This window comes from Acidovorax sp. Root568 (assembly GCF_001427445.1).
Lineage (GTDB): Bacteria > Pseudomonadota > Gammaproteobacteria > Burkholderiales > Burkholderiaceae_C > Acidovorax > Acidovorax delafieldii.
This window is the reverse complement of sequence record NZ_LMGP01000003.1, coordinates 56,345-168,897: the sequence shown is the minus strand read 5'-3', so window position 1 is coordinate 168,897 and position 112,553 is coordinate 56,345. Positions and strand designations below refer to the sequence as shown.

Below are 112,553 nucleotides of genomic sequence, written 5' to 3'. Positions count from 1 at the left end.
CGGGTTCCCGTGTGAAAGTAGGTCATCGTCAGGCTCTTACAGCCCAGAAAACCCCAGTCAGATATGACTGGGGTTTTTTGCTTTCCAGGCGCACAAAAATCATCCCTTCTCGCTGACCCTCCAGGGTATTGACCATGCAACTACAAGACATCCTGTATTCCCAAGGTTTTGGTACGCGTCGTGTTTGCGCGGGTCTGATTCAGCAGGGATGGGTCTCGGTGCGTGAGGCATCTTCGCCCAATGCCGAGTACGTGCTCTGCACGGAGGCTACCGCAGGCTATGAGCCCGAAGGACTGCTGTTACGTGTACAGGGTGTGGATTGGCCGTTCCACGCCAAAGCCTACGTGCTGCTTCACAAACCCGCCGGCACGGAGTGTTCTCAGAAGCCTTCTACATACCCCAGCATCTACACGCTTTTGCCTCCGCCGTTGCGCCAGCGGCCCACGAAGAGTACGGTACAAGGAGTGCAGGCGGTGGGGCGCCTTGATCAGGACACAACGGGTATGTTGCTATTGAGCGATGACGGGCAATTCATTCATCGCGTGAGTTCGCCCAAGAAGCATGTTCCGAAGGTTTATCAAGTGACGACCAAACACCCGGTGGACGAGACACAGGTGTCGAAATTGTTGGCGGGGGTTGTGCTGGACGATGATCCCAAGCCGGTGCGTGCTGCAAACTGCTCCATCGTGGATTCCCATCGCTTGGATCTGACGCTGACTGAGGGCAAGTACCACCAGGTCAAGCGGATGATTGCAGCAGTTGGCAATAGGGTGGAGGGGCTACATCGCTCTCGCATTGGAAGCATGGATTTGCCTGCGGATTTGGCCCCCGGCCAATGGCGATGGCTCAATGCTTCCGATCTGTCACTGTTGAACAGCAATGCTTGAGCATGTTGTCCGGAGGAGTGGCCTCTTTTGACTGGCTCAGAGAGTGCGGCCGGGGCACTGTGACTCATGTCGTTGATCCCTTGACTGCCGAGGCCGGGAGAGCTCTGCTGGCAAGTTGTGGTCTCGCCCTGCGAGATGCCCTGGCACCCCAGGCAGCGCCAATACCGGGATGACCTGAGTCAAAGAGGGCACGATCGTCCTGATGTTACTTGTTGTCGCTCGGGTCCGCGCTGGGCGCGGCGCTACACTTCAAGGCTGTGTTGAAAGTGGTTTTGTGAAGATTCTCTCGATTGCACGCATCTGCGTTGTGGCCCTTGGTGGGTGGTGTTACTCCTTGGCCGGTGTGGCGGCGGGCGCTCCGCCGCTTTTTGTACTCAATTCGCTGGAGGCCAACGTCAGCGTCATCGACCCGGTGACCTGGACTGAGACGGCCCGCATACCCACAGGTAAAGAGCCGCACCATCTGTATCTGACCCCCGATGAAAAGTCGATCATCGTGGCCAACGCGCTCGGTGACACGCTGACGTTTGTGGACCCCCGTACCGCCGAGGTGCAGCGTACCGTACGTGGGATTGTGGACCCCTACCATCTGCGATTCAGTCCCGACATGAAATGGTTCATCACGGCCGCCAACCGTCTGAATCACGTGGACTTTTACCGCTGGGACGGCAAGGACCTGACCCTGGTGCAGCGCGTGGCCACATCGCGCACCCCCAGCCATCTGTGGATCGATAGCCGCAGCACCACCGTCTATTCGACCATGCAGGACAGTGACGAACTGGTGGCGATTGATATTGCCACCCAGACCATCAAATGGCGCGTCAAAACAGGCCCCATGCCTGCGGATGTCTACGGCAGTCCCGATGGCAAGCACCTGTTTGTGGGACTGACGGGCGGTGACAGCGTGGAGGTGTTCGATATCTCCGGGCGTGAAGCGGTCAGCGTCAAGCGGATCAAGACAGGCAACGGTGCACACGCCTTTCGCGCTGCTGGCGACGGGCACCACCTGTATGTGAGCAATCGCGTGGCCAACTCGATCAGCAAGATCGACATGAACACCCAGCAAGTCGTCGAGTCGTACCCCGTGCCTGGCGGGCCCGATTGCATGGATGTTTCGGCGGATGGCCGCTATATCTACGTCAGTTCGCGTTGGGCCCGGAAGCTGTCTGTGGTGGACACCCAGGCAAAGAAGGTGGTGCGCCAGGTCAATGTGGGTAAATCGCCCCACGGCGTATGGACACTGCAACACGCGCCACGTTGAGCGCGGTGCAGCCGGTGAGAGGTATGTTTCTCAGCGCTTTTTGTGGATCACGCAGCAGGCGTCGCGATGCTATTGTATTGATAGCTGTTTGGGCATGTTTCACTAGCGCTACCGCCCAAAATGACTGCAAAAAGCCCCTGTACCTGACCTTTGACACTGGCCACATGGAAGTGGCGCCTTTGGTGGCTGAGGTGCTCAGGCGCCAGCAGGTGCACGTGACCTTCTTTGCTGCAAACGAGCGCACGAAGGAAGGCGATGGAAGTCTGGGGGACCATTGGGCCCCATGGTGGCGTGCACGCGCCGCAGAGGGCCATGAGTTTGCCTCCCACACCTGGAATCACACCTACTGGCGTGCCGATGCCGGCAGCGCGCCGCACCCGGCGTTTCGGGTCCGTCCCTCTGCGGGACAGCGTGAGGGTCAAGGCTTTGTGATGTCCGCAGCTGAATACTGCGAAGAAATTGCCCGTGCTGCGGATCGTTTGAAGGCCATTACCGGCAAGACGCCTTTGCCCCTGTTCCGCGCGCCTGGCGGCAAGACCTCTGCACAATTGATTGCCAGCGCGAAGGCCTGCGGTTATGTGCATGTGGGGTGGTCGCCTGCCGGCTTCTTGGGGGATGAGCTGCCCAGTGAGACGGCCAGCAACACCGCGCTGCTGAACAAGGCGCTGCGCGATGTGCGCAGTGGCGACATCCTGCTGGCGCACCTGGGGATCTGGTCGCGCAAGGACGCCTGGGCGCCCGCTGTGCTGGAGCCTTTGATTGAAGGGCTCAAGCAGCGAGGATTTTGCTTTCGCACCTTGCGGGATCATCCTGACTATGCGGCCGCAGCGGCTCAGGTTCGCTAGATGGGCTGTGGGATCAAGTTGGATCGCGTGCGCCGTGGCTGAGGGCGCACGCGCCGCATGTTTGCATGATTAACCAGGTGCCAGGGAGCGCGACACGATGGGATGGCTAGGCGGTGTATTTGACAGCGTGCAGCAATGGCTTTTTGAGAGCGTGCTGCAGCCGCTGATGTTCACCACAGGGCTGGCCAGCCTGCTGGAGAACGGCTATGAGGCATCCGGCTGGCTGCTGGTGGGATTGCTGCAGCTGGTGGTCATCGTGGCTGTGATTGGCCCCATGCAGCGCTGGTGGCCGGTGGAGCAGATCAATGACCGCGCCACCATCCGCACTGACATCCTCTACACCCTGATTCACCGGCTGGGACTGTTCCGGCTGGCGCTGTTTTTCACGGTGGATCCGCTGGCGGATTCACTGTTTGGTGCCTTGCGTGTGGCGGGTGTCAGCACGTTCCAGCTCGATGGCCTCTGGCCGGGTGTGACGGACATCTCCTGGGTCAGCTTGCTGCTGTATCTGGTGGTGTTCGATTTTGTGGACTACTGGATCCACCGGGGGCAGCATCACTTTGAGTGGTGGTGGCGCCTGCATTCGCTGCACCATGCACAGCAGCAGATGACGATGTGGAGCGACAACCGCAACCACCTGCTCGATGACCTGCTGCGCGACGTGATTCTGGTGACGGTGGCGCAGCTGATTGGCGTTGCGCCGGGGCAGTTCATTGCCATCGTGGCCATCACTCAGCTCAGCGAGAGCTTTCAGCACGCCAACGTGCGGCTGTGGTTTGGTCAGGTGGGTGAGCGGCTCTGGATCAGCCCCCGGTTTCACCGCCGGCACCACAGCATTGGCATTGGCCACGAGACGGTCAAGCCTTCGGCCGAGGCAACATCGGGCCAAGCAGCAACGCCGCCGCGTGTGGTGCTCGGCGGGCACAACTTCGGGGTGCTTCTGCCTTGGTGGGACATGCTGATGGGCACCGCCAACTTTGAAAAGCGCTTTGACCCTACGGGCGTGCGCGACCAGGTCGAGCCGGGCCCCGATGGCCGTGTGCGCGACTACGGCGCGGGGTTCTGGTCCCAGCAATGGCGGGGCGTACTGAGGTTGCTGGGCAAGGCCTGAGCGGCTTGGCGGGCGCTGCCTGTATGCTTGCCGCCATGGGATTACTGCTTGATTCTTTCTGGCGTGCCGCTGCCTATTGCCTGCGTCCGCGGGTGATTGCGCTGTCGCTCTTGCCTCTGTTCTTGATGGCCGTTTTGGCACTCGGAATGGGTTACTTCTACTGGGACGCGGCGGTGCAGGGGATGCGCGCGTTGCTCGATGCGTCCTCGTTGCTGGCCAGCGTCTGGGGTTGGCTTCAGGGCTGGGGCCTGGGGGATGTGACTGCTGTCATGGCGCCGTTGATGGTGGTGTTGGCCGTGGCGCCTGTACTGGTGGTGGTGTCGCTGCTGGCCGTGGCGGTACTCATGACCCCCGCCCTGGTGGCATTGGTGGCTGCGCGGCGGTTTCCGGATCTGGAGCGCAAGAAGGGCGGGTCCTTCATTGCGAGTGTGGCCTGGTCGGTAGGGTCCACGGTGTTGGCGCTGGTGGCGCTGGTGGTGTCCGTTCCGCTATGGCTGGTGCCGCCACTGGTACTCATCCTGCCGCCGCTGATCTGGGGTTGGCTGACCTACCGGGTGATGGTGTTCGACGCCCTGGCAGACCACGCCAGCAAGGAAGAGCGCCTGGAGATATTCCGCCGCCATCGCAGCAGCCTGCTGGGCATGGGCATCGTCACGGGCTACCTCGGGGCCGCGCCCAGCATTGTGTGGGCATCGGGCGTGGTGTTTGCCGCCGCGTTTTTTGTGCTGGTGCCGCTGGCGATCTGGATCTACACCCTGGTGTTCGCGTTTTCCTCGCTGTGGTTCACGCACTACGGTCTGGCCGCCCTGCAGCGCTTGCGTGCCGAGCGGGCCACGATGGCGCCGATGACCGGGCCCGCCCCGTTGGCCGAAGCGGCCGTGCACCCCAAAGAAGCGCCTGCATTGAACATGGCGGCACCTCCAGCCCCCGCGCTGCCGCCCCCTGCAAATCCGAACCCTGGAGACAATCCACCATGACCCCCACCTTTGGTCTCATCATCGTCGGTGACGAGATACTGTCAGGCAAAAGGGCCGACAAGCACATGCCCAAGGTGATCGAGCTGTTATCGGCGCGGGGACTGTCGCTGGCTTACGCCGACTATGTGGGCGACAGCCCGGACCGCATCACGGCCACTTTGCAGCGGGCGTTCGCGTCGTCCGATGTGGTGTTCTCGTGTGGCGGCATTGGCGCAACCCCTGACGACCACACGCGGCAATGTGCTGGACGTGCCCTGGGCCGGGATCTGGCCCTGCACCCAGAAGCCGAGGCGCTGATCCGCGAACGCATGCAGGATGTAGCGCGCGAGCAGGGCGTGCCCTACGAGCCGGATCGGTCCGACAACGTGCACCGCCTCAACATGGGCATGTTCCCGGTGGGCGCGCGCATCATTCCCAATCCCTACAACAAGATTCCCGGCTTCAGTTGCGACGGGCCAGGAGGTGGTGCAGTGCACTTCGTTCCGGGCTTCCCTGTCATGGCCTGGCCCATGATCGAGTGGGTGCTGGAGCAGCACTACGCAGCCCATTTCAACCGGGCACCGCAGACCGAGCAGTCGGTGGTGGTTTATGGTGCGATGGAGGCAGCCTTGACGCCCCTCATGGAGCAGATTGAAAAATCGCACCCGGATGTGCGGGTGTTCAGTTTGCCCAGCGTAGATCATCCACAATACGGGCGGCATATCGAACTGGGTGTCAAAGGGCCCGCGTCCTCGGTGCCTGCTGCATGGCAGGCTTTGAAAACAGGATTGCACGAATTTGGTGCAAATTGCGGCCCTGAATTGGTGCGCAACCTGTGAGACTCAGATTTGGTAGATGGATTGCACCGTATTGGTGCTTTTTGGCGCGTGCCACGCCGACCTGTCGCGGGTAGCGCTCCTTCATAGTGCGGTGCTGCACTCGGCTGGCACGCAAACTGCTTTTATTTCGGCAAACTCTTTTTTCAACAAGCGCTTTATCCAGGAGAACCTGATGGCCAAGACCGTTGCAGACGTGATGAAGATGGTGAAGGAGAACGAAGTCAAGTTCGTTGACTTCCGTTTCACCGATACCCGTGGCAAACAACAGCACACCACGGTGCCCGTCTCTCACTTCGACGAAGACAAGTTCACTTCGGGCCATGCCTTTGACGGCTCGTCGATCGCCGGTTGGAAGGGCATTGAAGCCTCCGACATGCAGCTGATCCCCGACCCGAGCACGGCCAACATCGATCCGTTCTTTGAAGAAACGACGCTGATCCTGACCTGCGACGTGATCGAACCCACCGACGGCAAGGCCTACGACCGCGATCCCCGCTCCATTGCCAAGCGCGCTGAAGCCTACCTGAAGGCCTCCGGCCTGGGCGACACGGCCTACTTCGGTCCCGAGCCAGAATTCTTCATCTTCGACGGCGTGCGCTGGAGCACCGAGCCCAACAACACGTTCTACGAAATCGAAGAATACGAAGCCCCCTGGAACACAGGCGCCAAGCTGGAAGGCGGCAACCGTGGCCACCGTCCCACCGTCAAGGGCGGCTATTTCCCCGTGCCTCCCGTCGACAGCACGCAAGACATGCGCGCCGAGATGTCCCTGATCCTCGAATCTCTGGGCATCCCGGTCGAAGTGTTCCACCACGAAGTGGCGGGCGCTGGCCAGAACGAAATCGGTACCCGTTTCAGCACCCTGGTTGAGCGCGCCGACTGGACCATCCTGCAAAAGTACGTGATCCACAATGTGGCCAACGCCTACGGCAAGACCGCCACGTTCATGCCCAAGCCTTACCACGGCGACAACGGCTCCGGCATGCACGTGCACCAGTCCGTCTGGAAGGACGGCAAGAACCTGTTCGCTGGCGATGGCTATGCTGGTCTGTCGGACTTCGCGCTGTACTACATCGGCGGCATCATCAAGCACGCACGTGCCCTGAACGCCATCACCAATCCCGGTACCAACAGCTACAAGCGCCTTGTGCCTCACTTCGAAGCCCCGGTGAAGCTGGCCTACTCGGCCAAGAACCGTTCCGCTTCGATCCGTATCCCTTACGTGGCCAACCCCAAGGGCCGTCGCGTGGAAGCCCGCTTCCCCGATCCACTGATGAACCCTTACCTGGGCTTCGCAGCCCTGCTGATGGCCGGTCTGGACGGCGTGGAAAACAAGATCCATCCTGGCGAAGCCGCTACGAAGGACCTGTACCACCTGCCTCCAGAAGAAGACAAGCTGGTGCCCACCGTGTGCCACAGCCTGGACCAAGCCCTGGAACATCTGGACAAGGACCGTGCGTTCCTGACCAAGGGTGGCGTGTTCACCGACAGCATGATCGACGCCTACATCGATCTGAAGATGAACGAAGTGACCCGCTTCCGTATGGCAGTGCACCCTGTCGAGTACGACATGTACTACTCCCTGTAATCGTCTGCCTGCAGACCATTGCTCAAGAAAAGGCGGCGCAAGCCGCCTTTTTTCATGGGCGGGCGGCGGCGCTATCTGCGCCGAACGCATGCGGCGGAACCAAGACGTCAGGTGTTGCATCCGTATACACAGCCCTTCAAGGGTCTGCCCTTGTTGGATTGGAGATGTAGGGTGATTGGGGGATACTCCCCTGTCCCCTGCATGTCAGTGCGAGGAAACCGAATGAATAAAACGCTCATCACCCTGCTCCTCATCGCCGCCACCGTCCCCGCAGTCCAGGCGCAAGACCGCATCTATCGTTGCGGCAACGAATACACCAACAACGCCCAGCAAGCCAAGGAGCGCGGCTGCAAGCTGGTGGAGGGCGGCAACGTTACCGTGGTGCAGGGCACCCGCCCAGCGTCTGCCGCAGCTCCTGCAGCGGGTGGTGCGGCAGCCCCGTCGTCTGCGACCTCGCCCGCCAACGCTCCACGCGTCAGCAACAACGAACAAAAATCCCGCGACTCGGATGCCCGCGCGATTCTGGAGTCCGAGCTGCGCAAGGCGGAAACGCGCCATGCCGAGCTGCTCAAGGAATACAACAACGGCGCCCCCGAGCGCAACGCACTCGATCTGCGCAACCCCCAGCGCTACACCGAACGCACGGCCGAACTCAAGGCCAGCGTGGCCCGCAGCGAGAGTGACATTGCGGGTATCAAGCGCGAGATTGCCCGCCTGCCTGCCCCTGCTGCACCCACCAACTGACCGCGGTGATTGCGTGTGAGTGCCCCTTCTTCCTCCGACCTTCCCGGCACTGACACCGGGCGTTTTCATTCCCTGGACCTGATGTCCACCCTGGTGGCGGTGCTGCGCGCTGACGATGGCGCGGTGCAGTTTGCCAATGCCGCGCTGGAAAACACACTGGGCCTCTCGCGCCGCACCCTGGAAGGGGCGGACTTCTCTACCTTCTTCACCGACCCGGCACTGCTGCAGACCGCACTGGCGGGCGCCCGGGGCAAGGACTTTGCCGCGCTGCGCTACGAGGCCAGCCTGAAGCGCCTGCACCAGGACCCGGTGCCTGTGCATGTCAACGTAGCCGATGCCGAGCAGGTGGGCGAAATCCTGGTGGAGTTGTGGCCGCTGGAGCAGCAGGCCCGCCAGGACCGCGAAGAGCGCCTGCGTGACCAGGCCCAGGCCAACAAGGAGCTGATCCGCAACCTGGCCCACGAGATCAAGAACCCGCTGGGCGGCATTCGGGGTGCGGCACAGCTGCTGGAGATGGAGCTCGACAACCGGGAGCTCACCGAATACACCCAGGTCATCATCCACGAGGCCGACCGCCTGCAAAGCCTGGTGGACCGGCTGCTCGCGCCCCATCGCCACCCCCACCTGGTGGGCGATGTGAACATCCACGAGGTGTGCGAGCGCGTGCGTTCGCTCGTGCTGGTCGAATACCCGCAGGGCCTCAGGGTGCAGCGCGACTACGACACCTCGATTCCCGAGTTTCGCGGGGACCGCGCGCAGCTCATTCAGGCGGTGCTGAACATCGTGCAGAACGCGGCCCAGGCGCTGTCAGAGCGCATCGCCAAGGGGGATGCCGTGATCACGCTGCGCACGCGTGTGGCCCGCCAGGTCACGTTCGGCCGACAACGCTACCGGCTGGCACTGGAATTGCATGTCATCGACAACGGACCGGGCGTACCCGATGCCATCAAGGAGCGGATTTTTTATCCACTGGTATCGGGTCGGGACGGCGGATCAGGGCTGGGGCTGACGTTGGCGCAAACCTTCGTGCAGCGTCACCACGGGTTGATCGAATGCGACAGCGTACCGGGTCGCACCGACTTCCGAATCCTGATCCCCTTGCCCTGAGAGCGCATGACGGTCCCTGACACGCAACCACAGGGAAGGTAAGAAAAACATATGAAGCCGATCTGGATAGTAGATGACGACCCCTCGATCCGCTTCGTCCTGGAAAAGGCGCTGGCCCGCGAGAACCTGCCCACGCGCAGTTTCACGCACCCGCGCGAAGTGCTGGACGCACTGGCCGATGTCACCGCAGGCGACCCCGCGCGCCAGGGCCCCCAGGTTCTGGTGAGCGACATCCGCATGCCCGGAGGTTCGGGCCTGCAACTGCTGGAGAAGGTGCGCGAGCTGCAGCCCGGCCTGCCCGTCATCATCATGACGGCGTACTCCGACCTCGACAGCGCGGTGTCGGCCTTTCAGCGCGGCGCGTTCGAATACCTGCCCAAGCCGTTTGACCTGCCCAAGGCGGTGGAGCTGATCCGCCGAGCGGTGGAAGAAAGCCAGCGCGAAGAAGTCACCGAAGAGCGCCAGACCGCGACCCCCGAAATGCTGGGCCAGGCGCCCGCCATGCAGGACGTGTTCCGCGCCATCGGGCGGCTGTCGCAAAGCCAGGTCACGGTGCTCATCACCGGCGAATCGGGCTCGGGCAAGGAACTGGTGGCGCGCGCGCTGCACAAGCATTCGCCCGTGGCAGACGGCCCCTTTGTGGCCATCAACACCGCCGCCATCCCCAAAGACCTGCTGGAGAGCGAACTCTTCGGCCATGAGCGCGGCGCCTTCACCGGCGCCCAGACCCAGCGGCGCGGCCGCTTCGAGCAGGCCGAGGGCGGCACGCTGTTCCTCGACGAAATCGGCGACATGCCGTTTGATTTGCAGACGCGCCTGCTGCGCGTATTGTCGGACGGCCAGTTCTACCGCGTGGGCGGCCATGCGGCCGTCAAGGCCCATGTGCGTGTGATTGCCGCCACCCACCAGAACCTGGAGCAGCGCGTCAAGGAAGGCGGCTTCCGCGAGGACTTGTTCCACCGCCTCAATGTGATCCGCCTGCGCCTGCCCGCGCTGCGTGAGCGGCATGAAGACGTGCCCATGCTCACGCGCCACTTTCTGCAGCAAAGCGCGCGGCAACTGGGCGTGGAGCCCAAGCGCATTGCCGATTCGGCACTGGCGCGGCTGGAGCAGTTTGCCTTCCCGGGCAACGTGCGCCAGCTGGAGAACATCTGCCACTGGCTCACGGTGATGGCGCCTGCCCAGGTGATCTCGCTGCAGGACCTGCCGCCCGAGGTGCTGGAAGCCCCGGTGTACCAGCCGCCAGTGCGCGCCACGGCGGGCGCCGAGCCTGCGGCGGCCACGGTCACATCAATGCCGGTGGCCCCGCTGGCGCCTGTTGCGCCAGTGGCGCAGCCTGCACCCGAATTGGTAGGTGGCCTGCACCCCGCAGCGCAGGTGTCCGCTCCAGTGTCGGCGTCTGCACCTGCGGCCGTTGCGTCCTGGTCGGCCGACGCCGCCGTAGCCCCTGTGGCTGCCGCCCACAGCTGGGAGCAGGCACTGGAAACCGAAGCGCAAAAACTGCTCGCAGGCGGCCAGCCCGAGGTGTGGGATGCGCTCACGCGGCGCTTTGAGTCGCGCCTGATCCGCACGGCCCTGGTGGCCACCCACGGCCGTCGCATGGAGGCCGCGCAGCGCCTGGGCATTGGGCGCAACACCATCACCCGCAAGATCCAGGAGTTGGGGCTGGATGCGCCGGATGAAGCATGAAAATGGCCGCAGGTGCGTGTTTATCATGCCTCTGCAGCTATTGAAATAGTAGCAATGCAAGGTGCCACTACATCGCTGGTGGCATCGCTGTAACCCGGCCCGGATGCGCGCTGCGCATCGCACTGCATGGCGGGCCATGTCCTACATGCAGGCCCTCCCTGGGCCGACCCGGCACTCCGGAGGTGGCTTCAACAATGAAGTCACTGTCAACCAACCGGAGATGTTCCTATGTCGGATTTCAACGATGCCAACCGTGACCCCTTGACCAATGAGCCAGGTGCTCACCCCGTCGGAACGGGCGTGGGCGCCGCCCTCGGGGGCGCCGCTGCCGGGGCTGCTGCAGGTGCTTTTGGCGGCCCGGTCGGCGCTGCCATTGGTGGCGTGGCGGGTGCTGTGGCGGGCGGCCTGGCGGGCAAGGCGGCTGCCGAGGCCGTCAACCCCACCGAAGAAGACGCCTACTGGCGCGAGACCTACCACCGCGAGCCCTACTACGTGGGCGGCCGTACGTACGACCAATACCGGCCGGCCTATGAACTGGGCTGGTCGTCGGTAGGCCGCTACGAGGGCAACTTTGACGCCATCGAGCCGCGCCTGGCCGACGACTGGCGTGCACGCCACGGCAGCGACGGCCTGGCCTGGACCGACGTGCGCCCCGCCACCCGCGCCGCGTGGGAGCGCGCCGCCAACCGCGCTGCGCTGGCCAGCGACCGCCCGATGGACGTGATCGACGCCGAAGACGTGGTCGATGTGCTCAACGACCTGCTGGAGTCTGCACGTGACGGCGAATACGGCTTCCATGCCTGTGCCGAGCACGCAGAGTCGGGCCAGCTCAAGGGCATCTTCCAGCGCCACTCGCGCGAGTGTGCGGCTGCCGCCGTGGAGCTGGAACACGAGATCCGCCGCCTCAATGGCGACCCTGCGCAGGGGGGGACCGTGGCGGGCGCGTTGCACCGGGGCTGGGTGTCGGTGAAGACCGCGCTGTCCACCCAGGACGATAAGGCCGTGCTCGAAGAATGCGAACGTGGCGAGGACGCTGCGGTGGCCCGCTACCGCAAGGCGCTGAAGGCTGCGCTGCCTGCCGATGTGCGCGCTCTGGTGGAGCGCCAGGCCCAAGGCGCCCAGCGCAACCACGACGAGGTGCGTGCGCTGCGGGACGGGTTCTCGCCCCGGCCCTGATCCCAGGTGCCGAGGGCGACCCTTGGGTAAACCGCACCTGACCGGGCGTCGGTTGCTGCGCTGAGGGCTGACCTCAAGAAAAAGGCTGCCAGAGCATTCCTCTGGCAGCCTTTTTTGCGTCGCGTGCGGACCGGCTCAGGGGCGCATCAGGCGCTCATCGTGACAACCACCGGCGCATGGTCGCTGGGCTGTGGGTTCTTGCGCGGGGCGCGGTCCACCAAGCAGGCCGTCACCGTGGGCTTGAGGGCCTCGCTCACCAGAATGTGGTCGATGCGCAGGCCCCGGTTTTTCTGGAAACCCAGCATGCGGTAGTCCCACCACGAATAGCTCTTTTCGGGCTGCTCGAACATGCGGAAGGCATCGGTCAGCCCCAGGGACAGCAGGGCCTGGAAGTGGTTGCGCTCTTCGGTGGTGTGGTGGATGGTCTCGCGCAGGCCCTCGGGGTCGTACGAGTCGCGGTCTTCGGGCGCCACGTTGAAGTCGCCCACCAGCACCAGGCGCGGGTGGGCGGCCATCTCGGCGCGCACCATGTCCTGCAGCGCCTGCAGCCAGCGCATCTTGTAGGCGAACTTTTCCGAGCCCGGCTCCTGGCCGTTGACGAAGTAGCCGTTGAGCAGGCGCAGCGGGCCTGCCGGCGTGTCCAGCGTGGCGGCGATGACGCGGGCCTGCTCGTCGCCAAAGGCGGGGATGTTGCGCACCACATCGCGCAGCGGGTGGCGGCTCAGGATGGCTACGCCGTTGTAGGTCTTTTGGCCGAAGGCGACGGCTTCGTAGCCGGCCTCTTTCAACGCGTCGTGGGGAAACTTGTCGTCGGTGAGCTTGAGCTCCTGCAGGCACAGGGCATCGACCGGGTTGGCGGCCAGCCAGGCCAGCACCTGGGGCAGGCGCACCGACAGGGAGTTCACGTTCCAGGTGGCAATTTGCATGGTTTTTGGCCGGTAGCGCTAGTGGATCATGCGCTAGCAGCTATCAAAATGTGAGTGGATGAGGGATGGGGCAGAAGCGTCAGGCGCGGCGCACACGGGTCACAAAGCTGAACGGCAGCCCGTTGGTGCTCACGTGGTGCTCGCGGGCGGTTTCCACCCATTCTGCGCCCAGCACGGGGGCATAGGCATCGCCGTCAAAGTCCTGGGCGATCTCCGTCACCTCCACGCAGTCCGCCAGGGGCAAGGATTCGGCATAGATCTGCGCGCCCCCAATGATCCACACGGTTTTGCCCGCGTCGCACAGCGCCAGGGCTTCGGCCAGGCTGCCTGCGCGGTGGGCACCGTCGGCCTGCCAGTCGGCCTGCCGCGTCACCACGATGTTGGTGCGGCCGGGCAGGGGGCGAAAGCGCGGGGGCAGCGAGTCCCAGGTCTTGCGGCCCATGACCACCGGGCAGCCCTGGGTGAGCTGCTTGAAGTGCGCCATGTCCTCGGGGATGTGCCAGGGCAGGCGGTTGTCCTTGCCGATGACGCCGTTGGCCGCGCGGGCGTAGATGAGGTGCAGGGGCATGGGGCTCGCTCGGTGCGTGAGTGGGGAGGGGATCAGATGTGCAGGAACGCCAGCGCGCCCACACCCAGGCCCACGGCGGCCACGCCGTACATGCCGTATTCCAGCCACTTCTTCTTGGTCAGCAGCGCAATCGCGGCCAGGGCAATCGCCACCTGCAGCGCGGTGGTGGCCTGGGCCCAGCGGTGGTGCTGGTGCATCTGGGCCTCGCTTTGCTGATCGAAGGCGTGGGCATCGGCCTCCAGCTTTTCGGCCGCGGTCTTGATCTCGTTCTTCTCTTTTTCGTAGCGGTCGATCTTGGCCTGGTATTTGACCTTCTCGGCTTCGGCCGGGGTCAGGTCACGGGCCAGCTCGGCCAGGCTTTGTTTGGTGCTTTTGGACTGGAAGTAATTCCACTGGTTGGAGGCCTCGGTCTTCTTGATGGCCGCGTCGTTCTTCATCAGGCCCGCATTGGCCTGGGTGGCGCCGCCCATGTAGGCAAAGATGGCACCCACCGTGGCCACGATGGCCGTGAACATGGCGATCTTGTTGGTGGACGAGCCGCCGCCATGGTCCGCGCCGTGGTGCGCAGCATCGTGGCCGTGGGTGGCATGTTCGACCGCGTGATCGTGGGGGCCGTGTACGTGGAATCCGCCGGAAGACATAGATAGAAGCTCGTTGTATTGGTTATGGGTGAAAGCGGGGCCTGTGCCGCAGGCTGGCCTGGCGCAGTGGTCAGGTCAGACTGCCACGGGCGCCTTGATGGTAGGGTGGCACTGGTAGTCCACCACTTCAAAGTCTTCGTACTCGTAGTCGAAGATGCTGTCCGGCTTGCGTTTGATGTTCAGCACGGGGTAGGGGTAGGGCGTGCGCGCCAGCTGGGTCTGCACTTGCTCGTGGTGGTTGCTGTAGATATGGCAGTCGCCACCCGTCCAGACGAAGTCGCCCACCTCCAGATCGCACTGCTGGGCCACCATGTGGGTCAGCAGCGCATAGCTGGCGATGTTGAACGGCACACCCAGAAAGATGTCTGCACTGCGCTGGTACAGCTGGCAAGACAGCGTGCCGCGCCCGCCGGGCTCTTGCGCCGGGGCTACGTAAAACTGAAAGAAAGCGTGGCACGGCATGAGCGCCATCTTGTGCAGCTCGGCCACGTTCCAGGCGCTCACGATGATGCGGCGCGAGTCAGGGTTGGTCTTGAGCGTTTGGATGACGTCGCTGATCTGGTCGATGTGCCCGCCGTCCGGCGTCGGCCAGCTGCGCCACTGCACGCCGTACACCGGGCCCAGGTCGCCGTCCTCGCGCGCCCATTCATCCCAGATGGTCACGCCGCGCTCTTTCAGCCAGTTGTTGTTGCTCGATCCGGTCAGGAACCACAGCAACTCCTGGATGATGGACTTGAGGTGCACCTTCTTGGTCGTGACCAGCGGAAAACCTTCCTTCAGGTCAAACCGCATCTGGTGGCCGAACACGCTCTTGGTACCGGTGCCGGTGCGGTCCGACTTGTCCACGCCGTGGGTGAACACATGGCGCATGAAATCTTCGTACTGGGAGCGCACGGGGCGGGTGGGCAAGGCAGGAACTGCCGGGGCAGCAGAAGGCTGGGTCATGGGATGGATCACTCAGGGTAGGGCGCCGCCATCAAGGGGTGGCCGTTGCCGACGGCGGATTTTATGCGGAGCGGGAGAATGCCAGATTCGCCATCCATCCACTGCACTTCCCATGACGACTTCCGATACCCCCGTCACCATCCGCCCCCTCCAGGCTGCCGACTGGCCCGCCGTGTGGCCCATCCTGCGCACCACCTTCCAGGCGGGAGACACATATGCGTTTGCCCCCGACAGCACCGAGGCCGAGATCCACAAAGCCTGGGTAGAGCTGCCTGCTGCGACCTTTGTCGCCCTGGGCGTGGGCGGGGAGATTCTGGGCGCTAAGAACGTGTTTACGATCTTTTCAGGGCCGCGCGAGTCCCTTGCCGGGATGGGACGCAAGGCGCGGGGCGCAGTGGATAGCCCGGCTATCCACAAGCGCCGCAACGCCGCGGACCGCCCGGCAAGGCACTTGCCCGAAGGGTTGGGGCGAAATCGGGCGATTTGGACGCCCCGACTGCTTGCATGGGCACGAGCCCATGCGGCGCATCCGAAGCATCCACTCATCCCGATTGCGCCCCAACGCGGCCCCGAAAAGATCGTAAACACGTTCTTACTTCATCAAGCCGAATCAGCCTGGGCAGGGCGCCCATGTGTGCAACTGTGGCTATGTGGTGGCGCCGGCAGCGCAGGGGCAGGGCGTGGCCTCGTTGATGTGTGAGCACTCCCAGCAGCAGGCTGTGGTCATGGGCTTTCGGGCCATGCAGTTCAACCTGGTGGTGGCGAGCAACGCGCGCGCCGTGCGGCTGTGGCAGCACCTGGGCTTTGCGATCGTGGGCACGCTGCCTGGGGCCTTCCGGCACCACACGCTGGGCTATGTCGATGCCCATGTGATGTTCAAGACACTGTTGGCCTGAGCTTGTTGCCAATGAAAAAAGGGCTCCCACATGGGAGCCCTTTCTGAGATTCCGGGGGCACATGTCCACAACAGTGAGAGGCCGCCACCCGGGAAGGTCCGCGTTCTTACATCGCGCTGATTTCGCCCGATGGGATCTTGCCGGTGCGCACGGCTTCGGCCGCTGCGGCGCGCACTGCAGCACGGTCGGCAGTCGACTTGTAGGTTACGACACGCGAACCAGCGGGTTCGATGCTGCGTGTTTGGGCCACGGTAGAGGCTTCAGCAGCCACTTCGGCACGGGTGCGGTTGGTGTCGAACTTGAGGGCGAATTGCGAGCTGTCGGCTTCATCAGCGTGGGCGCCGAAAGCGGAGAAAGCAGCCACAGCAGCGATGGACAGGAAACGTGTTGTCTTGTTCATGATGATCTCGATTCTTGATGGGGTGGGGGGCGAGGTCCGTTGATTCCGGGACGGCTTACAGAGCGCCGAGTTCGCCGGAAGGGATCTGGCCAGTGCGCACCGCTTCAGCAGCCTGGGCACGCACGGCAGCACGGTCAGCCGTGGACTTGTAAGTCACCACACGCGAACCAGCGGGTTCGATCGAGCGGGTCTGGGCCACAGTAGCGGCTTCGGCAGCCACTTCAGCGCGGGTGCGGTTGGTTTCGAACTTGGTAGCGAACTGCGAAGCATCGGCTTCATCAGCGTGGGCACCAAAAGAAGCGAAAGCGGCGACAGCTCAAAAAAGCCGGGTCAAAAACCATTCCTGAACCGGGTTCGGTGAGTCGCCTTGCGGGTTCGGCTCATCGATGGGATGAACTGTACGCCGATGGTGTTTAGAGAAAAACCACTGAGTCGCAAACTGACTGTTCCAGTTTTGGAAACAGTAGGCCCACTCAGGACGCGCCCTTGGGTCAAATGTGTGTAGCGCCCCGCAGCGCCAGGGCGGGCACCCCAGGCCCACAATGCACATACCCAATTGATGCGACTAGGTATAAATCCTGAGATTCTGGCGAAATTTAGTATGTGTAGTGCTTTTCAAAGTATCAACTGAGCATCAGAGCATCGGTATCGTTCAGCCCATCAATGCCGAGATTCGACTGGCGTTGAATGGCAGATCCATACCAACTACGCAGGAGACGTTCCGATGCCCCGTTCCACCCGTCCACACACTCGCTTGGCTCTGGCCGCTGCCGCCCTGGCGGCATCGCTGTGCGGAGCCGCTGCGCACGCGCAGACCGAACTCGTGATTGCCACCGTGAACAACGGCCACATGATCGAGATGCAAAAGCTCAGCAAGAATTTCGAGCAGGCGAACCCCGACATCAAGCTCAAGTGGGTGACGCTGGAAGAGGGCGTGCTGCGCCAGCGCGTCACCACCGACATCGCCACCAAGGGCGGCCAGTTCGACGTGATGACGATTGGCATGTACGAAGCGCCCATCTGGGGCAAGAAGGGGTGGCTACAGGAGCTGAAGACCGATGCTGCCTACGACGTGGATGACCTGCTGCCCGCCGTGCGCAATGGCCTGACGGTGGACGGCAAGCTGTTTGCCGCGCCGTTCTATGGCGAAAGCTCCATGCTGATGTACCGCAAGGACCTAGCCGACAAGGCGGGCGTGCAGGTGCCGGAGCGTCCCACCTGGCCGCAGATCAAGGACCTGGCCGCCAAGATGCACGACCCCAAGAACGGCGTGTACGGCATCTGCCTGCGCGGCAAGCCAGGCTGGGGCGACAACATGGCGTTTTTGACCACGCTGGTCAACACCTTCGGCGGCCAGTGGTTTGACATGCAGTGGAAGCCGCAGCTCGAATCCAAGCCCTGGAAGGACGCGATCACCTTCTACGTCGACCTGCTCAAGAACTATGGCCCGCCCGGCTCGTCGGCCAACAGCTTCAATGAGATCCTGGCGCTGACCAACTCCGGCAAGTGCGGCATGTGGGTGGACGCGACCATCGCCGCATCGTTCGTGGCCGACCCCAAGCAGTCCAAGGTGGCCGACCAGATGGCCTTTGCCCAGGCGCCCACCATGAACACGCCCAAGGGCGCGAACTGGCTGTGGTCGTGGAATCTGGCCATCCCGGCTGGTTCCAAAAAGGTCGACGCCGCGCAGAAGTTCATCACCTGGTCCACCAGCAAGGACTACATCCAGCTGGTGGCCAAGACCAACGGCTGGGCCAACGTGCCCACCGGCACGCGCAAGAGCACCTACGCCTCGCCGGAATTCCAGAAGGCCGCGCGTTTTGCCGCCGCAGAGAAGACCGCCATCGACTCGGCCAACCCCACGGATTCGACCTTGCCCAAGAGCCCGTATGTGGGCGTGCAGTTCGCGGCCATTCCGGAGTTCCAGGCCATCGGTATCGCCGTGGGCCAGCAGATGAGTTCTGCGCTGGCAGGCAAGACGACGGTGGACGCGGCACTCAAGGCCGGCCAGGTGGCGGCTGACCGCGAAATGAAAAAGGCCGGCTACTACAAATAGGCATTCATTCGGCTACTGCGCGGGCCGATCCGGGGCCGGTGTTCCTCGCCGTACGGGAGTACGGCTGCGGTACAGCGACCCCGCCTCGGCCCGCTCGCGACGCCGACTGAACGCCTATTTCCGCTGGACTTTTTTCTGAGGCTCCCATGAACCGCCGCCTGCTACCCCGTCTGCTGCTCACGCCAGCCATGGCCACGCTCTTCCTGTGGATGATCGTGCCGCTGGTGATGACGATCTACTTCTCGCTCATCCGCTACAACCTCATGCAGCCGGACCAGACGGGCTTTGCCGGGCTGGAGAACTTTGAGTATTTCGTCACCGACCCGTCGTTTGGCACGGCGGTGGTCAATACGCTTCTGCTGCTGGGCAGCGTCATTCTCATCACGGTGGTGTTCGGCATTGCGATTGCGCTGCTCATCAACGAGCCGTTTGCGGGCCGGGGCATCGTGCGGGTGCTGTTGATTTCGCCGTTTTTCGTCATGCCCACGGTGAACGCGCTGATGTGGAAGAACATGATGATGAACCCCATCTACGGCGTGCTCGCCCAGGTGTGGATGTTCTTTGGCGCACAGCCGGTGGATTGGCTCACGGACCACCCGTTGTTCTCGGTGATCGTCATGGTGTCGTGGCAATGGCTGCCGTTTGCCACGCTGATCTTCATGACCGCATTGCAGAGCATGAACCACGAGCAGCTCGAAGCCTCGCGCATGGACGGCGCCAACTACCTGCAGCAGCTGCGCTACCTGTATGTGCCGCACCTGGCGCGCTCGGTGGCGGTGGTGGTGATGATCGAACTCATCTTTTTGCTCAGCATCTTTGCCGAGATCTACACCACCACGGGTGGCGGGCCGGGCGATGCGAGCACCAACGTCACCTTCTTGATCTTCAAGCAGGCACTGCTCAACTTCGACGCGGGCGTGGCCTCGGCAGGTGCGCTGTTCGCAGTGTTGCTGGCCAATATCGCGGCGGTGTTTCTGATCCGCATGGTCGGCAAGAACCTTGACAAGTAAGACGGGGCAACGCTCATGACAACGACAAAACGACGCCGCTCCAACTTCCCGCTGGGCCTGCTGGCCCTGCGCACCGCCGCTGCCTGGGGCGTGGCCCTGCTGCTGTTTTTCCCGCTGGGTTGGCTGTTCCTCACGGCGTTCAAGACCGAGTTGCAGGCCATCGCAGTGCCGCCGCAGCTGTTCTTTGTCCCTACGCTCGAAAACTTTCACGAGGTGCAGGAGCGCAGCGACTACTTGCTGTACGCCAAGAATTCGGTCATCACCAGCGTGGTCTCTACCCTGGTGGGGTTGATGCTGGCTGCGCCTGCGGCCTACGCCATGGCCTTCTTCAAGGGCAAGTACACCAAGGACATCCTCATGTGGATGCTCTCGACCAAGATGATGCCCGCCGTGGGCGCGCTGGTACCCATTTATGTGCTGGCGCAAAAGAGCCACCTGCTCGATACGCAGCTTGCGCTCATCATCGTGTTCGCGCTGTCCAACCTGCCCATCATGGTCTGGATGCTGTATTCGCACTTCAAGGACATCCCGCGCGAGATTCTGGAAGCCGCGCGCATGGACGGCGCCACGCTGTGGCAGGAGGTGCGCCTGGTGCTGCTGCCGCTGGGCATGGGCGGCCTCGCGTCCACCGGCCTCTTGTGCCTGGTGCTGTCATGGAACGAGGCCTTCTGGAGCCTGAACCTCAGCGCCGCCAAGGCCGGCACGCTGGCCACACTGATCGCGTCGTACTCCAGCCCTGAGGGCCTGTTCTGGGCTAAGTTGTCCGCCGCCTCGCTGATGGCCATTGCGCCCATCGTGGTCTTTGGCTGGTTCAGCCAGAAGCAGCTGGTGCAGGGCCTGACGTTTGGCGCCGTGAAGTAACGCGCAGCTTTCCTATCCAACGCAATCAAGTTTTCAGGAACCCGATTCCATGGCCTACCTTCAACTGCGCGGCATCGAGAAATTCTTTGGTGAACACCGCGCCATCAAGGGCATCGACCTCACCATCCAGCAGGGCGAGTTCATCGTCTTCGTCGGCCCCTCGGGCTGTGGCAAGTCCACGCTGCTGCGGCTGATCGCGGGGCTCGAAAACATCGACGGCGGCACCCTGATGCTGGACGGCCGCGACATCACCGACCAGCCCTCGAGCAAGCGCGACCTGGCCATGGTGTTCCAGAGCTATGCGCTGTACCCGCACATGAGTGTGTACGAGAACATGAGCTTTGCGCTCAAGCTCGCCAAGGTGGACAAGCAGGTGATCGACGAGAAGGTGCAGAACGCCGCGCGCATTCTCAACCTCACGCAGTACCTGCAGCGCACGCCCAAGGAGCTGTCGGGCGGGCAGCGCCAGCGCGTGGCCATCGGCCGCGCCATCGTGCGCGCGCCCAAGGTGTTTTTGTTCGACGAGCCGCTGTCCAACCTCGATGCGGCGCTGCGCGGCCAGACCCGGGTGGAGATCGCCAAGCTGCACCGCGACCTGGGCGCCACCACCATCTACGTGACGCACGACCAGGTCGAGGCCATGACGCTGGCCGATCGCGTGGTGGTGCTGCGCGACGGCGTGATCGAGCAGGTGGGCACGCCGCTGGAGCTGTACGACAAGCCTGCCAACCAGTTCGTGGCCCAGTTCATCGGCACGCCGCAGATGAATGTGGTGCCCTTGCCGCAGCTGCCATCGCCCGTGCAGCAGCAGGCACCCGCCGGGGCGGAGGGCGGCGCCATCGGCCTGCGCCCCGAGAACATCACGGTGCGCAACACCGGCGCGACGCCGGTGCCGGGCCAGGTGGACCTGGTGGAAGCATTGGGCGCCGAGACGCTGATCTACGTGAGCACGCCCAGCGGCGCGCAGTTTGTGGCGCGCCAGAACGAGCGCACAAGCCTGCGTGCGGGCGATGCGGTTTGCCTGGACATCGACGCGTCGCACGCCCATTGGTTCGACCCTGCGGGCCGTGTTGTCGCGGGTGCAGCTGCATGACCGCCGTGACCGCAGGCCGGGAATTGCACGGCAAGGTGGCCGCCGTCACCGGCGCTGCATCGGGCATCGGGTTTGCCAGTGCAAAGGCCATGGCCGACGCTGGAGCGCACGTGGTACTTATCGACCGCGATGAAAAAGCGCTGGACAAGGCTTGCGCTGCCATCGGCGCCCAAGCGTCGCCGCTGGTGCTGGATTTGCTGGACACAAAGCAGTGTGCGAGCCTGCTTGCGCGCACGCTGGCCATTGCGGGACAACTCGACATCTTTCACGCCAACGCCGGGCTGTATGTGGGCGGCGACCTGGTGGATGCCGACCCCGACGCCATCGACCGCATGCTGAACCTGAACGTCAACGTGGTGATGAAGAACGTGCACAACGTGCTGCCCCATATGATCGAGCGCGGCACGGGCGACATCATCGTCACCAGCTCGCTGGCCGCGCATTTCCCCACACCGTGGGAGCCCGTCTACGCGTCGTCCAAGTGGGCCGTCAACTGCTTCGTGCAGACCGTGCGCCGCCAGGTGTTCAAGCACGGCATTCGTGTGGGCTCCATCTCGCCCGGGCCCGTCATTACCTCGCTGCTGGCCGACTGGCCCGCGGAAAAGCTGGCCGAGGCCAAGGCCAGCGGCAGCCTCATCGAGGCCTCCGAAGTGGCCGACGTGGTGCTTTTCATGCTCACCCGCCCGCGCGGCATGACCATCCGCGACGTCGTGATGATGCCCACGAACTTTGATCTCTAGAAACCCGCAGTCACGCACCATGAATTTCATCCTGCACCTGGGCCTGGGCTCGTTCCACCGCGCCCACCAGGCCGTTTACGTTCACGCATTGCGCCAGCAGGGCGACACTGGCTGGGCCATCGCAGGCGGCAACCTGCGCCCCGACATGGCGGACACCATCGCGGCGCTGCAAGCGCAGGATGGGCGCTACACGCTCGAAACCGTCACCCCCCAAGGCGAGCGCAGCTACACCGTCATCGAGTCGATCCAGCGGGTGATCCCCTACCAGGATGACCTGGCCCCGCTGATTGCCATGGGCGCCGACCCCGCCACGCGCATCATCAGCTTCACGGTGACCGAGGCGGGCTACTACCTGGATGCCCAGAACCAGCTGGACTGGCCCACGTTTGCCGACCTGCGGGCCGACCTGGCGGCCGTGAAGGCGGGGCAGGCAGGCCACACCATCTACGGCGGTCTGGTCAGCATCCTGCGCGCGCGCAGGGCAGCCGGTGCGGGCGCTGTGACGCTGATGAACTGCGACAACCTGCGCCACAACGGCGACCGCTCGCGCGGCGGGCTGCTGCAGTTCATCGAGGCGCTGGGCGATGCGCCACTGAAAGAGTGGGTAGAGCAGAACACCACCAGCCCCAACGCCATGGTGGACCGCATCACGCCGCGCCCCACGCCCGATGTGGCCGAGCGCGTGAAGGCTGCAACGGGTTGGGGCGACAAGGCCGCACTCATGGGTGAAAGCTTTATCCAGTGGGTCATCGAAGACGACTTCATCGCAGGCCGCCCCTCGTGGGAAACGGTCGGTGTCGAGATGGTGCAGTCGGTGCAGGCGCACGAAGAGGCCAAGATCCGCCTGCTCAACGCCACCCACAGCTGCATTGCCTGGGCGGGCACGCTGGCGGGTTACCAGTACATCCACGAAGGCACACACGACGCGGCCATTCGCCAGATGGCCTACGACTACGTCACCGACGACGCGATCCCGGTGCTCCACACGCCCGAGCAACCATGCCCCATCAACCTGGAGCAGTATCGTGACGTCGTGCTGGACCGCTTCGGCAACCCTGCCATTGCGGACACCAACCAGCGCGTGGCCATGGATGCGTTCTCCAAGATCCCCGGCATGATTGCGCCCACCATCCGCGACAAGCTCGCGCGCAACGCTTCGTTCGACAGCGTGGCCATGTTGCCCGCGCTGTTCCTGGCCTACCTGCAGCGCTGGCACGCGGGGCAGATCCCCTACACCTACCAGGACCAGGCCATGGACCCCGCCGTGGCCCATGCCATCTGCGATGCCGCTGACCCTGTGGCGGCCTTTGCGGCCGACACGACCCTGTGGGGCGAGATGGCCAGCCACCCCCAACTGGTGGACGCGTTGCGCAAAGCCTATGCCCGCGTGCTGGCTTTTGTGGCGGAGCGGACAGGCGCCTGATGCTGGTGTAATTTGAGCCCACTATCGCCATGACCGTGAAGATGCCCATCGCCCCGCGCCAGACCAAGCCCGAGCTGGAGCACGACTATGTGCGCTCGCCCGCTCTGGGCTACGAGTCGCCCGAGACGGCGGGCTTCATCCGTTGTTTGTCGCACGGGTTTCCCACGCCGCTGGCGCGCTGGCATTACCACGACGAGTACGAGCTGCACCTGATCACCGCGACCTCGGGCAAGGTGTTCGTGGGCGACTGGATCGGGCAGTTCCAGCCCGGCCACCTGGTGCTGACGGGTCCGCGCCTGCCGCACAACTGGATCAGCATGGACCTGCCCGAAGGGGGCGTGCCGCTGCGCGACCTGGTGATCCAGTTCTCGCACGCGCCCCTGGTGGCCAGCAGCGAAACCATCCCCGAGTTGCGCGAGGTGCTGCCTCTGCTGGAGCGCGCGCGCCACGGTGTGGAGTTCTTTGGCATGGAAGCGCAGGCGCAAGAGCATTGGCACCGCATCAAGGCGCGCCAGGGGCTGGCCCGGTTCGGCGCGTTCTGCGAATTCATGAGCGACTTGGCGCGCTGCACCGACTTTCGTCTGCTGTCGAGCACGCAGCTGCAAAGCGAGGACAACGACACCCAGCTCGACCAGATCAACGCCATCGTGAGCCGCATCACCGACCACCTGGCCGACCCGCTGTCGGCGGCCGACCTGGCGCAAGAGCTGGGCATGACGGAGAGCCGCTTTTCGCGCTTCTTCCGCCGCGCCACGGGCAATACCTTCACCGACTTCGTGAACCTGGTGCGCGTGAACCGCGCGTGCCAGTTGCTGATGGAGACAGAGCGCTACATCACCCACATTGCGTATGACGTGGGCTTCAACAACATGGCCAACTTCAACCGCCGCTTTCTGGACATCAAGGGCATGACGCCCAGCGAGTACCGCAAGCAGGGCGCGGGAAGGTTTGGAAAGACTTCCTGATCCCTGGCCGGATCTGCACCCTGAGAGGGGGGGAGGCCCTTGTTGCGTGACCCCTTCACGCAGCCCGCCAAAGGCAAAGGCCGGGCCATGGCTTTCACTGTGAATCACTGACATCTGTCCATCACCCATGTACCTCGGAATCGATTTAGGCACCTCGGGTGTCAAGCTCCTGCTGCTGGACGATGCGCACACTGTGGTCGCTACGGCAGATGCCGCCGTGCCCCAGCTGCGCCCCCAGCCCACCTGGAGCGAGCAGCACCCCGCCGACTGGTGGGCCGCCGTGGAGACTGCCGTGACGCAGTTGCACGCGCAGGCTCCCGCAGCGTGGGCGCAGGTGCGGGGCATCGGCCTCTCGGGCCACATGCACGGCGCGGTGGTACTGGGCGCGCAGGGCCAGGTGCTGCGCCCGGCCATCTTGTGGAACGACGGCCGTGCCAGCGCCGAATGTGCGCAGCTGGAATCGGCTGTGCCCACTTCGCGCCAGATCACCGGCAATCTCGCCATGCCCGGCTTCACCGCGCCCAAGCTGCTGTGGCTGCGCATGCACGAGCCCGCCGTGTTTGACCAGATCCGCACCGTGCTGCTGCCCAAGGACTGGCTGCGCCTGCAACTCACTGGCGATATGGCGAGCGACATGTCCGACGCATCGGGCACGCTGTGGCTGGACGTGCAGGCGCGCGCCTGGAGCCCGGCCATGTTGCAAGCCTGTGGGCTCGATGTTTCGCACATGCCGACGCTGGCCGAGGGCAGTGCGCCCACCGGCACACTGCGCAGCGATGTGGCACGCCGCTGGGGGCTCGGTGACAGCATCGTCGTGGCTGCTGGCGCGGGCGACAACGCCGCCAGTGCCGTGGGCGTGGGCGCCCGCACTGCGGGGCAGGGCTTTGTGTCGCTGGGCACCTCGGGTGTGGTCTTTCGCGTGACGGACGCTTTTGCGCCTGCCACCGAGCGCGCCGTGCATGCCTTTGCCCATGCGCTGCCGCAGCGCTGGCACCACATGTCAGTCATGCTCAGTGCAGCGAGTGCGTTTGGCTGGGTCACCCGGCTCACGGGGCGTGGCGACGAGGCGCAACTGTCTGACGCCGTCAGCGTCCTCAGCACCACCCGCCGGGCGCAGGCGCCGCTGTTTTTGCCGTACCTGAGTGGCGAGCGCACGCCCCACAACAACGCGGCTGCCACCGGCGTGTTCATGGGCCTGCGGGCCGAGCATGAAGCGGCGGACCTGGCCTATGCCGTGATGGAAGGCGTGGGCTTTGGCCTGCTCGATGGCCTCAACGCCATGCGTGCCGCCGGGGCCGGGCAGGGTGGTGCTGCCCGCCGGGATGATGAAGCCCTGGCCTTGGTCGGTGGCGGTGCCCGCAGCAACCCCTGGGCGCAGCTCTTGGCCAGCGCGTTGGGCGCCCCGCTGCAGCGCCCGCAGGGCGCACACGCCGCAGCCGCCCTGGGGGCTGCGCGCCTGGCGGCCATGGCCTGCGGTGGTGACGAAGCCCACTGGTGCCAGCCCCTGGCTGCTGACGCCACCTTCATGCCACAGCCCGCACAACAAGCCCAGCTGGCCGAACGCTATGCCCGCTTTGTCGCGCTGTACCCCGCGCTGCAATCGCAGTTCTGACGCACTGTCTGCTTCCTCCCAAACGTCCATGACTTCCGCATCCACGATTTCCAACGGCACAGCGCCCATCCACGCCGCCATTGCCGGCGAGGCCCTCATCGACCTGATCCGCCGCCCCGATGGCAGCTACCTGCCGTGCCTGGGCGGCGCGCTCTACAACCTGTGCCGTGCGCTGGCCCGCCAAGGCGTGGGCACCCAGTACCTCAACCCCCTGTCGCGCGACCGTTTTGGGCGTGAACTGGCTGCGCAACTGGTGGCTGACGGCGTGGTGCTGGCCCAGCCCGAGCCCGTGCAGCAGGTCACGTCACTGGCCGTGGTCAACCTCGACGCACATGGCCACCCCGACTACGCCTTCTACCGTGAAGGCGTGGCCGACCGCGCCGTGTCCGCCGCAGGTCTGGGCGATAGCTGCGCCGCCTTGCCCGCGCTGCAGTTGGTGTGCACCGGCGCGCTGGCGCTCGACGCGCGTGACACTGCCATCTACCTGCCGTGGCTGGCCGCCCAGCGCGCCGCAGGCCGCTGTGTGGTGGTCGATGCCAATCTGCGCCCCTCCGTCATGCCCGACCTGCCGGCCTACCGCACCACGGTGCACGCCGCGCTGGCCCACGCCCACATCATCAAGGCCAGCGACGAAGACCTGGAGCATCTGGCTGTGCCTGGTGTGGATACCCTGGCCCGCGCACAGCACCTGCTGGCCGCCAACCCACAGGCCCATCTGCTGGCGCTCACTCTGGGCGCGGAAGGCGCCTGGCTGCTGCACCGCAACGGCGTGCAGCGTTTTGCCCAAGAGGCCCAGCCGCTGCCAGTGGTGGACACCGTGGGCGCGGGCGACAGCTTTCTGGCCGGGCTGCTGGCTCACCTGCTGGGGCAATCGCAGGCTGCCGGTGGTGCGAGCTTTGTGCGGTTTGTCGAAGCGCTGGCGGCCGATGCGTGCCAGCATGCGCTGCGCCATGCGCTGCGCCATGCGCTGGCCAGCGCCAGTTTGTGCGTGATGGAGCAAGGCTGCGTACCGCCAGGCTGGGAGGCTGCCCGCGCATGGAGCCAGCAGCATCCCGCAGCCCAAGACCCACGCTGACATGGGGGTTCGGTCACCGTCTCTGGAGTGGCAGGCCGTCTATCATTTGCCGTCGCTGATTTGCGGAGGATGCCGATGACGGAGTTTCTGGTTGCGATGCTGTGGTCAGTGGTTGAAGTGCTGATCGTCTTCACGGGTGCTCAGGTGGTGCGGGTGGTCGGCCTGGGCCGCTGGCGCTCTGAGCGCTGGGGCAGCAACGAAGCGCGGACCTGGAGTGCAGCGGGCGCACTGTCGTTCCGGCATGAAGGACAACGTGTGGTGACGACCAACGGCCTGATATTCGTGGGTTTGTTGTTCTATGGGGTGCTCGCTGTGCTGGCTGTCGCGCTTGCAGGGCTGGTTTCGGCGTGATTGCGGTTAGCGCAGTGCCCCAGGACACACGGATCATCCCGGTGGGCCCCGAGGCGGCAGAAGCCGCCTGCACGGTCATCCGTCAATCCATCACCCACTGCTGTGCGCTGGACCACGGCCATGACCCCACCATTCTGATGGCCTGGCTGGCCAACAAGACGCCCGAGAACCTGACTGCGTGGATCTCCGCGCCGGGCGCTGCAGCATGGGGGGCATACCGAGGCGACACGATGGTGGGCTTTGCGCTGCTGGCGCGGCCCACGCTGGCGCTTTGCTATGTGGTGCCAGAGGCCTTGCACCAAGGGGTGGGGCGGGGCCTGCTGCAGCGCGTCGAGGCCCATGCACGCGAGGTGGGGCTCGCAGCTTTGGGGTTGGAGAGCACACGCACTGCGGAGGCCTTTTATCGCCGCCATGGCTATGTGCCGCATGGAGCAGTGCAAACCTGGGCGGGGCTACAGGCACAGCCAATGCGCAAGGTGTTGTGACTTCACCTTTTCTGCCGTGGCGTCGCCCTTCGTGTCACGGATGAGAGAGCGAATTTTTAGAAAAAATGGCCTCTGGCGCCCAATTTATATGCGCTGAAAGCTCTTATTTTTATAGCAATTGGTGCTCCCAGCCTTGCCGCAGCTCACACGTCGGTACGCACCCGGTGGCCCTGGTTGTCATTCATTTCCAGAATCCACCACTGCGCCCCTGTGTTCTTGTCGATGAAGCGCATGTGCGAAGCGATGTTGGCCAGCGTGGGGCTGTCGAGGTGGAGCAGGCGCTGCACATAGTCCACCAGGTCGTCGGCCGCGTGGGTGAACTCAAAACCATCGTGGTCGAACTCGAACACCTGGCCGGCGCACTCGCCATCGGTCGCCATCAGGATGTAGTTGCCCGAATGGGGTGTCTCGCCAATCACTTGGCAGTGCTCGATCCAGTCGGGCAGGATCTCTTCGCGTTCTTCGTCGCTCAGGTGTTCCGTCCAGCCCTCAAACGCCTCTTGCAGCGTGGGCCATTCAGCGGGCGGGGCCATGTAGCGGGCGGCGTCGCCCGAGTCGGCATCGTGGTACAGCAGCACGCCGCCGAACGTGGCGTAGAAAGCGACGAGCTGGCCCACACCGGGCAGGGGGGCATCCAGCGCAGCGGGGGGCTGGATGTGGTGCTGAAAATTCACCGTTTTGGTCTCTTGCGGCTTGTTGATGCGCTCACAGGAGAACGTGCCTTTGTGTTCGGCGATGGCGCGGTGCAGATCAGGCAGTGTCATGGGCAGACCTTGGGTGGCTGTCAAAGTTCTTGTGCGTACACGATGAAACCATGGTGCTTGGCCAGCTTGTCGTACAGCTGGCGCCCGGCGGCATTGGTCTCGTGGGTTTGCCAGTACACGCGGGACGATTGGGCGGCGCGCGCTGCGCCGTACACCGCTTCGATCAGCGCCCGTCCCACGCCCCGGCCGCGCGCGGCTTCGCGGGTGAACAGGTCGCTGAGGTAGCACACGGGCTCGATGCGCGTCATGCTGCGGTGAAACACATAGTGCGTGAGGCCCAGCAGCTCGCCGCTGGTATCGTCCTGCGCCACCAGGCAGAACATGGGCTCTGCCGCGTCATGAAACCGCTGCCAGGTGGCTTGCGTGATGTGCTCCGGCAGCGCGGTGGCGCCAAAGCGGCCGTAGAACGCGTTGTAGCCGTCCCAGAGCGGTCGCCAGGCGGCGTAGTCTTCGGGTTGAACCGGGCGCACAGTCACGGCAGCGGTCATGGGTCAGCTTTCAGTGGGTTTACTGCAGCACGCGCTTGGGGTTCATGATGCCCTGCGGGTCCAGCGCCTGCTTGATGGCGCGCATCATGCCAAGCGCCACGGGCGACTGGTACTTGGCGAGCTTGTCGGCCTTGAGTTCGCCGATGCCATGCTCGGCCGAGAACGAGCCGCCAAACTCGGCCACGGCCTCGTACACCAGGTGGTTCACATGCGCCTCGTGCTCGCGCAGGAAGGCCTTGGAGTCGCCTTCTGCCGGTGCCTGCACGTTGTAGTGCAGGTTGCCGTCGCCCAGGTGGCCGAAGTTGACCAGGCGCACGCCGGGGATCTCGCGCTGCAGCACCGCGTCGGTGTGGGCCACAAAGGCGGGGATGCGCGAAATCTGCACCGATATGTCGTGCTTGATGTTCAGGCCCTCTTCGGCCTGGGCGAGCGGAATGCTCTCGCGGATGTGCCACAGCTGGTGCGCCTGGGTGAGGTTCTCGGCCACCACGGCGTCGGTCACGCAGCCCATTTCAAACGCGGTCTCCAGCAGCGATTCAAACCGTGCACGCGCATGTTCTTCGGATTCGCTGTCGGAGTTTTCGAGCAGCACACACCAGGGTACGTTGTCGTCGCCCAGGAAGGGTACGCGCAGCTGCGGCATGTGTTTGCCGACTAGGCTCAGCGCAAACTGTCCCATCACCTCAAAGCCCGTGAGGCCCGCGCCCAGCTGCTTGTGCGCCAGGCCCAGCAGCGCCACCGCGTGCTCCATGGATGGCACGGCGGCCCAGGCGGTGAGGCGCGCGGCGGGCTCGGGGTAGAGCTTCATCGTCGCGGCGGTGATGATGCCCAGCGTGCCTTCGCTGCCAATGAACAGGTCGCGCAGGTCGTAGCCGGTGTTGTCCTTGCGCAGGCCCTTGAGGCCGTCCCACACCTCGCCCTGCGGCGTGACCACTTCGAGGCCCAGGCACAGGTCGCGCGCATTGCCGTAGCGCACCACCTGCGTGCCGCCTGCGTTGGTGCCCAGGTTGCCGCCAATGGTGCAGCTGCCCTCGGCAGCGAGGCTCAACGGGAAGAGCACGCCGGCCTTCTCGGCCACGTCCTGCAGGTTCTGCAGGATGCAGCCCGCTTCTACCGTCATGGTCAGGTTGTCGGTGTCCACGCTGCGCACCGCGTTCATGCGCGTGAGGCTCAGCACGATCTGTGTGCCGCTGTCATCGGGCGTCGAGCCCACGGCCAGACCGGTGTTGCCGCCTTGCGGAACGATCCCGGTGCCCGCTGCCGCACAGGCCTTGACTACAGCGGCCACCTCTTGCGTATTGGCAGGGCGCACCACGGCCAGGGCCTTGCCGCGCACGCGGCGGCGCCAGTCCTGTTCCCAGGCGGTGAGATCGCCTTCGTTGAGCACATGGGCGGGGCCGAGGATGGTGCGCAGGGTGTCGAGCAAGGTGGTCATGGGTGAAGCGACGGGTTCAGTGGGTTGATCGGGTAGCGGAGGGCTGCGACATGGGGATCAGGGAGCGGGTGGTGCAGCGCTGGCTTCTGCCACAGCGGCGGCTGCTTTGGCGTTGCGCTGGCGCACGCGCACATGCAGCGTGCAGGCGGTGAACAGCACGAGGCACAAGGCCACTTCGCCCCAGGCCAGCCATTGCGATGGGGGCTTGTCGCCCCAGCCGCGCACCACGCCTTCGGTGAAGTACAGCCAGATCACCAGGCTGACCCAGCGGTAGGTGTACATGCGGTTTTTCAGGATGCCTGCCAGCGGGATGCACAGCGGCAGGGCCTTGAGCGCCAGCCAGGTGCCGCCTGGGCGCAAGGGGGCCAGTACCAGTTCCCAGGCCAGGCACAGAACAATCAGGGCGAGAAGGCTGCCGGTGGCAAGCCAGCGGGTGGCAGCAACACCGCTGTCGGACGGTGGGGAAGGGATGGCGGGGGAGGCAGTCATTGGGGTGGCATCATATCGGCCATGCCTCTTTCCCTACAGACAGTCGGCTCGCGCACCGAGGCGCTGATCAATGAACTGTCGCACTTCCCATGGAAGACAACGGCCCAGACACTGCGTGAGCGCTTTCGTGAGGACCACCTGGGCCTCACGGCCAGCAGCCTCACCTTCACCACTATCCTGGCGCTGGTGCCGTTTTTTACGGTGGCGCTGGCGGTGTTCACCGCATTTCCCATCTTCGGCAAGCTGCAGGACGCGCTGCAGGGCTGGCTGGTCAGCAGCCTGGTGCCCGACAGCATCTCGCGGCAGGTGTTGGGCTACCTCACGCAGTTTGCGGCCAAGGCCAGCAGCCTGGGGGTGGCGGGGTTCAGCATCCTGCTGGCCACGGCGCTGGCGCTGATCCTGACCATTGACCGCACGCTCAACGACATCTGGCGCGTGCAGCGCCTGCGGCCGCTGGGCCAGCGGGTGCTGATCTACTGGGCGGCCATCACGCTCGGCCCGTTGCTGATGGGCGCAAGCCTGGCGCTCACTTCGTATGTGATGTCGGCCTCGGGCGGGCTGGTCAAGCGCCTGCCGGACGGCGTCCAGCTGCTGTTCGATTCGATCCAGTTTGTGGTGCTGGCGGGCGGCATGGCGTCGCTGTACCACTATGTGCCCAACACGCCGGTGAAATGGCGGCACGCCTGGACGGGCGGCTTTTTTGTCGCGGTGTGCATCGAGCTGGCCAAGAAGGTGCTGGCGGTGTACCTGGGCAAGGTGCCCACCTACTCGGTGGTGTACGGCGCGTTTGCCACGCTGCCCATCTTGCTGGTCTGGATCTATGTGGCCTGGGTCATCGTGCTGCTGGGGGCGGTGGTGACCGCGTACCTGCCCAGCCTGCTGGCGGGGGTGGCGCGGCGCGGCACGGTGGCGGGCTGGACGTTTCAGCTGGCGGTGGAGGTGCTGCAGGCGCTGCACCGTGCGCGCCAGCAGCCCATCAAGGGCCTGCGCCCCAGCCAGCTGGCCCAGTTGCTGCGGGTCGATGGATTGCAGCTGGAGCCGGTGCTGGAAGCCCTGACCGCGCTGGACTGGGTCGGACAGGTGGCCGATGCTGCGGTGAGTGCGGCCGACGTGCCCGAGTCCCGCTATGTGCTGCTGGCCGACCCGGAAAGCACCTTGCTTGCGCCCCTGGTGCAGCGCTTGCTGCTGCAGCGCGTGGACAGCCTGGGGCCGCTGTGGGTCAACGCCAGGCTCGAAAGCTTGCACATGGCGGATGTGCTGCAGGCGCGTTGACCGGGGTGAATGACTGCCTTCAAATAGCGGCTCGTTGCTATACAAATAATAGCTAAAAAGGCATGTTGCACTAGCGCTTCCAGCCTCTGGGGCTCCAAGTCATCTCACAGGGGTACTTTACCCGTCCAGATGTCCTTGTACATGACCCAGTCGCCCATGAAGCTGTACAGCGGGCGTTTGAAGCTGGCGGGCTTGTTCTTTTCAAAGCCGAAGTGCCCCACCCAGGCAAAGCCGTAGCCGCAGAGCAGGCCGTACAGCAGGTACTGGGGCTTGCCCGTGGCCACCAGCATGGCCAGGCAGACCAGCGTGAGCGTGGAGCCCACAAAATGCAGGCGGCGGCATGTGCGGTTGCTGTGCTCGCTCAGGTAGAACGGGTAGAAGTCCGCGAAGCGCTTGAAGGCCCGAGGGTCCGTGCTGGGCGCTGGTTGCGGGGTGGCAGTCTGGGTGGTCATGGCGTTGTCTCCGGGCGGCGTTGGGGCTCTGCCCGCGTTATACGCCGTGACCCCGGTGCGCACCAGCGGGGCAGTGCGGGTGTGGTGTCGCCAACGGGTCTGCCGCTTTGAACAGGTTCTGAAAGCCCCGGCGGGCCTGCCAGCGCGCCGGGGTTTGGGAGTCACCGGGCCAGGAAGTCCCGGATGGCGGCCAGTGTTTCTTCAGGCGCCTCGGTCATCTGGTTGTGCCCCACGGGCAGATGGGCGATCTGCACCTGCTTGCCCGCCGCCTGGGCGGCCTTGACGAGTCCCTGTGCGGCCTTGGGCGCCGTCATCTGGTCCTGGCTGCCCAGCGCAAACAGCACGGGGCAGGTCAGTTGCGCCATGGCCGCTTCGCCACCGGCATAGCTGTCACAGGCCACAAATCCCCGGTGGAACACATTGACTGCCGTATTGCTGCGCAGCACCTTGCGCCCCAGCGCCATGCCTGCACCAAACACCCAGGTGCCCGGGCCCAGGGCCGACGGGGGCGCAGACAGGGTGCTGCGGGAAAACACATTGACCATGCGCATCGCCTTCTCCGGGGCGGTCTGCGAGGCTTCGATGAGTGCGGGCGACACCTTCATCGGGAAGGCGGTGCCCACCAGCACCAGGTGGCTGATGCGGTCCTTCAGGCGCGCAGCGGCTTCCATGGCGATGAGGGAACCCCAGCTGTGGCCTACCAGCGCCGCGCGCTGCACGCCCGCGGCATCGAGCAGCGCGCCGATGAAGTCCGCGCTTTGCTCCACCGTGGCGGGCGCATCGCCGCCACTGCGGCAGTGGCCGGGCAGGTCGATGGCCAGAACGTTCCAGCCGTGGTTGGCCATGTAGCGGCTTTGCAGGGCCCACACGCTGTGGTCGTTAAGCACGCCGTGGATGAACACCACGGTCGGTTTGGCGGCATCAAATGCCTTGCCGCCGGTGTAGCAGTAGATGGCGGCACCGTTGACTTGGATGTGCATGGTCAGGCCCCCGCCTTTTCTGCGGCTTTGAGCGCGCGTTTCAGGTCGTCAATGAGGTCGTCGGCATCTTCGAGGCCGATGGACAGGCGGATCGTGCCCTGGCTGATGCCTGCGCCCGCCAGCGCTTCGTCGCTCATGCGGAAATGCGTGGTGCTGGCCGGGTGGATCACCAGGCTGCGGCAGTCGCCCACGTTGGCCAGGTGGCTGAAGACCTTGAGGGTTTCGATGAACTTCTTGCCCTGCTCGCGGTTGCCCTTGAGGTCAAAGCTGAACACCGAGCCCGCACCGCGTGGCAGCAGCTTTTGCGCCAAGGCATGGCTGGGGTGAGACTCCAGCAACGGGTGGCCCACGCGCGAAACGAACGGCTGCGCGGCCAAAAATTCGACCACCTTCTCCGTGTTGCGCATGTGCTGCGCCATGCGCAGCGGCAGGGTCTCGATGCCTTGCAGGATGAGCCAGGCGGTGTGCGGGCTCATGCAGGCGCCAAAGTCGCGCAGGCCCTCGCGCCGCGCGCGCAGCAGAAAGGCGCCTACGGTGCTCTCTTCGGTGAACACCATGTTGTGAAAGCCGTCGTACGGCTGCGTCAGCTCGGCAAATTTGCCGGCCGATTTGGGACCGTCCCAGTCAAAGCTGCCTCCGTCCACCACGATGCCCCCCACCACCGTGCCGTGGCCCGAGAGGAACTTGGTGGCCGAGTGGTAGACCAGGTCGGCGCCATGCTCGAAGGGCTTGATGAGCCAGGGCGAGGTGAGGGTGGAGTCCACCAGCAGCGGCACGCCGGCCTCGTGCGCGATGGAGGATACGGTGGGGATGTCCAGCACATCCAGGCCGGGGTTGCCTACGGTTTCGCCAAAAAACAGCTTGGTGTTGGGGCGCACCGCAGCGCGCCAGCCGTCGATGTCGCCGGGCTTCACAAAGGTGGTTTCGATGCCGAAGCGTGACAGCGTGTAGTGCAGCAGGTTCTGCGAACCGCCATACAGCGCCGTGCTGGCCACGATGTGGCTGCCCGCGCCCATCAGTGTGGCAATCGCCAGGTGCAGCGCGGCCTGGCCGCTGGCGGTGGCGATGGCGCCCACGCCGCCTTCCAGGGCGGCCACGCGCTGCTCCAGTACCGCATTGGTGGGGTTGCTGATGCGGCTGTACACATGGCCGCCGCGCTCCAGATTGAAGAGGGACGCGGCGTGGTCGCTCGACTCGAAGACGAACGAGGTGGTCAGGTGGATGGGCACGGCGCGCGCGCCGGTGGCGGGGTCGGGGCTGGCGCCTGCGTGCAGCGCGAGCGTGTCAAAGCCGGGGTCGGAGTAACCGGGCATCTGTGTGTCTCCCATGTTGTCAATGCAGGCGGGCATTGTGGGCTATATTTGCTGACAAACAGCCTGCAGCACCTGGGCAACCCCAGCGGATGTGCTGGTGTGTGCGGGCCCACACATACTCTTTCCGATTCTTCTCGATCCCCCGGAGACTCCGCACCATGAAAGTCAGCGACATCCTTCGCGTCAAAGGCAACACCCTCTACACCGCATCGCCGGACGAGCCGCTGGCGGGTGCCGTGAGCCTGATGGCAGAGCGCGACATTGGCTCGCTGGTGGTGATGGAGCATGGCGACCTGGTGGGCATGCTCACCTTCCGCGAAGTGATCCAGGCGCTGGTCAAGAACGGCGGCAGCGTGGGCACGATGCTGGTGCGCACAGCCATGGACGATGCGCCCCTGACCTGCACGCTTGAAACCGACATGGACGAAGTGCGCCGCATGATGCTGGACCGCCACGCACGCTACATGCCCGTGATGGACCGCCGCATGCTGATGGGCGTGATCAGCTTCTATGACGTGGCCAAGGCCGTGGTGGACAGCCAGAACTTTGAGAACAAGATGCTCAAGGCCTACATCCGCGACTGGCCGGAAGAAGAACCCCGTACCTGAGGTTGTGGGCGGGGCGCGAGGCCCGCGCCCCGGCGTGACGGCACAGATGTGCCTCTAGCCAGGTCAGCGATAGGGGCGAGGCGCCTGGGCGCAGAGCCAGGCCTCGATCTCATCGGGTGGTAGCGGCTTGCCGAACAGGTAGCCCTGCATGACCGGGCAGCCGTGGGCCTGCAGCCACTGCTGCTGGCCGGTGGTCTCCACCCCCTCGGCCACCACCACCATGCCCAGGCTGTGCGCAATGCTCAGCACCGACACCGTGAGGGCGCGCGCCGTGGCGCTGGTGGTGAGGTCCTGCACAAAAGCCATGTCGAGCTTGAGCTCGCTGATGGGCAGGCGGTGCAGGTAGCTCAGGCTGGAATAGCCGGTGCCGAAGTCATCCAGCGACAGCTTGAAGCCCTGGTGGTGCAGGGCCTCGATGTTCTGCAGCGTGACGGGCCGCGCATCCATCATCACGCTCTCCGTGATCTCCAGCAGCACATCGCTGGCGCGCAGGCCATGGCGCCGCAGCGCATCGCTGATCTCCTGCGCAAACTCCGGCCGGTGGAAGCTGCGGCCCGACAGGTTGATGGCCACGCAGGGCACGTCGTGGCCTGCAGTGCGCCAGGCCGCCAGCTGGCGACAGGCTTCGTCCAGCAGCCACAGGGTCAGCTCATGGATCAGCCCGGCGTCCTCGGCCACGGGGATGAACTGCGACGGCGGCACCATGCCCCACTGCGGGTGGTTCCAGCGCGCCAGAGCCTCCACACCGTGCAAGGTGCCGGGGGAACTGCTGAGAACCTGCGGCTGGTAGTGCAGCGTGAGGCTGCGGTCGGACAGCGCCTGCTGCAGCGCGCGCTCCAGCGAGGCGCGCTCCTGGGCACGGCGGTTCATCTCGGCGCTGAACAGCTGAAGGCTGTGGCGATGGTCGCTTTTGGCCTGGTGCATGGCCTGGTCGGCATGGCGCAGCAGGGTGTCGATGGTGTCTCCATCGTTCGGAAACATCGCAATGCCGATGCTCGCGTGGGGCACATGGGTCTGCCCGAAGATGTCCAGCGGCTGGGCAATGTCGTGCAGCACGCGGTGGGCACTTTGTACAGCCTGTTCGGTGGTGCATTCGGAGAGCAGCAGCACAAATTCGTCGCCCGACAGGCGCGCGATCAGGTCGCGCGCGCGCAGGCCTTGTGTGAGGCGCTGGGCCACCTCGCTCAGCAGCGCATCGCCTGCGGCGTGCCCCTGGGTGTCGTTGACCTGCTTGAACCGGTCCAGGTCGAGGAACAGCAGGGCGCCTGTGTGGCGCCCCCGCTGCAGGTCGGCCAGTGCGCGCTCCCCGCTGCTGCGAAAGAGAGCGCGGTTGGGCAGCCCGGTCAGTACGTCAAAAAACGCGAGCTGATGGATGCGCTCGTGCGTGCTGTTGCGTTCGATGGCCAGTGCGCACAGGTGCAGGCACACATCCACCAGGCGGCGGTGCAGTGCATCGGGTGCGCGGGGCTCGCGAAAATAAAACGCAAAGGTGCCGATCGGCTGGCCCCGGTGGTCGCGAATGGGACTGGACCAGCAGGCGCGCAAACCGCTGTCGGCAAACAGGTCGCGGTAGTCGTCCCAGAGTGGGTCTGTGGCCATGTCGGTGACCACCACGGGCGCGTTGCGGAAGGCCGCAGTGCCACACGACCCGGCCGTGGGGCCAATCGCCAGTTCGTCCAGCGCATGACTGATGGTGGGTGGCAGGCTGGGCGCCGCCAGCGGGTGCAGCCGGCCCTGGGCATCCACCGCCAGGATGGTGGCGGTGACCTCGGGCGCGATGCGTTCGACCTCGCGGCAGACCAGGGCCATTAGCTCGGGCAGGGGCAACTCGTTGACCATGCCCTCCAGCACATGCGTCTGCAGGACCTCGTGCATCTTGGTGAGCGTGATGTCGGTCAGGATCGAAATGCTGCCCCCCGGTCCGCCGGAGCTTTCGTCGGACGCATTGATCACCAGGGACACCCAGCGTGGCTGCCCCGCCTTGCTGTAAAGCAGGGTATCCGTGCGAAAACTGCCTTTGGTCAGCACATTGCCCCGGATGCTTTCGAGCAGGTCCGGATCGGAGTGGGGGCCCAGCAAGACCTCGCTCAGGTGCCTGCCCAGCACCTCGGCGGGCTGGTAGCCAAACAACCGCGTGAATCCTTCATTGATATACACCACACGCTTGGAGCTGTTGGTCATCACCACCGCGTTGTCGCTGGCGTCCAGTGCGCGGCGAAGGGGGGCGTCTGCCAGGGCTGCGGGCGCGGAGATACAGGTCGGCGATGCTGGACCCGGAAGAGGCGGCATTAAAGCGGGCATGAATGTCCCAAAAATCGATGCTGGATGCTAGCAAGCACCCATGGCCCTGCCAAGCAGGATGTGTCCAACCGTCCTGCTTGTGAAGCTGTCCTTTTGCCGCACCACGTATTCGTGATGGGGGCGCGGAAGATCGGTTGTTCCAGAGGGCCTTGAACGCCGCGTGGATTTTTACGGACCATTCGGCAGTTGACCGGCAGGTACCTTTTCAGGAGCATGGAATCCGAACTACCGTGGCTTGTGGATGCGTACTACTTCCCGCGTCCAACTGTTGTCCCGTGTCATCCCGTTGTGCAAACTGACTTTGGCCCGTCGGACGTACTTTGCGATGGTTCCGCGGCTATCAACCCAATAGGTGACTTTTCCAGACAGCCCCCTGTATGACCGCAAGCTGGCCTCGATGCGGTAGGCGTACATCGTGCCCGCCGGCACGGTGATTTGTTCGTAGGCTGCCACTTTCATTTCCTGCTCTACCCATCCCACGTCGCCAATCGGCGTCTGGATGTTTTTGGGCATTGTTTCTTGCGACCGGCTGACCCATTTTTTTCCGATCTGAAACTCATCGGCGGGCAGTGACTGGAGGGGAGGGTCAAAGTCGATACCCATGTCATTGCGGACGGTGCCCCCCGCGAGGGTCACGATTTGCTTGCCGTTGTTGATTTCGACGAGGCCATCCTTGATCGATGTGACACGGAGTGTTTCCCGGCGTGTCTCCAGGTTGGTGAGGTAGTCCCGGTAAACGTACTCGATCTCGTCGCCGACCTGCACATCTCGCTGCACAGAGTGGCGCCCCTGTACGGGAGTTGCCGTGACCAAAGGCTGGGATATCTGGTTGAGCCGGCTCTGAGCGGCTTCACTGATCGCGCCAGAGGGGTAGGCTTGCAAAAATGCGTAGAAATCGTCCGGGTTGTGTGACTGCTTGATGCGGTCCCACTCCACTTTTTCGCGGAGAAATATCTGGTCGCGCTCTTCTGGCCGGGGCTTGGGCGGGGGCGCGACGGCAACCACCGAGCCTGCGCCCCGACCATCATTGAAGACAAAGTCTTCCTCCAGACTTGTGCTCTCCCATGGAATCTGGTTGCCACGGCTCTTTTGCCGTACCTGCAGGCGCACGCGTTTGAACACATCCTCGATGCGGGAGATGGGCTTGGCCATTTCCTGCAGCAGGTAACCTGTGTACAGGCCGTTCTCGCCTTCTCCATCGTCCGCGACATTGCCTGGCGCGGTGGCGTAGGCGAGAAACGTCCCTGGCACAGCATCGAGCTGCGCCAGCCCCTTGACAGACGCCGTACCTTCGAAGGGGTTGTTGCGGCAGGCATCGAGTACCAGGATATTGACGCGGTTGCCCGCCTGCTTGAAAGCGTTGATCACAGATTCCACATCGACCGCCTGTGCCACGACTTCAGTTTGGCTTCTAGGACGTGCGTCGACAGGCACCATGTAGTTGCGCCAGTCAATCTGGACTCCGTGCCCCGCGTAATACAGCATGCCCACGCCGCTCCTGCCGTGAAGCCGCTTGCGCGCATCTTCAATGGCCTCCGTCATCTGGCTGCGAGATCCATCGCGCAACTCAAGCACCTGGAAACCCAGCTTGCGCAGTTGTTCCGACATGGCCTTTGCATCATTGGCGGGATTCGACAGGGCTGCAGAACCAGAATAGGCCGAATTGCCTACCACCAAAGCAATGCGCACGTCCAGAGGTGCGTTGGCCTGCGCGGAGGCCGCCAGCGCCGCCAAGGCTAGCGACGCGCGTGCCAGAAGCCGTTTTGCGTACTGCGACGCTGCGAAGACTTGGATCAATGGTGGCCTCCCATCTTGCTCTCCGGTTCACTATATCGTTGGCTGGAGCATTCGCCAATTGGGAAAAGGGCTTGGCACTTCCGTCCTTGGTGCTGCGTGTCTGGAATAATCCCGCCCCATGAGCGGCAACACCATCGGTACCCTATTCGCAGTCACCAACTTTGGTGAATCCCACGGCCCGGCCATTGGCTGCGTGATTGACGGCTGCCCGCCCGGCATGCCGCTCACCGAGGCTGACATCCAGGCCGACCTGGACCGGCGCCGCCCTGGCACCAGCCGCCACGTCACACAGCGCAACGAGCCCGACGCGGTGGAGATCCTCTCTGGCGTGTACGAGGGCAAGACCACCGGCACCCCCATCGCTCTGCTGATCCGCAACACCGACCAGCGCAGCAAGGACTACAGCAATATCGCCGAGAGCTTCCGCCCCGGCCACGCCGACTACACCTACTGGCACAAGTACGGCATTCGCGATCCGCGTGGCGGTGGCCGGTCTTCCGCCCGCCTGACGGCACCCACCGTGGCCGCCGGCGCCGTGGCCAAGAAGTGGCTGGCCCAGCAGTACGGCGCGCAGTTTCGTGCCTGCATGACGCAGCTGGGCGAGTTGCCCATCCCTTTCGAGAGTTGGGACCACGTGCGCAGCAACCCTTTCTTTGCCCCCGTGGCCGACGTGGCGCAGTACGAGGATTACATGGACGCCCTGCGCAAGGCCGGTGACTCGTGCGGCGCCCGCATCCGGGTGCAGGCCACGGGCGTGCCGGTGGGCCTGGGCGAGCCGCTGTACGACAAGCTCGACGCCGACATTGCCCACGCCATGATGGGCCTGAACGCCGTGAAGGGTGTTGAAATTGGCGCAGGCTTTGCCAGCGTGGCCCACCGGGGCACCATGCATGGCGACTCGATGACGCCGCAGGGCTTCCGCACCAACAACGCTGGCGGCGTGCTGGGCGGTATCAGCACCGGGCAGGACCTGGAGGTGAGCATCGCCATCAAGCCCACCAGCTCCATCATCAGCCCGCGCGAGTCCATCGATATCCACGGCAAGAGCACCGAGGTGATCACCAAGGGCCGCCACGACCCCTGCGTGGGCATTCGCGCCGCGCCGATTGCCGAGGCGCTGCTGGCGCTGGTGGTGATGGAGCACGCGCTGCGTCACCGTGCCCAGTGCGGCGATGTAGTGCCACCTGTGCCGCCGATCCAGGCCTCGTTTCTGTAACACCAACTCCCACCGTCCCTAGGGCGGTGCCTCCGTATGAGCAACCGCTTGTTCCGGGCCTTTCACCGCAGGGCGCTGGCCGCCTTGGCGGCGCCGCTGTGGCTGGCTGGCTGTAGCGGCATTGCGTCCACCGCCCCTGCGGCGGGTAGCGCGCCGGCCCACATCGACATCACCCTCATCGGCTTCAACGACCTGCACGGCAACCTGGAGCCGCCCCACATGGCGCATCGGGTGCAGGGGCCCACAGGCCCGGTGCTGGCGCCTGCCGGGGGCATGGCGTATTTCGCCAGCGCCATGGCAGCCCTCAAGGCCCAGTCGCCGCACCATGCGGTGGTGTCGGCGGGTGACATGGTGGGTGCCTCGCCGCTGGTGTCGTCGCTGTTCCTGGACGAGCCCACCATTGAAGCCGTCAACCGCATGCAGATCGACTTCAACGCGGTCGGCAACCACGAGTTTGACCGGGGATGGCGAGAGCTACTGCGGCTGCAGAACGGTGGCTGCGAGAAATTCACCTCGCGCGAGCCTTGCCGCATCAGCAAACCTTTTGAGGGCGCCCAATTTGGCCTGCTGGCGGCCAACACGGTGCGTGAAGACGGGCGCACCCTGCTGCCGCCCACGGGGCTCAAGCGGTTTACCGAAGGCGGTGTCACCGTCACCATGGGGTTTATCGGCCTCACGCTGCAAGCCACACCGACCATGGTCAGCCCGTCCGGGGTCGCTGGGCTGCGTTTTGAGGACGAGGCGGCCACGGCCAACGCGCTGATCCCTCAGCTCAAGGCCCAAGGCGCCGATGTCATCGTGGTGGCCATCCATGAAGGCGGGGGCACCGCGGCGGGCGTGCAGGAGACCAGCTGCGCAGGCCTGTCGGGCGACATCGTGCCCATCCTGGAGCGCCTGGACCCGGCCGTGGATGTAGTGGTCTCCGGCCACACGCACCAGGCCTACGTGTGTGACTACAGCCGCGTGAACCCGGCCAAGCCCTTTTTGCTGACCAGCGCAGGCCAGTACGGCACGCTGCTCACCGACATCCAGCTGCGCGTGGATACGCAGACCCGCCGTGTGGTGAGCAAGACGGCGCGCAATGTGGTGGTGCAGGGCGAGGCCTTCACGGGCGCCCAGGGGCCGGTGCCGCTGACCACGGCCGTGCCGACGTTCCCTGCGGATCCCGGCGTGCAAAAGATCATCGACACCTACCGCGCTGCCGCCATTCCGCTGGCCCAGCGTCCAGTGGGGCAGGCCCAAGGGGCCATGCGCCGCCAGCCCAACGCGGCGCTGGAGAGCGTGCTGGGTAATCTGGTGGCGGACGCCCAGCTGCTGGCTACACGAGCGCCTGCGGATGGTGGTGCGCAGCTGTCCTTCATGAACCCGGGCGGCCTGCGCGCTGACCTGGTGCCGGATGAGCAGGGGCTGGTGCGTTACGGCCAGCTGTATGCGGTGCAGCCTTTTGGCAACCAGCTGGTGATCAAGACCTTCACGGGTGCGCAGATTCGCGCGGTGCTGGAGCAGCAGTTCGCCAGCGGGGGCAACACGGTGCAGCGGCCGCGGGTGTTGTCGGTGTCCAGCGGGTTCAGTTACCGCTACGACCTGAGCCAGCCCGCCGGGGCGCGCATCAGCCACATGGTGCTGAACGGCGCGCCGGTGACAGACATGCAGTCCGTGCGTGTGGTGATGAGCAGCTTTCTGGACAGCGGCGGTGACAACTTCACGGTGCTGACGCAAGGCCAGGACCGGCGCGTGGGTGAGCTGGACCTGGATGCGCTGGAGGCGTACTTCCGGCTGCAGAGCCCGGTGGCACCACCCGCTACCCACCGCATCAACCGCGTTGCGCCTGCCGCGCGCTGAAGCGTGCCAACTGGACGCCCTCGCTCGGAAGGGCTTAGTCGTCTGTGCGGCGCAACGCACCCAGCCATTGCAGCGGGTTGAAGCCGGTGACCAGCCCGGTCGCCACCAGCACCAGCGCGCCGCCCCAGAGCATGCCCGGCCCCAGTGCCTCGCCCAGAAAGATATGGCCCCAGGCCACGCCGAACAGCGGGATCATGAAGGCGGAACTCATGGCGGCCACGGGCGAGACATGTTTGAGGACCCGCAGGTTGAGCCAGTAGGCGAGCCCCGAGGTCACGATGCCCATCACGGCCACGGCAGCCAGCGCCTCGGGAGTGAAACGTGCGGTGGGCAATGTCCAGGCCGCCCCGGGCAGCAGCAGAACCAGGGCAGCGGCGTGGATACCGGCCGCGATCGACAGCGGTGACATGCGGGTGGTCGCCCGCTTCATCCAGGTGAGAGACAGGCCGTAGCACGCCGCAGCGGTCACGCACGCGCCTGCCGCAAGCAGTACCGCCGAGGTGGGCGCCACAGGCCCCAGCTGCACGATCAGCGCCACCCCTGCAAAGCCGCAGAGGCAGCCCGCCCATTTGCGCGTGCTCAGCGTGTCTTCCTTCATCCAGGCGGCGGCGATCACGCCAAACGGCACGGCCATGGTGTTGAGCAGAGAGCTGTAGCCCGCTGGCAGGTGCAGGGCCGCCCAGGCGTACAGCAGAAAAGGCGCTGCCACCGTCAGTGCACCCAGCCCCAGCAGCTCCCGCCAGTGGCGCCAGGGCCAGGGCTCACCCACCCAGCGCATGATGCCGATCAGCGTGAGAGTGGCCAGCCCAATGCGCAGCGCGGCCATCACATTCGGACCCAGTACCGGGCTGGCGATGCGGATGAACAAAAAGGAAGCGCCCCACAGGGCAGACAGCAGCACCAGCTGCAGGAAATGGCGGGTTTTCACCGCGCGCATTGTCAGGCACCTGCGCAGTGTTTGCCGGAGTGTGGGATGGCAGTTTTGATGCAAAAACTGCTTGAAGCGCTAGTCCATCATACTGCGATAGCTATCAAATTAGTAGCAATTGCAGGGTAGCTTGCGCGACATGCGCAGGGGCCATGGCAGAACCTGGGAGTGCGCAATGTGTGCCAACGGTGCCGCGCTTTGCATTGGCCAGACGAGGTAGCAGGGGCGGGGGCTGCGAAGGGGCGGTCATCCGCGTGACGGCCACCCTGGGGGGCGTGGCTACTTGCGCACCTCATCCACCATGGCGCGAAAGTCGTCGATGTCTTCAAAGCTGCGGTACACGCTGGCAAAGCGGATGTAAGCCACCTTGTCGAGCTTCTTGAGCTCGCGCATCACCAGCTCGCCAATGCGGCTGGAGATCACTTCGCGCTGGCCCAGGTTGAGCAGCTTTTCTTCGATGCGCTCGATGGCGCTGTCGATCTGGTCTGTGCTGACCGGGCGCTTGCGCAACGCCAGGTTGAAAGAGCCCAGCAGCTTGCTGCGGTCGTATTCAATGCGCCGACCGTCTTTTTTGACGATGGCCGGGAAGTTCACTTCCGGCCGCTCGTAGGTGGTGAAGCGCTTGTCGCACGCGCCGCACTGGCGGCGGCGGCGGATGAAGACCCCATCCTCAGACACCCGCGTTTCAACAACTTGCGTTTCGAGGTGGCTGCAGAAGGGGCACTTCATGGGCGCTGAGGACCGGCTTGTTGCTTAACGGTAGACCGGGAAACGAGCGGTCAGGGCGTTGACCTTGGCACGCACGGCGGCGATGTTGGCTTCGTCGCGGGGGTTGTCCAGCACATCGGCAATCAGGTTGGCCGTGATGCGGGCTTCTTCTTCCTTGAAGCCACGCGTGGTCATGGCGGGGGTGCCAATGCGCACGCCGCTGGTCACCATCGGCTTTTCAGGGTCGTTGGGGATCGCGTTCTTGTTGATGGTCATGTGGGCGGCGCCCAACACGGCCTCCGCTTCCTTGCCGGTAATGCCCTTGGCGCGCAGGTCCACCAGCATCACGTGGCTTTGCGTGCCGCCGGACACGATGCGCAGGCCGCGTGCGGTCAGCGTCTCCGCCACGACCTTGGCGTTCTTGGCCACTTGCTCCTGGTAGGCCTTGAACTCGGGCTGCAGCGCTTCCTTGAAGGCTACGGCCTTGGCAGCGATCACGTGCATCAGCGGGCCGCCTTGCAGGCCGGGGAAGATGGCGCTGTTGATGGCCTTCTCGTGCTGTGCCTTCATCAGGATGATGCCGCCACGGGGGCCGCGCAGGCTCTTGTGCGTAGTGGATGTGACCACGTCGGCGTGGGGCACGGGGTTGGGGTACACACCGGCGGCAATCAGGCCGGCATAGTGGGCCATGTCCACCATGAAGATCGCGCCCACGTCCTTGGCCACCTTGGCAAAACGTGCAAAGTCGATGTGCAGGCTGTAGGCCGAGGCACCGGCGATGATCAGCTTGGGCTTGGTCTCGTGCGCCTTTTTCTCCATCTCTTCGTAGTCGATGGCTTCGTTGGCATCCAGGCCATAGGACACAACGTTGAACCACTTGCCAGACATGTTCAGCGGCATGCCGTGCGTCAGGTGGCCGCCTTCGGCCAGGCTCATGCCCATGATGGTGTCGCCGGGCTTCAAGAAGGCCAGGAACACGGCCTCGTTGGCCGATGCGCCGCAGTGGGGCTGCACGTTGGCGGCTTCTGCGCCGAACAGCTGCTTGACCCGGTCGATGGCCAGTTGCTCGGCCACGTCCACATGCTCGCAGCCACCGTAGTAGCGCTTGCCTGGGTAGCCTTCTGCGTATTTGTTGGTCAGCTGGGTGCCCTGGGCCCACATCACGGCGGGGGAGGCGTAGTTCTCGCTGGCGATCAGCTCGATGTGGTGCTCTTGGCGCGCGTTCTCCGCCTGGATGGCGGCAAACAGCTCGGGGTCGGTTTGTTCGACAAGAATTTTGCGGTCGTACATGATTGGCAGTCCTATGAACTTGTGTCCCTTGAAACAAGGGCTGCCCAGGCGAACGGCTGAACGCATGGGGCAGGGCCCCTGCGGCACGCTTCCCAGTGGTTCACAAGAAGTAGGTTCTTGCTGGTTTCCACGTCAGCGGCAACATCCAGTGGCTGGATGCTGCGCCTATCGCCAGTCGCGTACCCCGTTAGTGTAGCCGACACGGCGCCGGTGCTGCACCGTCCGAACCGCTGGGCGCCAGGGTTGTTGCCTGGGTGCCGGGAGCCTGCAGGGTTACAGGCCAGGTGTCAGCAAAGCCACCTTGTCGCTGGCTGCCGCAGGGGCTGTGGTGCGGGGCACCGCCGCGGGGATGCTCTGCACGGGAGCCTGGGTAGACAAGGAGGGTGGAGGATTGAAAGGCACTGCGCGACCGCCGGCCACCTGGCGCAGGCGCAAATGTTCCGCCATCACCTTGGCGGCATAGCCTCCGTCGTCGGCCATGTTGCCTGCACCCACATAAAAGCGCAGGCCGCCTTCGAGCGAGCCAGCGCGAGCAATGCATTCCTGCAGCACCTTCACACCGACCCGCAGGTTGCTCACCGGGTCAAAGGCTGCAAAGTGACCCCCGAAGTTCTGGTACTTGTCAGTGTGCACGCGGGTCATCACCTGCATGAGTCCCTGTGCGCCCACGGCGCTTTCGGCAAACGGGTTGAAGCTCGACTCGATGGCCATGATGGCCAGGATCAGGGTGGGGTCGATCTTGGCGCGGGTGCCAATCTCGTAGGCCTCGGCCACTAGTGCGCTCAGGGGCTCAGGGGCCACGCGGTACTTTTTGCTGAGCCAGAAGGCCACGGCTGCCTGCTCCTTGGGCAGATCCTTGGGGTTCACCGCCGTAGCGCGCTCGCTGGCTTCTGGCTCGATGGGCATGCCCAGCATTTCAACCTGGCGGGCTTGCAGCCAGTTCATCAGTTGCTCTTCACCAGCCTGGCGCAGATCGGGCCGTGCAGTGAGGGCAATGACGACAAAGGCAACGGCCAAGCCGATGAGGGCGAAGCTGTTGTGGGTGATTTCAAGAAAACCTTCGGTCACGTCGGCCGCGAAGGTTCGCACGCCGGAGACTATTTTTCCTGACGCTGTCATAGCTCTTCCTTTCTGAAGCGGGCCAGTGAAGCGGGGCAGTCGCAGTGGACTGTGCTTTGCTGGCAGATCGCCTGGATTGGTACGCCATCAAGTCCGGGCTGCACGTCTGTGGAGTGCTTGGCGCCCTGGGTTGACTTAGCCGGGTTCGGCAGCGATTGGGGTTTGTACTAGCCCTGTTTTTGGGGCTGGCGGATTCTAGAAGCTCACTAAATGCATAGTCAATACTAACAAAACAATTTTTAAGACATAAAAATTATGAAAAACATGTGAAAAATCACAGTTTTTGTGGGGTGAGGGGCTGTTCAGCGCTGTGGGTGGGCCGGTGGTGGCTGACATCACCATGTCAAATTCAATCGGGCTTTTCTCCGCCATTGAGAATCCGATTTGAGTTGGCCGAGTGAGTTTGATAAGGTGGAGGCGCCTGTAGATTTCAGGCATCGCCAGACGAAGCGAAGTCTCCCTCCGAGGGCATTCAGTGCCAAGGTGCAGCAGATGCCGCTTCCATGGCAACCCCTGGAGGCAATACCTTGCCTCCTCGCCATGCGGACCTTTCTCTCCGCATCGCGACCGATGGCAAAGACCGTTGTGTCAGCCGTCAAGCCCGGCGGGCAGGCCCTTCAGGCACTGCTCGTCGGGCTTTCTTATTGGTGCTTCGCCTTGTGGGTGGGCGGCGCTGTCTTATATATAGATAATGGGGGCTGTTCCCTAGAGCGGCGACCCTTCGCCCGGAGTGTCGCGCGGCGTTCTCGCAGAGGTCCATCAGCGGGGCGGCCTGCCTCGCAAAGCCTTGTGCCAGATCACCTGGCTGGTGTGGATGATGCTCCCCGCCACGGCTTGCTGGCCCAATCCGGTGAAAATAGCCCTTTTGTTGCCCTGGCGTGCGCATGGTGCGGTCGCTCGGGCACGGCCCCAGGCCCTGCGCCAGGGATGCCTTCGTAATCCATTGGATCCATGTTTCCATTTTTTTCCCGCAGCAAAATGTCCGACGCACCTGAAGTGAATCCGGCCCCGGCCAAAACCCACGAGCCGCACCCGCTCGATGCGCTGACCGGCGGCGCTTTTTCTGCCGCTACGTCGGGTGAGCGCGCTTCCCGCATCCGTGACTGGCTGGCCACGCAGCCAGCGCCTGAGCAGCTGCAGGAGGTGTTCAAGGAGTTGAGCGGACGTGACAAGGGCGCAGCCCGCGCCGTGCGCGAACGGCTGGACGAAATCCGCCGTGCCAAGGGGCAAGAGGCTATTGCGGCCGAATGGGCGGACAAGGCCCAGGCACTGCTGGCGGCCCCCAAGCTCAATATTGCAGATGCCCTGGCCTGGCAGCGGGATGCCGCCAAGGCGGGTGCGCCTCTGTCGCGCGAGCCGCTGTCGCTGCTCAAGGTGCAGCTGGCGGACCGTGTGAAGGTCATTGAAGACCTGCAGCACCGCGTGCAGGTGCAGCGCGAGGCCGCTGTGCTGCTGGCGCAGCGCATTGAAGTGCTTTCCACCAAACCCTGGCGTGATGCCCATGCTGCGCTGGAGCTGCTGCGCGCCGATGTCGCGCGCTGGCAGGAGCAGGCCCAGGAGCTCACGGGCGATGCGAGCTGGGCGAGCGTCGAAGCGCGGTTTCCCCCTTTGCTGGATGCCTCTCGCACCCAGTTGCTGGTGGTGTGGGAGGCTTTTCAGCCCGCAGTCGCCCAGGCGGCTGCAGCGGCAGAAGATGTCTCCGCGCCCCTGCCTCCTGTGCCGGTGTGGGCGGACGAATTGCGCGCTGCCCGTGGCCTGCCCACGGAGGCCGCCGCCGCTGCGGCTGCTTCAGCAGCGGCCAGCAAGCCAGCCCGTGTCGCCAAACCCAAGGTGGCGCCAGAGGTGATCGAAAAGGCGCACCAATTGGTGCGCGATGCTTTGGCAACGCTCGAAAAAGAAACCGCTGAAGGCCACGGCAAGGCCAGCGCTGGCGCAGCGGCTGCGCTGCGCGCCGTGCTCAAGGTGCATGGCAAACACATTGACAATGCCCTGGAGCAGCAGGTGCACACGGCGCTGGTGGCTGCCGGTGAGCTGGAAGGCTGGCAACGCTGGAGTGCCGACCAGGTGCGTGAAGACCTGGTGGCCAAGGCCGAAGCGCTGCTCAACCGCCCCGAGGGCCAGGCCCTGGGTGGCCGCAAGATGCAGGAGACCCTGCGCAATTTGCGAGACCAGTGGAAGCAGGCAGACCAGGGTGGTGCGCCTAACCACGCCCTGTGGAAGAAATTTGATGAAGCCTGCAACGCGGCGCACAAGGTGGTCGAGGCCTGGCTGGACAAGATCCGCACTGAAGCGGCCGAGCACAAGGCTCAGCGCCTGGCGCTGATCGAGGAGGTCAAGGCCTGGGCGCAAGAACACGCTGCGTCGGGCGACTGGAAGGCCATCAACCGCTCGCTGTATCAGTTCGGCGATCGCTGGCGCGAAGGCGGGCATGTGGGCGAGAAGATTTTTGCAGAGCTGCAGCCCCTGTGGAAACAGGCCATTGCCCTGGCCGCTGCCCCCCTGGAGGCTGCACAGAAGGAAAGCCTGGCGCGTCGCCACGCGATGATCGACGAGGCCACAGCCTTGGGCGCGGCACCCGCTTTGCGCATCGATGCCGTCAAGGCGTTGCAACAGCGCTGGCAGGCTGAGGCACAGACCGTGCCGCTGGACCGCAAGCACGAGCAAAAGCTGTGGGACGCATTCCGCAAGCCCATTGATGAAGCGTTCAATCGCAAGTCGGCGGATCGTGACCGTGCTGTCACCGAACTGAGTGCGCGGGACCGCGTCGTTCTGGACGCCTCCAAGGCCCTGGAGGCTGCCAACGCCACGGGTGATGCGCAGCAGATCCGTGCCGCGATGCAGGCGCTGGAGGCTGCATTGCGCGGCCAGGCCCAGGCGGCTGAAGCGGTCGCCACGGCCAACAAGGATGCCCAGTCGCATGCCGACGCGCAGGCGAGTGCTGCTCCAGCTGCTACTGAAATTGCAGCAGAGGCCTCTGCCGAGGCTGCGGAAGGTGGTGACACCGCTGCAGCCGCGCCTGCGCCGGCACCTGCAGCCCCCAAGCCTGCTGCACGACCTGTTGTGGCGGTGCGTGGGGATGACCGCCCTGGCATGAAGAAAGACGCTCCGGTGGCCCCCGGCCGTGGTGCGCGACCGGGTGACCGCCGCGATGGTCGTCCTGGCGACCGTGACGGTGCCCGCGGCCCACGCAGTGATGGCCGCATGGGCGATCGCGCTGACCGGGGAGGCCGTTTTGGTGATCGTCCAGCCTTCGAGGACCGTGGCCCTCGCTTGGGGGACACGGCATTCCGTGCTCAGCGCGAGGCGATGGAGCACGCACAGCTGGCTCTGAAGAAGTTGGCCGCACAGGCCCACGGCGAAGCCTTGACCCAGCTGTTGACCGCATGGGAAAAGCGCGATGCAGCGCTGGTCCCCGGCACGCAAGATCTGGGTTCGGGTGTGACGGCATCGGTGCGCAGTGCCTGGACACAGGCATTGTCGGCTGCGCCCAAGGGCGATGCGGCAGAAGCGCTGCTGCGCCTCGAAATGGCGGCCGAGGCCCCAACGCCTGCCGAGCACATTGCTGCGCGGCGCATGTTGCAACTGCAGTTGCTGACGCGCCGCAACGACCCTGCGCCCACCCAGACCTGGGGTCAGGATGTGGCGCGGGTGCTGGCGAGCAATAGCGATGCGGCGAACGCACGCCGTTTGCAGAACGTGCTCAAGACGCTGCTGCGCAAGTAGTTGAAGGGCCGGGGCGCGCGCCGCGGCGCGTGTACCCTCAGGGCAGCAGACAGAACGAAAAACGAGACCGCTGGCGGTCTCGTTTTTTATTTGCTTTGATGGTTTGAAAACAAAAAAGCCGTTGCGGATGCAACGGCTTTTTATATGTTTGGTGCCCAGGAGAGGACTCGAACCTCCACGATGTTACTCGCTAGTACCTGAAACTAGTGCGTCTACCAATTCCGCCACCTGGGCTTTCAGATCAGCCTCAAATTATAGGACAAGAAATTCGGGCTTCTGAAGAGTTTTCAAAAAAATGTGCCGTTGGCTCAAAAATCTTTGGCCGCAGCAGGGCACGCAAAACATATCAGCAAATAAAAAAGCCGCTGGGTGTACAGCGGCTTCGATATTTTGAAAACCAACGCTGGTTCTCGTTAAACTTGGTGCCCAGGAGAGGACTCGAACCTCCACGATGTTACTCGCTAGTACCTGAAACTAGTGCGTCTACCAATTCCGCCACCTGGGCATTTCAGGAAAGACTAAGATTGTATAACAAAAAATCCACCCCCGGCACGCAGCCAGCCACACATTTGTCGCAAGAGATCGAAGGCAGCGTGCAAGGGCACCGTGATGGACACGGTTTCGTCATCCGCGACGATGGCGAAGGCGACATCTATATTCCCCCGAACGAAATGCGCGCAGTCCTGCACAAGGACCGTGTGCGCGTGCGCATCGTGCGCCAGGACCGCCGTGGCCGTCCCGAAGGCCGCGTTGTGGAAATCATCGAACGTCCACCCCAGCCCATCATCGGCCGACTGCTGCAGGAAAGCGGTGTGTGGCTCGTGGCTCCCGAAGACAAGCGCTATGGCCAGGATGTACTGATCCCCAAGGGCGCTACAGGCGCCGCGAAGCCCGGGCAGGTCGTGGTGGTTGAGCTGACAGAACCTCCAGCCTTGTTCGGCCAGCCTGTGGGGCGTATTACCGAAGTGCTCGGTGAAGTGGACGACCCTGGCATGGAGATTGAGATCGCGGTGCGCAAGTACGGCGTGCCACACGAGTTCTCTGCAGAGTGTCTCGCCCAGGCCAAGGAGCTGCCCGACAAGGTGCGCGCGCAGGACAAGAAACGCCGCGTGGACCTGACCGACGTGCCCCTGGTCACCATCGACGGCGAAGACGCGCGCGACTTCGACGATGCCGTGTACTGCGAGCCCGCCAAGGTTGGCCGCAGCAAGGGCTGGCGTCTGCTGGTGGCGATTGCCGACGTGAGCCACTATGTGGAAACGGGCAGCGCCATCGACATCGATGCCTACGACCGTGCCACCAGCGTGTACTTTCCGCGCCGCGTGATCCCCATGCTGCCCGAGAAGCTCAGCAACGGGCTCTGCTCGCTCAACCCCGAGGTGGAGCGCCTGTGCATGGTCTGCGACATGCTGGTCACCGCCAAGGGCGAGGTGCACGCATACCAGTTCTATCCGGCCGTGATGTTCAGCCACGCGCGCTTCACGTACACCGAAGTCGCAGCCATCCTGGCCAACACGCGCGGCCCGGAAGCCAGCAAGCGCAAGGACCGTGTCAAGGACCTGCTCAACCTGCATGACGTGTACCGTGCGCTGCTCATCGCGCGCCAGGCGCGCGGCGCCGTGGACTTCGAGACCACCGAGACGCAAATTGTGTGTGACGAAAACGGCCGCATCGAAAAGATCGTGCCGCGCACCCGCAACGACGCGCACAAGCTCATCGAGGAAGCCATGCTGGCCGCCAACGTGTGCAGCGCCGACTTCATTGCACAGGGTGGCCAGCCGGGCCTGTTCCGCGTGCACGAAGGCCCCACGCCCGAGAAGCAGGAGATCCTGCGCAACTACCTCAAGGCCATGGCTGTGGGCATGACGATTGGCGACGACCCCAAGCCGGGCGACTTCCAGGCGATTGCTACGGCGACCAAGGATCGGCCCGACGCACAGCAGATCCACACCATGCTGCTGCGCTCCATGCAGCAGGCCATCTACACGCCCATCAACAGCGGCCACTTCGGCCTGGCGTTCGATGCCTACACCCATTTCACCAGCCCCATTCGTCGGTATCCCGACTTGCTGGTGCACCGGGTCATCAAGGCCATCCTGAGCAAGACGAAGTACGCGCTGCCGTCCTTGCCCACACCCGGCGAAGCCCATGCCAAGCTGGCCAAACGTCTGGCTGCGCGCGTGGCCGCACCTGGCACCAAGCCACGCAAGGATGTGAAACCGCCCAGCCGCGACACCCAGGCCTGGGAGGCCGCCGGCCTGCACTGCAGTGCCAACGAGCGCCGCGCCGACGAGGCCAGCCGCGATGTGGAAGCCTGGCTCAAGTGCAAGTACATGCGCGAGCACCTGGGCGAGGAATACAGTGGCGTGGTCAGTGCTGCGACGAGCTTCGGCATCTTCGTGACGCTGGACGCGATGTACGTCGAGGGGCTGGTGCACATCACCGAATTGGGCGGCGAATACTTCAAGTTCGACGAGGCGCGCCAGGAGCTGCGCGGCGAGCGCACCGGCATCCGCTACGCCATCGGCGCGCGGGTGCGGGTGCAGGTGAGCCGTGTGGATCTGGACGGGCGCAAGATCGACTTCCGCCTGGTGCGCGAAGGCGAGGAGCTGCTGGGCCGCGCGCTCAAGGACAAGGGTGTGGGCACCGAGGGGGCTGGTGGTGGCGCCCGCAAGGCGGGTGGTCGGTCCGGCGGACGCAAAGCCGACAAGGCCGCAGGTCCATCTGCCACCGAGCAGGCAGGCCTGACCCGCGAGCGGGCCGCGCGTTCGCCGATCCAGTCGCTCAAAGCCTCGGTCAAGAAGGCGGTGGCGGGTAAGTCCAGCAAAGGCAAAGCGCGCAAGCCACGCCGCGGCTGAGGTCGTCGAGCTGGTGGACCAATGCCCTCCAGCTCGTCTCATCATTGCTATTTAATTGATAGCTGCAAGCGCATATAGAACATGCGCTTGCGGCTATTTTTTATTGAAGTGTGCATGTTTGGCGGCTTGAGGGGCGCTCGATTGCTCCAGAAAGCGCGCATACCGTTGTGCCGTGTCGGCGGGGGCTTCCATCATGGGCAGGTGCCCGATGCCAGGCAGTGCGGCGATGTGTGCCTGCGGAAGCAGCTTCTGCACCGTCTGAAGGCCGCTTCGGTCGAACACGCGGTCGCTGTCGCCCCACAGGAACAGGGTGGGGTGCTGCTGCAGGCGGGCCAGGTGTTGTTCCAGCAGATAGCGGTCTTTCAGTTGCGCGTCCCACAGGCGGGTGTTGGATGCAGCGTTGCGCAGCGCGTCCTGCTCGGAGGCATGCAGGATGGGGTAGGGCAGGAAGGGGCGCTTTTCAAACACCAACTCCATCATCGCTTTGAAGGCGGTGGCATCGTGGGCCACCAGCGGGCGGTGCCCGGCGTCGATGAGGCGGTCCATGGTGCTGGGCTGGGGCGAGCGTATGCCGTGGGGCGCGCCGATGAAGGCCACGCTGGCTACGCGCTCGGGGTACCGCAGGGCAAAGAGCGCTGCGATCGTGCCACCCATCGAGTTGCCAGCCAGATGCACTTGCGCCAAGCCGAGTACATCCAGAAACGCGGCGAGGCGCGTCACGTGGGCGGCATAGTCGTAGGCTTGGTCATCGCGCCGCGTGCTTTCGCCAAAGCCCGCGATATCTGGGGCAATCACCCGGTACTGGCCTGTGAGGGGGCGCGCAAAATCGACCCAATGGTCCTTCTCCGCAAAAATGCCGTGCAGCAGAACAATGGGCGTTCCAGCATCTGCTCCACTGCCGACGGCCAGCGCGGGGTTTGGGGGCGTGCCGTTGTCCAGGTAGTGGATGGTGTGCATCGCCGCGTTGGTGGTTTTTTCTTCCAGGCCAGACAGATGGCGATTGGCCCTGAGCAGGGGCTCTTTGAACAGTGAAGGGGCCCCGTAGTAGAGGCCGGCTGTGCCCAGTACCAGTGCCGTTGCAACAGAAATAGCGATGCGTTTCAAGAAGCGTTCTCCAGGGATATGGCTGCGTACACGTCAGGGGCCCTGCTTGCACACCGGCAGGCCCCCTGACAGGAGAGGCAAGGCTACGGAGATCTCGGTAAAAAAACTTGTAGGTTTGGGCTATGCCGGCACGCAACACACTGACCCTGGGCACTGACCGCGCGCTCTACGTCGGGGAGATCCCGGCCACGGGCTGGCACTGCCATGCGTCGCCGGTGCTGTTGATGGGGCTCTCGGGCCGGTTTGCGGTGCACTGGGGGCCAGGGCGTATGGAAACCTGCCACAGCGCGTTGGTCGATGCCGGGGTGGAGCACCTGTTTGATCCCTGTGGTGAAGTGGTGGCGCTGGTGTACCTGGAGCCAGATTCGGCGCAGGCGCGCGGCCTGCGGGGGCTGTTCGGGCAAGAGGGGGGTGTGGTGGTGGACGTTGCAGTCCCGGTGGGCGCGCGCAGTGCCATGGAGGGTTATCTGCATCACTTCGACCTGCCCGCCTTGCTGCGGTGCCCGCTCGATAGCGAGGTGGCGCCGCTCGACCCACGCGTCGTCCGCAGCCTGCATGTGCTGCGCCATCCGCAGGCGGGGCGGGTGGCACGGGGTGACCTGGCCTCGGGCGTCCAGCTTTCGGCATCGCGTTTCAACCACCTGTTTCGCGCCGAGATGGGCGTGAGCTTGCGCACCTATCGGGTCTGGTCCCAGGTGCGGTTGGCGATGGCGGGGCTGGCGGTCAGCCCGCGCCTGACCGACGCGGCGCTACACGGCGAGTTTTCTGATTCGGCCCACTTCAGCCGCATGTTCCGGCAGACCTTTGGCATGACACCGTCGAGCGTGCTCAAGCCGCTCAGGAAGGTGACCTTGCTGGCCTGAGGCTCAGCTTCCGCCCACGCGCTGCGCCAGCGCACTGGCCGTCAGCGCCTGGCCTGCTGGCCAATCATCAGCCGCCTGGCCATGCTGGCACACCGCTTCACTCGCCGCGCGCAAGGCGCTGGCGCCTGCGGCCAGGTGGGCGCCCACCATGCCTGCCAGCACATCGCCCGTACCCGCCGTGGCCAGCCGCGCATTGCCCGTGGGGTTGATGGCCTGGACGCGGTCGGGTGCAGCGATCACGGTGCCCGAGCCCTTGAGCACGGCCACGCAGTTGAACTGGTTGGCCAGTTGCTGCGCGGCATCCAGCCGGTGGGCCTGGACCTCGGCCGTAGTCAGGCCCAGCAGGCGCGCAGCCTCCAGCGGGTGCGGTGTGAGCACCGTGGGTTGCCCGTGCTGTCCGCGTGCCACCACCAGCGCGTGCAGTGCGGCCTGGGTGGCGATGGTGTTGAGCGCGTCGGCATCCAGCACCAGTCGGGCCGTGCGGGTGATGACCTCGGGCAGCACGCGTGCGATGGCCTGCCCGCCGCCACAGCCGCAGACCACGGTGAGCTGTTCGAGCGCGAGGGCGTCAAAGCGGCGGAACATCAACTCCGGCTGCTGCAGGTCCAGTTGCAGATGCCCATCGTCCAGCAGGGCCACCAGCACCCGGCCCGCGCCGCTGTGAAGAGCGGCCGAAGCGGCCAGCAGTGCGGCGCCCGCCATCCCCATGCCCCGCGCTGCCAGTCCTTCGCCGCCCACCACTGCCACGTCGCCATAGCTGCCCTTGTGGCTGGCGTGGGCGCGGGGGGCGGGCAGGGCGGGGCCGGAGAGCCAGGCGTTGGGCGGCTCGTGCCCGGGTTCTACGCCCAGATCATCCAGCCAGACCTGGCCTGCTGCGTCCCGCCCGGCGGCGGTGAACAGGCCGGGCTTGAGGGTGAGCAGACTCAGCGTGTGGTGTGGCGGGGGCGCTTGGTGGTGCAGGTGGGGTGGGGTGTCGGGCGCCAGGCCTGCGGCAAACTGGCCGGTGTCCGCGTCCAGCCCGCTGGGCAGGTCCACGGCCAGCACGGGGGCCGGGCTGCGGTGCAGGGCTTGCAGGCAGGCTCTGAGCCTTGCGTCGGGCGCGCGTGCGGGGCTGTGGGGTGACGAAGAGACGCCAATGCCCAGCAGCGCATCAATGCACAGGTCGTTGGCCCCCAGCTCGTCGGGGGCAGTGTCTGCCCAGGATACGCCCGCATCCCGTGCGCGCTGCCAGGAGGCCCTGGCATCCGCCGGGGCCGTATCGGGCTGGCCCAGCCAGGTCACGACCACTCTGCGGCCACTGCGCTGCAGGTGCATGGCAGCCTCAAGTCCGTCACCCCCGTTGTTACCGGGGCCGCAGGCAATCCACACGGTGCGTGCGTGGGGTGCCAGCGCCTGGGCCAGTTGCGCCACGGCCAGGCCGGCGCGCTGCATGAGCGTGTGCGGGGGCAGGGCGGCTGCCGCCGCTTTTTCCAGGCGGCGTGTGGCGGCCGTGTTGAACAGGGGATAAGGCTGGTGGGCGGTGACGCGGTGCATGGGCTGCAAGGGGCAAGGGCTGCTGCCAGCGGCAGCGCGCCTGCCATTGTGCGCCGATGCCCCGTGGGGGCAAAGCGCAGGCTCTTAGAACCGCCGCATGCCCAGCCCGTCCAGCGACACCTCGGGTTCCCGCTGCGCGATCAGGTCGGCCAGTGCCCGCGCGCTGCCGCAGGCCAGGGCCCAGCCGCCAGCGCCATGGCCGGTGTTGAGCCACAGGCCCGGCACGCCGCTGGCGCCCACCACCGGGGCACCGTCTGGCAGCATGGTGCGGGCACCACGCCAGATCTGCAGGTTGGATGAGAGCTGCGCGCCCCCGGGGAACCAGTCGTTCAGCGTGCGGTACAGGCGCTGCAGTGTGGGGGTGTGGTGCTCGGCATCGGCCCCGGCCAGTTCAGCGCCACCGGCAATGCGCACGCGCTGGCCCAGGCGGGTGATGGAGATTTGCTGGCCCGCATCCACCACGCTGGCGCGGGGGGCGTGGGTGGATTCGCGCAGCGGGGCGCTCACGGAGTAGCCGTACACAGCCGCCATGGGCAGCCCCAGGCCCAGTGCGGGCAGCAGCGTGGCCGATGCCATGCCGGCGCACAGCACCACGGCATCAAAGCGTCGCAGGTCCGTTTCGCCCTGCAGCACCACGCCCGTGGGGCTTGTGCCGACGCGGTCTACACGGGTGTTGAACACAAACTGCACCCCTGCGCCTTGGATGCCCTGGCGCAGCAACTGTGCAAACAGACGGCAGTTGCCCGCGCGCGCATCGGGCAGGTGGATCGCGCCGGCCAGCGGGGCTTCGGGCGAGAGGCCAGGCTCGATCTGGCGCGCCACGTCGGCGTCGATCTCACGCAGGGCCACGCCGCTGTCGCGCAGCACTTGCAGCGCGGGTTGCAGGCGGGTGCGGTCTTCTTCGGTGCGCAGCAGCACCAGGCGGCCGTCGCTGGCTTCAAAGTCCAGCTCATGCTGGTTCGCAATGGCCTGCAGTCGAGCTTGGCTGTATTGCGCCAGGCGTTCGACCGCGGCGGCCGGGGCGCTGTGGCTGCGCGCCATGCTGCGCCAGCGCCGCAGCCAGGCCCAGTTGGCGCGGGTCAGGCCGCCAGCCAGCCGCAGGGTGGCCTGTGTCCCCATCAGTCGCAGCGGCTGGCCGAAGCCCGGCAGCGCCCAGGGGCTGAGCAGGTGGGGCGCCAGCAGCCCGGCGGTGGCAAAGCTGGCCTCTTCGGCGGCCGCACTGCGTTGTTCAAACACCGTGACTTCGTGGCCGTCGCTGGCCAGTTCGTACGCGGTGGTGACGCCGACAATGCCGGCGCCCACGATGGCAATCTTCATGAATTTGGGTGTTTTTGGCTTGTAGCGCTAGTGAATCATGCGCTGGTAGCTATTATTTTTGTAGTGTTTGCTCGATCTGCAGGCTGATGTTGAGCACCGTGTCATCCCTGAGCGCCCCGTGCCAGACCATCAGTCCGACCGGGAGTTCCCCTTGCACGTGGCAGGGGAGCGACAGCGCACAGCCGTCCAGCAGATTGACCACACTGGTGTTGCGCAGCAGCAGGTTGTTGACGCGGAAGAACTCGGCATCGCGGGCGGCGTCCCGGGCCTTGTCCACGCCATCTGCGTGGGCGACATCGGCCAGCAGTGGCGCCACGATGGGCACGGTGGGGGACAGCAGGGCGTCGTACGGCTCCATGTCGGCGATCATGCGTGCAATCCATTGCTGGCGCGCCTGCAGCAGGTCGATGTATTCCCAGGCCATCAGCGTGGCCCCTTTTTCGATGCGCATGCGCACCCGGGGGTCGTAGCGGCCGCCTGCGCGCTGCAGCAGCTCGCGGTGCCAGGCGTAGGCTTCTGGGGCGGCAAAGCCGTAGGCGGGCTGCTCCAGCACAGCGGGCAGGGCGATGGTGTCGATCTGCGCGCCCGCCTGGCGCAAGGCTTCCACACTGCGCTCAAAGGCGCGCGCCACGGGGGCGTCGAGCCCGTCCAGGAAGAGGGTGGACGGCACCGCCAGCCGATACTGGGACAGCGGCGCCAGGCTGCGCGTCACCCGCCGGGCGGCCAGCACCTCGTGCGCCACGATGGCGTCGCGCACGGTGCGCGTCATGGCGCAGGCGGTGTCCAGGGTGGTGGACAGCGGCACGGCGCCGGCGGTAGGCACCAGCCGGGCGGTGTTCTTGAAGCCCACGATGCCGTTGAGCGCCGCTGGAATGCGGATGGAGCCACCGGTGTCTGATCCCAGACCGATGAACGCCGCGCCAGTGGCCACCGATACCCCGGCGCCGGACGAAGACCCGCCGGGCACGCGGGGCGCGCCGGGCAGGGTGCCAAAGCGGGCATCCCAGGCAACAGGCGTGCCGTAGTGGGGGTTGACGCCCACGCCAGAGAACGCGAACTCCACCATGTTGGTGCGGCCGATCAGGCTGGCACCTGCTGCGCGCAAGCGGGCCACGGCCGGGCAGTCCTCGGATGCTGTGGGAGCGTCTGCGAGCGCGGTGGAGCCCGCCGGGGTGGGTTGGCCGGCCACGTCAAACAGGTCCTTCACCGACACCGCCAGCCCGGCCAGGGGCAACTGGGCCACACCCGGCTGCATCGCCGTGGTGCGTGCCTCGTCAAACAGCGTGCGCACAAAGCTGTGGGTGTTGGATGCGGCCTGGGCGGCGTCGATGCAGCGCTCGAGTTCGGCGGGCGCGGTGGTGGCGCCGTCCCGCAGTTGCTCACGGGTGGCGATCAGGTCAGGGAGCATGGGTGTGCTAGAATCTTTGGGTTTTGCTGGGAGCAGTAGCGCAGTGGTGCAAGGTTTGCACAACCGGCGTGGCCGCTGCGGCAAGACCAATCGCAAAGCAGCCCTGTCAAGGTGTTGCAGTGTTCGTGAGGATCACGGCACCGCAAATATTGGGGCTGATTTTAGACCTAACCTTTGGAGTATTTTTATGTCCGTTACCATGCGCGAAATGCTGGAAGCCGGTGTCCACTTCGGTCACCAAACCCGCTTCTGGAACCCCAAGATGGCCCCCTACATCTTCGGCCATCGCAACAAGATTCACATCATCAACCTGGAAAAGTCGCTGCCACTGTTCCAGGAAGCCCAAAAGTTCGCCAAGCAACTGGCTGCCAACCGCGGCACGATCCTGATGGTCGGCACGAAGCGCCAAGCCCGTGAAATCCTGGCCACCGAAGCGCAACGCGCTGGTGTGCCTTTCGTGGACCAGCGCTGGCTGGGCGGCATGCTGACGAACTTCAAGACCGTGAAGACCTCGATCAAGCGCCTCAAGGACATGAAGGCTCAGCAAGAAGCTGGCCTCGAGAACCTGAGCAAGAAAGAGCAACTGACGTTCTCCCGCGAAATCGAAAAGCTCGAAAAGGACATCGGCGGCATCCAGGACATGGCTGCTCTGCCCGACGCCATCTTCATCATCGACGTGGGTTTCCACAAGATCGCCGTGGCCGAAGCCAAGAAGCTGGGCATCCCGCTGATCGGTGTGGTTGATACCAACCACTCGCCCGAAGGCATCGACTACGTGATCCCTGGTAACGACGACTCGGCCAAGGCCGTGACGCTGTACGCCCGTGGCATCGCTGACGCGATCATCGAAGGCCGTGCCAACGCCGTGAATGAAGTCGTGAAGGCTGCAACCGCCGAGAGCACCGACGAATTCGTGGAAGTGCAAGAAGCCGCTGCCTGATAGCCCGGCTGCGCGATCCGTCGCGAACAAAAGCGGGGCCCCTGGTGAGCCCCCTTTTTTTTAGCCCGAATCTGAACTGACTGAACTGAATACTGAAGGAATAAAGATGGCTGCAATTACCGCAAGCATGGTGGCTGAACTGCGTGGCAAGACCGACGCCCCCATGATGGAATGCAAGAAGGCGCTGACCGAAGCCGATGGCGACATGGCCAAGGCGGAAGAGCTGCTGCGCGTCAAGCTGGGCACCAAGGCTGGCAAGGCCGCATCGCGCGTGACTGCTGAAGGCGTGGTCGCCAGCTACATCGACGGCACCACGGGTGCTCTGGTCGAAGTCAACAGCGAAACCGACTTCGTTTCCAAGAACGACAGCTTCATTGCCATGGCCAACGCCGCTGCCAAGCTGGTGGCACTGCACAACCCCGCCACGGTGGAAGCCCTGGGTGCACTGCCCTACGAGCAAGACAGCTTCGGCCCCACGCTGGAAGATGTGCGCAAGGGCCTGATCGGCAAGATCGGCGAAAACATGTCGTTCCGCCGGTTCAAGCGCTTCAGCGGCTCCAACCTGGCAGCCTACCTGCACGGCTCGCGCATCGGTGTGGTCGTCGAGTTCGACGGTGACGCCACCGCCGCCAAGGACGTTGCCATGCACGTGGCCGCCATGAAGCCCGTGGCCCTGACCAGCGCCGACGTGCCTGCCGACCTGATCGCCAAGGAGCGCTCGGTCGCCGAAGGCAAGGCTGACGAAGCCAACAAGGAACTCGTGGCTGCCGGCAAGCCTGCACAAAGCGCTGAAATCACGGCCAAGCGCATCGACGGCGCGGTGCAGAAGTACCTCAAGGAAGTCTCTCTGGCCGACCAGGTCTTCGTGAAGGCTGCCGACGGCAAGCAAACCGTGGCCCAGATGCTCAAGGCTGCCAACACCAACGTGAAGGGCTTCACCCTGTACGTGGTGGGCGAAGGCATTGAGAAGAAGGTGGACGACTTTGCTGCCGAAGTGGCTGCCCAGGTGGCTGCTGCCAAGGCTGCTGCCTGATCGTTCCCTGTAACCACCCCATCAAAGCCTCGTACCACTTACTGGAGAAATTTCCCATGTCCAACGCTGCACCAGCCCACAAGCGCATTTTGCTCAAGCTGTCTGGTGAGGCGCTGATGGGGGATGACGCCTTCGGTATCAACCGCGCCACCATCGTGCGCATGGTCGAGGAGATCGCCGAAGTGACCCGCCTGGGTGTCCAGGTGGCCGTGGTGATCGGTGGGGGCAATATTTTCCGTGGTGTCGCCGGGGGCTCGGTCGGTATGGACCGTGCCACCGCAGACTACATGGGCATGCTGGCCACCGTGATGAACGCCCTGGCCTTGGCCGACGCCATGGACAAGCAGGGCCTGGTGGCCCGTGTGATGTCCGCCATTGCCATCGAGCAGGTGGTCGAGCCCTATGTGCGCCCCAAGGCGCTGCAGTATCTTGAAGAGGGCAAGGTCGTGGTCTTCGCGGCCGGTACGGGCAACCCGTTTTTCACCACCGACACAGCAGCTGCCCTGCGTGGCGCGGAAATTGGCGCCGAACTGGTGCTCAAGGCCACCAAGGTGGACGGCGTTTATACTGCCGACCCCCAGAAGGATCCCACGGCGACGCGCTACACCAAGCTCAGCTTTGACGAGGCCATGTCCCGCAATCTGGGCATCATGGACGCGACTGCCTTCGCCCTGTGCCGTGACCAAAAGCTGCCCGTGAAGGTGTTCTCCATCATCAAACACGGCGCCTTGAAGCGCGTGGTGATGGGCGAAGACGAAGGTACGCTGGTTTACGCTTGATCACGATGGAAAGGCCTGCATCGCATGCAGGTCGGCCCGAGGAGAAAACATGACGATTGCCGACATCAAGAAGACTGCTGAAACCAAGATGGACCAGTCCATCACCGCGTTCAAGAACAACCTGCAGAAGATTCGCACCGGTCGTGCCAATCCGGCCCTGCTGGATACTGTGCAGGTCGAGTATTACGGCTCCCTGGTTCCGCTGAGCCAGGTGGCCAACGTGGCGCTGATCGATTCGCGCACCATCAGCGTGCAGCCCTGGGAAAAGGGCATGGGCGCCAAGATTGAAAAGGCCATCCGCGAAAGCGACCTGGGCTTGAACCCGGCTTCCATGGGCGACCTGATCCGCGTGCCCATGCCCCCCATGAGCGAAGAGCGCCGCAAGGAAATGACAAAGCTCGCGCGCAACGAGGGCGAGAGCGCCAAGATCGCCGTGCGCAACCTGCGCCGTGATGCCAACGAATCCGTCAAAAAACTGGTCAAGGACAAGCTGGCGTCCGAAGACGACCAGAAGCGCGCCGAAACGGAAGTGCAAAAGTTCACCGACAAGCACATCGCCGAGATCGACGCGCTGGTGGCCGCCAAAGAGCAGGAAATCATGGCGGTTTGAGCCCCCAGGGCTTGAACATTCCCATGTCTGTATCTCCGGTGGTGCCACACCACATTGCCATCGTCATGGATGGCAACGGCCGCTGGGCTACGCGTCGCTTTTTGCCGCGTCTGGCCGGCCACAAGCAAGGGGTTGACTCACTTCGCCGCTGCGCACGCGCTTGCGTGCAGCGCGGCGTTGGTGTGCTCACGGTGTTTGCGTTCTCTTCCGAAAACTGGAACCGCCCCGCCGACGAGGTCTCCGGCCTCATGGAGCTGCTGGCGATGGCGCTGGCGCGCGAGGTGCCCCAGCTCAAGAAAGAAGGCGTGCGTCTTCATTTTGTTGGCGAACGTGGCAGCCTTTCGCCCAAGGTGCGAGACGGCCTGGGTCAGGCAGAAGCCGCCACGGCGGACAACACCCGCCTGGTGCTCAACGTCTGCTTCAACTACGGAGGCCGCTGGGACATCGCGCAGGCGGCTGCATCGCTGGCTGCCCGTGGCGAGCCCATCACCGAGGCCAGTCTGCACAATGCGATGGGATTGGCCCACGTGCCCGACCCCGACCTCGTGATCCGCACCGGGGGAGAAATGCGGATCAGCAACTTTTTGCTCTGGCAATCGGCATACTCCGAGTTCTTCTTCAGCGACCGACTGTGGCCCGATTTCGATGAGTCCGCCCTGGACGAGGCCATCGACGCCTTCAGCCGCCGCGAGCGCCGTTTTGGCAAAACCTCTGAACAGATTCTGTCCGCGCATCCTGATCCGATGCCGGGTTGAGAACCTGAACAGGTTCTGAAAGCCCCCATGCTTCAACAGCGCGTCATCACAGCCCTTGTTCTGCTGGCCATCTTGTTGCCCGCGCTTTTCTACGCCAACACCATACCGTTCACGCTGGTCGTGCTGGTTCTGATGGCTGCCGGGGCTTGGGAATGGGGTCGTCTGAGCGGCTTTGGCCAAGCAGGCTCCGTGGCGGTGGGTGTGGCCTGTGTGGCCTTGTGCGCCGGGTCGTGGGCGCTGGGCTGGGTCGATCGCCCGTTGACTGCCCTGTGGGTGGTGGGCGGCGGGCTGTGGGTCCTGGCGGCTGCCTGGCTGCTCAAGGCCGGGGTGCCCGGCTGGCCCCGCATACCGGCCGGTTTGCGCCTGGTCGCTGGGGTGTTGGCCTTGTGGTTGGCATGGCTGGCGGTGGTGCAGGCACGCAATGTGGGCATCAATTTTCTGTTGTCGGTGCTGCTGCTGGTGTGGGTGGCGGATATTTTTGCTTACTTTGCGGGGCGTGCGTTTGGGTTGCGGTTTACCAAGGGCAAGTTGGCACCCTCGATCAGTCCTGGCAAGAGCTGGGAGGGCGTATGGGGCGGCCTGGCGGGGGTGATGGTGATGGCCTTCGTCTGGGTGGCGGCCGATGCCCGCTGGCAGGCGGCAGTGCCCAGTTTCTACAGCCGTATGGCGCAGCAGGGCTGGTGGTTGCTGGTGATTGCGGCGTTGTTCATGGTGGCCATGAGCGTGTCGGGTGACCTGGTGGAGTCGCTCATCAAGCGCAGTGCCGGTGTCAAGGACAGCAGTGGCCTTTTGCCCGGACACGGCGGCGTGCTTGACCGCGTGGATGCCTTGCTGCCCACACTGCCCCTGGCCATGATGCTCACGAGCCTGACGACCCCATGATGAAACAACGACTCACCGTTCTCGGCTCCACCGGCTCCATTGGGACCAGCACGCTGGATGTGGTGGCACGCCACCCGGAGCGCTTCGAGGTGTTTGCCCTCAGCGCTGCGACGCAAGTGGATCTGCTGCTGCAACAATGCGCGCAGTTTCGCCCTCGCTACGCGGTGATGGCCAGCGCATCCCATGCGGCGGAGCTGGCAGAAAAATTGCAGGCCAATAGCCTCCCGACAGAAGTGATACAAGCGCAAGATGCTCTTGAAATCATAGCGTCTCATGATGAGGTCGACGCCGTAATGGCGGCTATCGTGGGGGCTGCCGGTCTGGCTCCGTGTCTGGCTGCGGCGCGCGCGGGCAAACGATTGCTGTTGGCCAACAAGGAGGCCCTGGTGGTGGGTGGCGGGCTGTTCATGCAGACCGTGCGCGACGGCGGTGCCACACTGCTGCCCATCGACAGCGAACACTCTGCGATCTTCCAGTGCCTGCCAGAAGACCCTGCCACCTGGTCTGACCGGGTGGACAGCATCCTGCTCACAGCCTCGGGCGGCCCGTTCCGCCAGCGGGACCCTTCCACGCTGGCGCAGATCACCCCTGACCAGGCCTGCGCGCACCCCAACTTCTCGATGGGACGCAAGATTTCCGTGGATTCGGCCACGATGATGAACAAGGCCTTGGAGGTCATTGAGGCGCGTTGGCTGTTTGATCTGCACCCAGACCAGATCAAGGTGGTCATCCACCCGCAGCAGATCATCCACTCCATGGTGCAGTTCAAGGATGCTTCCATCCTGGCACAGCTGGGTACGCCCGACATGCGCGTGCCGATTGCCTGCGGCCTGTCCTGGCCCGAGCGCATTACCAGCGGGGCCAGCAAGCTGGATTTCTCGACCCTGAGCGCCCTCGCGTTTGAAGACGCGGACGCCATTCGCTTCCCGGGCCTGCACCTGTCCTGGCAGGCGCTGAAGGCGGCCGAGGGGACCACTGCCGTGCTGAATGCGGCCAACGAGGTGGCGGTGGGCGCCTTTTTGTCGGGTCGGCTGCGTTTTGACCATATTCATGCGGTCAACCTTGCAACTTTGGATGCAGTTTCGCCCTCCAAGCCCGATTCGCTCGCCGCGCTGCTGGATCTGGACACCCAGGCCCGCCATGCGGCTGAACATGTGGCGGGCCGTCTGGCTGCCTGACTGCCGGCCCACTCAGGAACCAACCATCCATGCTGCTTACTATCGCTGCCTTCATCGTCGCCCTCGGTCTTTTGATCGCAGTGCACGAATACGGGCACTACCGCGTGGCGGTGGCCTGTGGGGTCAAGGTATTGCGGTTCTCTGTGGGTTTCGGCAAGCCGCTATTGCGCTGGCAGCCCCAGGGGTCTCCCACGGAGTTTGTGCTGGGAGCCTTCCCATTGGGGGGCTATGTGCGCATGCTGGACGAGCGAGAGGCACCCGTTGCCGCAGAGGAGCGGCATCTGGCCTTCAACACCCAGCCCCTGCGCTCGCGAGCAGCCATCGTTGCGGCTGGGCCCATCGCCAATTTGTTATTGGCAGTGCTGCTGTATTCGGTGGTGAACTGGAACGGTGTCGAGGAGCCCCGGGCCATTCTGGCAAGCCCGGTCGCAGGCTCTGTCGCACACAGTGCCGGTTTGCGGGGCGGTGAACTGGTAGAGCGCGCCGCGTTGGGGGCAGAAGACCTGGAGCCAGTTCGTTCGTTTGAAGACCTGCGGTGGCTGCTGACCCGCGGTGCGCTTGAGGGGCTGAACGTGCGTCTTGACGTCCAGTCCGCCCATGGTGCGGGCCATCGTGAGGTTGTGCTCGACATGTCCCGGATCGACAGCCGTGAGGCTGATGCCCAGCTGTTTCGCAAGGTCGGCATCCTGGGACCTTGGACCCGCCCTGTGTTGGGCGAGGTCATGGCGCAAAGCGCAGCTGAGCGCTCTGGCCTGCGCCAAGGTGATGTGGTGCTCAAGGTGGGGCAGACCGATGTGGTGGACGGCCAGCAATTGCGCGAGTTGATCCGGCAGTCGGTGCGGGGCAACGAGCCATTGGCGCAGCCTTGGCGCGTTGAGCGTGGTGGTCAGGTGATGACACTGGACGTGTTGCCCGAGGCTGTGACCGAACCGGCTAATACGGTGGGGCGCATTGGCGCCTACGTGGGAGCTGCACCAGAATTTGTCACGGTGGACTACGGGCTGGTCGATGGTCTGTGGGGTGGTGTGGTGAAGACCTGGGATGTGTCGCTGCTGACCCTGCGCATGATGGGCCGCATGGTGATCGGCGAGGCGTCGCTCAAGAACCTCAGTGGCCCCTTGACCATTGCCGACTACGCAGGCCGCTCAGCCAGCATGGGGCTGACGCAGTATCTCATCTTTCTGGCACTGATCAGTGTGAGCCTGGGGGTGCTGAACCTGCTTCCGCTGCCAGTCTTGGACGGTGGGCACCTGATGTATTATCTTTGGGAGGGTGTCACGGGCAGGGGTGTGTCGGACGCATGGATGGAGCGATTGCAGCGTGGAGGCGTTGCTGTCCTGCTTGTCATGATGTCCATAGCTCTGTTCAACGATATCACCCGGCTCTTTGGCTAACACTTTTGCCGCGCTTGCCCTGCAACTGCGGCTCCCGCTTCATTCATGAAAAAACACATCAATCGCCTGGGCGTGCGTACCGCATCGGCCGTTGCAGCCATGATTTTTGCCGCCAATGCGGCATGGGCTCTGGAGCCATTCAAGGTGCAGGACATTCGCGTGGAGGGCTTGCAGCGTGTGGAGCCGGGTACCGTGTTTGCATCCATGCCCCTGCGGGTGGGTGACGACTACAACGACGAAAAAGGCGCCGCAGCAATTCGTGCGCTGTTCGGCCTGGGACTCTTCAAGGATGTGCGCCTGGAGGCCAGCGGCAACGTTCTGGTGGTGGTGGTCGAAGAGCGCCCCACCGTCGCCGACGTGGACTTTGCCGGTGCCCGTGAATTCGACAAAGATGCGCTCAAAAAAGCCATGCGCGAAGTGGGCCTGACGGAAGGGCGTCCTTATGATAAGGCGCTCACCGACCGCGCCGAACAAGAGCTCAAGCGCCAGTACATCAACAAGAGCCTTTACGGCGCCGAGGTGGTGACCACGGTCACACCCATCGAGCGCAACCGCGTGAACCTGACCTTCACGATCACGGAAGGTGAGCCCGCACGCATCAAGGAAGTGCGCATCGTGGGCAACAAGGCGTTCAGTGAATCGACGCTCAAGGGCCTGTTCGACCAGGACACGGGGGGCTGGCTGAGCTGGTACACCAAGTCCGATCGCTACTCGCGCACCAAGCTCAACGCCGACCTTGAAACCCTGCGCTCGTATTACCTGCAGCGCGGCTACCTGGAGTTCCGTGTGGACTCGACGCAGGTCGCCATCTCGCCGGACAAGCAGGACATCTCCATCACTGTCAATGTGACGGAAGGCGAACGGTATGTGGTGTCGGGCGTGAAACTCGAAGGCAACTATCTGGACCGCGAGGACGAGTTCAAGTCGCTGGTGACCATCCGCCCCGGTGAGCCCTACAACGCGGACCAGGTGACCGAAACCACCAAGGCGTTTTCCGAGTACTTTGCCCGCTTTGGTTTTGCGTTTGCCCGCGTGGAGGCTGTGCCCGAAATTGATCGTGAGAACAATCGCGTCAATTTTGTGCTGCAAGCCGAACCAGCACGCCGCGCCTACGTGCGCCGTATCAACGTCAGTGGCAACAACCGCACGCGTGACGAAGTCATTCGCCGTGAGTTCCGCCAGTACGAAGCCTCCTGGTACGACGGCGACAAGATCCGCCTGTCCCGCGACCGCGTGGACCGTCTGGGCTTCTTCACGGAAGTGAACGTGGAAACCCAGGAAGTGCCCGGCTCGCCCGACCAGGTCGATCTGGTGATCAACGTGGCAGAAAAGCCCACCGGCTCGTTGCAACTGGGCGTGGGTTTTTCCAGCGCTGAAAAAGCGTCTCTCTCGTTCGGTATCAAGCAGGAAAACATCTTTGGCTCGGGCAACTACCTCGGCATCGACGTCAACACGAGCAAGTACCGGCGCACATTGGTGTTCAGCACCACCAACCCGTACTTCACGCCCGAAGGCATCTCGCGCACGCTCGATGTGTACTACCGCACCGACAAGCCCTACGAAGACCAGGGGGGCAATTACCAGCTGGTCACCACCGGGACCTCCGTGCGTTTTGGTGTGCCTTTCAGTGAGACCGACACGGTGTTCTTTGGCGGTGGGCTGGAGCAGACCCGCATCAAGCCCGGCACGAACATCCCGGCCACCTACTTGTTTTACGCAGACAAGTTCGGCTACAGCAGCACCTCGATTCCATTGACTGTGGGCTGGTCCCGTGACGACCGGGACAGCGCCTTGGCGCCCAACTCCGGCCGTTACCAGCGCCTCAATTCCGAATGGTCTGTGGCAGGCGATGCACGCTACGTACGGGCCAACTATCAGTACCAGCAATACATCCCCCTCAACAAGCGCTTCACCATTGCGTTCAACGGCGAGGCCGGTTACGGCAAGGGCTTGAACGGCCGTCCGTTCCCGGTATTCAAGAACTTCTACTCGGGTGGTCTGGGCTCGGTGCGTGGTTTCGACCAGGGCACCCTGGGACCGCGTGATGTGACCGGGGCCTCGTTGGGTGGACCCAAGAAGATCACACTGAACACCGAGCTGATTGCTCCGTTCCCGGGTGCTGGCAATGACCGGACCCTGCGTGTGTTCACGTTCCTGGACGTGGGCAATGTGTACGGCGAGAACGACAAAGTTACCTTCAGTGACATGCGTGCCTCCGTGGGCCTGGGGCTGAGTTGGATTTCGCCGCTCGGTCCCTTGCGTTTGGCGTTTGCGCAGCCAGTGCGCAAGTTCGCCGGCGATAGAATCCAGAAACTGCAATTCCAGATTGGAACGTCTTTCTAATGAAATCCTTTTCTCGCCATCTCTCCGTGGCCTTGCTGCTCGGCACCGTTGCCATCGCAGCCCCTGCACAAGCGCAAGAGTTCAAAGCCGGTTTCGTCAACACTGATCGCATCTTCCGAGAAGCCACCACAGCCAAGGCTGCGCAGGCCAAGCTGGAGCAGGAGTTCTCCCGTCGCGAGAAAGAACTGGTGGATCTGGGCAACACCCTGAAGACTGCCAGCGACAAGTTTGAGCGTGAAGCACCCACCATGGCGGAGAGCCAACGCACCGCGCGCCAGCGCCAGCTGGTGGACCAGGACCGCGACTTCCAGCGCAAGCGCCGTGAATTCCAGGAAGACCTGAGCGCCCGCAAGAACGAAGAGCTGTCGCAAGTGCTGGAACGCGCCAACAAGGTGGTCAAGCAGGTGGCCGAGGCCGAAAAATACGACGTGATCCTGCAAGAGGCCGTCTACATCAATCCCAAGCACGACATCACCGACAAGGTGATCAAGGCCCTGAATGCCGCTGCTGCTGCCAAGTAAGCCGCTGCGCAAGACAGGTGGCGCGTGAGCAGTTTGCTTCTCGGGCACATTGTTGATGCGCTCGGTGGTTCGCTGGAAGGGGGTGCGCGGGAAACCGTCATTGCCCGCATTGCGCCACTGGAGGTTGCGGGTCCGGGAGACCTCAGTTTCCTGAGCAATCCCCGCTACCAACAGCAACTGGCCGCCTCCCGGGCGGCCTGTGTCATTGTGGCGCCTGCCATGCGCGATACCGCATTGGCGCGCGGCGCATGCATCGTGGCCGACAACCCGTATGTGTACTTTGCCCGCGCCACCCAGTTGTGGCGCCAGCGCAATACACCCGCGCGGACGTCCGGTGTGCACTCCAGCGCAGTGGTTGATCCCTCGGCGCAGGTCCACCCCTCGGCCACCATCGGTCCTCTGTGCGTGATCGAACGGGGGGCCTCGGTGGGCGCAGATACCGTGCTCAAGTCGCGCGTCACCGTGGGCGAGGGCTGCAGCATCGGCGCGCGTTGCATCGTCCATGCGGGTGTGGTGATCGGCGCCGATGGTTTCGGTTTTGCGCCGGAAAACGGGCAGTGGGTCAAGATCGAGCAACTGGGCGCCGTGCGCATTGGAGATGACGTCGAGATTGGCGCCAACACCTGCATCGACCGGGGTGCGCTGCAGGACACGGTGATCGAAGACGGCGTGAAGCTCGACAACCTGATCCAGATCGGGCACAACGTGCGCATCGGCAAGCACTCGGCCATGGCTGGGTGTGTAGGCGTGGCGGGCAGCGCCACCATCGGGGCGCATTGCACGGTGGGCGGTGGTGCCATCGTGTTGGGGCACCTGGAGCTGGCTGACAACGTGCACATCTCGGCCGCGACGGTGGTCACCCGATCTCTCACGCGGCCTGGCCAGTACACCGGCATGTTCCCCATCGACGACAATGCGCGTTGGGAAAAAAACGCTGCCACACTCAAACAATTGCACAGCCTGCGCGAGCGCATCAAGGCGCTGGAGCTGGCCCTCAAGGCAGCATGAACGGAAGAACAACTCGATGATGGATATTCACGCAATTCTCAAACAACTGCCCCACCGCTACCCGTTTTTGCTGGTGGACAAGGTGATCGAGTTAGAGAGCAACACCCGCATCAAGGCCATCAAGAACGTGACGTTCAACGAGCCCTATTTCATGGGGCATTTCCCTGGCCGTCCGGTGATGCCGGGTGTGTTGATCCTGGAAGCACTGGCCCAAGCTGCGGGCTTGCTGGCGTTCGATGCCATGGGCAAGGTGCCCGATGAGAACAACATTTACTACTTTGTCGGTATCGATGGCGCGCGGTTCAAGCGCCCTGTGGAGCCCGGCGACCAGTTGATCCTGACCATCACCATCGACCGCGTGCGCGGTGGCATCTGGAAGTTCAAGGGCGTTGCGAGCGTGGGCGAAGAGGTGGCCTGCGAGGCCGAACTCATGTGCACCATGCGCAACGTCGGTTGACCGGTTCAGGCCTGTTGGATCGTGAGCAATATCCACCCCACAGCCATTGTTGCGGACGGCGCCCGCCTGGACCCTACGGTCACGGTGGGGCCCTACACGGTCATTGGCGAGCATGTGTCCATCGGCGCGGGCACCACAGTTGGCGCTCACTGCGTGATCGATGGGCGCACCACGATTGGTGCTGACAACCGCATTTTCCAGTTCAACTCCATCGGCGCCATCCCGCAGGACAAGAAGTACGCAGGCGAGCCGACCGAGCTGGTCATCGGTGACCGCAACACAATCCGCGAGTTCTGCACGCTGAACCTGGGCGTGCCCCAGGCCGGTGGCATCACCACCGTGGGCCATGACAACTGGATCATGGCGTACACCCACATTGCGCACGATTGCCATGTGGGCAACCACACCACACTGGCGAACAACACCACGCTGGCAGGGCATGTGCACCTGGGCGACTGGGTGACGGTGGGTGGACTCACGGGCATCCACCAGTTCGTCAAGATTGGTGCCCACGCCATGGTGGGCTTTGCCAGTGCGGTGTCGCAGGACGTGCCGCCTTTCATGCTGGTGGATGGCAATCCCCTGGCCGTGCGCGGTTACAACGTGGTGGGGCTGCGCCGCCGTGGCTTTTCGGCCGAGCGCATTGCCGCGGTCAAGCAGATGCACAAGCTGATTTATCGGCAGGGCCTGACGCTGGAGGCCGCGCGTGCCGCCATTGCAGAGTTGGCGCAGTCCGCACCACAGGCCGGTGACGATGCGGCGATGATGGAGCGGTTCCTGGCCGACGCCACGCGCGGCATTGCGCGCTGAGGGCTGGGCGATGGCAGATTCCCCCCGCGTCGCCATGGTGGCGGGCGAGACGTCGGGCGACTTGCTGGCGGGCTTGCTCATCGATGGCATGCAGGCGCATTGGCCCGGGCTGCAATCCTGCGGCATTGGCGGGCCGCAGATGGCGCGCCGCGGTTTTATTGCCTGGTGGCCCAGCGACAAGCTGGCGGTGCACGGCTACAGCATGGAGGTGCTGCGCCGGTTGCGCGAGCTGCTGGGCATTCGCAAACAACTGCGCGAACGCCTGCTCAAGGACCGCCCCGACGTGTTCATCGGCGTGGACGCTCCCGATTTCAACCTGGGCCTGGAGGCAGATTTACGCGCTGCCGGCATCAAGACCGTGCATTTTGTGTGCCCGTCCATCTGGGCCTGGCGTGCGGATCGCGTCGACAAGATCCGCCGCAGCGCGGACCATGTGCTGTGCATCTTCCCGTTTGAGCCAGAGCTGCTCGCGCAGCACGGCATTGCCGCCACCTACGTAGGTCACCCGTTGGCGGGTGTGATTCCCATGGTGCCGGACCGTGCAGCCGCGCGTGCGCAATTGGGTCTGAAGGATGAGGACGAAGTCCTGGCCATCCTGCCGGGGAGCCGCTCTTCCGAGATCCAGTACATTGCCCAGCCATTCTTTGAGGCTGCAGCGCTAGTGCTTAAAGCACGACCAGCTATTAAATTGATAGTGCCTGCAGTGCCCGCACTGCGTGATCGCATCGAGCAGTTGGCGCGCGCGTGCGGTCTGGGCAATGCCTTGCAAATCACCACGGGCCAGTCGCATACGGTGCTCGCAGCGTGTGATGCCACGTTGATTGCCAGCGGCACCGCGACGCTGGAGGCCGCGCTCTTCAAGCGGCCCATGGTCATCGGCTACCACATGCACCCGCTCAGCTGGTGGCTCATGCGCCGCAAGCAGTTGCAACCCTGGGTGGGCCTGCCCAACATCCTGTGCCGCGAGTTTGTGGTGCCCGAGCTGATCCAGGACGCCGCTACGCCCCAGGCGCTTTGCGCAGCCACGCTGGACTGGCTGGACGCAAAGCGCCAAGATCCCCGAAAAATTGCAGCCCTGGAGCAGCGCTTTACGGCGCTGCACGAGAGCCTGCTGCGCAACACCCCCCAACTGGCTGCCGATGCGATCCAGAAAATCCTCGCTCCCGCTGCCTGAGCAGGCCTGCCTGCCCTGGCACCCGCCCGGCCTCGTGGCTGGCGTGGATGAGGCTGGCCGTGGCCCCCTGGCCGGGCCGGTGGTGGCGGCGGCCGTGATCCTGGACGACCTGCACCCCATTGCTGGCCTGGCCGATTCCAAGAAACTCACGGCCGCGCGGCGCGAGAAGCTCTACGACGAGATCCGCGCCAAGGCCCTGTGCTGCAGCATTGCCGAGGCCAGCGTGGAAGAGATTGACCAGCTCAACATCCTGCAGGCCACGCTGCTGGCCATGCGCCGTGCCGTCTTGGGGCTGCGGCTCAAACCGGCCATGGTGCTGGTGGACGGCAACCGGCTGCCCGTGCTGGATGTTCCTGCGGAGGCCATCGTCAAGGGCGATGCGCTGGTGCCGGCCATCTCGGCGGCCTCCATCCTCGCCAAGGTGCACCGCGACCGCTGGTGCGCGCAGGTGCATGACGAGTTTCCGCAGTACGGCTTTGCCGGCCACAAGGGGTACGGTACGGCCGTGCACATGGCCGCCTTGCGCGAACACGGTGCCTGCATTTACCACCGGCGCTCGTTTGCGCCGGTGGCCCAGAACCTGCGCGCCGGATCCTGACCGCGCGCTGAAAATTTGCCATGACCTCCTCGTCCGTGACCTCCATCCATTCCCGCGATAACACCTTCGTCAAGGATTTGCGCCGTTTGGCCCAGGATACGACGGCGTACCGCAAGCAGGGCCGTGTCTGGCTTGAAGGCGATCATTTGTGCCGCGCTGCGCTCGCACGGGGGCTGCGGGCATCGGTGGCGGTGTTTTCGGAGTCTTTTTGGCCGCAAGCGCAGGTGCAATATGCTGGTGCAGCTACAAAATTCATAGTCCTTGCCGATGCACTTTTTGCGGACGTGAGCGGACTGGAGTCGCCCGCCTCGATGGGCTTTGTCCTGGACTTGCCCGCACCGGCTTCACTCCAGCCCAATGCGCCCACCGTGGTGCTGGACAGGGTGCAGGACGCGGGCAATGTGGGTTCCATCCTGCGCAGCGCCTCGGCGTTCGGATTCCGCCAGGTGGCCGCCATCAAGGGAAGTGCCGCGCTGTGGTCGCCCAAGGTCTTGCGGGCTGGCATGGGGGCGCATTTCGCGCTGGACCTGATCGAGGGGCTGGCGCTGGACGACCTCGTTGCCCTGCAGGTGCCGCTGCTGGTCACCAGCTCGCATGCGGGTGACTTCCTGCACCGCGCCGCCTTGCCCTGGCCATGCGCCTGGGTGATGGGCCACGAAGGGCAGGGCGTCAGCCCGGCTCTGGAAGATAGGGCTTCGTTGCGCATCCGCATCGCCCAGCCCGGCGGCGAGGAGTCGCTGAACGTGGCGGCGGCTGCGGCCATCTGCCTGCACGCGAGCGGAGCAGGGCGCTGATCCTGCCCGCGTCGGCCGCAGTGCCATGGGCGCTCGGGGTGAGCCTTGGTCCTGCAGCTCATAGACGTTGGTATCAGGGTTATGCAAGGCGTGCATTGCAGAGGTGTCAGCGACGGAGGGTATAATCGGGAGCTTTTCTCGCAACAGCGTCGCCCGACCGCACCCAAAGCAACAACCCATCTGAGAGCAGCCATTGGCACCATCGCGCTTCGAGTGTGCGAGTGGTCTGCAGGCGCCGGGCGACCGTAACCATCCGGAGAACCCAGTGCTTTTGTCTCTCAAGGGAAACTTCCCGCCCGCCATCCTGGCGCTCGCAGACGGCACGGTCTTTATCGGTAACTCGATCGGTGCCACCGGCACCACGGTCGGTGAAGTGGTGTTCAACACCGCCATCACCGGCTACCAGGAAATCCTCACCGACCCCAGCTACTGCCAGCAGATCGTCACCCTGACGTATCCGCACATCGGCAATTACGGCGTCAATGCGGAAGACATCGAAGCCGACAAGGTCCATGCTGCAGGCCTGATCATCAAAGACCTGCCCCTTCTGGCCAGCAACTTCCGATCCACCGAAACGCTTTCGCAGTACCTCGTGCGCGAAAAGACGGTGGCCATTGCCAACATCGACACCCGCAAACTCACCCGCCTGCTGCGCGACAAGGGTGCGCAGAACGGCGCCATCCTGGGCCTGGCGGCTGGTGAGGCGGTGACGCAGGCGCGCATCGACGAAGCCCTGGCGGCTGCCAAGGCCGCGCCCAGCATGAAGGGCCTGGACCTCGCCCAGGTGGTGACCACCCCTGCGACCTATACCTGGGACCAGACCGAGTGGAAGCTGGGTGCAGGCTATGGCACACAGGCTGCGCCGCGCTTCCACGTGGTGGCGTACGACTTCGGCGTCAAGAAGAACATCCTGCGCATGCTGGCCGAACGTGGCTGCAAGCTCACCGTGGTGCCCGCCAAGACGCCCGCGGCCGACGTGCTGGCCATGAAGCCGGATGGTGTGTTCCTGTCCAACGGCCCTGGTGACCCAGAGCCCTGCGACTACGCCATCGACGCCACCCGCCAGATCGTTGATGCAGGCGTGCCCACCTTCGGCATCTGTCTGGGCCACCAGATCATGGCACTGGCCAGCGGCGCCAAGACCTTCAAGATGGACAACAGCCACCATGGTGCCAACCACCCGGTGAAGGACCTGGACAACGGCCGCGTGAGCATCACCAGCCAGAACCACGGCTTTGCCGTGGACATGGCCTCGCTGCCCGCCACGCTGCGCCCCACGCACATCAGCCTGTTCGACGGCACGCTGCAAGGGCTGGAACGCACCGACAAGCCTGCGTTCTGCTTCCAGGGCCACCCCGAGGCATCGCCCGGCCCGCACGACATCGCCTACCTGTTTGACCGCTTCACCGCGCTGATGGAGAAGAAATAATGCCAAAGCGCACAGACCTCAAATCGATCCTCATCATTGGCGCCGGCCCGATCATCATCGGCCAGGCTTGCGAGTTCGACTACTCCGGCGTGCAGGCCTGCAAGGCCCTGCGCGAAGAAGGCTACAAGGTCATCCTGATCAACAGCAACCCTGCGACGATCATGACCGACCCGGCCACCGCCGACGTCACCTACATCGAGCCCATCACCTGGCAGACGGTCGAGAAGATCATTGCCAAGGAACGCCCCGACGCCATCCTGCCCACCATGGGCGGCCAGACTGCGCTGAACTGCGCGCTGGACCTGTGGCGCAACGGCGTGCTCGACAAGTACAAGGTCGAGTTGATCGGTGCCACACCCGAAGCCATCGACAAGGCCGAAGACCGCCTGAAGTTCAAGGACGCCATGACCAAGATTGGTCTGGGCTCCGCGCGCTCCGGCATTGCCCACAGCATGGACGAAGCCTGGGCCGTGCAAAAGACCGTGGGTTTCCCCACCGTGATCCGCCCCAGTTTCACGCTGGGCGGTACCGGCGGCGGCATTGCCTACAACCCCGAAGAGTTCGAGACCATCTGCAAGCGCGGCCTGGAAGCCTCGCCCACCAACGAGTTGCTTATTGAAGAGTCGCTGCTCGGCTGGAAGGAGTACGAGATGGAAGTGGTTCGCGACAAGGCGGACAACTGCATCATCATCTGCTCCATCGAGAACCTGGACCCCATGGGCGTGCACACAGGGGACTCGATCACGGTGGCCCCTGCGCAGACGCTGACCGACAAGGAATACCAGATCATGCGCAACGCGTCGCTTGCGGTGCTGCGCGAGATCGGCGTGGACACGGGCGGCTCCAACGTGCAGTTCTCGGTCAACCCGAAGGACGGCCGCATGATCGTCATCGAGATGAACCCGCGCGTGTCGCGTTCGTCGGCTCTGGCCTCCAAGGCCACGGGCTTCCCGATTGCCAAGGTCGCGGCCAAGCTGGCCGTGGGCTATACGCTCGATGAGCTCAAGAACGAAATCACCGGCGGCGCCACGCCTGCCTCGTTCGAGCCTTCGATCGACTACGTGGTCACCAAGATCCCACGTTTTGCGTTCGAGAAATTCCCGACGGCCGACAGTCGCCTGACCACCCAGATGAAGTCCGTGGGCGAGGTCATGGCCATGGGCCGCACTTTCCAGGGGTCCTTCCAGAAAGCCCTGCGCGGTCTGGAAGTGGGCGTGGACGGCATGAACGAAAAGACCCAGGACCGCGAAGTGCTCGAAAAGGAACTGGGCGAGCCCGGCCCCGAGCGCATCTGGTACGTGGGCGACGCGTTTGCCATGGGCCTGTCGGTGGACGAGGTGTACGACCTTACCAAGATCGACAAGTGGTTCCTGGTGCAGATCGAAGAGATCGTGAAAATCGAACTCGAACTCGACCAGCTCGCCGCCGACAAGGGTGATGCGGCATTGGCTACGCTGGATGCCGACACGCTGCGCACGCTCAAGAAGAAGGGCTTCTCCGACCGCCGCCTGGCCAAGCTGCTCAAGACCACCGAGAAATCGGTGCGCGAAGCACGCCGCGCGCTGAACGTTCGCCCCGTGTACAAGCGCGTGGACACCTGCGCTGCCGAGTTCGCCACCAACACGGCCTACATGTATTCGACCTACGAGGAAGAGTGCGAAGCTGCGCCGACGGACAAGAAAAAGATCATGGTGCTGGGCGGTGGCCCTAACCGCATCGGCCAGGGCATCGAGTTCGACTACTGCTGCGTGCATGCCGCACTTGCCATGCGCGAGGATGGCTACGAGACCATCATGGTCAACTGCAACCCTGAAACGGTTTCGACCGACTACGACACCTCCGACCGCCTGTACTTCGAGCCGCTGACGCTGGAAGACGTGCTCGAGATCGTGGACAAGGAAAAGCCACACGGTGTGATCGTGCAGTACGGCGGCCAGACGCCGCTCAAGCTGGCGCTGGGCTTGGAAGCCGAAGGCGTGCCGATCATCGGCACCAGCCCCGACATGATCGACGCGGCTGAGGACCGGGAGCGTTTCCAGAAGCTGCTGGGCGACCTCGGGCTGCGCCAGCCGCCCAATGCCACCGCGCGTACCGAAGCCGAGGCTTTGGAAAAGGCCGCCACGCTGGGTTACCCCCTGGTGGTGCGCCCCAGCTACGTGCTGGGCGGCCGCGCGATGGAAATCGTGCACGAGCAGCGCGACCTGGAGCGCTACATGCGCGAGGCCGTCAAGGTGAGCAACGACTCGCCCGTGCTGCTCGACCGCTTCTTGAACGACGCCATCGAGTGCGATGTGGATTGCCTGCGCGACCCCGAAGGCAAGACCTTCATCGGTGGCGTGATGGAGCACATCGAACAAGCCGGCGTGCATTCGGGCGACTCGGCCTGCTCGCTGCCTCCGTACTACCTCAAGCAAGCCACGGTGGACGAGCTCAAGCGCCAGTCTGCTGCCATGGCCGAAGGCCTGAACGTGGTGGGCCTGATGAACGTGCAGTTCGCCATCCAGGAAGTGGATGGCAAGGACGTGATCTACGTGCTGGAGGTGAACCCCCGCGCGTCGCGCACGGTGCCGTTTGTCTCCAAGGCCACCGGTATCCAGCTGGCCAAGGTCGCAGCGCGCTGCATGGCGGGCCAGTCGCTGGCTTCGCAGGGCATCACCAAGGAAGTGACACCGCCTTACTTCAGCGTGAAGGAAGCCGTGTTCCCCTTCGTCAAGTTCCCGGGCGTGGACACCATCCTCGGCCCGGAGATGAAGTCCACCGGCGAGGTGATGGGCGTGGGCAAGACCTTTGGGGAAGCGTTCGTGAAGAGCCAGCTGGGCGCGGGCACCAAGCTGCCGACGTCGGGCAAGGTGTTCCTCACCGTGAAGAACAACGACAAGCCCCGTGCGGTGGACATTGCCCGCCAGCTGGTGGCGCTCGGCTTCGACCTGGTGGCGACCAAGGGCACCGCTGCGGCCATCGCCGAGGCGGGCGTCCCGGTGGTGGTGGTCAACAAGGTCACGGAAGGCCGTCCGCACATCGTGGACATGATCAAGAACAATGAGATTGTCATGGTCATCAACACGGTGGAAGAGCGCCGCAATGCGATTGCAGACTCGCGCGCGATCCGCACCTCGTCGCTGCTGGCCCGCGTGACCACCTTCACCACCATCTTTGGTGCCGAGGCGGCCGTCGAGGGCATGAAGTACCTGGACAAACTCGACGTGTATTCCGTGCAGGAACTGCACGCTCAACTGGCTGCCTGACCGGGTTTTTGCGGTGGCTTTTGCCGCCGCAAACACGGCATAATTGCAGCCGAACTAACACCGCCGCGCGGCAACGTGCGGCGGTTTCCTTTTGTAGATGTGCCATGTGCACCCGCCAGTGTTTTGCGGGGCGCAGCGTGGCGACAGATCGGTGGAAGTGCATTGCACTTTCACCGTTTTGACTTGTGGAGACTCAATCTCATGGCCACCATTCCAATTACCAAACGCGGCGCCGAAATGCTCAAGGAAGAGCTGCACCGACTCAAGACCGTGGAGCGTCCCGCTGTGATCTCGGCCATTGCCGAAGCGCGTGCGCAGGGCGACTTGAGTGAAAACGCCGATTACGACGCCGCCAAGGACCGCCAGGGCTTTATCGAAGGCCGCATTCAGGAGATCGAGGGCAAGCTCTCGGTGGCCCAGGTCATCGACCCCAGTGCGGTCGATGGCGGCGGCAAGGTGGTGTTTGGTGCCACGGTCGAGCTGGAGGACGAAGAGTCGGGCGACACGGTGAAATACCAGATCGTCGGGGAAGACGAGGCGGACCTCAAGCGAGGCCTGATCAATATTTCCAGCCCCATCGCGCGTGCCCTCATTGGCAAGGAGGAGGGCGACACCGCTGAGGTGCAGGCCCCCGGTGGCATCCGCCGTTATGAAGTGGTGGCGGTCAGCTACCAGTGATGGTGTGATGGCTGCCATGTGGCTGGGCATGCGCCCGCGACTTCCCGTTCTGGTGGCGGCCTTGTGGTGGGGCAGTCTCACCACCATCGGCTTTTTGGTGGTGCCGCTGTTGTTCGCCTATCTGCCATCCCCTTCCCTGGCGGGACAGATGGCGGCCCGGCTGTTTGCGGCGCAAACCTGGGTGGCTGTGGTGTGCTGTGTGGTGCTGCTGCTGCTGTCCAGACCTCGGCACGGGGTGACCCAATATCCGTGGGCACGTGCTGCCATGCTGTTCGTTCTGGGCGGCCTGCTGCTGGCGTTGCTCAACCAGTTTGGTGTGGCGCCCCGCATTGTGGCCCGGCAGGACTTGCGTCTGTGGCACAGCGTGGGGACAGTGATGTACGCGGTGCAATGGGGCTGCGCCTTGGCCGTGTTCTGGCAAACGCTTCGGCCAGGAGCGCACACGGCAGTGGAAGAGCGGTCCGCCAGCGATTGACGGTCAGGCAAGCGACTCGCTGACAGACCTGCTGCGGCGTGGACTTTTCTTTTGAGGACAAGCCGCGGCCCGCCCTCGCGCCTATTCGTGCCAGTGTTCCGCCACCCAGGTAGCTGGGCGGATGTAGCGGAAGCGGCGGTTGCGCCTCCCCGCCAGCGCATCCGGGGGATTGCATTCCCCGTGAAAAATCACGATGCGTGCGCCTTCGGGCACAAACGGAGCGCGCCAGTAATTGGTGGGCCACGGCGGTATCCCGTGGTACTTGAAACTGGGGCACCATGCAGCGGGCCAGTATTGCAGCTTGCCCTGCTTGTGCAAGAAGTCGGACAGGTAGGCCTGTTCGTTGCGAAACTCTGCGCGGATCTCCGCGAAGTGTTCGCGAAAATACGCCAGCACATCAGGATGGGCGCCAAGCTCGAAGCGGTAGACCGACGAGTTTCCCGTGATGCGCCATGGGCGTTTGTAGTCGTGAATGATCAGGAATTCGCCGGGCTGGGTGAAAAAATCATCCAGGCTGCCGGTGACGACCACGTCCACGTCCAGAAACAGGGCGGTGCCCCGCAGGCCATGCAAGTCTGCGCTGAACGTGGCCAGCTTGGTCCAGCCCCGCTCGGGAATGCCGGGCGGTAGATCCAGTGCAGGAATGGGCAGGCATTGCACTTCGCTACGGATTCCGGTGCTGTCATCGGTGAGGCAGACAAAACGGAAGTCTCCGCTCAGATGCCGGCGCACCATGGCGTACAGCCGGTTGACGTATTCGGGGCCGTATTTCGTGCCCCATTTCATGCAGAGGATGTGGCGCGTCGGCGCCATGCCGGCAGGTGCTGCAATGGTTGCAGATACTGCTTCAGCGGTCATCAGTCAGCCTGGCGCTTCTTGATGGATTTTTGCTTGGGCTTGGCGCGCTTGATTTGGCCGCCTGACGTGAGGCGCTGGTTGCCGAGCACACGCAACTGCTTGATCTCGGGGCGCTGACCACCCCGTTTGCTGTACTTCAGCACCTTGACATCGCGTGGGCCGGGCATCCGGTCTTCGTCGATGGTTCGCTCTTTGACAGGCTGGGGCCGCCACAGCACCAGCAGTTTGCCGATGTGCTGAATGGGTGCAGCGTTGAGTTCGGCGGTCAGCTCCTGGTACATCAGCTCGCGCGCCACGCGGTCGTCGTTGAAAACACGCACCTTGATCAGGCCATGGGCGTTGAGGGCGGCGTCGATTTCCTTCTTCACGGCAGGGGTGAGGCCATCGCCGCCGATCAGGACCACGGGGTCCAGGTGGTGGGCATTGGCGCGTTGTTCCCGGCGCTCGGCAGGAGTCAGTTGAATTTGGGGCATACCCGTATTATGTCTGCGGCCCGTGGTGGGGTGACTCCACCTCCCAAGTGCGGCAAGGCTTTCAAGTCACCAGCTACAGCGATTGTCGAGAGACAATACCGCCATATGAAAGTCAAAACCCAGAGCAAGAAGGTGAACAAGGCGTGGCTCAACGACCACGTGAACGACACCTATGTCAAATTGGCACAGAAGGAGGGTTACCGCGCCCGTGCCGCCTACAAGCTCAAGGAGATTGACGAGCAACTGGGCCTCATCAAGCCTGGTTATACGGTGGTCGACCTGGGCTCCACACCGGGGGCGTGGAGCCAGTATCTGCGCAGGCGCATGTCGCCCGCGGGCGCCGCAGCGGGGCAGCTCAACGGGGTGATCATTGCGCTGGACATTCTGCCCATGGACCCCATTGAAGGCGTCACCTACTTGAACGGAGACTTTCGCGAGCCCGAGGTGCTGGAGCGCCTGGAGCGGGCGCTCGACGGCCGGGTGGTGGACGTGGTGGTGTCTGACATGGCGCCCAACCTGTCGGGCATCGAGTCGGCCGATGCAGCACGGATTGCGCATTTGGTGGAGTTGGCTGTGGATTTTGCGTGCAACCATTTGAAACCGGAAGGCGCCCTGGTGGTCAAGCTGTTCCATGGCAGCGGATACAGCGATCTGGTCACCCTGTTCAAGCAGACCTTCAAGGTCGTCAAACCCTTGAAACCCAAGGCGTCGCGCGACAAGTCGTCAGAAACTTTCCTGGTGGGCATGGGGCTGAAAAAGCAGCCTGTCTAGGCTTGCCTCAGGTCAAGAATCCGTGAACTTTGGCTGCAAAGCCCGCGCTGATTCCATGGGCGTGAGGGGGAATAGAGCTGGTCCCGTGGCTTGAAAGACCTAAAATGGGCCGCACATGCGTGCCATGACGGCAGTGTGTCCGTTTTCTGTTCCCTGCAACTGGAGCCCCGCTTGAACAATCAGTGGTTTTCAAAAATTGCCGTATGGCTGGTCATTGCCATGGTGCTGTTCACGGTGTTCAAGCAGTTTGACACTCGCAGCGGCGCCAGTGCAGGCCACGTCGGGTATTCCGAGTTTCTGGACGAAGTCCGCAACAACCGCATCAAAAGCGCCACCATTCCCGAAGGGCTGAGCGGTGGCGAGATTGTTGCGGTCACCACCGATGATCGCAAGATCCGTACAAACGCTTCGGTGCTGGACCGTGGTCTGGTGGGTGACCTGCTGAATCACAACGTCAAGTTTGACGTGAAGCCTCGTGAGGAAGGCTCCTTGCTCATGACCCTCCTTGTCAGCTGGGGGCCCATGTTGCTGTTGATTGGCGTGTGGGTGTACTTCATGCGCCAGATGCAAGGTGGCGGCAAGGGCGGCGCCTTCAGCTTTGGCAAGAGCAAGGCGCGCATGCTGGACGAGAACAACAACCAGGTCACGTTCGCTGACGTGGCCGGTTGCGACGAGGCCAAGGAAGAAGTCAAGGAAGTGGTGGACTTCCTCAAAGACCCGCAAAAGTTCCAGAAGCTCGGCGGCCGTATTCCCCGTGGCCTGCTGCTGGTGGGACCTCCCGGCACTGGCAAGACCCTGCTGGCCAAGTCCATCGCTGGCGAAGCCAAGGTGCCGTTCTTCAGCATCTCCGGCTCCGATTTCGTGGAAATGTTCGTTGGCGTGGGCGCGGCGCGCGTGCGCGACATGTTCGACAACGCCAAGAAGAACGCTCCCTGCATCATCTTCATCGATGAAATCGACGCGGTGGGCCGCCAGCGTGGCGCTGGCCTGGGCGGTGGTAACGACGAGCGCGAGCAGACCCTGAACCAGATGCTGGTCGAGATGGACGGCTTTGAAACCAACCTGGGCGTGATCGTCGTGGCAGCCACCAACCGCCCTGACATTCTGGATGCCGCCCTGCTGCGTCCAGGCCGTTTTGACCGCCAGGTGTATGTGACGCTGCCCGACATCCGTGGCCGCGAGCAGATCCTGAACGTGCACATGCGCAAGATCCCGATTGGTCAGGATGTGGCACCTGGCATCATCGCCCGTGGTACCCCCGGCATGAGCGGTGCCGACTTGGCCAACCTGTGTAATGAAGCCGCCCTGATGGCTGCCCGCCGCAATGCGCGCACCGTGGAGATGCAGGACTTCGAGAAGGCCAAGGACAAGATCCTCATGGGTCCCGAGCGCAAGAGCATGGTCATGCCCGAGGAAGAACGCCGCAACACGGCTTACCACGAGTCAGGCCATGCGCTGATCGGCAAGTTGCTGCCCAAGTGCGACCCCGTGCACAAGGTCACCATCATTCCCCGCGGCCGTGCTCTGGGCGTGACGATGAGTCTGCCCGCGCAGGACCGTTACAGCTATGACCGCGAATACATGCTCAACCAGATCAGCATGCTGTTCGGTGGCCGCATTGCCGAAGAAGTGTTCATGAACCAGATGACCACCGGCGCCAGCAACGACTTCGAGCGCGCGACCCACATCGCCCGCGACATGGTCACGCGCTACGGCATGACCGATGCCCTGGGGCCGATGGTTTACGCCGAGAACGAAGGCGAAGTGTTCCTGGGCCGCTCGGTCACCAAGACCACCACCATGAGCGAACAGACCATGGAAAAGGTGGACATGGAAGTGCGCCGCATCATCGACGAGCAGTACAACCTCGCCCGCCGCCTGATCGAAGAGAACAGTGACAAGATGCACGCCATGGCCAAGGCCTTGCTCGAATGGGAAACCATCGATACCGAACAGTTGGACGACATCATGGCGGGCAAGGAGCCTCGTCCTCCCAAGGACTGGACGCCACGCACCCCTCCCTCTGGTGGTGATAACTCCAGTGGCGGCACTCCAGCTGTAGCCACGGATACTGCACCGACGGCAGCCTGACCGGGCTCGCGGTCCAGCCGTTTGAACGGGGCCTTGTGCCCCGTTTTTCATGGGGACCATCGTTTTTTCTTGCGGAATGCTTTGTCGAGCCGCTATTTCGAAATCTGCACGGGTGTGATCGGCATGATCTGGCAAACCTCTCGCTTCGCAATTGACTTGGTCCGTCCCCAGGTCATGGGCATCGTCAACGTCACTCCTGATTCTTTCTCCGATGGTGGGCGCCATGGCTCCACGGCTGCTGCGCTACGGCATTGCGAACAGCTGTTGAAAGAGGGCGCAGATATTTTGGATATCGGTGGTGAGTCCACCCGCCCGGGCAGCCCTGCTGTGCCGCTGGATGAGGAGCTGTCTCGTGTCGTTCCCTTGGTGCGTGAGGCTGTGGCGCTGGGTGTCCCGATTTCAGTGGACACCTACAAGCCGGAGGTCATGCGTGCTGTGCTGGATCTGGGGGCTGACATCGTCAACGACATCTGGGCCCTGCGGCAGCCAGGAGCTGCGGCAGCGGTGGCTGCGCACCCGCAGTGTGGTGTGTGCCTGATGCATATGCACCGCGACCCGCAGACCATGCAACAGGCGCCCATGGGGGGGGATGTGGTGCCTCAGGTGCTATCATTTTTGCAGCTGCAGGCGCATAATCTACTAGCGCTTGGCGTCGAAAAGGCTCGTATCCTGCTGGATGCGGGCATTGGTTTCGGCAAAACGGTGGAACAGAACTTTGCGTTGCTGGCACGACAGTCCGAGCTATTGGCTGCTGGCTACCCGCTGCTGGCGGGATGGTCGCGCAAGTCATCGCTGGGTACGATCACCGGGCTGGAGGTGAGCCAACGCATGGTACCCAGTGTGGCCGCCGCCTTGCTCGCGGTGGAGCGGGGCGCGTCGGTAGTGCGTGTGCACGATGTACGCGAGACGGTGGCGGCACTGGCAGTGTGGTCTGCGATGCAGCGATCTGGCTGAGGGGCCGGTGATTCGAGAGCAGGTAGTGGGGCGCCAGGTCCTCGCCTTTGACAACAACATACTGAGATCCGTACGAGGAGACGCCAGAACATGACACGCCAATACTTTGGAACCGACGGCATCCGCGGCACTGTGGGGCAGCCGCCCATCACACCGGATTTCGTGCTGCGCCTTGCCCATGCAGTGGGTCGCGTGTTACGCCGCACGGAAGAGCGGCCCACAGTGTTGATCGGCAAGGACACCCGCATCTCGGGCTACATGCTTGAAAGCGCGCTGGAGTCTGGCTTCAACTCGGCAGGGGTGGATGTGGTGCTGCTGGGGCCGTTGCCCACGCCAGGCGTGGCTTACCTGACTCGCGCCCAGCGCGCCAGTCTGGGCGTGGTCATCAGCGCCAGCCATAACGCCTACCCTGACAACGGTATCAAGTTCTTCAGCGCGCAAGGCACCAAGCTGTCGGACGCCTGGGAGCTGGCGGTGGAAGCCGCACTGGCCGAACCGCCCGTCTGGGTCGATTCGGCCAGCCTGGGCAAGGCCCGGCGCCTGGATGATGCGGCCGGGCGCTACATCGAGTTTTGCAAGAGCACGTTTCCCCAGGACCTGACGCTCAAGGGCCTGAAGATTGTGGTGGACGCTGCCCACGGAGCCGCGTACCAGGTGGCGCCCAAGGTATTCCACGAGCTGGGTGCGGAGGTGCTGTCGATTGGCTGCGCACCCGACGGCCTCAACATCAACCACGAGGTCGGTGCGACACACCCCGACGCGTTGGTGCGCGCTGTGCGCGCGAACCATGCCGACTATGGCATTGCCCTGGATGGGGATGCAGACCGGCTGCAGATTGTGGACGCCACTGGGCGGCTGTACAACGGTGACGAGCTGCTGTACCTGATGGCGGCAGACCGCATGGGCCGTGACGAGCACGTGCCTGGCGTGGTGGGCACGCTGATGACCAACATGGCGGTAGAGGTGGCGCTACTAGCCAAGGGAGTGAAGTTTGTACGCGCCAAGGTCGGTGACCGGTACGTACTGGAAGAACTGGCGCGCCACCACTGGGTGTTGGGCGGGGAGGGGTCCGGGCATCTGCTGGCTCTGGACCGACACACCACCGGCGACGGTTTGGTCAGTGCCCTGCAGGTGCTGCAGGCTTGTGTGCGCAGTGGCCGCACGCTGGCGCAGCTGCTGGCAGGCATCACGCTCTACCCACAGGTCTTGCTCAACGTCCGATTGGCGCCAGGGCAGGACTGGAAGGCCAACCGTTTACTGGCAGAGGCCACGCAGGCGGTGGAGCAGCAGTTGGGCCCCTCGGGTCGCGTACTGATCCGCGCCAGTGGCACCGAGCCTCTGCTGCGTGTGATGGTGGAGGCGCGCGACGCGCAGTTGGCCAGCTCTTGCGCTCAGCGCCTGGCCGACGCAGCCCGCGCGGGTTGAGGTCTTGGTCTATCGGCGGAGTGGAGCAGCTTCCGTCGCGCTGGAAGGGGTCTTGAGGCCGCTCAGAGTGCTGGTGTGTGTTGCCGCATGAAGCGTTCCAGCTGCTCCGCGGGCAGTGGCGTGCTGAAGTGGTAGCCCTGCGCTTCGTCGCAACCTTGTTCGTGCAAAAAGGCCAGTTGCCCCTCGGTTTCCACACCTTCGGCGGTAGTACGCATGCCCAGCGCCTGCGCCATGCGGATGATGGCGCTGACGATGGCGCGGTCGTTGCTGTCGTTGCCCAGGTCGCGCACAAAGGATTGATCGATCTTGAGCTTGAAGATCTGGAACCGCTTGAGCTGGCTGAGTGACGAATAGCCCGTGCCGAAGTCGTCCATCGACATCCGCACTCCACGAGCATGCAACTGGTCCATGGTGGCCACCGCCGCATGGGGGTCGTCCACTGCCACCCCCTCCGTCAGCTCCAGTTCCAGCGAGTCGGGGGGCAGGTCAAACTCCGCGAGCACCCGGCTCACCAGTTCTGGCAGCTGTGGCTGGCGAAATTGAATGGCTGATAGGTTCACTGCCATTGTGAGTTCGGGAAACCCGCAGCTGCGCCATGCCTTGAGCTGGGCCAGCGCTGTGCGCAGCACCCACTCGCCGATCTGCAGAATCTGGCCGCTGTCTTCGGCGATGGGGATGAACTCTCCCGGAGAAATCGCACCGAGCTGGGGGTGTTGCCAGCGCAGCAGGGCTTCCACACTGCGCACAGTACCCGTGGCCAGGTTCATCTGTGGCTGGTAGTGCAGGTGGAACTGTTCGCGCTCCAGCGCACGGCGCAATGCGTTTTCGAGCTGCAGGGCCCGTACCGACTGGGCCTGCATCTCGGGGGTAAAGAAGCGAAAGGTGTTGCGTCCGTCCAGCTTGGCGCGGTACATGGCCACGTCTGCCGACTGGGTCAAAGTATCGAAATCGTGTCCGTCCTGGGGGAACAGCGCAATGCCCATCGACGGGGCCATGGTCAGCTCGTGGTGATCGATCTGGTACGGCTGACGGGATGCCTCCTGCAACTTGCTGGCAACCCGGGCTGCACCCCGTGCATCGGCGCCTGGCAAAAGCAGGATGAACTCATCCCCTCCCAGGCGCGACACCGTGTCCTTGTCGCGCACCACCGCACGCAGGCGCTTGGCAATTTCGACCAGCAGCACATCGCCCACCCGGTGGCCCAGAGAGTCGTTCACGTGCTTGAAGTGATCCAGGTCCAGGAAGATGACGGCCAGCGGCGTCTGGTTCTCCTGCGCCACCCGAATGGCCTGCTGCGCACGTTCTGCCAGCAGGGCACGGTTGGGCAGACCGGTCAACGCATCGTAGTGGGCCAACCAGTAAATGCGCTCCTGGTCGGCCTTGCGGTCATTGATTTCACGGTGCAGATTTTCCACTGTCTCGCGCAGCTCGCGCGTGCGGTCTTGCACCTGCCGCTCCAGCTCCTCATGGGCCTGGGCCAGCACCGCCTGCGCGCGTTTGCGGTCGGTGATGTCCATGGTGATCCAGATGGTCCCCTGGGCAGGGTCGGCGGGATCGATGCATTTGCTGCGCACTTCGCAAATCACAGGAGTGCCGTCCTTGCGGCATAGCTCCACCTCGCCCTCGTACGACTGTCCGGCCACCAGCGAGGGGTAGCAGCGGTCGCCGACTTCTTGCCAGGCAGCATCGCTGGCGTACCAGCGACGCGACGAGCTGCCCATGAGTTCGCCCGGCTCAAAGCCCAGCATCTGTTCAAAATGGTGGTTGCAGCGGGTCAGATGCCGGTCTCGCAGAAAGACGATGCCGACCATCGCGCTGTCAAACAGCAACTGCTTTTCCCGCACAGCGGCATTCAGCGCGGCGTGGGCACGCTTTTGCTCATCGATGTCGTCCACGATCCAGATCGAGCCTTCTCCGGTGTCGTGCGGATTGATCAGGCGCCCCGTGAGGCTGCCCCAGAACAGTGTGCCGTCCTGGCGACGCAACTGGCGTTCAATCCGGAATGACTGCCCTTGGGCAAGCGCGGGATAAGCCGTGCGCCCGAGGTCGCGGAATGCATCCCGGTCTGGATAGAAGGCTTCGGTGTTGAGCCCTACCAAGTGGGCGGGGCTGGCATAGCCGAAAATTTCGGCATACCGCTGGTTGCAGCGCACCACGCTGCGCTGGCGCAGGAACACGATACCCACTCCCGCGCTGTCCAGGAGGGTTTGTTGTTCACGCAAGGTGCGTTGCAGGGGGGTGTCAGGGGGCACTCCGGCGCGCTGCGAGGGCGGAGTGCTGAACAGCGAATACATAAGACCAGAACAGGCGGCAGGGCCAGACGGCCTCAGAAAATTGTGCCAAAGTGTAGCAGCGGCAGCTTACAAGCCGTTTGAGGGTATGCCTCAGGTACAGCGCTGCAGGTTCTGCCGTACGGCTGATGCAAGTGCAGTCGCCAGGAGCTCTGGCGCGAGAGGGTGCAGAGACACTTTGCCCGGCTTTTTTAGCGTCCCAAGTGTTCCCGCAGATAGGCCTCAAAGGCATCGGCCGCCAGAGGGCGGCTGAACAGGTAACCCTGGCCTTCGTCGCAGCCCTGGGCGCGCAGAAACTCCAGCTGGCCATCGGTCTCCACCCCCTCGGCGGTCGTCTGCATGCCCAAGGCCTGCGCCATGCGGATGATGGCGCTGACAATGGCCCGGTCATTGGCGTCGTCGTCCAGGTCGCGCACAAACGACTGGTCGATCTTGAGCTTGTAGATCTGGAAGCGCTTAAGGTAGCTCAACGATGAATATCCCGTGCCAAAGTCATCCATCGACAGCCGGACGCCCCGGTCGTGCAATTGGTCCATCATGGCCAGTGCAGCAGCGGGGTCGTCTACCGCAGCTCCCTCGGTCAGCTCCAGCTCCAGCCGACGCGCAGGCAGTCCGGCTTGTTGCAGGCAGCGTGTCACCATCTCGGGCAACTGGGGGTGACGGAACTGCACCGCCGACAGATTGACTGACACAGCCCGCAGTGGCAATTGAAGGTCCAGCCAGCGCTTGGCGTCATGCACGGCAGTGTTCAGCACCCACTCGCCAATTGCGACGATCATGCCGCTGCTTTCTGCCACAGGGATGAACTCCGCCGGGGACACCATGCCCAGCTCGGGGTGGCTCCAGCGCAGCAGCGCCTCGGCACCGACTACTTGGCGCGTGGTGAGTGACACCTGGGGTTGGTAGTGCAGCTCGAACTGGTTGCGTTCCAGTGCCCGGCGCAGTGCGTTTTCGATCTGTAAGGCTCGGGCGGTCCGCGCCTCCAGGTCGGCGGTGAAAAAGCCAAAGCGGTTGCGCCCGCTTTGCTTGGCACGGTACATGGCGGCATCAGCGCGCTGGTACAGGGTGTCGAACGAGTCTCCGTCCGCCGGATACATGGCAATGCCTACGGACAGGGTGGTGGTGAGTTCGTAAGGCTCCACCTGAAACGGCTGCGCCACGGCCATCAGCAAACGGTTGGCTACGTCGGCCGCCTGCAGGGCCGAGGCAGCGGGTAGCAGCAGCAAAAATTCATCCCCTCCCAGGCGCGATACGGTGTCCTGTGTGCCCAGCAGGGACTCCAGCCGTCGCGCTACTGCCACCAGCAGGATGTCGCCAATGCGGTGCCCCAGCGAGTCGTTGACGTTCTTGAAGTGGTCCAGGTCCAGGAACAGCAAGGCCAGCGTTCCGCCCCGCGCTTGCTCTTGTTCGATGTGGCGTTGGGCGCGCTCTGCCAGGAGCGCACGGTTGGGCAGGTCAGTGAGGGGGTCGAAATGCGCGAGGCGCTGGATGCGGTCCTGAGCCTCGCGTTGCAGGGTGATGTCGCGGAACAGCGTGATGGAGTGGGTGGTGCTGCCATTGCCATCGCGCACGCGGCTGACGGACAGCCACTGGGGGTAGGTCGATCCGTCCTTGCGGCGGCCCCAGGCTTCGCCTTCCCAGTGCCCTTCTTTGGTGAGATGGGTGTACACCAGGTCGGCATCGAAGTCTCGGGTGGACTCTGCCACCGTGAGCAGGCGCATCGACTGACCTACGGCCTCCGCTTCGGAGTAGCCGGTGATGCGGCTGAATGCCCGGTTGATGCGCACGATGGTCTGGGCCGCATCGGCAATCACGATGGCCTCGCCGCTCTGGTCAAACACCTGGGCAGTCAACTGCAGTTGTTCTTGCGACCGCTTGCGTTCAGAAATGTCGCGGGACAGCACGATGAACCTGGGTTTTCCTCCCGCTGATCCTACCTTGCGGGCCGCAGAAAGTTCGAACCAGGTGGGCCCCAGGCCAGGCAGGTCCAGCATGATCTGGCGTCCGGTGGACCATCCCTGGGATTGCGCTTCATTGAGCACATCCATCACCGTCAGTGCAGCCAGGGCGGGTAACACCTCGGTGACATTGCGGCCGATCAATTGCTCAGCAGGGCCCATGAGCAACTCGGCACGAGGGCTGTGCACGCTGCAATAGCGGCCGTCCTGGTCGATTTCAAACAACGGATCGGGAATTGCATCGATGGTGGCGCGCAGCTGCTGCTGTGTGGCCTGGATCTCGGAGGTCCGCTGGGCCACCTGTGTCGCCAGACCGCGCTCGTGCGCCTTCAATTCGACGAGCAAGCGCGCCAGGTAGCCCATCAGCAACGCAAACAGCAAGCCCAAGGCGCAGCGCAGAGCCAGCACATCTGGCGCACCCCATCCCTTGACGGGTGTCAGGCTGAGCGTCCACTGGCCATTGGGCAGGGTCAGGGATCGGCCAACAGCGTCACCGGTGGGCGGAGGGTCAGACATCGCGATGGTCTGCTCCTGGTTGTTATCCGGGCGGACACGCCACAATCGATAGTGAAAACCCCGTTCCTTGAGCTGGGGCAGCCGGGCGGTGGCCAGCACCTCGGGCAGACGGATGGTGACGTAAGTAAAACCCCAGAAGCTCCGGCGCCCCAGGTCATCTTCCAGGTACACCGGTTGGCGCCCCACGACGCCCAGGCCGCCCTGGACCAACTCCATGGGCCCCGCCAGCGTCAACACGCCGGACTCGCGGGCGCGGGCTGACTCCGCCCCTTGGCGGGGGTCGTTGAGCTGGTCAAAACCAATCGAATTTTCGTTGCCTGCACGGGGAACAACCTGCTGCACTACCCCTCCCGGGGACAGGCCCATGGCCGCGATGCCCGGGTAGAAAGGCAGCATCTGCACGCCGATTTCTTCGAATTGGGGAACGTTCCCGTGGCCCTGGCGCACCAGCGCCACCAGGGTGTTGTTGGCCGACAGTGCCAACTCGATGGCGCGCTGCAGGGCCTGGACATGATCGCCCGCCACATCGGCGGCTTGGGTGCGCTGCTGCGCACGTTCCTGGCGTTCCAGCGTCCAGATCAAAGCACCAGCGCAGGCTGCTGCCAGCACAAACACAGCCACAAAGGCTGCGATGGGGCTGCGTGTGGGGGGCAGGGCGGGGGACGGCACGGCGGAGTTCCTCAGTCAATTATGCAGGCCATTGGTGAGGGCCCGTGCCAATGGAAAGCGCGCATTGTCATGGCGTTGACACGCCGAAGACATGGCGATGTCATGCGCGGCTTTCACACTCCCGGCCAGGAAAGCGGATTCCCGCTCTGTTTGGAAATTCCTGCTGTGCCCGTTCTTACCGAAGGAGACGTTGTCCATGAACGACCTGCCCACTTTGATGCAGTTGTCCACATCGCCGGAGGCTACAGGTACCGGTATTGTTCAGCCTTCTGGTGTTGTGCCGGGCGCTGTGCATGCTATCCCGGCGCGTGGTGCTATCGAGGTGACTTGGGCCAGGCATCTGGATGAGGTCCGTGAGGCACAGCGCTTGCGGTTTGAGGTGTTCGCGGCAGAGATGGGCGCTCGATTGACGACCCCCATCCCTGGCCACGACGTGGACCTGTTTGACGACTATTGCGAGCATCTTCTGGTGCGCGACGCTCCGAGCCAGCAAGTCATTGGGACTTACCGGGTGCTGACGCCAGCGCAGGCCAAGCGGGTGGGCGGAACTTACAGCGATACCGAATTCGACTTGACGCGCTTGCGCACGCTGCGCCCGCGCATGGTGGAGCTGGGCCGCAGCTGTGTGCATCCCGACCACCGCCACGGCGGCGTGATCATGGCGCTGTGGAGCGCGCTGGCGGACTTCATGGTGCGCAACGAACTCGACACGATGATCGGCTGTGCCAGCATTCCCATGCTTCACAATGGCGTGGTTAGTGGCGACGCGGCGGCCAGCATCTGGCAGCAAGTGCGAAAGACCCATCTGGCACCCATCGAATACCACGTGCTGCCGCGCCTGCCGTTGCCCGTGGAGCATCTGGACGGATCCATTGCCGTGGACCCACCGGCCTTGATCAAAGGCTATCTGCGACTGGGCGCCCGTGTACTGGGTGCACCGGCGTGGGATCCGGACTTCAATACCGCCGACCTGCCCATGCTGATGCGGCTGGCCGACCTGCATCCCCGCTACCGCAAGCATTTTCTGGGGGCCTGACCGGTGCGTGCCGCGTTCGACGCCCTGGGCCCTTGGTTGAACGAGTCCCAAGTGCCGCAGGATGCAGAGCCCGACGCCCTTGTGGCGTTCGCCGGTCAACGCCGGTTTCGTGCGGTATTCATTTCGGATTTGCACCTCGGCACGCCTGGGTGTCAGGCTGAAGCGCTTCTGGATTTTCTGAAGCACCATCCCAGCGATCATCTGTACCTGGTGGGAGACATCGTGGATGGGTGGCAGTTGCGCCGCCGTTGGTTCTGGCCACAGGCGCACAACGATGTGGTGCAAAAGCTGTTGCGCCGCGCGCGCAAGGGGTGCCACGTGGTGTTTGTTCCTGGTAACCACGACGAATTTGCCCGAGCCTTTGTGGGGCATTCTTTTGGCGGTATCGAGGTGGTGTCCGATGCTGTGCATACCACTGCAGATGGGCGCCGCCTGTGGGTCACGCATGGTGACCACTTTGATGGTGTGATCCAGTGTGCCAAATGGCTCGCCTACGTGGGTGACAACCTCTATGAATTCACGCTCAAGCTGAACCGCCATCTCAATATCCTTCGGGCGCGGATGGGGCTTCCGTATTGGTCTTTGTCAGCTTACCTGAAAGGCAAGGTAAAAAAGGCGCTCAACTACGTCACCGATTTTGAAGTGGCGGTGGCCGCAGAGGCCCGTCGCCGCGGGCACGACGGAGTGGTCTGCGGACATATCCACCGCGCGGAGATGCGCGAGATTGGTGGCACCTTGTATTGCAACGATGGCGACTGGGTGGAGAGCCACACAGCACTCGTCGAGCACCTTGATGGTCGGCTGGAGCTGTTGCAATGGCCCGCTGTGCCTGCCGCCAATCTGTCCAGCCAGGCCACACGGGTGTCCGCATGAAGATTGCGCTGCTAACTGATGCATGGCTGCCACAGGTCAATGGCGTGGTGACCACTTTGGTCGAGTTGGTGCGAGAGCTGGAAGATGCCGGGCACGACGTGCAGGTGCTGCATCCTGGTCAGTTTTCTACCCGTCCTTGTCCCGGTTACGCTGGCATTGATCTAGCGGTGCGACCCTACAAGTCACTTGCCCAGAAGTTGGACGCCCTGCAGCCAGATGCCATTCATCTGGCGACTGAGGGGCCGCTGGGCTGGGCGGGGCGTCGTTACTGTCTCAAGCGTGGCCTGGCGTTCACCACAGCCTTTCATACAAGGTTTCCCGAGATTCTTCAGGCGGCCTTGCGCATACCACTGGGTTGGGGTTATGCGCTTTTCAGGCATTTTCATCGCCCTTCGTCGGGGGTGATGGTTCCTACGCAGGGTGTCTTGCAAATGCTGCAGCAGCGGGGCTTTCGCCAACTGCGGTTGTGGACGCACGGTGTGGACACCCAGGCGTTTCGCTTTCATGGTGAGGTCTGTCAGAGTCCACTCACTGGCGTTCTGGCGCATCCTGTGGCGCTGTATGTGGGGCGCATTTCATATGAAAAGAACATCGATGCCTTTTTGCAGATGGACATGTCGGGCACGAAGGTGGTGTGTGGTGTAGGCCCGCTCGAGGCGCGGCTGAAAGCCAAGTACCCGCAGGTACGCTGGCTTGGCATTCTTGACCGGGAGGCGCTGGCACAGGTCTACGCCTCGGCCGATGTCTTTGTGTTTCCGAGCCGCTCCGAAACCTTTGGGCTGGTCATGCTGGAGGCAATGGCTTGCGGCACGCCGGTCGCTGCCTTTCCTGAAGACGGTCCACGGGAGGTCCTGGGTGCTGGGGACGGCAGGGTACCGATGGGCGGCGTGTTGCACGCGAGCCTTCTGGCGGCCACGCAACAGGCCTTGTCCATACCGAGGTCCGAAGCACGAAGCCGGGCGCTGGAGTTCACCTGGGCACATGCGGCCAGGCTGTTTCAACAGTACCTGGTGCCAGCCCGCTCCAGCTCGCAGGGAGTTTTCGTGTCTGTCACAAAGTCTGTCACGCAGTTGTCATCTGGGCGTTAAATACTGCAGCGATTCCGCAATTGCTGTACGCGCGTATCCATGCTGCCCCTGCCTCCTGTTGATTCCATCCCTTTGCAGCGCGAGCACCCCGATGCTGTCGGGGACTCCTCGCACGCCGTGTCACATGACAACGATTTTGCGGCTGTGGGGGCTGTCACGGGCGTTGCCCCCCACATGTTTCTGGACCGCGACCACAGCATCCTGGCATTTAACGAACGCGTGTTCGACTGGGCGGTTCGCACAGATGTCCCGCTGCTGGAGCGGCTGCGCTACCTGTGCATCGTGTCATCCAACCTCGACGAGTTTTTCGAAGTACGTGCTGCAGCGCACATCACGGCGGCCAAGAAGGGCGAGACCAAGGGGCTCTACACCGCAGCGTCGTTCGAGGCCCTGTCCGCTCAGGTACACGACCTGGTAGAGCGGCAATACGCGCTGTACAACGAAGCACTGGTTCCCGCATTTGCAAAGCATGGGATACGCATCGTGGCGCATGGTGATCGCTCCGCAGAGCAGAGGCGCTGGGTGCACGAGTATTTTGCGCGCGAGGTCCGTCCCCTGTTGATTCCGGTGGGACTCGACCCGGCCCACCCGTTTCCGCAGGTGGCTAATAAGTCGTTGAACTTCATCGTGCGTCTCAAGGGGCATGATGCCTTCGGCCGCGAGAACGAAATCGCCATCGTCAAGGTGCCGCGTGCACTGCCCCGTCTGATCCGTATGCCAAAGAAGGTTGCGTCCGACGGGGCGTTGTTCGTCAGCTTGTCCAGCATCGTGCGTGCCCATTTGGAAGACCTCTTTCCTGGCCGCGAAGTGACGGAGTTTTCCCAGTTTCGTGTCACACGCCACTCCGATCTGGCACTGGACGAAGAGGATGTTCGTAACCTGCGCACCGCCTTGCGGCAGGGCCTGCAGCACCGTCATTACGGACAGGCTGTGCGCCTGGAAGTCTCTGCGGGTTGCTCTCGCTTCCTGTCCGACTTCTTGTTGCAGCAATTTGATCTGCCCAACGCGGCCTTGTACCGTGTACATGGTCCTGTGAACTTGGTGCGCCTGAATCAGCTGGTGGACTTGGTGAACGATCCTGCGTTGCTGTTCCCGCCATGGAGTTCCGCTTGGCCACGTCAGCTCCAGCCAGGGGTGTCCATCATGGGCCAACTGCGCGAGCGCGACGTGTTGATCCACCAGCCGTTCGAGAGCTTTGATGGTTTGCTTGCGTTCCTGCGAGAGGCTGTGAACGACCCGGACGTGCTGGTCATCAAACAGACCATTTACCGCACGGGCGCCGACTCCGAACTCATGGACCTGCTCAGCGAGGCGGTACGCCGAGGCAAGGAGGTGATGGCGGTAGTGGAGCTGAAAGCACGCTTTGACGAGGAGGCCAACATCAATTGGGCAGAGGCGCTGGAGTCGATTGGGGCGCAGGTGGTCTATGGCGTCGTGGGCCTCAAGACCCACGCGAAGATGCTGCTCGTCACGCGCCGTGAAGGGAGGCAGTTACGCCGTTACGGCCATCTCTCCACTGGCAACTACAACGTGCGCACGGCCAAGCTGTATACCGACCTGAGTTACCTCACGGCAGATGAAGAAACCACTGCCGATATGGACGGTGTTTTCAATCACCTGGCCAGCCAGAACCGGCCTCCCAAGCTGCGCAAGCTCATGCTGGCACCGTTCCATTTGCATCGCCGGATGATCGAAAAAATCGAGCGCGTGGGATTGGCTGCCAGCCGCGGGGAAGACGCACGGATCGTTGCCAAGATGAATGCCCTGACCGACGAGGGATTGATGCGGGCGTTGATCCTCGCTGGGGAGCGCGGCGCACGCATCGATCTGATTGTGCGCGGGGCCTGCATGCTGGCTCCGCAGGTGCCGGGAGTGACGGACAACATCCGGGTGCGCTCGGTGATTGGTCGGTTCCTGGAGCACACGCGTGTTTTCTATTTCCGCGCGGGGGGCGAAGAAGACCTCTATCTGTCGAGTGCCGATTGGATGAACCGCAACATGATGCGCCGCGTCGAGCTGGCGTGGCCGGTGACTGACCCCAAGCTGCGCCAGCAGATCATTGATGAATGTTTGGTGGCCTACCTGTGTGATGACCGCGATGCCTGGACGTTGAATGCCGCAGGCGTCTACGACCGCGCTGTGCACCCGGTGGACGGTAGTGGTGCCCAAAACGCGTTGATGGTGCGCTATGGGCCACGGCCTGCTCTGGGTCGCGAGGAGCCAGGGGTCGCATGATGGATTTGATCCTTTGGCGTCATGCCGAGGCGGAAGAGGCAGAAGACGGTAGCGATGATCTTGCACGCCCGCTCACGGCCCGGGGCGAGAAGCAGGCGGCGCGCATGGCGGCCTGGCTTGATCGTCAACTGCCGGAAGGCCTGAGGGTAGTGGCAAGTCCAGCGCGGCGGACTGAGCAAACTGCCCACGCTTTGGGCCGCAAATTCAAGATGCGCGCCGAGTTGTTGCCTGGCGGTACACCACAGGATTTGCTAGAGCTCGTACAATGGCCGCGTGCCAAGGGCGCTGTTCTGGTGGTGGGGCACCAGCCCATGCTGGGCCAGACCGTTGCCCAGTTGTTGCAACTACAAGCCCCCGAGTGCCCTGTGCGCAAGGGCTCCGTGTGGTGGTTGCGCCAGCGCCAGCGCTGGGATCAAAGCCAGACCGTGCTCATGGCAGTGCAGTCACCGGAGTTTCTTTAGCTTGCCCGGCGATGTCCGAGGGCCCGAAGCCGTGCCCCTGGACACGCCGTGTCTCGGGACAGGTTTACTTGCGTCCTGCTTTGCCGCTGGCCTTGGTCGTTGCCTTGGCTGGGACAGTTGGCACGGCTTCAGCTATGTCGGCCTTTGGGCGACCGGTCTTGATGGAAGGCACCGCTTGCAAAGCGCTGCGCAACGCGCTGTCTGGCAGACCTGCCAGCACCTTGAGCCCTGCGCGCAACAGCTCGCTTTTCTTGACGGGGTGGGCCAGTGCTGTGGCACGGTCTTTCAGGGTGTCGAGCACCGCGTACTCGTCTTTGGGGATGGTGAAGCTGTCACGGACCAGCTTGGGCTTTTTGCCCTTGGGCTCGGTGGCCTTGGTGGGTTTCACTGCGGAAGCTGCCTTGGTCGCGGTGGCTGGCTTGGAGGCTGGCGCCTTTTTTGCGGGCTTTGCAGCCTTGGATGCCTTTGGAGCCTTGGGTGCCGTTTCCGGCTTGGTTGGCTTGGCGGGCTGGGCAGCGGGCGCGGCGGGGCTGGGGGTTGTGGTGGCAGTGGTCATGACAGAAGATTGATAAACGGTATAAACAGTTTATATCGTTTATTGTTTTCCCTCAAGGCATGCCCACAGCCAGCTCCCAGGGGGTTTTTTGCCAGGCTTGAATTTCTTCGCGTAGAAGGTGGGCCGACTGTGGGTATGCCATGGCCCATCCCGGGCGAGCGCTGACCTCAAATCGCTGCCTGTCCAGCTGCAACGACAGTCCTTTGGTATCGGGCTCCCGGCGTGCATGGCAGAGCGCCACGGCCAAGCGCAAGCACAAGAGCTGCAGCACAAAAATCGGATCGCCGAGTTCCACCCCCAGCTTTCGTACCTTGCCCCGCTGCCCCTGCACCAGCACTCCCAGGCGGTGCAGTTCTGGCACCGCAAAACCAGCGGCGTCAGTGTTGTCGAGAATGTAAGCGCCGTGTCGGTGGTAGTCGCTGTGGGAAATGCGGCAGCCAATCTCATGCAGGCGGGCTGCCCAGTCCAGCTTGCGGCTGGCACGTTCGCTCCCGGGTGGAGCAGCCTGGTCAAACAGTGCGCAGGCGGTGCGCGCCACGCGGTCTGCATGCTCCATGTCCACGCCAAACCGCTGCATCAGCCCTTGGACGGTGGTGGTGCGAAGGTCGGTGCCGGGTTGCTCCCGATCCAGAAGGTCATACAAGGCGCCCTGGCGTAGTGCCCCTTGCGCCACCTGCATCTCGTGGATGTCCAGCAGGTCAAAAACGGCGCGCAGCACGCTGATTCCCCCCCCGATGACTGCACGGCGCTCTTCCTTGAGTCCGTCCATGCGCAGCCGGTCGGCACTTTGGGCACGGAGCAAACGCTCCCGCAGCCAGTTCAGCCCATCGCGGGTGATCAGACCCTGCGAACCTCCTGCGGCGGACAGAATGTCCCCCACGGCGCCCGCCGTGCCAGACGACCCATAGGCAACATCCCATGCATCGGGGCGAAAAGTCTCCAGCGCCTCATCGAGTACCGCCTTGGCAGCAATCTCCGCCGCCAGGAAGGCCTGGGCAGAGAACTCTCCCTTGGCAAAGTACCGTTGTGACCAGGCGACGCTGCCAACCCGGAAGGAGGCCACCGCGTGGGGCGTGAACTGCTCGCCGAGGATCAATTCGGTGGACCGACCTCCGATATCCACCACCAGGCGGCGCTCGTCCGACTGAGGCAGCAATCGGGCTACACCCTGGTAAATCAACCGAGCTTCTTCCGGGCCAGACACCACGTCGATAGGGTATCCAAGCACCTCACTGCCGCGTGACAGGAATTCTTCGCGATTGCGCGCTTCACGCAGTGTTTGAGTGGCCACTGCACGCACCTGCGCGCGGGGAAAGCCCGCCAGGCGCTCGCCAAAGCGCGCCAGACAAGCCCAGCCGCGCTCCATGGCGTCGCGAGTCAGGTTCCGATCTTCATCCAGCCCGTTGCCTTGGCGCACGGTTTCCTTGAGGTATTCCACCCGCTGGACGTGTCCGAACTCATAGCGCCCGATTTCCAGGCGAAAACTGTTGGAGCCGAGATCGACTGCGGCGAGGCGTGTGCCGTTCTGCATGTGTGTTTGGTGGGAGCTGCGTGCGGCATCGTACCGCGATGCGCGTGGCCTGATCCGAAGCGCGGGCCGCCATCGGCTGGGCGGGCAAGTGACCGGAAGATGGCTGGAGTGTGACGAGGTTGTGTGACGCATTCATGACGCCAGCGATGCCGCGTCATGAGGGGTGTTGCAATGGTCTGAGGTTGGTTATTTGTGTCACTGAATTGTCACGATAGGCCTCTAGAGTTCGCTGTGTTCCTGTTAACCCCTGCCGAAAGGTACCTCATGAAACGCGTATTTCTCAAAACCGTCGCAGTAGCTCTGGCCGCCCTGGCAGTGGGCAACGCCTTTGCGGCAGACATCACCGGCGCCGGCGCTACGTTCCCCTTCCCGATGTATGCCAAGTGGGCTGAAGCCTACAAGAAGGAAACCGGCGTGGGTCTGAACTACCAGTCCATCGGTTCCTCGGGGGGTATTCGCCAGATCCGTGCTAAGACCGTGGCTTTTGGCGCTACCGATGCCCCTCTGTCGGGCGCTGAACTGGAAAAAGACGGCATGGTGCAGTTTCCTGCCATCATCGGCGGCACCGTGCCTGTGGTGAACCTGGACGGCTTCAAGCCAGGCGAACTGCGCGTGACCGGCACCGTCCTGGCCGAAATGTATCTGGGCAAGATCACCAAGTGGAACGATGCCAAGCTGGCTGCCCTGAACCCCGGCAAGACGCTGCCTGACCAGAACATCACCATCGTGCACCGCGCGGATGGCTCTGGCACCACATTCAACTGGACCGACTATCTGAGCTCTGTCAGCAAGGAATGGGCGGACACGGTGGGCAAGGGTGCTGCAGTGAAATGGCCTGCTCAGTCTTCGGTGGGAGGCAAGGGCAATGAAGGTGTTGCGGCCAACGTGACCCGTGTGAAGGGTGCCCTGGGCTACGTGGAGTACGCCTACGTCAAGAAGAACAACATGACGTTCCTGCAACTGCAGAACGCTGATGGCAAGTATGTGGCGCCCGACGATGCCACCTTTGCAGCGGCTGCTGCGAGCGCTGACTGGTTCAGCGTGCCTGGCATGGGTATTTCGATGGTGAACGCCAAGGGTGCCAACAGCTGGCCCGTGAGCACGGCATCCTTCATCCTCATGTACGCCGACCCCGCAGACAAAGCCCAGTCAGCCGAAGTCCTGAAATTCTTCGACTGGGCCTTCAAGAACGGCAAGACCATGGCTGCTGACCTGGACTACGTGCCGCTGCCCGACGCTCTGACGGCGCAGATCCGTTCCAAGGTCTGGTCGCAAATCAAGAAGTAAGCGGTTTGCCCCAGAATAGTGCCCATCGGCCGGCTGGTCTGACCGATGGGCGCTGGTTTGTGGGGTCTCCAGAAGCCAGATGGGAGTCAACATGAGCGTGGGAACCACCATGAGTTCGCAACCCGTGTCCGTCAAGATGACGGACGCCCCCACACCGTCCATGGTGTCGATTGCCAAGAGGCAGCGCCTGCAGGACATCGTTTTCCATCGGCTGACCCAGAGCCTGTCGCTGCTGGTGCTGGTGGCGCTGCTGGGCATCATCGTCTCGCTGTTCATCTACGCGTGGCCAGCTTTTCACAAGTTCGGCATCCAGTTCATCTGGCGCGCTGAGTGGGACATCATCAATGAAGAATTTGGTGCGGCGATTGCCATCGTCGGCACCCTGGCCAGTGCAGGCATTGCACTGCTGATCGCCGTTCCACTGGCATTCGGCATTGCGCTGTTCCTGACCGAAACCTGCCCTGTTTGGCTGCGCCGCCCGCTCGGCACGGCGGTGGAATTGCTGGCGGCCGTTCCGTCCATCATCTATGGCATGTTCGGCCTGTTCGTGTTTGCGCCATTGTTTGCAGACCATTTCCAGGTACCCGTGCAAAAGCTGCTCGGCTCCATGCCGCTGGTCGGCTTCCTGTTTGGCGGCAGTACCAACGGCTTTGGCATCCTGGCCGCGGGCATCGTGCTGGCCTTCATGGTGTTGCCTTTTGTGGCTGCCGTGATGCGCGATGTGTTCGAGATTGTTCCCCCCATCCTGCGCGAGTCCGCCTATGGCCTGGGTTGCACGACCTGGGAGGTGGTGCGTCGCGTGGTGCTGCCCTACACGCAGAAAGGCGTGATTGGCGGAGTGATGCTGGGCCTGGGCCGGGCCTTGGGCGAGACCATGGCCGTCACTTTTGTGATCGGCAATGCCAACCGCATGCCCACCTCGCTGTTCTCGCCAGGCACTTCCATCGCATCCACGCTGGCCAATGAGTTTGGCGAGGCGGCTGACTTTCATTTGTCCACGCTGTTTGCCCTGGGCTTCCTGCTGTTTGTGATCACGTTTGTGGTGCTGTCAGCCGCCAAGATCATGCTGCTGCGCGCCGAGAAGGCCAAGGGCCTGTAAGCCCTGCAGCCCGCTCCCGACCCTCTTCAGAGACGAGCTCCATGGAATTCAATCAACAACTCTACAAAAAGCGCCAGCGCTCCAACGCCATTGGCCTGACCCTGTCACTGGGCGCCATGGCACTGGGCCTGTTCGTGCTGCTCTGGATCCTGAGCGTGCTCCTGTCCAACGGTTTTGCCGCTTTGGACTGGAACATGTTCACGCAGTCCACCCCTGCGCCCGGCTCCGACGGCGGTGGCTTGGCCAACGCCATCGTGGGCAGCCTGCTGATGGTGGGCTTCACCGTGCTGGTGTCCACGCCCATCGGCGTGCTGGCGGGGGTGTACCTGGCCGAATACGGGGACCAGAGCAAGACCGCCGAACTGACCCGCTTTGTGACGGACATCATGCTGTCGGCCCCCTCCATCGTGCTGGGCCTGTTCGTATATGCCATTGCGGTCGCTACCGTGGGCAACTTCTCGGGCTGGGCGGGCAGCCTGGCGCTCTCGCTCATCGCCGTGCCGGTGGTGGTGCGCACCACTGAGAACATGCTGCGCCTGGTGCCCGGCAGCCTGCGCGAAGCGGCCTTTGCCCTCGGTGCACCGCGATGGAAGGTCTCGACCATGGTCACCCTGCGTGCTGCTCGCAGCGGCGTGATGACTGGCCTGCTGCTGGCTGTGGCCCGCATCAGTGGCGAGACAGCACCCCTGCTGTTCACCGCGCTCAACAACCAGTTCTTCAGCACCAACATGAATGCGCCCATGGCCAACCTGCCGGTCGTGATCTTCCAGTTTGCGCTGAGCCCGTACGAGAACTGGGTTCGCCTGGCCTGGGGCGGTGCGCTGCTCATCACGCTGTCGGTGCTGATCCTCAACGTCGTGGCGCGGGTGTTCCTGCGCGAAAAGAACCGCGTGTGATTTCGTTGGCTGATGCTGCCAACGCCATCGACAAGACTGCCTCCATTTTCAGGAATTGACAATGAACGCCACTGCTACCGCCACTGCCAGCAAGAACGCGCTGGAGCTGCGTAACCTGAGCTTTTTCTACGGCAAGTTCCAGGGCCTGCGCAACGTGAGCCTGGACATCGCCGAGCACAAGGTCACTGCCTTCATCGGCCCCTCGGGCTGTGGCAAGTCCACGCTGCTGCGCACGCTCAACCGCATGTACAGCCTGTATCCCGGCCAGCGCGCCGAGGGCTCCATCAGCTTCTACGGCCAGGACATCCTGGACCCCAAGCAGGACATCAACCTGCTGCGCGCCCGCATCGGCATGGTGTTCCAGAAGCCCACGCCGTTCCCCATGTCCATCTACGACAATATCGCGTTTGGCGTGAAGCTTTACGAGACGCTGAGCAAGAGCGAGATGGACGACCGCGTGGAGTGGGCACTGTCCAAAGCCGCTCTGTGGACTGAGGTGAAGGACAAGCTGCACCAGAGCGGCCTGTCGCTCTCCGGCGGCCAGCAGCAGCGCCTGTGCATTGCGCGCAGCGTGGCGGTGAAGCCTTCGGTGCTGTTGCTCGACGAGCCCACCTCGGCGCTGGACCCGTTGTCCACCGCCAAGATCGAAGAGCTGATCGACGAGCTCAAGCACGACTACACCATTGCGATCGTGACCCACAACATGCAGCAGGCCGCCCGCTGCAGCGACTACACCGCCTATATGTACCTGGGCGAGATGATCGAGTTCGGTGCGACCGAGCAGATCTTCTTCAAGCCCGAGCGCAAAGAAACCGAAGACTACATCACCGGCCGTTTCGGCTAAGGAGACAGCAGATGCCCGATAAACATCTTTCGTCCCAGTTCGACAGCGAACTCAACAGCGTCTCTGCCCGCGTCATGGAAATGGGCGGCTTGGTGGAGTCGCAGATTCGCCAGGCGGTGTACGCTCTGTCGCAATTCAGCCTGGAGGCCGTGGAAACGGTGGCTTCGATGGAGACCCGCATCAATGCGATGGAGGTCGAGATCGACCAGGAGCTGTCCTCCATCATCGCCCGCCGCCAGCCCACCGCGCGTGACCTGCGCCTGCTGCTGGCCTTCTCCAAGGCCACGGCCAATCTGGAACGCATGGGCGACGAAGCCAACAAGATGGCGCGCATGGTGCGCTCCATCATCGAAGGCGGCGCCCCGCGCTCGTTGCCATCGAGCGACCTGCGGGTGGCGGCCGAGCTGGCCTCGGGCCAGCTGCGCAAGACGCTGGATGCGTTTGCACGGCTGGACGTGAAGGCGGCGGTCGCCATCCTCAAGGAGGACGACCTCATCGACAAGGAGTTCGACGGCTTCGTGCGCAAGCTCATCACCTACATGATGGAAGACCCCCGAACCATCTCGCCCAGCCTGGATCTGCTGTTCCTCGCCAAGGCCATCGAGCGCATTGGCGACCATTCCAAGAACGTGGCCGAACTCATCATCTATCTGGTCAAGGGCAAGGACGTGCGCCACACAGCCCTCGACGAGATTGAGTCGGCAGTGCTGTAAGTACGGGGCGCTGAAATCACCATGAGAAAGCTTCCCCGTGTCCTCATCGTGGAGGACGAACCCGCGATTGCCGAACTGATTGCAGTCAACCTGCGCCACAACGGTTTCCAGCCCTTCTGGGCGGAAGATGGCGACAGCGCGCAGCGCGAGCTGGATGCCGTGCTGCCCGATGTGATCCTGCTCGACTGGATGCTGCCGGGGCAGAGCGGTCTGTCGCTGGCGCGCAAGTGGCGTGCAGACAGCCGCACCAAGCCCATCCCCATCCTCATGCTCACCGCGCGTGGGGATGAGCCGGACAAGGTGGCCGGGCTGGACGCCGGTGCCGACGACTACATCACCAAGCCCTTTTCCACGCAGGAGCTGCTGGCCCGCATCCGCGCGGTCCTGCGCCGCCGCGCACCCGAGCAGGTGAGCGACAGCGTGAGCATTGGCGAGCTGGTGCTGGACGCCGCGACCTACCGGGTCACCTTCCAGGGTCAGCCCCTGAAGGTCGGGCCTACGGAGTTCAAGCTGCTGCATTTCTTGATGAAGCACGCCGAGCGTGTGCACAGCCGCTCACAGCTGCTCGACAAGGTGTGGGGCGACCATGTCTTCATCGAGGAGCGCACGGTGGACGTGCATGTCAAGCGCCTGCGCGAGGCCCTGGGTGCAGCGTCCGTGATGGTGGAAACGGTGCGCGGCGCGGGCTACCGGCTCACTGCACAACCCCAGGTGCCGCTGTCGGCCTGATGGGGCAGGCGGGCTGCCGCCTGTGAGTGATGCGACGCGCTCGATGGCTGCTGTGCAGCGGGCCACTGCGGTCGGCGTGCATCGGTGGTGGCGATGGATGGATGTGATGGATCAATGGGCGCGCGTGTCGCGCCCCTGGCGTTTCTGAGAAGGCTTTGCAATCCGCATGCTGTGGCGTATTTCGTTTTTCCTGCTGTGGCAGTTGGCGGGTGGTGGCCTGGGGTGGTGGCAAGGCGGGCCCTGGGGCGCCGCACTGGGGGCCGCCATTGCTGCCTGGGCGTGGTTCGTGTGGGACCTGCTGCGGGGCGTGCGGGTGTTGCGCTGGCTGCGCACTGGCGACCTGGCATCGGTGCCGTCCATGCGTGGCATCTGGGGCGAGGCGGCGGACCGTGCGCGGCGTCTGCTGCGCAAGCAGGAGGCGCAGATACGAGACAGCCAGGACCGTTTGCAGGAGATCCTGGCAGCCCTGCAGGCCTCCCCCAATGGCGTGGTGCTGCTGGATGCGCAGGGCCGCATCGAATGGTGCAACCAGATGGCAGCCAACCAGTTTGGCTTTGATGCGCAGCGCGACGTCATGCAGTCCATCGGCAATCTGCTGCGCAACCCTGAATTCACGGCTTACTTCGCTGCCAAGGACTTCACCAGCGATGTGGTGCTGGAGGGGCGCCTGAGCACGCCGTCGCGGCCCGTACGCATCTCGGTGCACCTGCACCCCTATGGCGATGGCCGCACGCTGCTGCTGTCGCGCGACGTGACGGCGCTGGAGCAGGCCGACGCGATGCGGCGCGACTTTGTGGCCAATGTGTCGCACGAAATCCGCACACCGCTCACGGTGCTGACCGGTTTTGTCGAAACCTTGCAGACCCTGCCGCTGAGCGCCGACGAGCGCTCGCGCTACCTGGGCATGATGGCGCAGCAGGCGCAGCGCATGCAAAGTGTGGTGCAGGACCTGCTCACGCTGTCGCGTCTGGAGGGCAGCCCGCTGCCCGGCATGGCTGAATGGACGCCTGTTCAGTCACTGATGCAGCGTTGCGAGGAGGAGGGCCGCGCCCTGTCGACGCTGCTCACACAGAACCAGCAGCGTCCCCATGCGATGCGCTTTCCGCCGGCCGATCTGCTGCGGGCCGAAGGCGAGATTGCTGGCGTGCCTGCCGAACTGCAAAGTGCCTTGTCCAACCTCGTCAACAACGCGGTGCGCTACACGCCCGGCGGTGGTTCCATCGAGGTGCAGTGGCTGCGCAAGGAGGATGGCAGTGCCGTGTTCTCGGTGCACGACACCGGCCCCGGCATTGCGCCCGAGCACATCCCGCGCCTGACGGAGCGCTTTTACCGGGTGGACCGCAGCCGTTCACGCGAGACCGGGGGCACCGGCCTGGGCCTGGCCATCGTCAAGCATGTGCTGCAGCGCCATGGCGCCACGCTGGACATCGCGAGCACGCTGGGCAAGGGCTCGGTGTTTTCGGTCACTTTCCCGGCCAACCGTTTGCGGGGTTTTTCCTTGCCGGGTTGATGGCTCGCCAGAGCATGGCGACGAACAGCAGTGCGGTGACTGCGAGCGCCGCCGCGCTGGCCGCCCAGAAGGGAGTGGGCGAAGCCACACCCGACCAAGGCCCGCTGCCCCCATACGCCAGCCAATAGCCGCCCGCCAGGCCAGCCCCCCACAGCAGCGCGCAGTACACCACCAGTGGCGCCAGCGTGATGCGGTAGCAGCGCAGCACAAACACGCACAGCGTCTGCACCGCATCGGCAGCGTGGTACGCCGCCACCCAGACCAGCACCGTGCCGGCCACGGCTGCCACGCTGGCGTTGTCGGTGTAGATCTGGCTGATCGAGTGTCTTGCTATCAATAATATAGCTGTCAAGGCAATACCCACTAGCGCAGCGAGCGAAAAACCCATCAAAACCACCTGACGGGCTCGCTGGGGCTGCTGTGCGCCCAGCCAGTAGCTCACCCGCGCGCTGGTGGCGATGGACAGCGACAGCGGCACCATGTAGAGCACGGCAGCCATGTTGGCGGCGATCTGGTGGGCGGCCGCCGAGGTGGTGCCCTGGCGCGCGATGAACAAGGCCATCAGGGTGAAGGAGGTCACCTCCACCATCACGGCCAGGCCTGCCGGAATCCCGAGTCTGGCAAAGCCTGCAATGGTGGGCCAGTGCGGGGGCTCCATGCGGCGCCACAGCCCCAGGGGGGTATAGATGTCCTGCGTGCGCAGCAGCCACACAGCCAGCGCCAGCATGCTGCAGTTGACGACCAGCGTTGCCCAGGCGCAGCCCACCACCCCCTGTGCAGACAGGCCCCCGCCGCCAAAAGTGAACCACACCGACAGCGGCAGCTTGATCAGCAGTGAGCCCACCTGTAGCCAGGTGACCAGACGCGGATGGCCCAGGGCCTGGTTGAGGGTGCTGTAGATCCGGAACAGCAGGGCGGGTGGGAGTGCCAGTGCCAGCACAGCCAGGTAGTTTTCTACCTGCGGGCGAAGCGCAGGGGGGACCTCCGTCCAGCGCAGCAGCGCGCCTGGCGATAGCAGCACCGCCATGCCCACCACTGAAGCAGCAGCGCACAGGTACAAGGCCTGTCGCAGTGATCGGCCTACGGCCTCAGGCTGTTGCGCGCCGCGCTGTTCGGCCCACACGGGGAGGAGTGCCTGCAGCACGCCGATCAGTGCGACGTACACACTGATGAAGATGGCCGACCCCACGGACAGCGCGGCCAGCGACGATTCGCTGTAGCGCCCCGCCACGATGGTGTCCGTCACCCCGAAGGCCATGACCGCCAATTGCCCCGCCAGCACGGTCACGGCGTGCCGGGTGATGGTGGACAGCTCCGACATCAGCGGGCCGGGGCCGCACGACGGAACAGCAGCAGGTTCTCGTTCTTGTCGGTGGGGCGGGGCAGGGTGGCCCGGGCTTCCCACAGCTCAGCGCGGACCATGCGCTCGGACGCGGGCCAGGAGGCGCTGTCCACCAGCAGCCACTGGCATTCATCCTGCAGACCCGCGCGCTGCAGCGACAGCTGTCCATGGAACTGCAGAGCCGCCACCTGAGCACGGTTCAGCCCCACGGTCTGAATGCACCCGGGCTCCGGCCCCAGGGCTGCCACCACACTGCGCACCTGCGGACCATAGCTGCGTGCGTAGTCCAGCAGGGGCAGCCACAGGGTCATCAGCAAAAGCCAGCCCAGGGCAGCACCACCTGCGGGCAGCACCAGGCTCTTCCAGATGGGGGCCCGGTTGCGGGATGCGCGCCACCACGCCAGACCACACCAACCCACAGTGGCCGCCACGGCCACCAGCAAAGCCAGTGCAGAAAACTGCGGCACGAACCCGGGCGCCAGCTTGGCCACGTTGGCGGCAGGTTTGGCAGGCACCCCGGTCTGCATGGCAATCCAGATCACCCAGATGGCGAGGGCCGATGCGGTGAAGAACAGCAGCGTGAACCAGTCGATCAAGGCCCCCACGCTGCGGCGCAGCGTAGGCAGGGCAAAGGCTGCCAGCGCAGCCAGGGCGGGCAGGCCCAGCAGCAATGCCCGGTCGGCCGGCTGGGTGGTGATGGTGGCGCCAATCGACACCAGAGTGAACCACAGGGGCAGCAGCAGGTGTCGTTGGCCGGGGCGGCTGAAGATCTGCTGGCGCCAGCGCCACAAGGTCCACAGTGCCAGTGGCCAGGCCGGCCAGCCAAACCACAGCAGCAGGCGCGCCAGGCTCAGCCAGTCCTTGCCACCACCATCGAACCCCACAACACGCCAGCGCCACAGGTCCAGACCCTGGGCCAGGGCAGCAGCCGCCAGTGTGGCTGCTGCCAGCACGGCGGCCCAGCGCCAGCGGCGGTCGGTGTTGCCAGCGGGCGCAAACAGCGCCAGCAACGCGCCACCCATGCCCAATAAGGCCGTAAGGGCGGGGGCTCCGGACAGCGTGAGCCCGGCCATGCCCAGCACCAGGGCCACGGCCGGCGCCACGGTGCGGTGAGGCATGGCGGCCACCGCAAAAAACAGCAAAGCGGTGCAGCCAAGCTGTGCCAGATAGCTCGTGACCTCATGCGAGAGCTGCGCCAGACCCAGGCAGGCGATCAGCGCCAGCAAGGCGCCATCGGCAATGGCACGCGCATAGTCCAGTGGGGAAGCCTCGCCGCCAAAAGCAAACGCAACCGGTTGGGCGCCCGGGCTGCGGGCCAGGTAGTACACGCCATACCAGGTGGCCATCAGGGTGATGACCAGAAGCGCGATGAACGGTATGCGGGCCGCCATCTCCGGCGACAGCCAGGCCGGTGCCATCTGTGCAGCCCAGGCCCCCAGCCAGTAGGGCAGCAGCCCTTCGGTTTCGGGGGGCATGCCACCGAGCAGCGGACTGAGCCAGGGAGTGCGCCCCCGGGCGAGCTCCAGCATGTAGCCAAAGGCGGTGACGTCTGCGTTCTTCCACGGATCCCGGCCCACAAAGCCGGGCACTACGTAGGCAATGCACAGCAGCAGCAGCGCCCAGCGGGGCAGTGGGCTGACGGCGTTCTGGGTAACGATGGCGGGGGTGGGTGGAGTCACGCGGCAGTGGGTGGCTGGGCAAAGGAGCCACCGAGAATAAAGGCAAAACCCATGAAAAAAGGCAGCCCGGTTGCCCGGGCTGCCTTTTTGGCGGGATCGCAGGGGCGAATTACTTCGCTGCGGTCTTGCCGAAACGGTTGCGGAAGCGCTCCACGCGGCCACCCATGTTGTCCACGGACTTTTGCGTGCCGGTGTAGAAGGGGTGCGACTCAGAAGAGGTATCCAGCTTGAACAGCGGGTATTCCTTGCCTTCGTGGGTTTCAGTTTCCTTGGTGTTCACGCACGAGCGGGTCACGAACTTGAAACCGTTGGACAGGTCCACGAACAGAACTTCGCGGTAGTTGGGGTGAATGCCTTCTTTCATGATCTTCCTTTGAGTCAACTGCGGGAGCCGCACCGGCCAGTCCGATGTACTTTCCGCAAGAAAAAGCCCTCTATTATTGCACAGACGGCGATTTCTTCATTTTCAGGCTTCCAACGTTCGTTCGAAACCGCCATAGCCCACGCGAGAACCGCCGCGCAAGCGTCTCAGGGGGGGTTACCCTCCTCGCCGCATCATGTCGAAGAAGTCCACATTGGTCTTGGTGGCCTTCATGTTCTTGATCATGAGCTCCATGGACTCGATCTCGTCCATGTTGTACATGAACTGGCGAAGGATGCGGGTCTTTTGCAGGATCTCGGGGGCCAGCAGCAGTTCTTCGCGGCGGGTGCCGCTCTTGTTGAGCTCGATGGCAGGGAACACGCGCTTTTCGTACAGGCGGCGGTTCAGGTGGATTTCGCAGTTGCCCGTGCCCTTGAATTCTTCAAAGATCACTTCATCCATGCGGCTGCCGGTATCGACCAGCGCCGTGGCGATGATAGTGAGCGAACCACCTTCCTCAACCTTGCGCGCAGCGCCAAAGAAGCGCTTGGGGCGCTGGAGTGCGGCGGCATCCACACCGCCAGACAGCACCTTGCCGCTCGACGGCACCACGTTGTTGTAGGCGCGGGCCAGGCGGGTGATGGAGTCCAGCAGGATGACCACGTCCTTCTTGAGCTCGACCAGGCGCTTGGCGCGCTCGATCACCATTTCGGCCACGTGCACGTGGCGTGCGGCGGGCTCGTCGAAGGTGGAGGCGATGATTTCGCCTTTGACCGTGCGCTGCATTTCGGTCACTTCTTCAGGGCGCTCGTCCACCAACAGCACCATCAGGTGCACGTCGGGGTTGTTGGCCGTGATGGCGTGGGCGATGTGCTGCATCATCACCGTCTTGCCGCTCTTGGGCGGCGCGACGATCAGCGCACGCTGGCCGCGGCCAATGGGCGCGATGATGTCGATGATGCGGCCGGTGATGTTCTCTTCACTCTTGACGTCGCGCTCCAGTCGCATCTGCTCCTTGGGGAACAGGGGCGTCAGGTTCTCGAACATCACCTTGTGCTTGTTTTGCTCTGGGGGGCCGTCGTTGACCTTGTCGAGCTTGGTCAGTGCAAAGTAGCGCTCGCCGTCCTTGGGCGTACGCACTTCGCC

The 112,553-nt window shown here is 63.9% G+C and carries 99 protein-coding genes, 2 tRNA genes, 2 pseudogenes and 1 riboswitch (1 of these 104 cut by a window edge); of the genes and pseudogenes, 67 read left to right on the top strand and 36 right to left on the bottom strand.

All coding sequences use genetic code 11. The features are described 5' to 3' along the window. The first annotated feature begins 134 nt into the window (after positions 1-134). The 11 genes from ASD75_RS04955 to ASD75_RS04905 all read left to right on the top strand — a co-directional run bounded on the left by ASD75_RS04955 (position 135) and on the right by ASD75_RS04905 (position 12,203). A complete protein-coding gene (locus ASD75_RS04955; RefSeq protein ID WP_056743695.1) occupies positions 135-887 on the top strand; it encodes a 16S rRNA pseudouridine(516) synthase in 753 nt (250 codons plus the stop codon). A gap of 274 nt (positions 888-1,161) precedes the next feature. Then, positions 1,162-2,148: a YncE family protein gene (locus ASD75_RS04950; protein ID WP_082564891.1), complete on the top strand. Its 987-nt coding sequence runs from the start codon at positions 1,162-1,164 to the stop codon at positions 2,146-2,148. A gap of 23 nt (positions 2,149-2,171) precedes the next feature. Then, positions 2,172-2,993, top strand: coding sequence for a polysaccharide deacetylase family protein (locus ASD75_RS04945; protein ID WP_082564890.1), 822 nt, complete (start codon positions 2,172-2,174; stop codon positions 2,991-2,993). A 97-nt stretch (positions 2,994-3,090) separates the two neighbouring features. Then, positions 3,091-4,104: a sterol desaturase family protein gene (locus ASD75_RS04940; RefSeq protein ID WP_056743692.1), complete on the top strand. Its 1,014-nt coding sequence runs from the start codon at positions 3,091-3,093 to the stop codon at positions 4,102-4,104. 35 nt (positions 4,105-4,139) lie between these two features. After that, positions 4,140-5,081, top strand: coding sequence for an EI24 domain-containing protein (locus ASD75_RS04935; protein WP_056743728.1), 942 nt, complete (start codon positions 4,140-4,142; stop codon positions 5,079-5,081). Beyond that, positions 5,078-5,899 carry a molybdopterin-binding protein gene (locus ASD75_RS04930; protein WP_056743690.1) on the top strand — a complete coding sequence of 274 codons (822 nt, stop codon included), beginning with the start codon at positions 5,078-5,080 and terminating at the stop codon, positions 5,897-5,899. Before ASD75_RS04935 ends, ASD75_RS04930 begins: the two co-directional genes overlap by 4 nt. Before the next feature lie 172 nt (positions 5,900-6,071). After that, positions 6,072-7,487 carry a type I glutamate--ammonia ligase gene (glnA, locus tag ASD75_RS04925; RefSeq protein WP_056067757.1) on the top strand — a complete coding sequence of 472 codons (1,416 nt, stop codon included), beginning with the start codon at positions 6,072-6,074 and terminating at the stop codon, positions 7,485-7,487. A 222-nt stretch (positions 7,488-7,709) separates the two neighbouring features. After that, positions 7,710-8,231, top strand: coding sequence for a hypothetical protein (locus ASD75_RS04920; protein WP_056067114.1), 522 nt, complete (start codon positions 7,710-7,712; stop codon positions 8,229-8,231). A gap of 81 nt (positions 8,232-8,312) precedes the next feature. Beyond that, positions 8,313-9,338, top strand: coding sequence for a nitrogen regulation protein NR(II) (gene glnL / locus ASD75_RS04915; protein WP_056067116.1), 1,026 nt, complete (start codon positions 8,313-8,315; stop codon positions 9,336-9,338). Between the two features lie 51 nt (positions 9,339-9,389). Next, positions 9,390-11,027 carry a nitrogen regulation protein NR(I) gene (ntrC, locus tag ASD75_RS04910; RefSeq protein WP_056743688.1) on the top strand — a complete coding sequence of 546 codons (1,638 nt, stop codon included), beginning with the start codon at positions 9,390-9,392 and terminating at the stop codon, positions 11,025-11,027. Between the two features lie 228 nt (positions 11,028-11,255). Further along, on the top strand, positions 11,256-12,203 hold the full coding sequence (locus tag ASD75_RS04905) for a PA2169 family four-helix-bundle protein (RefSeq protein WP_056743687.1): 948 nt from the start codon (positions 11,256-11,258) through the stop codon (positions 12,201-12,203). Between the two features lie 146 nt (positions 12,204-12,349). Here ASD75_RS04905 and xth read toward each other — a convergent pair whose 3' ends face one another. The 4 genes from xth to ASD75_RS04885 all read right to left on the bottom strand — a co-directional run bounded on the left by xth (position 12,350) and on the right by ASD75_RS04885 (position 15,283). Further along, positions 12,350-13,129 carry an exodeoxyribonuclease III gene (gene xth / locus ASD75_RS04900; protein WP_056743685.1) on the bottom strand — a complete coding sequence of 260 codons (780 nt, stop codon included), beginning with the start codon at positions 13,127-13,129 and terminating at the stop codon, positions 12,350-12,352. Positions 13,130-13,208: 79 nt separating this feature from the next. Then, positions 13,209-13,697 (bottom strand): dihydrofolate reductase, encoded by a 489-nt coding sequence (locus ASD75_RS04895; RefSeq protein ID WP_056743684.1) that lies wholly within the window; start codon positions 13,695-13,697, stop codon positions 13,209-13,211. Positions 13,698-13,729: 32 nt separating this feature from the next. Further along, positions 13,730-14,338 (bottom strand): DUF4337 domain-containing protein, encoded by a 609-nt coding sequence (locus ASD75_RS04890; RefSeq protein ID WP_056743682.1) that lies wholly within the window; start codon positions 14,336-14,338, stop codon positions 13,730-13,732. 75 nt (positions 14,339-14,413) lie between these two features. Next, the gene (locus ASD75_RS04885; RefSeq protein ID WP_056743680.1) at positions 14,414-15,283 is read right to left on the bottom strand and encodes a thymidylate synthase; all 870 of its coding nucleotides are present in this window, start codon (positions 15,281-15,283) and stop codon (positions 14,414-14,416) included. Positions 15,284-15,395: 112 nt separating this feature from the next. On the opposite strand from ASD75_RS04885, the gene ASD75_RS24015 reads away from it, so the two are divergent. Next, complete coding sequence (locus tag ASD75_RS24015) at positions 15,396-15,983, top strand: hypothetical protein (protein WP_235511542.1); 588 nt, start codon at positions 15,396-15,398, stop codon at positions 15,981-15,983. Then, positions 15,874-16,179: pseudogene (locus ASD75_RS04880) on the top strand (N-acetyltransferase family protein); the annotation flags it as partial. The gene ASD75_RS24015 and the pseudogene ASD75_RS04880, both read left to right, overlap by 110 nt. 106 nt (positions 16,180-16,285) lie before the next feature. Here ASD75_RS04880 and ASD75_RS04875 read toward each other — a convergent pair. Beyond that, positions 16,286-16,579 carry a hypothetical protein gene (locus ASD75_RS04875; RefSeq protein ID WP_056067132.1) on the bottom strand — a complete coding sequence of 98 codons (294 nt, stop codon included), beginning with the start codon at positions 16,577-16,579 and terminating at the stop codon, positions 16,286-16,288. Between the two features lie 55 nt (positions 16,580-16,634). Then, positions 16,635-16,895, bottom strand: a pseudogene (locus tag ASD75_RS04870) (DUF4148 domain-containing protein); the annotation flags it as partial. A gap of 408 nt (positions 16,896-17,303) precedes the next feature. Between ASD75_RS04870 and ASD75_RS04865 the strand changes: the two are divergent. The 11 genes from ASD75_RS04865 to ASD75_RS04815 all read left to right on the top strand — a co-directional run bounded on the left by ASD75_RS04865 (position 17,304) and on the right by ASD75_RS04815 (position 28,250). Then, positions 17,304-18,635, top strand: coding sequence for a sugar ABC transporter substrate-binding protein (locus ASD75_RS04865; protein WP_056743678.1), 1,332 nt, complete (start codon positions 17,304-17,306; stop codon positions 18,633-18,635). A 146-nt stretch (positions 18,636-18,781) separates the two neighbouring features. Further along, on the top strand, positions 18,782-19,645 hold the full coding sequence (locus ASD75_RS04860) for a carbohydrate ABC transporter permease (protein ID WP_056743676.1): 864 nt from the start codon (positions 18,782-18,784) through the stop codon (positions 19,643-19,645). A gap of 15 nt (positions 19,646-19,660) precedes the next feature. Next, positions 19,661-20,506, top strand: coding sequence for a carbohydrate ABC transporter permease (locus ASD75_RS04855; protein WP_056067136.1), 846 nt, complete (start codon positions 19,661-19,663; stop codon positions 20,504-20,506). Between the two features lie 49 nt (positions 20,507-20,555). Beyond that, a complete protein-coding gene (locus tag ASD75_RS04850; RefSeq protein WP_056743674.1) occupies positions 20,556-21,599 on the top strand; it encodes an ABC transporter ATP-binding protein in 1,044 nt (347 codons plus the stop codon). After that, entirely contained in the window at positions 21,596-22,339 is a 744-nt protein-coding gene (locus ASD75_RS04845; protein WP_056743672.1) for an SDR family oxidoreductase, read from the top strand. Before ASD75_RS04850 ends, ASD75_RS04845 begins: the two co-directional genes overlap by 4 nt. A 19-nt stretch (positions 22,340-22,358) precedes the next feature. Then, a complete protein-coding gene (dalD, locus tag ASD75_RS04840; protein ID WP_056743670.1) occupies positions 22,359-23,762 on the top strand; it encodes a D-arabinitol 4-dehydrogenase in 1,404 nt (467 codons plus the stop codon). A 29-nt stretch (positions 23,763-23,791) separates the two neighbouring features. Beyond that, positions 23,792-24,727 carry an AraC family transcriptional regulator gene (locus ASD75_RS04835; RefSeq protein WP_056743668.1) on the top strand — a complete coding sequence of 312 codons (936 nt, stop codon included), beginning with the start codon at positions 23,792-23,794 and terminating at the stop codon, positions 24,725-24,727. A gap of 127 nt (positions 24,728-24,854) precedes the next feature. Beyond that, entirely contained in the window at positions 24,855-26,339 is a 1,485-nt protein-coding gene (xylB, locus tag ASD75_RS04830; protein ID WP_056743665.1) for a xylulokinase, read from the top strand. 28 nt (positions 26,340-26,367) lie between these two features. Next, a complete protein-coding gene (locus ASD75_RS04825) occupies positions 26,368-27,414 on the top strand; it encodes a PfkB family carbohydrate kinase (protein WP_056743663.1) in 1,047 nt (348 codons plus the stop codon). Between the two features lie 75 nt (positions 27,415-27,489). Then, the gene (locus ASD75_RS04820) at positions 27,490-27,765 is read left to right on the top strand and encodes a hypothetical protein (protein WP_055402739.1); all 276 of its coding nucleotides are present in this window, start codon (positions 27,490-27,492) and stop codon (positions 27,763-27,765) included. Between the two features lie 14 nt (positions 27,766-27,779). Then, on the top strand, positions 27,780-28,250 hold the full coding sequence (locus tag ASD75_RS04815) for a GNAT family N-acetyltransferase (RefSeq protein WP_235511541.1): 471 nt from the start codon (positions 27,780-27,782) through the stop codon (positions 28,248-28,250). Between the two features lie 143 nt (positions 28,251-28,393). On the opposite strand, the gene ASD75_RS04810 is transcribed toward ASD75_RS04815, so the two are convergent. Genes ASD75_RS04810 through ASD75_RS04795 form a run of 4 tightly spaced genes read right to left on the bottom strand, consistent with a single transcriptional unit; the run spans position 28,394 to position 31,426 of the window. Then, entirely contained in the window at positions 28,394-29,014 is a 621-nt protein-coding gene (locus ASD75_RS04810; RefSeq protein WP_056743659.1) for an SMI1/KNR4 family protein, read from the bottom strand. A gap of 20 nt (positions 29,015-29,034) precedes the next feature. Further along, positions 29,035-29,502: a GNAT family N-acetyltransferase gene (locus ASD75_RS04805; RefSeq protein WP_056743657.1), complete on the bottom strand. Its 468-nt coding sequence runs from the start codon at positions 29,500-29,502 to the stop codon at positions 29,035-29,037. A 19-nt stretch (positions 29,503-29,521) separates the two neighbouring features. After that, positions 29,522-30,937, bottom strand: coding sequence for an FAD-binding oxidoreductase (locus tag ASD75_RS04800; RefSeq protein WP_056743655.1), 1,416 nt, complete (start codon positions 30,935-30,937; stop codon positions 29,522-29,524). A gap of 57 nt (positions 30,938-30,994) precedes the next feature. Continuing rightward, on the bottom strand, positions 30,995-31,426 hold the full coding sequence (locus ASD75_RS04795; RefSeq protein WP_056743653.1) for a DUF2069 domain-containing protein: 432 nt from the start codon (positions 31,424-31,426) through the stop codon (positions 30,995-30,997). A gap of 21 nt (positions 31,427-31,447) precedes the next feature. On the opposite strand from ASD75_RS04795, the gene ASD75_RS04790 reads away from it, so the two are divergent. After that, a complete protein-coding gene (locus ASD75_RS04790) occupies positions 31,448-32,698 on the top strand; it encodes a YihY family inner membrane protein (RefSeq protein ID WP_056743651.1) in 1,251 nt (416 codons plus the stop codon). 104 nt (positions 32,699-32,802) lie between these two features. On the opposite strand, the gene ASD75_RS04785 is transcribed toward ASD75_RS04790, so the two are convergent. The 3 genes from ASD75_RS04785 to ASD75_RS04775 form a co-directional block, all read right to left on the bottom strand. Continuing rightward, the gene (locus tag ASD75_RS04785; RefSeq protein ID WP_056743649.1) at positions 32,803-33,150 is read right to left on the bottom strand and encodes an Mpo1-like protein; all 348 of its coding nucleotides are present in this window, start codon (positions 33,148-33,150) and stop codon (positions 32,803-32,805) included. 161 nt (positions 33,151-33,311) lie between these two features. Continuing rightward, positions 33,312-34,130, bottom strand: a complete 819-nt coding sequence (locus ASD75_RS04780) for an alpha/beta fold hydrolase (protein ID WP_056743647.1) — start codon at positions 34,128-34,130, stop codon at positions 33,312-33,314. 2 nt (positions 34,131-34,132) lie between these two features. Then, positions 34,133-35,443, bottom strand: a complete 1,311-nt coding sequence (locus tag ASD75_RS04775) for an O-acetylhomoserine aminocarboxypropyltransferase (RefSeq protein WP_056743725.1) — start codon at positions 35,441-35,443, stop codon at positions 34,133-34,135. A 158-nt stretch (positions 35,444-35,601) separates the two neighbouring features. On the opposite strand from ASD75_RS04775, the gene ASD75_RS04770 reads away from it, so the two are divergent. After that, a complete protein-coding gene (locus ASD75_RS04770; protein WP_015013536.1) occupies positions 35,602-36,051 on the top strand; it encodes a CBS domain-containing protein in 450 nt (149 codons plus the stop codon). A gap of 63 nt (positions 36,052-36,114) precedes the next feature. Here the strand turns inward: ASD75_RS04770 and ASD75_RS04765 are convergent, their stop codons facing one another. After that, on the bottom strand, positions 36,115-38,340 hold the full coding sequence (locus ASD75_RS04765; protein WP_082564889.1) for an EAL domain-containing protein: 2,226 nt from the start codon (positions 38,338-38,340) through the stop codon (positions 36,115-36,117). A gap of 237 nt (positions 38,341-38,577) precedes the next feature. Beyond that, complete coding sequence (locus tag ASD75_RS04760; RefSeq protein ID WP_082564888.1) at positions 38,578-40,149, bottom strand: caspase family protein; 1,572 nt, start codon at positions 40,147-40,149, stop codon at positions 38,578-38,580. Between the two features lie 118 nt (positions 40,150-40,267). Between ASD75_RS04760 and aroC the strand changes: the two genes are divergently transcribed. Both aroC and ASD75_RS04750 read left to right on the top strand, forming a co-directional pair. After that, complete coding sequence (aroC, locus tag ASD75_RS04755) at positions 40,268-41,365, top strand: chorismate synthase (RefSeq protein WP_056743643.1); 1,098 nt, start codon at positions 40,268-40,270, stop codon at positions 41,363-41,365. A 36-nt stretch (positions 41,366-41,401) separates the two neighbouring features. Then, complete coding sequence (locus ASD75_RS04750) at positions 41,402-43,207, top strand: bifunctional UDP-sugar hydrolase/5'-nucleotidase (RefSeq protein WP_056743641.1); 1,806 nt, start codon at positions 41,402-41,404, stop codon at positions 43,205-43,207. Positions 43,208-43,241: 34 nt separating this feature from the next. On the opposite strand, the gene ASD75_RS04745 is transcribed toward ASD75_RS04750, so the two are convergent. The 4 genes from ASD75_RS04745 to ASD75_RS04730 form a co-directional block, all read right to left on the bottom strand. Then, positions 43,242-44,144 (bottom strand): DMT family transporter, encoded by a 903-nt coding sequence (locus tag ASD75_RS04745; protein ID WP_056067168.1) that lies wholly within the window; start codon positions 44,142-44,144, stop codon positions 43,242-43,244. A 270-nt stretch (positions 44,145-44,414) separates the two neighbouring features. Then, a complete protein-coding gene (gene nrdR / locus ASD75_RS04740; RefSeq protein WP_015013541.1) occupies positions 44,415-44,864 on the bottom strand; it encodes a transcriptional regulator NrdR in 450 nt (149 codons plus the stop codon). 24 nt (positions 44,865-44,888) lie between these two features. Next, entirely contained in the window at positions 44,889-46,133 is a 1,245-nt protein-coding gene (glyA, locus tag ASD75_RS04735) for a serine hydroxymethyltransferase (protein ID WP_056743639.1), read from the bottom strand. Between the two features lie 35 nt (positions 46,134-46,168). Continuing rightward, positions 46,169-46,322, bottom strand: a riboswitch (ZMP/ZTP riboswitch). A gap of 84 nt (positions 46,323-46,406) precedes the next feature. Next, the gene (locus ASD75_RS04730) at positions 46,407-47,252 is read right to left on the bottom strand and encodes a lytic transglycosylase domain-containing protein (RefSeq protein ID WP_056743637.1); all 846 of its coding nucleotides are present in this window, start codon (positions 47,250-47,252) and stop codon (positions 46,407-46,409) included. A gap of 951 nt (positions 47,253-48,203) precedes the next feature. On the opposite strand from ASD75_RS04730, the gene ASD75_RS04725 reads away from it, so the two are divergent. Continuing rightward, entirely contained in the window at positions 48,204-50,975 is a 2,772-nt protein-coding gene (locus ASD75_RS04725) for a DUF349 domain-containing protein (protein ID WP_056743635.1), read from the top strand. 149 nt (positions 50,976-51,124) lie between these two features. Here the strand turns inward: ASD75_RS04725 and ASD75_RS04720 are convergent. Beyond that, positions 51,125-51,209 (bottom strand) — tRNA-Leu (locus ASD75_RS04720). Positions 51,210-51,395: 186 nt separating this feature from the next. Continuing rightward, positions 51,396-51,480 (bottom strand) — tRNA-Leu (locus ASD75_RS04715). A gap of 19 nt (positions 51,481-51,499) precedes the next feature. Here ASD75_RS04715 and rnr point away from each other — a divergent pair. Next, positions 51,500-53,833: a ribonuclease R gene (gene rnr / locus ASD75_RS04710; RefSeq protein WP_056067177.1), complete on the top strand. Its 2,334-nt coding sequence runs from the start codon at positions 51,500-51,502 to the stop codon at positions 53,831-53,833. Positions 53,834-53,926: 93 nt separating this feature from the next. Here rnr and ASD75_RS04705 read toward each other — a convergent pair whose 3' ends face one another. Beyond that, positions 53,927-54,937, bottom strand: coding sequence for an alpha/beta fold hydrolase (locus ASD75_RS04705; RefSeq protein ID WP_056743633.1), 1,011 nt, complete (start codon positions 54,935-54,937; stop codon positions 53,927-53,929). Positions 54,938-55,059: 122 nt separating this feature from the next. Here ASD75_RS04705 and ASD75_RS04700 point away from each other — a divergent pair, with 122 nt between their 5' ends. Further along, positions 55,060-55,800 carry an AraC family transcriptional regulator gene (locus ASD75_RS04700; RefSeq protein ID WP_056743631.1) on the top strand — a complete coding sequence of 247 codons (741 nt, stop codon included), beginning with the start codon at positions 55,060-55,062 and terminating at the stop codon, positions 55,798-55,800. A 3-nt stretch (positions 55,801-55,803) separates the two neighbouring features. Here ASD75_RS04700 and ASD75_RS04695 read toward each other — a convergent pair whose 3' ends face one another. The 3 genes from ASD75_RS04695 to ASD75_RS04685 all read right to left on the bottom strand — a co-directional run bounded on the left by ASD75_RS04695 (position 55,804) and on the right by ASD75_RS04685 (position 60,058). Continuing rightward, on the bottom strand, positions 55,804-57,333 hold the full coding sequence (locus ASD75_RS04695; protein WP_056743721.1) for a bifunctional ADP-dependent NAD(P)H-hydrate dehydratase/NAD(P)H-hydrate epimerase: 1,530 nt from the start codon (positions 57,331-57,333) through the stop codon (positions 55,804-55,806). Positions 57,334-57,417: 84 nt separating this feature from the next. Beyond that, the gene (locus ASD75_RS04690; protein WP_056743629.1) at positions 57,418-58,650 is read right to left on the bottom strand and encodes an FAD-dependent oxidoreductase; all 1,233 of its coding nucleotides are present in this window, start codon (positions 58,648-58,650) and stop codon (positions 57,418-57,420) included. Between the two features lie 52 nt (positions 58,651-58,702). Continuing rightward, entirely contained in the window at positions 58,703-60,058 is a 1,356-nt protein-coding gene (locus ASD75_RS04685; RefSeq protein WP_056743627.1) for an amidase, read from the bottom strand. 187 nt (positions 60,059-60,245) lie between these two features. On the opposite strand from ASD75_RS04685, the gene rpsB reads away from it, so the two are divergent. The 20 genes from rpsB (at position 60,246) to ASD75_RS04585 (ending at position 81,161) form a co-directional block, all read left to right on the top strand. Further along, entirely contained in the window at positions 60,246-60,998 is a 753-nt protein-coding gene (rpsB, locus tag ASD75_RS04680; protein WP_056067188.1) for a 30S ribosomal protein S2, read from the top strand. Positions 60,999-61,104: 106 nt separating this feature from the next. Continuing rightward, positions 61,105-62,031 (top strand): translation elongation factor Ts, encoded by a 927-nt coding sequence (gene tsf, locus ASD75_RS04675; protein ID WP_015013552.1) that lies wholly within the window; start codon positions 61,105-61,107, stop codon positions 62,029-62,031. Between the two features lie 56 nt (positions 62,032-62,087). After that, positions 62,088-62,810: a UMP kinase gene (gene pyrH / locus ASD75_RS04670; protein ID WP_008906712.1), complete on the top strand. Its 723-nt coding sequence runs from the start codon at positions 62,088-62,090 to the stop codon at positions 62,808-62,810. Between the two features lie 49 nt (positions 62,811-62,859). Further along, positions 62,860-63,420, top strand: a complete 561-nt coding sequence (gene frr, locus ASD75_RS04665; RefSeq protein ID WP_056067192.1) for a ribosome recycling factor — start codon at positions 62,860-62,862, stop codon at positions 63,418-63,420. Positions 63,421-63,443: 23 nt separating this feature from the next. Then, positions 63,444-64,175: a polyprenyl diphosphate synthase gene (gene uppS / locus ASD75_RS04660; protein ID WP_056743719.1), complete on the top strand. Its 732-nt coding sequence runs from the start codon at positions 63,444-63,446 to the stop codon at positions 64,173-64,175. 27 nt (positions 64,176-64,202) lie between these two features. Continuing rightward, the gene (locus ASD75_RS04655; RefSeq protein WP_056743625.1) at positions 64,203-65,057 is read left to right on the top strand and encodes a phosphatidate cytidylyltransferase; all 855 of its coding nucleotides are present in this window, start codon (positions 64,203-64,205) and stop codon (positions 65,055-65,057) included. Further along, a complete protein-coding gene (gene ispC, locus ASD75_RS04650; RefSeq protein WP_056743623.1) occupies positions 65,057-66,235 on the top strand; it encodes a 1-deoxy-D-xylulose-5-phosphate reductoisomerase in 1,179 nt (392 codons plus the stop codon). Before ASD75_RS04655 ends, ispC begins: the two co-directional genes overlap by 1 nt. A 29-nt stretch (positions 66,236-66,264) precedes the next feature. Then, entirely contained in the window at positions 66,265-67,629 is a 1,365-nt protein-coding gene (gene rseP / locus ASD75_RS04645) for an RIP metalloprotease RseP (protein WP_056743620.1), read from the top strand. Positions 67,630-67,674: 45 nt separating this feature from the next. Beyond that, positions 67,675-69,972 carry an outer membrane protein assembly factor BamA gene (bamA, locus tag ASD75_RS04640; RefSeq protein WP_056067201.1) on the top strand — a complete coding sequence of 766 codons (2,298 nt, stop codon included), beginning with the start codon at positions 67,675-67,677 and terminating at the stop codon, positions 69,970-69,972. Further along, positions 69,972-70,493 carry an OmpH family outer membrane protein gene (locus ASD75_RS04635; RefSeq protein ID WP_056067203.1) on the top strand — a complete coding sequence of 174 codons (522 nt, stop codon included), beginning with the start codon at positions 69,972-69,974 and terminating at the stop codon, positions 70,491-70,493. The genes bamA and ASD75_RS04635 overlap by 1 nt, the downstream gene beginning before the upstream one ends. A 24-nt stretch (positions 70,494-70,517) precedes the next feature. Beyond that, on the top strand, positions 70,518-71,501 hold the full coding sequence (gene lpxD / locus ASD75_RS04630) for a UDP-3-O-(3-hydroxymyristoyl)glucosamine N-acyltransferase (protein WP_056743618.1): 984 nt from the start codon (positions 70,518-70,520) through the stop codon (positions 71,499-71,501). A 16-nt stretch (positions 71,502-71,517) separates the two neighbouring features. Further along, positions 71,518-71,958: a 3-hydroxyacyl-ACP dehydratase FabZ gene (fabZ, locus tag ASD75_RS04625; protein WP_056067207.1), complete on the top strand. Its 441-nt coding sequence runs from the start codon at positions 71,518-71,520 to the stop codon at positions 71,956-71,958. A gap of 21 nt (positions 71,959-71,979) precedes the next feature. Continuing rightward, the gene (gene lpxA, locus ASD75_RS04620) at positions 71,980-72,768 is read left to right on the top strand and encodes an acyl-ACP--UDP-N-acetylglucosamine O-acyltransferase (protein WP_056743616.1); all 789 of its coding nucleotides are present in this window, start codon (positions 71,980-71,982) and stop codon (positions 72,766-72,768) included. Between the two features lie 10 nt (positions 72,769-72,778). After that, the gene (gene lpxB / locus ASD75_RS04615) at positions 72,779-73,942 is read left to right on the top strand and encodes a lipid-A-disaccharide synthase (protein WP_056743716.1); all 1,164 of its coding nucleotides are present in this window, start codon (positions 72,779-72,781) and stop codon (positions 73,940-73,942) included. Then, positions 73,908-74,540, top strand: a complete 633-nt coding sequence (rnhB, locus tag ASD75_RS04610) for a ribonuclease HII (protein WP_056743614.1) — start codon at positions 73,908-73,910, stop codon at positions 74,538-74,540. The genes lpxB and rnhB overlap by 35 nt, the downstream gene beginning before the upstream one ends. A gap of 20 nt (positions 74,541-74,560) precedes the next feature. After that, positions 74,561-75,334, top strand: coding sequence for an RNA methyltransferase (locus tag ASD75_RS04605; RefSeq protein WP_056743611.1), 774 nt, complete (start codon positions 74,561-74,563; stop codon positions 75,332-75,334). A 265-nt stretch (positions 75,335-75,599) separates the two neighbouring features. Next, positions 75,600-76,763, top strand: coding sequence for a glutamine-hydrolyzing carbamoyl-phosphate synthase small subunit (gene carA / locus ASD75_RS04600; protein ID WP_056743608.1), 1,164 nt, complete (start codon positions 75,600-75,602; stop codon positions 76,761-76,763). Beyond that, positions 76,763-80,008 carry a carbamoyl-phosphate synthase large subunit gene (gene carB, locus ASD75_RS04595; protein ID WP_056743606.1) on the top strand — a complete coding sequence of 1,082 codons (3,246 nt, stop codon included), beginning with the start codon at positions 76,763-76,765 and terminating at the stop codon, positions 80,006-80,008. Before carA ends, carB begins: the two co-directional genes overlap by 1 nt. A gap of 201 nt (positions 80,009-80,209) precedes the next feature. Beyond that, positions 80,210-80,686: a transcription elongation factor GreA gene (gene greA, locus ASD75_RS04590; RefSeq protein ID WP_056067220.1), complete on the top strand. Its 477-nt coding sequence runs from the start codon at positions 80,210-80,212 to the stop codon at positions 80,684-80,686. Positions 80,687-80,714: 28 nt separating this feature from the next. Then, positions 80,715-81,161: a DUF4149 domain-containing protein gene (locus tag ASD75_RS04585; protein ID WP_056743714.1), complete on the top strand. Its 447-nt coding sequence runs from the start codon at positions 80,715-80,717 to the stop codon at positions 81,159-81,161. An 81-nt stretch (positions 81,162-81,242) separates the two neighbouring features. Here the strand turns inward: ASD75_RS04585 and ASD75_RS04580 are convergent, their stop codons facing one another. Then, positions 81,243-81,974 carry a glycosyltransferase gene (locus ASD75_RS04580; RefSeq protein WP_369817448.1) on the bottom strand — a complete coding sequence of 244 codons (732 nt, stop codon included), beginning with the start codon at positions 81,972-81,974 and terminating at the stop codon, positions 81,243-81,245. Positions 81,975-82,018: 44 nt separating this feature from the next. Beyond that, positions 82,019-82,492 (bottom strand): YhbY family RNA-binding protein, encoded by a 474-nt coding sequence (locus ASD75_RS04575; RefSeq protein ID WP_056067223.1) that lies wholly within the window; start codon positions 82,490-82,492, stop codon positions 82,019-82,021. Positions 82,493-82,597: 105 nt separating this feature from the next. On the opposite strand from ASD75_RS04575, the gene ASD75_RS04570 reads away from it, so the two are divergent. The 4 genes from ASD75_RS04570 (at position 82,598) to glmM (ending at position 87,733) form a co-directional block, all read left to right on the top strand. Next, positions 82,598-83,263: an RlmE family RNA methyltransferase gene (locus tag ASD75_RS04570; protein ID WP_056743603.1), complete on the top strand. Its 666-nt coding sequence runs from the start codon at positions 82,598-82,600 to the stop codon at positions 83,261-83,263. A gap of 171 nt (positions 83,264-83,434) precedes the next feature. Then, positions 83,435-85,354: an ATP-dependent zinc metalloprotease FtsH gene (ftsH, locus tag ASD75_RS04565; protein WP_056067227.1), complete on the top strand. Its 1,920-nt coding sequence runs from the start codon at positions 83,435-83,437 to the stop codon at positions 85,352-85,354. Positions 85,355-85,477: 123 nt separating this feature from the next. Then, positions 85,478-86,308 (top strand): dihydropteroate synthase, encoded by an 831-nt coding sequence (gene folP / locus ASD75_RS04560; RefSeq protein WP_056743713.1) that lies wholly within the window; start codon positions 85,478-85,480, stop codon positions 86,306-86,308. Between the two features lie 90 nt (positions 86,309-86,398). Beyond that, complete coding sequence (gene glmM, locus ASD75_RS04555) at positions 86,399-87,733, top strand: phosphoglucosamine mutase (protein WP_056743600.1); 1,335 nt, start codon at positions 86,399-86,401, stop codon at positions 87,731-87,733. A gap of 62 nt (positions 87,734-87,795) precedes the next feature. Here the strand turns inward: glmM and ASD75_RS04550 are convergent, their stop codons facing one another. The 3 genes from ASD75_RS04550 to ASD75_RS23585 all read right to left on the bottom strand — a co-directional run bounded on the left by ASD75_RS04550 (position 87,796) and on the right by ASD75_RS23585 (position 93,365). Next, positions 87,796-90,027, bottom strand: a complete 2,232-nt coding sequence (locus ASD75_RS04550; protein ID WP_056743598.1) for an EAL domain-containing protein — start codon at positions 90,025-90,027, stop codon at positions 87,796-87,798. A gap of 188 nt (positions 90,028-90,215) precedes the next feature. Further along, complete coding sequence (locus tag ASD75_RS04545) at positions 90,216-93,167, bottom strand: EAL domain-containing protein (RefSeq protein WP_056743596.1); 2,952 nt, start codon at positions 93,165-93,167, stop codon at positions 90,216-90,218. Positions 93,168-93,182: 15 nt separating this feature from the next. Then, positions 93,183-93,365: a hypothetical protein gene (locus tag ASD75_RS23585; protein ID WP_156400944.1), complete on the bottom strand. Its 183-nt coding sequence runs from the start codon at positions 93,363-93,365 to the stop codon at positions 93,183-93,185. Here ASD75_RS23585 and ASD75_RS04540 point away from each other — a divergent pair. The 5 genes from ASD75_RS04540 to sixA all read left to right on the top strand — a co-directional run bounded on the left by ASD75_RS04540 (position 93,364) and on the right by sixA (position 98,860). Further along, complete coding sequence (locus tag ASD75_RS04540) at positions 93,364-94,203, top strand: GNAT family N-acetyltransferase (protein WP_056067235.1); 840 nt, start codon at positions 93,364-93,366, stop codon at positions 94,201-94,203. The genes ASD75_RS23585 and ASD75_RS04540 overlap by 2 nt on opposite strands. 3 nt (positions 94,204-94,206) lie before the next feature. Then, complete coding sequence (locus ASD75_RS04535; RefSeq protein WP_056743594.1) at positions 94,207-95,076, top strand: UDP-2,3-diacylglucosamine diphosphatase; 870 nt, start codon at positions 94,207-94,209, stop codon at positions 95,074-95,076. Further along, a complete protein-coding gene (locus ASD75_RS04530) occupies positions 95,073-96,164 on the top strand; it encodes a glycosyltransferase family 1 protein (protein WP_056743592.1) in 1,092 nt (363 codons plus the stop codon). Before ASD75_RS04535 ends, ASD75_RS04530 begins: the two co-directional genes overlap by 4 nt. A 174-nt stretch (positions 96,165-96,338) precedes the next feature. Beyond that, complete coding sequence (gene ppk1 / locus ASD75_RS04525; protein ID WP_156400945.1) at positions 96,339-98,399, top strand: polyphosphate kinase 1; 2,061 nt, start codon at positions 96,339-96,341, stop codon at positions 98,397-98,399. Continuing rightward, the gene (gene sixA, locus ASD75_RS04520) at positions 98,396-98,860 is read left to right on the top strand and encodes a phosphohistidine phosphatase SixA (protein ID WP_056743589.1); all 465 of its coding nucleotides are present in this window, start codon (positions 98,396-98,398) and stop codon (positions 98,858-98,860) included. The genes ppk1 and sixA overlap by 4 nt, the downstream gene beginning before the upstream one ends. Positions 98,861-98,924: 64 nt before the next feature. Here sixA and ASD75_RS04515 read toward each other — a convergent pair whose 3' ends face one another. Together ASD75_RS04515 and ASD75_RS04510 are read right to left on the bottom strand one after the other, a co-directional pair. Further along, positions 98,925-99,248 (bottom strand): hypothetical protein, encoded by a 324-nt coding sequence (locus ASD75_RS04515; RefSeq protein ID WP_369817447.1) that lies wholly within the window; start codon positions 99,246-99,248, stop codon positions 98,925-98,927. A gap of 220 nt (positions 99,249-99,468) precedes the next feature. Further along, positions 99,469-100,947 (bottom strand): Ppx/GppA phosphatase family protein, encoded by a 1,479-nt coding sequence (locus ASD75_RS04510; RefSeq protein WP_056743586.1) that lies wholly within the window; start codon positions 100,945-100,947, stop codon positions 99,469-99,471. Between the two features lie 264 nt (positions 100,948-101,211). Here ASD75_RS04510 and pstS point away from each other — a divergent pair, with 264 nt between their 5' ends. The 7 genes from pstS to phoR all read left to right on the top strand — a co-directional run bounded on the left by pstS (position 101,212) and on the right by phoR (position 108,025). Then, positions 101,212-102,234 (top strand): phosphate ABC transporter substrate-binding protein PstS, encoded by a 1,023-nt coding sequence (pstS, locus tag ASD75_RS04505; protein ID WP_056067249.1) that lies wholly within the window; start codon positions 101,212-101,214, stop codon positions 102,232-102,234. Between the two features lie 109 nt (positions 102,235-102,343). Next, positions 102,344-103,333 (top strand): phosphate ABC transporter permease subunit PstC, encoded by a 990-nt coding sequence (gene pstC / locus ASD75_RS04500; RefSeq protein ID WP_369804293.1) that lies wholly within the window; start codon positions 102,344-102,346, stop codon positions 103,331-103,333. 41 nt (positions 103,334-103,374) lie between these two features. Beyond that, the gene (pstA, locus tag ASD75_RS04495; RefSeq protein WP_056067253.1) at positions 103,375-104,229 is read left to right on the top strand and encodes a phosphate ABC transporter permease PstA; all 855 of its coding nucleotides are present in this window, start codon (positions 103,375-103,377) and stop codon (positions 104,227-104,229) included. Between the two features lie 61 nt (positions 104,230-104,290). After that, a complete protein-coding gene (gene pstB / locus ASD75_RS04490; RefSeq protein WP_015013589.1) occupies positions 104,291-105,073 on the top strand; it encodes a phosphate ABC transporter ATP-binding protein PstB in 783 nt (260 codons plus the stop codon). An 11-nt stretch (positions 105,074-105,084) separates the two neighbouring features. Continuing rightward, positions 105,085-105,786 (top strand): phosphate signaling complex protein PhoU, encoded by a 702-nt coding sequence (gene phoU / locus ASD75_RS04485; RefSeq protein WP_010457902.1) that lies wholly within the window; start codon positions 105,085-105,087, stop codon positions 105,784-105,786. A 21-nt stretch (positions 105,787-105,807) separates the two neighbouring features. Next, positions 105,808-106,515 (top strand): phosphate regulon transcriptional regulator PhoB, encoded by a 708-nt coding sequence (gene phoB / locus ASD75_RS04480; protein WP_015013590.1) that lies wholly within the window; start codon positions 105,808-105,810, stop codon positions 106,513-106,515. Between the two features lie 166 nt (positions 106,516-106,681). Continuing rightward, a complete protein-coding gene (phoR, locus tag ASD75_RS04475) occupies positions 106,682-108,025 on the top strand; it encodes a phosphate regulon sensor histidine kinase PhoR (RefSeq protein WP_056743582.1) in 1,344 nt (447 codons plus the stop codon). On the opposite strand, the gene ASD75_RS04470 is transcribed toward phoR, so the two are convergent. From ASD75_RS04470 to rho, 4 genes are all read right to left on the bottom strand, one after another. Further along, entirely contained in the window at positions 107,979-109,346 is a 1,368-nt protein-coding gene (locus tag ASD75_RS04470) for an MATE family efflux transporter (RefSeq protein ID WP_056743580.1), read from the bottom strand. The two genes, phoR and ASD75_RS04470, sit on opposite strands and share 47 nt — an antisense overlap. Further along, positions 109,346-111,046, bottom strand: a complete 1,701-nt coding sequence (locus tag ASD75_RS04465; protein ID WP_056743578.1) for a hypothetical protein — start codon at positions 111,044-111,046, stop codon at positions 109,346-109,348. Before ASD75_RS04465 ends, ASD75_RS04470 begins: the two co-directional genes overlap by 1 nt. A 109-nt stretch (positions 111,047-111,155) precedes the next feature. Continuing rightward, positions 111,156-111,410, bottom strand: coding sequence for a type B 50S ribosomal protein L31 (locus ASD75_RS04460; protein ID WP_015013594.1), 255 nt, complete (start codon positions 111,408-111,410; stop codon positions 111,156-111,158). A 174-nt stretch (positions 111,411-111,584) separates the two neighbouring features. Continuing rightward, positions 111,585-112,553, bottom strand: the 3' portion of a protein-coding gene (rho, locus tag ASD75_RS04455; RefSeq protein ID WP_056067265.1) for a transcription termination factor Rho. Its footprint extends 294 nt past the window's final position; only the last 969 of its 1,263 coding nucleotides appear in the window; its start codon lies beyond the right edge, outside the window — the gene reads right to left on this strand; it ends in the stop codon at positions 111,585-111,587.

Bases quoted from the DNA above. Each gene is read 5' to 3' on its own strand.
- ASD75_RS04955 (WP_056743695.1), top strand. From the start codon at position 135: ATGCAACTACAAGACATCCTGTATTCCCAAGGTTTTGGTACGCGTCGT.
- ASD75_RS04945 (WP_082564890.1), top strand. From the start codon at position 2,172: ATGTTTCTCAGCGCTTTTTGTGGATCACGCAGCAGGCGTCGCGATGCT.
- ASD75_RS04940 (WP_056743692.1), top strand. From the start codon at position 3,091: ATGGGATGGCTAGGCGGTGTATTTGACAGCGTGCAGCAATGGCTTTTT.
- ASD75_RS04935 (WP_056743728.1), top strand. From the start codon at position 4,140: ATGGGATTACTGCTTGATTCTTTCTGGCGTGCCGCTGCCTATTGCCTG.
- ASD75_RS04930 (WP_056743690.1), top strand. From the start codon at position 5,078: ATGACCCCCACCTTTGGTCTCATCATCGTCGGTGACGAGATACTGTCA.
- glnA (WP_056067757.1), top strand. From the start codon at position 6,072: ATGGCCAAGACCGTTGCAGACGTGATGAAGATGGTGAAGGAGAACGAA.
- ASD75_RS04920 (WP_056067114.1), top strand. From the start codon at position 7,710: ATGAATAAAACGCTCATCACCCTGCTCCTCATCGCCGCCACCGTCCCC.
- glnL (WP_056067116.1), top strand. From the start codon at position 8,313: ATGTCCACCCTGGTGGCGGTGCTGCGCGCTGACGATGGCGCGGTGCAG.
- ntrC (WP_056743688.1), top strand. From the start codon at position 9,390: ATGAAGCCGATCTGGATAGTAGATGACGACCCCTCGATCCGCTTCGTC.
- ASD75_RS04905 (WP_056743687.1), top strand. From the start codon at position 11,256: ATGTCGGATTTCAACGATGCCAACCGTGACCCCTTGACCAATGAGCCA.
- xth (WP_056743685.1), bottom strand. From the start codon at position 13,129: ATGCAAATTGCCACCTGGAACGTGAACTCCCTGTCGGTGCGCCTGCCC.
- ASD75_RS04895 (WP_056743684.1), bottom strand. From the start codon at position 13,697: ATGCCCCTGCACCTCATCTACGCCCGCGCGGCCAACGGCGTCATCGGC.
- ASD75_RS04890 (WP_056743682.1), bottom strand. From the start codon at position 14,338: ATGTCTTCCGGCGGATTCCACGTACACGGCCCCCACGATCACGCGGTC.
- ASD75_RS04885 (WP_056743680.1), bottom strand. From the start codon at position 15,283: ATGACCCAGCCTTCTGCTGCCCCGGCAGTTCCTGCCTTGCCCACCCGC.
- ASD75_RS24015 (WP_235511542.1), top strand. From the start codon at position 15,396: ATGACGACTTCCGATACCCCCGTCACCATCCGCCCCCTCCAGGCTGCC.
- ASD75_RS04875 (WP_056067132.1), bottom strand. From the start codon at position 16,579: ATGAACAAGACAACACGTTTCCTGTCCATCGCTGCTGTGGCTGCTTTC.
- ASD75_RS04865 (WP_056743678.1), top strand. From the start codon at position 17,304: ATGCCCCGTTCCACCCGTCCACACACTCGCTTGGCTCTGGCCGCTGCC.
- ASD75_RS04860 (WP_056743676.1), top strand. From the start codon at position 18,782: ATGAACCGCCGCCTGCTACCCCGTCTGCTGCTCACGCCAGCCATGGCC.
- ASD75_RS04855 (WP_056067136.1), top strand. From the start codon at position 19,661: ATGACAACGACAAAACGACGCCGCTCCAACTTCCCGCTGGGCCTGCTG.
- ASD75_RS04850 (WP_056743674.1), top strand. From the start codon at position 20,556: ATGGCCTACCTTCAACTGCGCGGCATCGAGAAATTCTTTGGTGAACAC.
- ASD75_RS04845 (WP_056743672.1), top strand. From the start codon at position 21,596: ATGACCGCCGTGACCGCAGGCCGGGAATTGCACGGCAAGGTGGCCGCC.
- dalD (WP_056743670.1), top strand. From the start codon at position 22,359: ATGAATTTCATCCTGCACCTGGGCCTGGGCTCGTTCCACCGCGCCCAC.
- ASD75_RS04835 (WP_056743668.1), top strand. From the start codon at position 23,792: ATGACCGTGAAGATGCCCATCGCCCCGCGCCAGACCAAGCCCGAGCTG.
- xylB (WP_056743665.1), top strand. From the start codon at position 24,855: ATGTACCTCGGAATCGATTTAGGCACCTCGGGTGTCAAGCTCCTGCTG.
- ASD75_RS04825 (WP_056743663.1), top strand. From the start codon at position 26,368: ATGACTTCCGCATCCACGATTTCCAACGGCACAGCGCCCATCCACGCC.
- ASD75_RS04820 (WP_055402739.1), top strand. From the start codon at position 27,490: ATGACGGAGTTTCTGGTTGCGATGCTGTGGTCAGTGGTTGAAGTGCTG.
- ASD75_RS04810 (WP_056743659.1), bottom strand. From the start codon at position 29,014: ATGACACTGCCTGATCTGCACCGCGCCATCGCCGAACACAAAGGCACG.
- ASD75_RS04805 (WP_056743657.1), bottom strand. From the start codon at position 29,502: ATGACCGCTGCCGTGACTGTGCGCCCGGTTCAACCCGAAGACTACGCC.
- ASD75_RS04800 (WP_056743655.1), bottom strand. From the start codon at position 30,937: ATGACCACCTTGCTCGACACCCTGCGCACCATCCTCGGCCCCGCCCAT.
- ASD75_RS04795 (WP_056743653.1), bottom strand. From the start codon at position 31,426: ATGACTGCCTCCCCCGCCATCCCTTCCCCACCGTCCGACAGCGGTGTT.
- ASD75_RS04790 (WP_056743651.1), top strand. From the start codon at position 31,448: ATGCCTCTTTCCCTACAGACAGTCGGCTCGCGCACCGAGGCGCTGATC.
- ASD75_RS04785 (WP_056743649.1), bottom strand. From the start codon at position 33,150: ATGACCACCCAGACTGCCACCCCGCAACCAGCGCCCAGCACGGACCCT.
- ASD75_RS04780 (WP_056743647.1), bottom strand. From the start codon at position 34,130: ATGCACATCCAAGTCAACGGTGCCGCCATCTACTGCTACACCGGCGGC.
- ASD75_RS04775 (WP_056743725.1), bottom strand. From the start codon at position 35,443: ATGCCCGGTTACTCCGACCCCGGCTTTGACACGCTCGCGCTGCACGCA.
- ASD75_RS04770 (WP_015013536.1), top strand. From the start codon at position 35,602: ATGAAAGTCAGCGACATCCTTCGCGTCAAAGGCAACACCCTCTACACC.
- ASD75_RS04765 (WP_082564889.1), bottom strand. From the start codon at position 38,340: ATGCCGCCTCTTCCGGGTCCAGCATCGCCGACCTGTATCTCCGCGCCC.
- aroC (WP_056743643.1), top strand. From the start codon at position 40,268: ATGAGCGGCAACACCATCGGTACCCTATTCGCAGTCACCAACTTTGGT.
- ASD75_RS04750 (WP_056743641.1), top strand. From the start codon at position 41,402: ATGAGCAACCGCTTGTTCCGGGCCTTTCACCGCAGGGCGCTGGCCGCC.
- ASD75_RS04745 (WP_056067168.1), bottom strand. From the start codon at position 44,144: ATGCGCGCGGTGAAAACCCGCCATTTCCTGCAGCTGGTGCTGCTGTCT.
- nrdR (WP_015013541.1), bottom strand. From the start codon at position 44,864: ATGAAGTGCCCCTTCTGCAGCCACCTCGAAACGCAAGTTGTTGAAACG.
- glyA (WP_056743639.1), bottom strand. From the start codon at position 46,133: ATGTACGACCGCAAAATTCTTGTCGAACAAACCGACCCCGAGCTGTTT.
- ASD75_RS04730 (WP_056743637.1), bottom strand. From the start codon at position 47,252: ATGACAGCGTCAGGAAAAATAGTCTCCGGCGTGCGAACCTTCGCGGCC.
- ASD75_RS04725 (WP_056743635.1), top strand. From the start codon at position 48,204: ATGTTTCCATTTTTTTCCCGCAGCAAAATGTCCGACGCACCTGAAGTG.
- ASD75_RS04700 (WP_056743631.1), top strand. From the start codon at position 55,060: ATGCCGGCACGCAACACACTGACCCTGGGCACTGACCGCGCGCTCTAC.
- ASD75_RS04695 (WP_056743721.1), bottom strand. From the start codon at position 57,333: ATGCACCGCGTCACCGCCCACCAGCCTTATCCCCTGTTCAACACGGCC.
- ASD75_RS04690 (WP_056743629.1), bottom strand. From the start codon at position 58,650: ATGAAGATTGCCATCGTGGGCGCCGGCATTGTCGGCGTCACCACCGCG.
- ASD75_RS04685 (WP_056743627.1), bottom strand. From the start codon at position 60,058: ATGCTCCCTGACCTGATCGCCACCCGTGAGCAACTGCGGGACGGCGCC.
- rpsB (WP_056067188.1), top strand. From the start codon at position 60,246: ATGTCCGTTACCATGCGCGAAATGCTGGAAGCCGGTGTCCACTTCGGT.
- tsf (WP_015013552.1), top strand. From the start codon at position 61,105: ATGGCTGCAATTACCGCAAGCATGGTGGCTGAACTGCGTGGCAAGACC.
- pyrH (WP_008906712.1), top strand. From the start codon at position 62,088: ATGTCCAACGCTGCACCAGCCCACAAGCGCATTTTGCTCAAGCTGTCT.
- frr (WP_056067192.1), top strand. From the start codon at position 62,860: ATGACGATTGCCGACATCAAGAAGACTGCTGAAACCAAGATGGACCAG.
- uppS (WP_056743719.1), top strand. From the start codon at position 63,444: ATGTCTGTATCTCCGGTGGTGCCACACCACATTGCCATCGTCATGGAT.
- ASD75_RS04655 (WP_056743625.1), top strand. From the start codon at position 64,203: ATGCTTCAACAGCGCGTCATCACAGCCCTTGTTCTGCTGGCCATCTTG.
- ispC (WP_056743623.1), top strand. From the start codon at position 65,057: ATGAAACAACGACTCACCGTTCTCGGCTCCACCGGCTCCATTGGGACC.
- rseP (WP_056743620.1), top strand. From the start codon at position 66,265: ATGCTGCTTACTATCGCTGCCTTCATCGTCGCCCTCGGTCTTTTGATC.
- bamA (WP_056067201.1), top strand. From the start codon at position 67,675: ATGAAAAAACACATCAATCGCCTGGGCGTGCGTACCGCATCGGCCGTT.
- ASD75_RS04635 (WP_056067203.1), top strand. From the start codon at position 69,972: ATGAAATCCTTTTCTCGCCATCTCTCCGTGGCCTTGCTGCTCGGCACC.
- fabZ (WP_056067207.1), top strand. From the start codon at position 71,518: ATGATGGATATTCACGCAATTCTCAAACAACTGCCCCACCGCTACCCG.
- lpxB (WP_056743716.1), top strand. From the start codon at position 72,779: ATGGCAGATTCCCCCCGCGTCGCCATGGTGGCGGGCGAGACGTCGGGC.
- rnhB (WP_056743614.1), top strand. From the start codon at position 73,908: ATGCGATCCAGAAAATCCTCGCTCCCGCTGCCTGAGCAGGCCTGCCTG.
- ASD75_RS04605 (WP_056743611.1), top strand. From the start codon at position 74,561: ATGACCTCCTCGTCCGTGACCTCCATCCATTCCCGCGATAACACCTTC.
- carB (WP_056743606.1), top strand. From the start codon at position 76,763: ATGCCAAAGCGCACAGACCTCAAATCGATCCTCATCATTGGCGCCGGC.
- greA (WP_056067220.1), top strand. From the start codon at position 80,210: ATGGCCACCATTCCAATTACCAAACGCGGCGCCGAAATGCTCAAGGAA.
- ASD75_RS04585 (WP_056743714.1), top strand. From the start codon at position 80,715: ATGCGCCCGCGACTTCCCGTTCTGGTGGCGGCCTTGTGGTGGGGCAGT.
- ASD75_RS04580 (WP_369817448.1), bottom strand. From the start codon at position 81,974: ATGGCGCCGACGCGCCACATCCTCTGCATGAAATGGGGCACGAAATAC.
- ASD75_RS04575 (WP_056067223.1), bottom strand. From the start codon at position 82,492: ATGCCCCAAATTCAACTGACTCCTGCCGAGCGCCGGGAACAACGCGCC.
- ASD75_RS04570 (WP_056743603.1), top strand. From the start codon at position 82,598: ATGAAAGTCAAAACCCAGAGCAAGAAGGTGAACAAGGCGTGGCTCAAC.
- folP (WP_056743713.1), top strand. From the start codon at position 85,478: ATGATCTGGCAAACCTCTCGCTTCGCAATTGACTTGGTCCGTCCCCAG.
- glmM (WP_056743600.1), top strand. From the start codon at position 86,399: ATGACACGCCAATACTTTGGAACCGACGGCATCCGCGGCACTGTGGGG.
- ASD75_RS04550 (WP_056743598.1), bottom strand. From the start codon at position 90,027: ATGTATTCGCTGTTCAGCACTCCGCCCTCGCAGCGCGCCGGAGTGCCC.
- ASD75_RS04540 (WP_056067235.1), top strand. From the start codon at position 93,364: ATGAACGACCTGCCCACTTTGATGCAGTTGTCCACATCGCCGGAGGCT.
- ASD75_RS23585 (WP_156400944.1), bottom strand. From the start codon at position 93,365: ATGGACAACGTCTCCTTCGGTAAGAACGGGCACAGCAGGAATTTCCAA.
- ASD75_RS04530 (WP_056743592.1), top strand. From the start codon at position 95,073: ATGAAGATTGCGCTGCTAACTGATGCATGGCTGCCACAGGTCAATGGC.
- ppk1 (WP_156400945.1), top strand. From the start codon at position 96,339: ATGTTTCTGGACCGCGACCACAGCATCCTGGCATTTAACGAACGCGTG.
- sixA (WP_056743589.1), top strand. From the start codon at position 98,396: ATGATGGATTTGATCCTTTGGCGTCATGCCGAGGCGGAAGAGGCAGAA.
- ASD75_RS04510 (WP_056743586.1), bottom strand. From the start codon at position 100,947: ATGCAGAACGGCACACGCCTCGCCGCAGTCGATCTCGGCTCCAACAGT.
- pstS (WP_056067249.1), top strand. From the start codon at position 101,212: ATGAAACGCGTATTTCTCAAAACCGTCGCAGTAGCTCTGGCCGCCCTG.
- pstC (WP_369804293.1), top strand. From the start codon at position 102,344: ATGAGTTCGCAACCCGTGTCCGTCAAGATGACGGACGCCCCCACACCG.
- pstA (WP_056067253.1), top strand. From the start codon at position 103,375: ATGGAATTCAATCAACAACTCTACAAAAAGCGCCAGCGCTCCAACGCC.
- pstB (WP_015013589.1), top strand. From the start codon at position 104,291: ATGAACGCCACTGCTACCGCCACTGCCAGCAAGAACGCGCTGGAGCTG.
- phoU (WP_010457902.1), top strand. From the start codon at position 105,085: ATGCCCGATAAACATCTTTCGTCCCAGTTCGACAGCGAACTCAACAGC.
- phoB (WP_015013590.1), top strand. From the start codon at position 105,808: ATGAGAAAGCTTCCCCGTGTCCTCATCGTGGAGGACGAACCCGCGATT.
- phoR (WP_056743582.1), top strand. From the start codon at position 106,682: ATGCTGTGGCGTATTTCGTTTTTCCTGCTGTGGCAGTTGGCGGGTGGT.
- ASD75_RS04470 (WP_056743580.1), bottom strand. From the start codon at position 109,346: ATGTCGGAGCTGTCCACCATCACCCGGCACGCCGTGACCGTGCTGGCG.
- ASD75_RS04460 (WP_015013594.1), bottom strand. From the start codon at position 111,410: ATGAAAGAAGGCATTCACCCCAACTACCGCGAAGTTCTGTTCGTGGAC.